Source organism: Hymenobacter duratus, assembly GCF_014698995.1.
GTDB lineage: Bacteria > Bacteroidota > Bacteroidia > Cytophagales > Hymenobacteraceae > Hymenobacter > Hymenobacter duratus.
Map to the genome: position 1 here is coordinate 1 of NZ_JACWZZ010000006.1, position 90,221 is coordinate 90,221.

Genomic DNA, 90,221 nt, shown 5'->3' on the forward strand with positions numbered 1-90,221 from the left:
GCCGGGTACGCTAGGCCCATGACCGACCGCTTCACCAACCCCGAAACCGGCGTTTTCTACAACCAGCTCGGCCTTACCGATGCCGAGGAGCTGGACCGGGAAACCAAGCGCCTGTCCCTGCGCCGCCTCACGGAACTGGCGGCGGGCCGCGGCCCGCAGGGTGAGCGCTTCGACGCTGAGCGGCTGCGGGCTACGCACCGGTACCTGTTTCAGGACGCATTTGAGTGGGCCGGCCAGACCCGCCGCGAAGCCAGTTTCCAGGGCGTCAAAGCCGCTGACCTGCCCGGTATCGAGCGGCCCATGCACTTCGCGCCCTACGAGCGCATTGACGAGCGCCTGAACGCGCTGGGCGAGCAGCTCAAGCTTGAGAATAACCTCAAGGGCCTGCCTACGCCCGAAGCCTTTGCCGAGCGGGCGGCCTACTACTTCGACCACTACAACCACGTGCACGCTTTCCGGGAAGGCAACGGTCGCACCCTGCAGGCCGCGTTCAGCGAGCTGGCCCAACAGGCCGGCTACCGGATGGACTTTGGACGGGAGCACGAAAAGCTCAATCCCGCCCGCGACCAGGGCATCGTGAGCCTGCACGGCGCGCCGCACAAAAAGCGGGACCTGCAGGCCCTGCGGGACTTATTTGCCCGCAACACCACGGCCCTGCCCGGAGCAGCAGCCGAAGCAGCCCGGCACCCCAGCCAGGCGCGTCCCCTGACGGATGGACCCACGCCCACCGTGCGGCAGATAGAGCAGCTACGAGACCTGGTTGCGGCAGCCCCGGCCATGCAGCAATTGGTAGCCGGTGTGGACTACCGGCGCACGCAACGAGCGGACGCGCTGCTTGCGCAAGTACTCGACATCGACCGCAACCCTCAGCAGGGCCTGCCAAAGCATGGTGCGGGCCTCAGACAGCTGGTGCAGGAGGTGGTGCAGGACAAACGCTTCCAGGACCCTGTTTCTCAGCAAGAGGCCGCCCGGTTTGGGGCCGCACTGGCCGTTTTGCAACCACCCGCACAAGCACGAGCCGTGGATGTAGTGCCGGCAGTAACGCCTCCCCAGTCCCACCCTTCCGCAACAACTGCGTTTGTGCAGGCGGCTAAGCAGCTGGTCGAAGGTTTAAAGGAGCAGGGCTACCCGGGCCCGGCGGATTCCTTATCGCGGGCAGCAAAAGCCGTGGAGAAATCTGCTTACCTGGGCGGCGCCAACCTGCAGGCAGTCACGGAGGCCTTGTCCAGGGCTGAGAAGATACCGGCATTGGCCGACGATGCCGCCGCCCTGCGGGGGGCTGGGCGCAGCTTGCAGGAAGCGCAGCGCAACCTCGCGCCATCGAAGCCGGCCCAGGAGAAGGAAGGCGTAGAACGGTAAGCACCCGGCATCTGCGCACGTAACTTTAAACCAGACCCATGAATTTATACATAGAAGCCGAGTACGAAGCGGCCAGCTGGGAGCTGGAGCAATTGCTGGACCAGTGGCCCCGGAACGCGGAGCGTACGCTCACGCTGCTGGCAGCAATCGAAGAATTCTTTCGGCAGGGCGCTTGCCACTGGCCCGCGCCAGTGCCCCCGCGCCTGCCCGAAGGGCCAATTGAGGAAGCGCGTCGGGCCAGGGCCTGGGCCCACCGCGAAAATCCCGCGCTGGCCCGGCATTACCTTTTCAACTTAACCCAGGCCAAAGCGGCCTTAGCCGCCCGGGAAAACCAGGTGAAGAATGAGTGAGGCTTCAACTGACTACTGCTAATTGCTACCTTGCCACCGATGAAGGACGATGAATTAGAGTTCCTGCAGGAACAGCTGGAGGCGACGGAGTTGCTGCCCTGTGCCACCTGCCGGCAGGAAACGCTACACGCCCACGAGGAGGTGCTGGAGCGCTATGCGCACGCCACGGAGCTGTTGATGGCGTGCACTGCCTGTGGTACTCGCCGTACCTGGATGCTACTTGAAACGCCTAATTAGCAGTCCCACTACACCCTTAACACCCTTGCTTTTTCGGATGGTAATCGGGTAGTGTTAATCCCATCTCCAGCAGAGTCCCGGTACATGGTGGGTTATTGTCCCGGTTCCTATTTGGTCAATATTTCAATGACCTGAACCGGTCAATACAGGGACAGGCAAGTACTCATTGAGGGCCTGGTGGTGGAAGTGTATTTTAGCGTTTGCTTAAATAAGAAAACATTACCTTTGAAAAAATTTAAGGTATGTCTTCTTCCTCTTGCATCCGGGTTTTCGCTGATACGGCCCACATTGAACAGAGCAGGCACCGCTTGGCCGCCGCCGAGCCGGAGCTGCAGTCACTGGCGGCCGTGTTGGCACTGGCTGGCAACGAGGTGCGCCTGAAAATGCTGTTTCTGCTACTGGACAAGCAGCAGCTGTGCGTGTGCGACCTGGCCGATGTGCTGCAGATGAACGTGTCGGCCATCTCCCAGCACCTGCGCAAGCTCAAGGACGGCGGGGTAATACAGGCCCGCAAAGTCGGACAAACGGTATTTTACTCGCTGTCGGCGGCGCATTTGTCCGTACTGCAGCCGCTGCTGACCCCGGCATCCACCTCTGCTTTCCTCACGCCCGCCCGATGAATACCACGCCCGCTACCCCAACCAAGTCCCTGGCCGGCACGGGCCTGCTGGCCGCCCTGGCCGCTTCCCTGTGCTGCATCACCCCCTTGCTGGCCATTGTCGGCGGGCTGGGGGGCGTGGCCAGCACGTTTGCCTGGCTGGAACCGTTGCGTCCCTATCTGGTAGCCCTGACCGTGGGCGTGCTGGGGTTCGCCTGGTATCAGCAACTGCGACCCGCGCCCGCGGCAGCCGACGACTGCGGCTGCCCCGTGCCGGCCAAGCCCTCGCTGATGCAGTCGCGGGGCTTTCTGGCCACGGTCACCGTGCTGGCCGCGCTGCTGCTGGCCTTTCCCTACTACGGAGCGCGGTTCTACCCGTCGGCGGCTCCCCAGCCCGTGGTAGCCACCAGCGCGGCCCCGGTGCTGCAAACCAGCTCCTACCGCATCGGCGGCATGACCTGCGAGGCCTGCGCCCGCCACGTCGAGCACGACGTGCAGCAGCTGCCGGGGGTGCAAAGCGTGCAGGTGTCCTACGAGCAGGGCACGGCCCAGGTCCGTTTCAATGCCGCCGTCACGCCCGTGGCCCAGGTAGAGGCCGCCATCAACGGCACCGGCTACTCGGTGCTGAACCCTTCTGCTACCCGCTAATTGCCCTGCTATGATTTCCCTCACACCAGATACCCCCACCCCGCCAGTAACGCTGACCTCGGTGCTTACCTGCCCAGTCTGCCAGCACGCGCAGGCCGAGCAGATGCCGACCGATGCCTGCCAGTGGTTTTACGAGTGCACCAGCTGCCACACGGTGCTCAAGCCCCTGGCCGGCGACTGCTGCGTGTACTGCTCGTACGGCACCGTACCCTGCCCGCCTATTCAGGAGCAGGGCAAGGGCGCCTGCGGCTGCTGCTAGTTACTTCTCGTTGACTTTTCCCCTTTTATCTCCCTTATTCATGTAAAGCTATTGCTTTGCTGCTTGCTAATAGAGCTTGCTACTTTTGTCCAACTTTACCCAACATGGCTGACTTAATTGTATACGGTACCTCAAGAGGCGCACCTAAGCACTACACAGAACTTCCACGCACCAAAATGCGCTATCTGGCGATAAGAACTGTGCCTAACAGTTCCAAGCTTCAGGTAATTGTAGGCGCTGAAGACTTAAACAATGTGGCCCGTATCGGATACCAGCAAATTGAGAAAACAGGTGAGGTATTGGTATACGAGAACGTGGTTGAGTTCTTGGAAGACTGGACCAACATTTTTTCAGACCAGTTGTAACTGAGGTGGTCTAGGCAAGACGGACAGAAGAAGGACGTATATTTCTTCTGTGATGACAGCCAAAAAGAACGGGGCGTCGCCCGACAAACGGCGTAAATACGACGAGGCGTTTAAGACCGAGGCCCTGCGCCTGGCCAGCGAGAGCCGCAGCACCCAAGCGGCGGCGCGGCAGTTGGGCATCAGCCCCAAGCTGCTCTACCGCTGGCAGCAGGCGCAGCTCGTGGCCGAAGTGGGCAGTGAGGAAGTGGCGCGCGACCCGGAAGTGCGCGCCCTGCGGGCCCGACTGAAACGGGCCGAGCAGGAGCTCGACATTTTAAAAAAAGCCTTGGTCATCTTCGGCCAGCCGACCCGGTGAGCACCTACCAGCACATCGCCCAACGCCGGGCCCACGTACCCGTGCGCCAGCTTTGCCAGGTGCTGCGCGTGGCCCCGGCCGCCTACTATGCGTGGCAGCGCCGCCGGCAGCAGCCGGTGGTCGAGCCGGCCTGGCAACTGGCCGTGCGCGAGGCATTTGCGCACCACAACCAACGCTACGGCACCCGCCGGCTGCGGGCGGAGGTACAGGCGCAAGGGCATGCGGTGGGCCCTGCTGCATCTTGTAGGGGTAGCACAAGAGTAGGAACAGAAAATATCGGTAGGGAAAATTTGTGCAGGGAGCTGTCTCGCGAAACGGCCGTTTTAGCGGCCCACCTGCCTCGGCTGCTTAGCGCCCTGAAAAGCTACCACAGATTGTCTCATTTGCTGTTCTCAGTAATCAACGACTCGCTATCTTCGCCCTCGTTGACTTCTTGAGAAAAATGGCGATGATTTTCGGCTATGCCCGCGTGAGTACCTCCGACCAGCACCTGCATCTGCAGACTGATGCCTTGCAAGCCTACGGCTGCGTGGAGGTGGCCCAGGAAAAAGTGTCCTCCGTGAAAGAGCGCCCGGCCCTGCAGCACCTGCTGACGCGGCTGCGGCCCGGCGATACGCTCGTCGTCTGGAAACTCGACCGCTTAGGCCGCTCACTCAAAGACCTAGTCACGTTGGTGACGGGCTTTCAGGACGCAGGGATTCACTTCGTCAGCCTGCAGGACCATTTGGACACGACCACCGCCCAAGGCCGGCTCATGTTCAACCTGTTTGCCTCGCTGGCTGAGTTTGAGCGCGACCTTATCCGCGAGCGCACCAAAGCGGGGTTGACTGCGGCAAGGGCCCGGGGCCGGCAGGGCGGGCGGCCCAAAGGCCTCTCCAAAGAAGCCCTGTCCAAAGCCCAGGCGGCCAAAACGCTGTACCTGCAGCAGGACAAAACTGTCGCGGAAATCGCCCAGTTGCTCGGGGTCGGTCGGGCCACCATTTACCGCTACCTGGGGCAGCTGGGCGTACCGACGGGCATGCAGGCGGCGCACCAAACGACCTGATACGCGCCTCGTGATGAAGACTTGCTCCCCACCACCGGCTGCCGCTATTTCCCTGCCCGAGTTTGAGCACCGCTACTTAGGAAAGGTGCCGTCGGTGGGCGGGCTGCAGGCGGGCCAGTTTGCGGCCTATTCTCGCGCTGACTTCGGGCAGGTATCCCTGCCCTACCAGCGGCGCGACTTCTACAAGCTCTCCTTGTTGACGCGGGGCACCAGCCAGCTGCACCAGGCTACGCGGGGCTGGGCCATTGCCGGGCCGGCCGTAGTGCTCTCGCATCCGCTGGTGCCGCACGCCTGGGAAACCCTATCGGACGAGCAAAGCGGGTTGTTTTGCCTGTTCACGCCTGAGTTTCTGCACGGCGGGGCGACGGCCGACCAGGCCCTAAGCCCACTGCTGGCCCTGGGGCGCGACCCGGTCTATGTACTGGAGCCCGGGCAGCTGCCGGCATTTGAATCGTTGTTTAGCCAGCTGCTCACGGAGTTGGGGACCGATTACCCGCACCAGGCCACCGTCGTGCGCCACTACCTACACCTGCTGTTGCACCAGCTCCAGCGCCTGCGGGCGCCCGCGCCCAACTTCGTGCACCCTACCGCCGCCGACCGGCTCGCCGCCCTGTTTCTGGAGCTGCTGGCCCGGCAGTTTCCGGTAACCCGGCCCGACCAGCCGCTGCGGCTGCGCGCCCCCCAGGATTTTGCCCCGCTGCTGGGCGTACACGTCAACTACCTCAACCGGGCCGTGCGGGCCGTGACGGGCAAAACCACTACCGCCCACCTGGCCGAGTGGCGGCTGGCGGAAGCGCGGCGCCTGCTGCAGCACACGCCGTGGTCCTTGACCGATATTGCCGAAGCGCTCGGCTTTGCGTACCCCACTCACTTTCACAATTTCTTCAAGCACCACACCGGCCTCACCCCGCAGCAAGTCCGTCAGCCCCAGGCCCTGGTGGTTTGAATTTCGTAGCCCTTGGGTGCAAATCGGTTATGTAGCCCCTGCGGGTGCGCCGGACCTTTGCACGGCCGGGTGCTACATTTCCCCGGCGCTACGTCGTATGCAGTATCGCTTGCTGGGCCAGACCGGCTTGAAGGTGTCGGCCCTGTGCCTGGGCACCATGACCTTTGGGGGCAAAGGCCGCTCGGCCGTCACCGGGGCCCTCGACCAGACGGCCGCCGATGAGTTGCTGCGCCGGGCCGTGGCCGCTGGGGTCAACTTTATCGACACGGCCAACGTGTACTCCGAGGGCTTGTCGGAGGAAATTACCGGCCAGGCCATCCGCAACCTGGGCCTGGACCGCGACTCGTTGGTGCTGGCCACCAAGGTGCGGGGCAAAATGGGCGAGGGCCCCAACGAGGTAGGCCTCACGCGCAAGCACATCATGCAGCAGGCCGAAGCCAGCCTCAAGCGCCTGCATACCGACTACCTCGACCTCTACCAGCTGCACGCCTACGACCCGCTCACGCCGCTGGACGAAACCTTGCGGGCGCTCGATGACCTCGTGCGCCAGGGCAAGGTGCGCTACATTGGGGCCAGCAACCTGGCCGCCTGGCAGCTGATGAAGGCCCTGGCCACGGCCGATAGCCGCCAGCTGGAGCGTTTCGCCTCGCTGCAGGCCTACTATACCATCGCCGGCCGGGACCTGGAGCGCGAAATGGTGCCGCTGCTACTTGACCAAAAGGTGGGCCTGCTGGTATGGAGCCCGCTGGCCGGCGGCCTGCTCTCAGGCAAGTACACCCGCGATGGCCAAAACCAGGAAGGCGGCCGCCGCGACCGGCTCGACTTTCCCCTCGTCGACCGCAACCGGGCCTTCAATGTCCTCGACGTGCTACACCCGCTGGCCGAAACCAAAGGTGCCACTGTGGCCCAACTCGCCTTGGCCTGGCTGCTGCACCAGCCGGTAGTAAGCAGCGTCATCATGGGGGCTACCAAGCCCGAGCAGCTCGACGCCAACCTGGCCGCCGTGGACGTGACGTTCACGCCGGAGGAGTTGCGCCATCTCGAAGAGGTCAGCCAACTGCCGGCTGAATACCCCGGCTGGATGCTCAACTACACCACCAGCGACCGCACCATCAGCTAACGGGCAGGCCCGGTGCCGGTTGCCTCCTGACACCTGTCGGTCTGGGGCGAACAATGAAAAGGGCCGGCCGCTTATTTCACCCTGGATTCGGTCAGGTTACCAGACCGAGCGGGAAGCGAGCGGCTGGCCCGAATAGGGCCGCCGCCAGCGGGGACACGCGACTACAGGACAATGCCGGTAGAATTTCTGAGCGACGAGCAGGCGGCCCGCTATGGGCGCTACCAGACGGACCTTAGCCCGGAACAACTGCCCCGTTTCTTTTACCTGAGTCCGCAGGACCTACAGTTTCTGGCCGACTACCGCCGGGCGTACACCCAACTCGGGTGTGCTGTGCAGTTGTGTACACTCCGGTTTTTAGGCACGTTTCTGCCCATCCCTACCCAGGTGCCGGCCGTCGTGGTGGCCACCTTGGCGCAGCAGCTTCAGGTAGGCACTGACGCGTGGCCTGCGCGGTATACCCGCCCAAATACGCTCTCGGACCACCAGGCCCGCATTGTGGCGTACCTGGGCTTTGCGGCCTATGGGGGCCGGCAAGCATTCCGCCTCACGCGCTGGCTCTACGCGCAGGTCCTCACCAGCACCGTGCGGCCCAGTGTGCTCTTTGATTTGGCGACCGCGCACTTGGTGGCCCAGCGCGTCGTGCTGCCCGGCGTGACGGTGCTGGCCCGCCTGATTGCGCGGGTCCGCGAGCGTACGGGCCGTCACCTGTACCACCAACTCCGCAACCGGTTGAACCCGGTACAGCAAGAGGCCTTGGAATCGCTGTTGCTGGTAGCGCCTGGCCAGCGACTCACCCGACTGGAAACGTTGCGCACCGCGCCGACCCGCGTTTCCAGTCCCGCTCTGGTGGCCGCGTTGGGACGGCTGGAGCACGTGCGCGCCCTCGGCGTAGGGGGCATTTCACTGCACGACCTGCCCGAAGCCCGAGTGGTGCGGCTGGCCCGCCACGCCCAAGTGGCCTGGGGGCAGACGTTGGCGCGGATGGGAGAAGAACGCCGCCTGGCCACCCTGCTAGCCTTCGCCCAGGCCCTTGAACGCACGGCCACCGACGATGTGCTCGACCTCTTCGACGGGCTGCTGACAGCGCTCGCCCTACGGGGCGAAACCAAGCGCCGCCGCCAGCGGCTGCGCTCCCTGAAGGATTTGGACCACGCCGCGCTGGTCTTGCAACAGGCCGTGCGCATGATGTTGGACGAATCCGTGCCCGAAGCCCAGATTCGGGCACAGGTGCTGAGCCGCATTGGCGAAGCCTCCTTGCGAGAAGCAACCGACGCGGTGCAGGCGCTGGCCAGTCCCGCCGACGACCCCCGGTTCCAAGCCCTGAGTGGTAGCTACGCGACCGTACGCCGGTTTCTGCCGGCCCTGCTGAACGGAATTGCGTTGGAAGGTTCCCCCTCGGCCAAACCCCTGCTCGATGCCTGGTACTTTTTACGAGCCCAGGAAGCAGGTGGGCGGTGCCGGCCCAAATGGGGGACTGCGCCCCGCACCTTTGTGCCCAAAAGCTGGGCGCGGCAGGTGTTTGCCAGTCGAGACGAGGTGAACCCCGCCGCGTACACGCTCTGCGTGCTGGACCGCCTACACCAGGCGTTGCGCCGTCGAGAAGTGTTTGTGACGACGAGTGAGCGCTACGGCGACCCGCGCGCGGAAATGCTACGCGGCGAGGACTGGGACGCGGCGCGTGAATCGGTGGCGCGGGCGCTGGGCCGTTCGCTCGACCCGGCCCTGGAACTGGCGCGGCTCCAAGCGCAGCTGCGGTCGGCCTATGCGGACGTTCGCGAGGCCCTGCCCCACAATACGGCGCTGCACGTGTTGCAGCACGACGGCTTGCCCTACGTGCGGGTAAGCCCGTTACCCGCCCAGGAAGAACCCGCAAGCTTGCTGCAACTGCGGACGCAGCTTACCCAGCAGTTGCCCCACGTGGAACTGGCGGCGCTGCTGCTGGAGGTGAATGCGTTTACGGGATTTGCCGACGCTTTCACCCACGTGGCCGACGGCCAAAGCAAAGCGGCCGATTTACCACTGAGCATCTGCGCGGTGCTGCTGGCCCAGGCGTGTAACATTGGCCTCAAGGCCGTGGCGCGGGCCGAGGTACCGGCCCTCACCTTGCCCCGCTTGTCCTGGGTGCAGCAAAACTACGTGCGCGTGGAAACGCTTACCGCTGCCAACGCCCGGTTGGTGGACGGCCAGGCGCAATTACCCCTGGCCCAGGCCTGGGGTGGCGGAGAAGTCGCCTCGGCCGACGGGATGCGCTTCGTCGTGCCCGTGCGCACGCTGCATGCCGGGTGGAACCGCAAATACTACGGCTCCCAGCGCGGGGTGACCTACTACAACTTCACCGGCGACCAGTTCACCGGCTTCCACGGCATCGTCATTCCCGGTACGCTGCGCGACTCCCTGTTCATCCTGGCCGGGCTGCTGGAACAGCAAACCAACCTAGACCCACGTGAAATCATGGCTGATACCCACGGCTCCAGCGAGGTAGTCTTTGGCCTGTTCGCCTTATTAGGCTACCGTTTCAGCCCCCGCTTAGCGGACCTCTCCGACCAACGGTTCTGGCGCCTCAGCAAGGACGACGATTATGGTTCCCTCAACGAAGTAAGCCGGCACGTCGTCAACGCCCGGCTCATCTATGACCATTGGGAGGATATGTTGCGGCTGGCCGGCTCTCTTAAATTGGGCCGGGTGAAAGCCACGGCGGTAATGCGCACCTTGCAGCGGGCGGGGTCGCTCTCGGGCCTGGGCCGGGCGGTGGCCGAACTGGGCCGGGTGGAAAAAACGCGCTACCTGTTAGCCTACGTCCACGACGAGGCCTACCGGCGGCGCATCCTGGTGCAGCTCAACCGCGGCGAGGGCCGCCACGCGCTGGCCCGCGCCGTTTTTCACGGCAAGAAAGGCGAGCTGCGCCAGCGCTATCGCGAGGGAATGGAGGACCAACTCGGGGCGCTGGGCCTGGTCGTAAACGCCCTGGTGCTGTGGAATACGCGCTATTTGCAACAAGCATTAGAGCGGTGGCAGGAAACGGAGGAGCACGTAAACCCGGAGGATGTGGCCCGCCTCTCGCCCTTGCTGCATGAACACGTGAATATGCTGGGCCGCTACGATTTTACGCTGCCCGAATCTGTTGCGGCTGGGCAACTGCGTCCCTTGCGCACCCTCACACCCTGGGAAGCATCGCTTGGTGAATGGGCCTAGCGATAGTTTCTGTTCCTACTCTTGTGCTACCCCAAGTGCTGGGCCTGATTGAAGAGTTGATTCACCAGAAGCGGTGCCGGCTGATTCTGGTCAAGCAGGGCCTGGACCTGGACCCGCAGAATCACCGCGACATGACCCACAAAATCCTGCTCACCATTTTCGCCATGCTGGCCGAGCTGGAGCGGGACTTCGTTTCCGATCGCACGAAGGAAGGCTTGCGGGCGCGGCGCGAGCAGGGCATCGTGCTGGGCAAGCCCAAGGGTGTGGTGCAGCCCTCCATGTACGACGCCGACCGCGAGCGGATTCTGCACCTGCACGCGCTGGGCGTACCGCTCACCACCATCGTCGAGGTGCACCTGAAGTACGGCAAGTACCTCTCCCTGAAAAACTACCTAGCCAAACTGCAGCGGTAACCGAGCCGAAATGCCGCCCCCTAACCGGACGACTCGGAGGTTTTACCCTATTTGTTTAACACCACCTAAATTACCTATATAATTATAATTTTTTTATATACTATGCGCCGTATGGGGTCTCTTTGGGAGCCAGCAGCCTATAGAAGAAAGCCTGCGGTCTGGTTGAGAAAAACGATTTCTCCAGCCAAACGCTAGCAGCTCAACAGCGCTAGCTTTCTTCTGCTTTTGCGAACCCAACTGATTCACGAAAAAACTGCGGCGATACGGCCGTATTTTTCTTGAAGAAGCGGCTGAAATAGTATTCATCCCCGAAGCCCAGCGCGAAGGCGATAGCCTTGACGGATTGACTGGTTAGGTACAGTTCGCGCTTGGCCTCCATAATGATTCGCTCCGTGATGAGTTGGCTGAGCGTCTTCTGATAATGGGACTTGACTAGGCGCGTTAGGCTTCGGGCGGGAACTCGTAACAGGTCGGCATACTCCCCGGCCGTGTGCAGGTGGCGGTAGTGCGTATTAATGGCATCTTGAAGTTGCTGCAGGAGCCAGGGCTCCCGGCCAGACGGGTTCTGCTCGGTGCCTAACGCGGGCTGTGCAGTACGAATACGGATAGCTTTCAGCAAAAAGAGCTTCAGATATAATACGATGGACTCTTGTTGTGCTACCTCTTGACGCCGTACTTCCTCTTGCATCACAGCTGCCAGGGCGGCAAATTCACGCACCGCCTCTGTTGTAACCGGGAAGAAGGGCGGCTCAAAAATTGTGTTGAACAAGATGCCATTGCTAGCTACCTCCTGCTGATGCCGGTAGATGCAGAAAAAGTCGGCATGAAAATCCAGGACCAGGCCCGCTACAGCGGTGCTGGCTTGGATAGTGTAAGGTTGGTAAGGGCCAAAACAACACAGCGTACTGCCAGCAAACAGGTAGGTGGCAAAGTTGGCGCGTATCTCGCCGCTGCCCTGCGTAAGCAGAATGAGGGAGTAATAATTATTGCGTTGTAAGTAATTAAACGGGGTGTCGTCGCTAAAGGAGTAGCTTCGAAACGCTAATTCACCCGTGTGCGGATGAGTTAGCAGGAGACAGTCAATCGCCATCGCGTGAGAAGAATAGCAGCTAGCCAACTGGACTAACTGCCCGCCAGCCCCTAAAGCGACCTATGCCCAGGCATAGGTCGCTTTAGGGGCTGGTAATTATTTGGCAGCCAAGATAGCTACTTGTTCAATGACAGGCGGCACGGCCAGCAAGTCGGCCGCATGGGCCATCAACGCAGCGGCAATAGGGCCGTTCAGATGCGCCTGCCGGCCTGCTTCATCCGGAAAGGTATCAAAGATACCGAAGGTGGCCGGCGCCAGCTGAATAGCATACCAGGTTATGGTAGCCGGCTCTTGCTGAGCCAGGGGCAGAGCGCCCGTCAAAAAATCGAGTACTGCCTGCTCTTTACCGGGCTTCGCTTCGAGCCGGACCAGCAATCCTACATTCTTCATGGAAGTGGGGGTTAGGTAAATTGATATAACAAAGGTGCTGCCTCTCTGAAAGGATTAACATGGACGGACGCAACTAGTGGCTGGACAAAAAGACCATGGCCGCTTCAAACCAGTATGTGAGCTCGTGTATCATGGTTTAACTGGCCCCGAATGGTGCAGTGGCTGTTGCAGAACTCGGCACGATGCAAAACGTGAAGGGCTTGAGGCTTCGAGCCAGGCTAGAAAAGAACATGAGCAGGCCGTTCATCTAGGCTCAGGAACTATTCTACGTAGTTGCTGAGCTGCCTTGAGAATTCTGTAAGGGGTTCTTTTGCCAAAAGGGCGGATTTACACGCTAAGCCCGGTTATCAAAGAGGGTTATAGTACTGCCTGAGAAAGACTGATTCTACGCTGTAGAGCGGGTGCGTGCTGCCTATCAACAAGGAACTCCTTTTTGATAACCTCCGATGCCCGCCAACCCGACCGACCAGCCCACCCGCGTGGCGCTCTATGCCCGCGTCTCCACCCTCGACAAAGGGCAGGCCCCGGAGACGCAGCTGCGCCCCCTGCGCGAGTACGCCCAGCGCCGCGGCTTTGCCGTTGTCGATGAATACGTGGACTAGGCCTCGGGTACCAGCGAGGAATGAACTCAGTACAAACGGATGATGGCGGCGGCCAAGAACCGGTAGCTCGACGCGGTGCTGGTCCGGCGCTACGACCGCTTTGCCCGCTCGACCCAGGCGCTGGTCAACGCGCCGAAGGAATTCCAGAGCCTAGGGGTGGACTTCGTCTCCTACCAGGAAAATATCGACACCACCACGCCCACGGGCGAGTTGGTGTTCCACGTCATGGCTTCGCTGGCCCTGTTTGAGAGCACGCTCATCAGCCAGCGCGTGCGCGCCGGCATGGCCCGGGCCAAAGCCCAGGGCAAGCATGTGGCCCGGCCGCCACTGGCCCAGTCTAAGCAGGAGGCCATTGCGCAGCTTCTGCGCAATGGCTTATCTATGAATCAAGTCATCAAGCAGTTAGACCTGGCCTATGGCACCGTCTACAATTACGCCCAGAAGCTAAAAAGTGCTTAGCGTGTAAATCCGCCCTTTGGGAAGAAGAACCCCTTTTAGCCATGGACTCGGAGGTTTTACCCTATTTGTTTAACAACACCCTCAATACTTAGGTAGCGCCTATTTGGCGTGAAGGTCAGGAAATAGCGCTCCGGGCGAGAATGGCCTGTAAATCAGCTGGGATGGGCATGGACTGCTCCGCCGGCACATTAGCCCCACCGGTGTTGCCGGTGGGGATGCGGCCGAAAAGCGAGAGCGGAAAGCCGCCGATGAGGCGCACGAGCTGGCCCAGGATTTCGCGCCCGTCGCGGGTGCGCAGGCCGTGGCGCAGCATCAGCAGGTGCGTGTGGGTGTGCGGCAGCGCCCAGCGCTGGCCCAGAACGTGGGCGCGTTCGAGGTGGGCGAAGGCCGCAGCCATGTTGTGGCGGCCAGCAGCGGCGCGGGCAGCCTGCAGCTCAGCGCGGTAGTACGGGCGTAGGTGGGAAGGGAGACGGAAGTTGAGCATAGGGTCGGTGGCTCAGCCAGGTGGTGCCCGCCCAATTAACGCAACGCCGGCAGAGGCTACAACTGCGTGCTGATGACCAGCATTCCAGCGAGTACATACAGGAAGAAGCGTTGCAGCTTATGGACGGGTTTGTGGTGTTCACACATGCGCCTGTAACAGCGGCTGCCTGGCTGCTGGTTCAGAATTTACTGGACTGTCGTGCCAACTATGTGGCTGCGGGCTTCCTGCTCCCCCTGCTGGCTTTCGTGCTGCACGTAGTATTCCAGTTGGGTACCGGGGGCGAATGCATCCTGGTCGTGGTAGGGCGAACGGGCGTTGACGGCCACCCGCTGCCAAGGCCCGGCCTCTCCGCCCACGCGGCGGAAAACGTGGGCCACTTCCAGCATTTCTTTGGAAAAGGCCAAATGCCGGCCGGTGGGGGTCAGCGTGAGGTCAATTTTTGCGGTGTGCATAGCGAATGAAACTTAGGGAGTAAGGGTGGGATGCGTTTGCAGCCAGCGCTGAAACTGCTTGATTTCCGGCTGTTGGTCGCGTACGATGCGCCGGGCGGCCTCCCGCAGCTCGGCGTTGCGGCCAAACGCCAGCTCCGCCTGGGCCAGGGCCACGCCGCTGCGGTGGTGCAGCGCCATAAGCGTGGCAAAGTCGGCATCCGGGCTGCCGGCTAGCACCGGCAGCTGACGCAGGGGAGCCAGTGCCGCCGTGATGCGCCGCACGAAGGGGTCTTTGCGGTTGCCCGGTCGGTACTCCTGCCCGGCGGGCGGTTCGCGCTTCAAAGCCAGAGCGAGTACATGGGTATCCTTTTCGTGGCTTTTGAGCACCTGCTGAGCCATTGCGCGCAAGGTCGAGTCTTTGCCCCGCGAGAGTTGCACGGCTGCCAGGCGCTGGGCCCCGGCGTGGTGCACGGCCATGAGGGCGGCAAAGTCCTCGTCCCAGCAGCCAAGTCGGCGCACCGCATCCAACTCGCGTACCATGAACTGCAGGGAGTCGGCCAGATTCAGGGGGGCAGCCGCCGTGGCTGAAGCCGGAGCGGGCTTGGCCGTGCCATGGATTTCGGCTTCGTGCGTCGCCGAATCGTCGGGCTCGGAAGTACAGCCGCTCACGGCCAGGGCCATGAGCAGGGCCGCCAGTAGCCGCGCCCCGCCGAAACGGAAGCAACGGCCGTGAGCGGCAACCAAGAGCGAGCAACGCAGGATATGGAGCATCAGTAGCAGGGTTACATATTCAGGGCCCCCAGGCCCGAGGCGTTGAGGCAGGCTTCCTTAAAGGCTTCGGCGTAGGTAGGGTGGGCGTGCGACATCAGGGCTACGTCTTCGGCCGCCCCGCGAAAGCTCATCACGGCCACCGCTTCGGCTACGATGTCGGCAATGCGCGCTCCTATCATGTGGACGCCCAGGATTTCATCGGTGTCGGCGGCGGTGAGCACTTTTACCAGCCCTTCGGTATCGGCCCCGGCCAGGGCCCGGCCGGAGGCGCTGAACGGAAACGAGCCCGACTTATAGGCCAGGCCCTGCTCCTTCAACTGCTCTTCGGTGTAGCCCACGCCGGCCACTTCGGGCCAGGTGTACACCACGTTGGGAATGAGCAGGTAGTTGACGTGCGGCTTCTGGCCCGCAATCCGCTCGGCCACGAACACGCCCTCATCAGAGGCCTTGTGCGCCAGCATGGCCCCGCGCACCACGTCGCCCAGCGCCCAGATGCCGGGCACGTTGGTTTGCAGCTCGTCGTTGACTTTCACCCGGCCTTTCTCGTCTACCTCCACCCCGGCCGCGGCCAGGTTCAGGCCGTCGGTGTAGGGCCGGCGGCCCACCGATACCAGACAGTAGTCGCCTTCCAGCTGCAGGTCGGCCCCGCCGGCCGCCGGAGTGGCCGTCAGCTTCACCGTCTCCCCTTCCCGTGTTACGGCCGTGACCTTGTGGGAGAGGTAAAATTCCAGGCCCTGCTTTTTGAGGGAGCGCAGCAGCTCCTTGCCCAGGGTGCGGTCCATGCTCGGAATAATGGCGTCGGTATATTCCACGACCGATACTTTGCTACCCAGCCGGGCGTACACCGACCCCAACTCCAGGCCGATAACGCCGCCGCCCACGATAATCAGGTGCTTGGGCAGCTCGCGTAGCGCCAGGGCCTCCGTGCTGGTGATGACGCGCTCCTTATCTAGGGTGATGAAAGGCAAGGTGCTGGGCTTGGAGCCGGTGGCGATGATGATGTTCTTAGCCGTGAGCCGCTGCTCTTCCCCACTGCCCCCGTCCGTTGGCACGACGCGCACGGTGGTGGCATCCACGAACGAGGCCACGCCGTGGAGGATGTCCACCTTGTTTTTCTTCATCAGGTACACTACCCCGTCGCACACCTTGCTTACCACCTTATCCTTGCGCTCCATCATGCGCGGCAGGTCGGCGCGCAGGTTGTCGGCGGCAATGCCGTGCTCGGCAAACTGCGCCGTGGCTTTGTGGTAGAGTTCGGTGGATTCGAGTACCGCCTTGCTGGGGATGCAGCCCACGTTGAGGCAGGTGCCGCCCAGGGTGGGATATTTTTCGATGATGGCCGTTTTCAGGCCCAGCTGGCCGCAGCGCACGGCCGCGATGTAGCCGCCGGGGCCGGAGCCGATGATGAGAACGTCGTAGGAAGAAGCAGACATGAGCCGGAGCAGGTTAAGGTGAAAAAGTAGCCAGAAAGTACTTACAGGTGCGTTTCGTGCCGGGCGAAGTCGCCGCGCTCCACCTGGATGGTGGCGTGCTGTACGGCGTGCTTGCCCGTTACGTAGGCATGGGCGCGGGCCAGCACGTCGTCGTGCTGGGCACCTTCGGCCAGCACGACATGGACGCTCAGGGCGTTGACCCCGGAGGTGAGCACCCAGGCGTGCAGGTCGTGCACGGCCGCCACGCCCGGCTCGGCCAGCAGGCCCTGGCGCAGGGCTTCCAGATTCACATCGGCCGGGGTGCCTTCCAGCAGCACGGCCACCGACTCTTTGAGCAGGGCCCAGGTGCGGGGCAGAATGAACAGGCCGATGCCGGCTGAGAGCAGCGGGTCGGCGTAGTACCACTTCGTGGTGAGCATGATAGCGCCCGCGATTATCACGCCCACGGACGTAAGCAGGTCGCTGAGCACCTCGAAGTAGGCGCCCTTCATATTTAGGCTCTCGCCCGAGCTTTTGCGCAGCAGGTACACGCCGTAGAGGTTGACCAGCATGCCCACGCCGGCCACCCACATCATGGTGGTGCTTTCCACCTTGGGTGGGTTCAGGAAGCGGAAATAGGCCTCGTAGAGGATGTAGAGCGAAATCAGAATCAGCACCACCGCGTTGGTGAGGGCAGCCAGAATCTCGAAGCGGTAGTAGCCGTAGGTGCGCTCGGGCGTGGCCGGCTTCTCGCCGAAACGAATGGCCAGCAGGGCCAGGCCCACCCCGGCCACGTCGGTGAGCATATGGCCCGCGTCGGCCAGCAAGGCCAGGCTGCCGGTCCACCAGCCGCCGATGACTTCCGCCACCAGGTAGGCCAGCGTCGTGAAAAAGACGATGGTCAGGGCGCGCTTGTTGCGCGAGGCGGCGCTGCCGCTCATGCCGTGGGAACCGCTCATGACTGGGTTGCTTGTGCGGGTGAAACGGTAGGGCCAGCCGGCGCCGGGCCGCCCGTGCCCGGCGTGGCGTAGTCCATGCGCTGAATGCGCACCGCGTTGAGGATAGCCAGCAGGGCCACGCCCACGTCGGCAAACACGGCTTCCCACATCGTAGCCAGGCCGCCGGCCCCGAGCACGAGCACGATGCCCTTCACGATAAAGGCCAGCCAGATATTCTGCCACACCACCGAATGGGTGGCGCGGGCAATGCGCCGGGCGGTGGCAATCTTACTGGGGTGGTCGGTCTGAATCACCACATCGGCGGTTTCAATGGTGGCGTCCGAGCCCAGTCCACCCATGGCAATGCCCACGTCGGCCAGGGCCACCACGGGCGCGTCGTTCACGCCGTCGCCCACGAAGGCCAGCTTGCGGCCCGCGTCCTTGTACTCCTGCACGTAGCGGGCCTTGTCTTCGGGCAGTAGCCCGCCGTGGGCCTCGTCAATGCCCAACTCCTTGGCCACGCGCTGGGTGATGCTGTCCTTGTCGCCGGAGAGCATCACGATTTTAGTGATACCGTCGGCCCGCAGCTCCTGCACGGTTTGCAAAGCGTCCGCCTTGGGCGCATCGGCCACGGTGAGGTAGCCGGCGTACTGGCCATCAATGGCGGCCACCACAATGCTGTCAAACACCTGGTCTACTTCGGCCGGGTAGGCTACGTTGAATTTGGTGAGCAGCTTGGTGTTGCCGGCCAGCACGTCGCGGCCCTCCACCCGGCCCCGCAGGCCGTGGCCGCTGATTTCCTCCACGTTTTCCACGGGCACGCCCGCCGCCGCCGCGCCGACGTGCAGCACCACGGCTTTGGCAATGGGATGGGTGGATTTAACTTCCAGCGCCCCCACCAGGCGCAGCATCTGGGCCGCGTCCATGCCGGCGGCGGGCTGCACCTGCTGCACGGCAAACACCCCCTGGGTAAGCGTACCGGTCTTGTCCATAACGACCGTATCCAGCTCGCGCATCACGTCCAGGAAGTTCGAGCCCTTAAAGAGGATACCCGCTTTCGAGGCCGCGCCGATGCCCCCGAAGTAGCCCAGCGGAATGCTGATGACCAAGGCGCAGGGGCAGGAAATCACCAGGAACACCAAGGCCCGGTAGAGCCAGGTGCGCAGCACGTAGTCATCGACCACGAAGTAAGGAACCAGCACCAGCAGCACGGCCAGCAGCACCACGATGGGCGTGTAGACCTTGGCGAACTTGGTGATGAACTGCTGGGTTTTGGCCTTGCGGCCCACCGCGTCCTGCACCATGGCCAGAATCTTGGCCAGCTTGGTATCCTGGTAGGTGGCCGTGACCAGCACCTGCACCAGGCTTTCCTGGTTTATCATGCCGGCCAGCACCACCTCGCCCGTCTGCTTGGTCTGCGGAGCCGACTCGCCGGTGAGGGCGGCCGTGTTGAACGAAGCCGGACCTTTCGCCAGCGTGCCGTCGAGGGCCACTTTCTCGCCCGGCCGCACCTCAATCACGTCGCCCAGCTGCACGGCTTTGGGGTCGAGCACCAGCGACTGGCCGTCCCGCAGCACGGTGACTTCGGTCGCCTGAATTTCGAGCAGGGCCCGGATGCTGCGCTTGGCCCGGTTCACGGCCGCGTCCTGAAACAGCTCGCCCACGGTGTAGAACAGCATCACGGCCACGCCTTCCGGGTACTCGCCGATGGCAAAGGCCCCGAGCGTGGCGATGCTCATGAGCAGAAACTCGTTGAAGATGTTGCCGCTGGGAATGCTGAGCACAGCCGAGCGAATGACTTTCCACCCGACCAGCAGGAAGGCCACGCCGTACCAGGCCAGGCGTACGTAGCCGGTGAAAAAGCCCACTTTATAGTAATCCAGCGCGATGCCGCCCAGCAGCAAGACCAGGGCCACGCCAGGCCAGAGGTAAGGGTTCGCGCCCACGGGGCCGTGGTCGTGGTCGTCGCCGCCGGCGTGGTCGTGGCCGGCGTGCTCGTCGGCGGCCTTGCCCGCCAGGTCCACCACGCGCTTGCCGGCGGGATGGTCGTGGCCGGCGTGGTCATGGCCGGGCACGTCGTGGCCTTCGGGCGCGGCAGCGGCTTCGGGCGTGAGCTGGTCGCGGCTGAGCGCGCCCACGTTTTCGAGCTTGGCCTGCTTGGCCGTGTTCAGCTCTTCGTTGGTATTGGGGGAAGTAGGGTCGGGCATAGGAAAAGGGAATGTCAGGGTAAGTAATGCAGGGACGGCCAGCCGGGGCTACCAGTCCACGAAAAAGCCGGCCACGCCCACCAGCACGAGCACTGCGCCGGTCAGCTGGCGCTCGTGCCGGGCCAGCCCGTCGAGGTTCAGGCGCCGCAGACTGCGGTGGGCCAGCGCCACCAGCACGCACATGGCCGATACGGAGGCCAGCAGGTACACGCTCATGAGCAGGGCCAGCGCGGCCGGGCCGTGGGTGCCGGCGGCCAGAAAAAACGTCTGGATTTCCAGACAGGGAGCCAGAAACATGGTGGCCGCCAGCCCCAGCACCACGCGGCGGCGCGGCGGGCGTTGGCGGAGTGGCCGGGGGTCGGGGTGGGTGTGGCCGGGGCCGGAAAAAGCGTAGAGCAGCCCGATGACGATAAGCAGCAACGGGGCCACCCAGCCGGCAAACTGCGCGAAGCGGGCCGAAAGCCGCCAGCCCAGCAAGCCCAGGACCAGCCCGATGCCCACCGTGCTCAGGACGTGGGCGAGCCCGGCTACCAGCGTCACGCCCACCGCCCGCCGCAGGGGCCAGCCTTCGGCCCGCGCCACGGCCAGCACCGGGGCCCAGTGGTTGGGAATGGCGGCGTGCAGCAAGCTGAGCACCAAAGCACCGGTGAGGAGTTCCAGCATACGAGTTACGAACGGGGCCAGAACAGGATAACGGCCAGGCCCAGCAGCACGACGGTCCCGCCCAGCACATCGTACCGGTCGGGCCGGAAGCCATCGAAGTACCAGGCCCAGGCAATGGACATGACGACGAAAACGCCGCCGTACACGGCGTAGGTTTTGCCGAAGGAAGTGGACTGCCAGGTGGCCACCCACCCGTACACGACCAGCAGCACGGCCCCCAACAGCCCCATCCAGGCCGGGCGGTCAGCCTTGAGCCATTGCCACATCAGGTAGCCGCCCCCGATTTCACAGAGGCCGGCGAGAAAGAAGAGGAACAAGGGCTGTAGGTAGCTCATCGGTTGGAGTAACGGGCTGTGAACGGCGTTTGCCGGCCGGGGGCTATTCTTCCTCCTCGGCGTTTTTCATCTTGGCCAGCAGCGAATACGCTCCCTCCGTGACGAAGGTGCTGGTAGCGGCTACTTCCTTGGGCAGGGTGATTTCCGTGAAGCCATCCTCGCTGCGGCCCAGCGTGACGGGTACCATCCGATAGCGGCCGGGCGAATCCACGGCAAAGGCGAAGTTCTTGCCCTCGAAGCGCACCAGGGCCGCGTCAGGTAGCGTGGGGGCCTGGGTGCGGCCGGTTTCAATCATGGCCCGCACGTAGAGGCCAGGCAGCAGCGCGGGGTCGTTTTCCTGGTCGAGGTGGCCGTGCACGCGCACGGTGCGGTCTTCGCCAATGGCTTTGCCGACGAGGTACACCCGGGCCGTGCGCTCCCGGCGGGAGCCGGTGGAGTCGCTGGCCAGGGTGAAGCGAATCAGCTGGCCCTTCTGCACGCGGGCCACGTCGCGCTCAAACACGGTCAGCTCGACGTGCAGGTGCTCGGGGTCCACGATTTCAAACAGCGCGTCGGTGGCCGTCACGGCCTGGCCCACCGTCACGTTCACGGCCCGCACGAAGCCGGCCCGCGGGGCGCGGAGGCTGGCCGTGGTGACGATTCGCCCACCTACGGGCAAGCCCGCCAGCCGCAGCCGGGCAGCTTGGGCGTTGGTTTGCACCTGCAGGGCCCGGTAGTCGGCCTGGGCGCGCTGGTAGTTTTTCTGGGGCGCAACCTCCTGCTCATACAGCTCCTTCTGGCGGGCCAGCTCGGTGCGGGCGTATTCCAGGCGGGCGCGGGTTTCGAGGTAGTCCTGCTGCAGCGTCACGAACTCCGGGTTGCGGATAGTGGCCAGCACTTCGCCCTTGCGCACGCGGGCCCCCTGCAGCAGCTCGGTGTTCTCCACGAAGCCCCCCAGCGGGGCCGTGATATTGACGGCGCTTTCCGGCGGCACGTCCAGCGTGCCCGTCACGGCCAGGCCCGCGCCCATCGGCCGGTCGGCCAGGCGGGCGGTTTTCAGACCGGCGGCCTGCTGCTCGGCCGGGGAGAGGGTCACCACGTCGGAGGCTTCTTCGCCTGCCGCTTCACCGCCGGCTTCTTTGCCTTCGGGCGCGGTAGTTTCCGCGTCCGCGCTTTCTTTCTTGTCGGCACCGCAGCCGGCCAGGGTCAGGCCAAGCAGCAGTACCAGGGATGCAATCTTATTCATGGAATTGATATCAGGGAGAAGAGATTACCGGGCTGCCGTGCCCAGCAGGTAGTCCAGGTCGATGGCGGTTTGATTGTAGGCCAGTACGGCGTCGAGGTAGGCCGTGCGCACGCTCAGGGCGCGCTCCAGGTTGAGCAGCAGCTCGGAGTAGGTAGTTTCCCCGGCTTTATAGGCCAGTTGGCTCAGACGCACGATGACAGCCGATTGGGGCAGGCCGGTTTGCTCGTAAAACTGCACCCGGCGCTGCTGCTCCTGTAGGCGCAGACGCAGCTCATCGAGCTGGGCAGCGGCTTCGGCCTGGTAGCGCTGGTAGGTGGTCGTGGCGACCTGCTCCTGCAGCTTGGCCGCCTGCACCCGGGCCTTCTGGGGGCCGCGCAGCAGCGGAATGGCCACGCCGGCCTGCACGCTCTGGAACCGGTCGCCGGTGCCGTAGGTCGTGGCCTGCCCGTCCACCTCGTAGGTGCCCCGCAGCGACTGGTTGGTGTAGCCTATCGTCACTTGCGGCAGCCCCTGGGCCTGCTCCACGCGGGTTTCGGCCCGGCGCTCGGCAATCTGCTGCTGCAGTACCCGGGCCTGGGGCGTGGCGGCCAGTACCGCCGTGTCCACCGCTGCTCCGGGAGCGGGCAGCAGGCGCAGGACACTATCGGCAATGGCGACGGGCTGCGTGGTTTGCAGCAAGGCCTGCAGCTGGCGCTGGGCAATGGCGTAGTCGGCCCGGGCCTGGATGAGCAGGTTTTGCGTCTCGCCCTGCTGAATCAGAGCGTTGGCCGGTTCCAGGCGGGCCACCTCGCCGGCTTTGAAGCGCAGCTGCGCGGCGCGCAGGAACTCGGTGTAGATGCTGTCCTGCCCGCGCAGCGTGCGCAGGCGGTGGCGGGCGTGTACGGCCCGCTCGTAGCTTAGGCGCACCTGCCGGCGCAGCTCGGCCTGTACCTGGGCCAGCTGCTGCTCCCGGCCCCCAATCTGGGCCTGACTCAACCCCGCCTGGGCTTTGTAGTAGCCCGGCAGGGCCAGCGACTGGCCGATGCTGAGCACGTTGTCCGAAAGCGGGGAGTTGACCTGCCCGTAGGTGCCCAGCACCGTGGTGCGGCCCACGTCAAAGGAAGTCCGGCGCAGGGCCTGTTGGGCTTCCAGGGAGCGTTGGGCGGCCTGCACCGTGCCGTTGGCCTGCAGCGCCTGCCCCACGGCCTGCGTGGATGTAAGCGGCCCTTGCGCCCGAGCCGGTACCGCGGCGAGCAAACCACCCAGCACGAGCAGCAGCACCGCAACGGGTACGGCCGCCGTCGGCCGCGGCTTTTCTTCTCCCGTTGGTTTGGACTTGCGCTCCGACAGGGCGTAGAGCACCGGCAGCACCAGCAGGGTCAGCAGCGTGGCCGTGACCAGCCCGCCGATGACGACGGTAGCCAGCGGGCGCTGCACCTCGGCCCCGGCCGACTGGGACAGAGCCATCGGTAAAAAGCCCAGCGAGGCCACGGTAGCCGTCATCAGCACCGGCCGCAGGCGCACCTGCGTGCCTTCCAGAATACGCCGGTAAAGGTCCGTGTGGCCTTCTTCCTTGAGCTGGTTGAAGTAGCCGATGAGCACGATGCCGTTGAGCACGGCTACGCCGAATAAGGCAATGAAGCCCACCCCGGCCGAGATGCTGAAGGGCATGCCGCGCAGCCAGAGGGCCAATACCCCGCCGATGGCCGAGAGCGGAATGGCCGTGAAAATGAGGATGGACTGCTTCAAGGACTTGAACGTGAAGAACAACAGCACGAAAATCAGTGTCAGGGCCACGGGCACGGCGATGCTTAGCCGCTGGGTGGCCTCGCGCAGGTTTTCGAACTGCCCGCCGTAGGTGGTGTAGTAGCCCGGGGCGAACTTGAGTTGTTGCTCCACCTTGCCCTGCAGCTCCTGCACCACGCTCTCCACGTCGCGGCCGCGCACGTTGAAGGCCACCGTGATGCGGCGCTGCGCGTCGTCGCGCTGGATCTGGTTGGGCCCTTCCTGCAGGCTGACCGTGGCCACCTGCTCCAGCGGCACCTGCTCGCCGCTGGGCGTAGCGATGAGCAACTGCCGCACTTGCGTGATGTTCTGGCGCAGCTCGGGCGCCAGGCGCAGCACCACGTCGAAGCGGCGCTCCTGTTCGAAGAGTTGCCCGGCGCTCTGCCCGGCGAAAGCCGTTTGCACCGTGCGGTTCACGTCCTCGGCGTTCAGCCCGAAGCGGGCCAGGCGGTTGCGGTCGAGCTTGACCACGATTTGGGGCAAGCCGGTGACCTGCTCCACGTACACGTCTTCGGCCCCTTCTACTTGCCGTACCAGGCGGGCAGCCTGCTCGGCGTAACGGGCCAGCTGCTGCAGGTCCTCGCCGTAGATTTTGAGCACCACGTCCTGCTTGGCGCCGCTGATGAGCTCGTTGAAGCGCATCTGGATGGGCTGCTGAAAGCCGAAGGTCACCCCAGGAATGACGCTCAAGGCCTCGGCCATTTTCTCGGCCAGCTCTTCCCGGTTACTGGCCGAGGTCCATTTGCTCTGGTCTTTTTCCAGAATCACCATCACGTCGGCCGCTTCCACCGGCATGGGGTCGGTGGGAATTTCGGCGGCCCCGATTTTGGCGACCACCTCTTTCACTTCAGGGAATTGCTTTTTGAGGATGCCGCCGGCCTGCTGGCTTTTGTCCACGGTGTAGCTCAGCGACGAGCCGGTGAGCGTGCGCATCTCAATGGCAAAGTCGCCTTCCGAGAGCTGCGGAATAAATTCCCCGCCCAACGTGCGAAACAGCAGCAGAGACCCGGCAAACAGCGCCACGGCCGTGCCGAGCACCAGCGCTTTGCGGCGCAGGGCCCACTCCAGTACGGGGCGGTAGCGCGCTTCCAGCCAGCTCATCATGCGGTCGGAGATGTTGCGCTTGTGCTTGGTGTTGCGGCTCAGGGCCAGCGCCGACATCATCGGCACGTACGTCAAGCTCAGGATGAAGGCGCCGATGATGGCAAAGGCCACGGTCTGGGCCATGGGCTTGAACATCTTGCCCTCGATGCCGGCCAGCGCCAGCAAGGGCAGGTACACGATGAGGATGATGATTTCGCCAAAGGCGGCCGAAGAGCGAATCTGCGAAGCTGCCTGGTAGGTTTCCTCGTTCATTTCATCTTGGGTCAGCTTGCCGTTCGCGGCGTGGCCCGGCGCGTGCCCGGCGTGCAGGCGGTGCACGATGGCTTCCACGATGATGACGGCCCCGTCCACGACCAGCCCGAAGTCGATGGCCCCGAGCGAGAGCAGGTTGCCTGAGACGCCAAACACCCGCATCAGGCTGATGGCAAAGAGCATGGCCAGCGGAATGACCGAGGCCACGACCAGACCGGCGCGCAGGTTGCCCAAAAACAGCACCAGCACGAAAATGACGATGAGTGCCCCTTCGATGAGGTTCGTCGTGACCGTGTTGATGGCGCGGCCCACCAGGTCGGAGCGCTCCAGGTACACGTCGATGGCCACGCCTTCCGGCAGCGACTTCTCCACCGTGGCCATGCGCGCCTTGACGGCTTTGATGACCTCGTTGGCGTTGGCGCCCTTGAGCATGAGCACGATGCCGCCGGTGACTTCGCCCTCGTCGTTGCGGGTCATGGCCCCGTAGCGCACCGCCGAGCCCAGCCGGACGTCGGCCACGTCGCGCACCAGCACGGGCAGGCCGCCCTGGGTGTTGCGCACCACGATGTTGCCCAGGTCGGCGGCGTTTTCGGCCAAGCCTTCGGTGCGGATGAAGTAAGCCGTGGGCTTCTGGTCGAGGTAAGCCCCGCCGGCGTTCTGGTTGTTGCGTGAAACAGCTTGGTAAACCTGATCCACCGTTACGTTTAGCGAACGCAGGCGCGTGGGGTCGAGGGCAATTTCGTATTGCTTGAGCAGCCCGCCGAAAGAGGTCACGTCGGCCACGCCGGGCGTGCCCAGCAACTGCCGCCGCACAATCCAGTCCTGAATCGTGCGCAGCTCCCGGGCGTCGTACTTTTTCTCGTAGCCGGGCTTGGGGCGTACCAGGTACTGGTAAATCTCGCCCAGGCCGGTGCTCACGGGCGCCAGTTCCGGCTGGCCGATGCCGGCGGGTATTTGGCTCTCCGCCTCGCGCAGGCGCTCGGCTATCTGCTGGCGGGCCCAGTAAATATCGACGTCATCCTCGAAGACGATGGTCACGACCGAGAGGCCAAAGCGGGAAAAGGAGCGCACTTCCTTCCGCTCGGGAATGGTGGCTACGCTCTGTTCGATAGGAAAGGAAACCAGCCGCTCGATGTCGCCGGCGGCCAGCGAAGGGGCCACCGTGTACACCACGACCTGGTTGTTGGTGATGTCGGGCACCGCGTCAATCGGCAGCCGGCTCAACGAGTAGCCGCCCCAGGCAATCAAGGCCAGGGTCAGGATCCCGATGATGAGTTTGTTGTGAATGGAAAAATGAATGAGCCGGTCAAACATGCTGGCTGGGGTAAGACTAGAAATCCTGGAAAGGGGCGCCGGAGACGGGCTCAACGGGGCCGCGGCGGGGACGCGCACGGACGTCACACGTTAGCCGGGCGCGGACACAGCAGCGTGCCCGCGCCCGGCTAACGAGAGCCGGATGGAACAGGAAACTAGGCTTGGGGGGGTTGCCAGATGCTACCCGCCCGCTGCTGCGGGGCCGGGGGCAAAAGCCGGGCAAAGCACTGCGCCGCCGCAACGGGTACGGCCGGCAGCGGCAGGGCCGTTCCCGTGGCCGAGGGCAGGGACGTGCCCGAGCAGCAGTGGCACTGGCACAGGGGCGAGCACCAATCCAATTGCTCGTGGGCCGCCGGTTTGTGCTCCCCGGCGCTGACAAAGCTCCGCGCGCCATCCACCGGCACCGGCGCCGCGTCGGCACAGGGCAGGCAAGCCAGAATGGCTAGGTACAGCGCAAAAAAGACGGAGAAAAAGCGCATCGCTTATGGGCGGGGTGGTGCAAACATACGCAGGCGACGGCGAAAGGATATGCGCAGAACACAATTCTTTGCTGGACCGGTCGGGGTATGGGATGTGGAAGCACCAGTCAGGCGGCGGGCCACGCGGATGCAGGCACGGTACTGGAAAAACAGCTGTGGGCAGGTATTAAGTTTCCCCACTGTTGCAACGGCCCGATACCTAAGGGGGCTCTATTGGATAGGAAACAGCACCCTGCTTCAGAAGCTGGGCTCGCTCGCGAACCGGGGCCGCCCACAGAAAACCGCCGTTCCTGCCCTTTTATTTGGGCCGGGGCTCGGCTTAGAAGTACGAGGAAAATCCCAGCTGCACCGCGGCCGTGCGGGCCGGCGGGTTGCCCAAAAAATCCCGGTCCCACTGCCGGCGGTAGTTGAGGCGGATGACGGTCTGGGCCGTCGGGCGCCAGCTCACGGCGGGCACCACGCACAGCGCTTCCTCGCCGATGCGCCCCCCGGTTTCGGCGAACCGGTCGCGGTTCCAGTCCACGTATTCCAGGCGCAGGGCGGCGTTGAGCACCGCCTTCGCAAAGCCCAGCTGCGTGCCGCGCAATACCGGCTGCACCACATCCACAAAGCCGCCGGCCTGGTGCCGGCCGTACTGGGGCGAGTACGCTTCGGGAATGTTAACCCGCACCCAGGCCCATTCGCCCGTCACCGCGGTGCGGCTCCCGGGCACGGTGGTTGCCAGATCCAGCGCCCATACCTGCACGCCGCGGCGGCTATCCAACCGTAGGCCGTCGTCCTCGAATTTGTTGTAGATCCCGCCCATGTACGAGAGCCCTACTTCGCCCACGCGCCGGTGCCGCAGCGCCGCTTTGGTGGTCAGCAGGGGCACCCCGTTGAAGCTTTCCTCGAAGCGGTCGGGGTTGCGCTTGCTGGCTGGTAAGAAGGTACGGTTTTCCGCGTTGGAGATGATCTGGTCGTCGAAGCCGTTGGTCAGGTACGCCTCGTAGGCGACCACCCAGGTCTCGCCGAACTTCTTGCCGTAGAGGCCCGCGCCCACGTTGCTCCAGGTAGCCGGCAGCAGCTGCGTAGCCGCTACCGGCCGGTCCACGAATTCCCACTTCGGCCCGTCGTGGTTTTGGTTGAAGGCGCCGATGGGGTTCATCACCACCCCGCCGCGCACGTTGAGCAAGGGGCTGAACTCGAAATCGACGGAGGCAAATTCGAGGCTGATTTCCTTGGTGCCGTCTTCGAACTCGATTTCGGTCAGGAACTTGATGCGCTGGGCGATGCTGCTGGAGATGAAGAGCGTGAGCCGCCGCATCTGGAACTGGTGGCCCTCGCTTACCCCGTCCGTGGCGGCGTACTGGTAGTTGGCCTCCACGTAGCCGCCCAGGGCCACGGGCAGGCGCCCGGGCTGCGCGAAGGGGCGGTTGTAGACCGCGTCCATGTTCAGCTGCAGCCGGCTCGTGTCGCGCGGCACGCGGCGCAGCAGCACAGGGTCGATCTGCGCCGCGGCGGGCAGGGCCCCGGCCAGCAGCAAAAGGGCGAAAAGGTGCTTCATGAGGTGGCGCGCAGGTCGATGAAGAGGCGGTGGGCCGCGACCTGCACCGGGAAGCGCCGCAGGTTTTGGTCGGCCGGGCCGTTGGTGACTACCCCGCGGTTGTCGTATTCGCTGCCGTGGGCCGGGCACTGCAGCGCCTGCCCGCTGACCTGCAGCTCGGCCCCGAGGTGGGCGCACTGCATCCACAGGGCCGCGTAGTCCGCGTCGCTGAAGCGGAACACGCAGATGGGGAAGTGCAGCGCTTCGTGGCGCACTACCACGTAGGGGCGCAGCGTGCCGTCCGGGGCCAGAAACTCGCTGGCGTCGAGCAACAGCCCGTCCCGGTGGAGCGTGCCGGTGGCGTAGCGGGTCGCGGCGCAGCCCTGCAACAGCGGGGCGAGCAGGGTGACGCCCGCGCAGGCGGCGCAGCCGCGGCGCACGAATTCACGTCGGTCCATGGGGTAGGGGTTACAGGCTCTGGAGAAAACGCACCAGCTGCCGCTGCTGCTCGGCGGACAGCCCCTCAAACTGCTGGCGGCTGGCTTGTCCTTCCCCGCCGTGCTGGCGAATGGCTTCTTCGAAGCTGCGGGCGCGCCCGTCGTGGAGCAGAAAGTAGCTGCCGCCCTGCGAATTGGGCGACAGCCCCAGGCCCCACAGCGCCGGGGTGCGCCACTCGGCCGGGGCGGCGGTGCCTTCGGTGTAGCCGTCGTTGAGGCCCGGGCCCATGTCGTGCAGCAGCAGGTCCGTGTAGGGGCGCACCGTTTGGTGGGCCAAGGCCGCAACGGGCGACGCGCCTGTGGTTAGCTCCGGGGTGTGGCACTTGCCGCAGCCGATGCGCAGAAACAGCTGCTGGCCGGCCAGCACGTCCGGGTGGCGCGGTTCGCGCTGCACGGGCGTTTTGAGCAGTTTCAGGTAGGCCACCACGTCCAGCACGGTTTGGTTGCTGACTTCGGGATCCGCCAGCTGGCCGCTGTGGGCGTCCCGGGCTTCGTAGCTGGAGACGATGCCCATGTCCTGGTTGTAGGCCGTGGCCGTTTGGTGCAGCAAGTCGTAGGCAGCCGCTTTTTTGCCGAAGCGCCCGAGGTGCCGCCCGCCCCGGGTGCGGGTGACGGGGCGCTCGGTGACGTAGCCCGGGGCCTGAATCCAGTTGGGCCGGCCGCTGATGCCGTCGCCGTCCGCGTCCTGCGGGTCGGCCAGGGCCAGCAGGGTTTGGTCTGGCACCGCGTCCAGAAAGCCCAGGCCCGTGTTGGCCGGGGGGGTAAAGCGGCTGTGCGCCACCCCGGCCGGCAGCTGCTCAGGCTGAAAGCCCGGCAAGGCCCGGTGCTGCAGCTGCGGGCCGCCGCGGGCCAGAAACAAGTTGCCGGTGCTGTCCACCTGTCCGAAACGCGTGAGCGTGGTTGACGGGTGGCCCTTGCCGTCGCCGGCGTGGCAGCTGCCGCAGCTCGCGGCTACGAAGACCGGCCCCAGGCCCGTGCGGGAGGTGAATACCTCGTCGTTGAAGGCTACGTCTCCGCGCAGAAACTGCGCGTGCTGCTCGGGCGTAAGGCCTGCTACGGGGCCGTCCAGCACGGCGTCGTCGGCTGGGGCAGCGGGAAAAATCAGCTCGCACGAGGCTAGCATGAACCCCAGCGCCGCTGCGGCCACCGCGCTGCGGCGCAGTCCCGGTCCTGTTACGTACGTGTGCAGCCGCATAGGAGCAAGGATAAGTTTAGGCAAAAGAACGAAATTTAGACCAATCTAAAAATATTTTTAGTACGCCTTAATACTGATTAGCCTTAAGAGTGTTCACTCAGGCTTTCGGAACTCGTTGGGCCGGTCTTTGGAGGAGCAACAAGACCGGTAGCGTAGGCTCCTTGCTTGGCCAGACGCTAGCAATTCCTCCGTAGAGGGCTTGGCGAGCATATCCGCAAGGGGAAGAATCGGCTGCTACTCCAACAGCATTTGGCAAACCAGCAACATGCAGGGGCCCTTCGTTTCCGCAGCCGATAAGCCGCAGGCACGAAGGGGCCCTTTCCCCACTTAAGTAATATATAGGTTAGCGCAGCCCCTGCATTTTCAAAAACAGGCCGCCCGGGTTCTTGGTGGCCTTGATTTTATCGGTTTTCAGCTTGTAGATGAAGGCAAACAGCGCATCCACGTGCTTGGACGACTGCAGAATGTCCTGCACCAGCTTGGGCTCGGCGATGCCTAAGGTTTCAAGGTGCTTGCGGGCCAGCTGCACCTTGGCGTCGTCGGCTTCCAGCTCGAAGGGGATGGGCAGCTGCTGGGGTACCTGGGTGTTGACGTAGAACTTGATGCTCTGGTAGGAGCGGCCCTTTTTCAGGAGCTCGTACTTGATGCGCAGGTCGGTGTGCTCGTTGATTTGATTCGTGGCCACGTCGAGCACGTACTTCTGCAGGGCCGAAATCTGGGAGTACTGCTCGGGCTCCTTGCCGGCCGGGTCCTTGAGCTTGAGCATGCCCTTGAACTCGTCCAGCGAGTAGGTCTTGGTTTCCCCGATGTCCTTCCACTGCGAGGCCAGCTGGTAGATGCGCTTGGCGTACTTGCTGCTCAAGCTGAAGGCGGCCTGCAAGCGGTAGGACGTGAAGTTGCTTTTCAGGTCAATCAGGAAAGGCCGCATGCGCTCGGATATCTCCAGCTCAATGGTGCCCTCGCCCTTGCGGTACAGCGCCGAGGCCAGCAGACTCACCTGCAACAGGGTCTTGCCGTTCTCGATGTGGTAGACGCGGCTGTTGAGGTTCTCGGTGGATTCGAGCAGCTGCTTGTAGTTCCAGGTGCGGCCGGTCATCTCCATGAGCTCCTGCACCCGGATTTCGTAGATGGTGCCGGCCTTATCCTGCTTGGTGAGCTTGGAGAGCAGCGAAAAGACGATGTCCATCTCGCAGGCGCTCATCTCGTAGCGGGCCGTCGTCAGCGCGTTGTGCTGCCGGATTTCAATCGGAACGGTGGATTCGGGCGCGGCCATACGCAGCTACTGGGGTGATACAAAGCAAACATACGGCTTAAATCGGAAACTAATAGAGCCAAATCCTGAATCTATGAGCAAGGAACTGGCGCAGGGCCAAGGCGGCTTATAAAAGCTATTAGTTAGACTTATGAAAGCTATTAGTTAGCCGGGCGCGAGCTTTCCGCGAGACTTATAAAAGCTATTAGTTCGGCTTATAAAACCTATTAGTTCAGGGCCGTCAGCTTCGGGCTGCTCCTGGGGCCGCACCCGAAGTGACTTATAAAATCTATTAGTTGGGCCCAGACAGCGAATTAATAGCTTATGCAAGGACGCTCTATTAATCAGCTTATGAAAGCTATTAGCTGGACTTATAAAACCTATTAGTCCGCTTATGAGACCTATTACTTGGCTTATAAAACCTATTAGCTCGCTTATAAAACCTATTACTGAAGCGGCTTAAGTTGCTGTGATACAAAAAGTTGTGGCCCCTGCAAATACCTTAAATACTTAAAATACTCACAAGCTTGTTGAAGCTGGAGTACAAAAGCTTTTAAAGTGGTGATTTAGGCCGATACCCGAACGAAAACAACAAAAAAGGGAGTCTAAATAAGCACAAAATGGGATTGCACTTTTTAAAGAATTTTTTACCTTTTTCTACTATAAAGGACTTCTCTAACAAGCCTCTAGAGCAACCAGAAGGCTTATTAATAGTTTTTATAAGCCTAAGCAAAAGCTCCGAACTCCTAAAACAGTATCTCAAAAGTAGCTAATAAGGCCACTAGAAGCACCATTTCCCCTTTTGCAGGTCCTATGAGTGCTTATAAAATCTATTTTCTAGCCCCTCACATCGACTATGGTCGAGCTTACCTGTTTGTGAAGTAATAGATTTTATAAGCCAGAATGCGGGATAACACCACCTAGCAGCAGATTATTGAGTGCTACACAAGGTCCCACCAAGGTATTTTCTTGACTTCAATTCCTTCAGCAATTTAAGAACATACTCAATTACCTTTGAAAGTAACAGCATCCTCCCGCACGAGGTAAGCGGTTGAGGAGCCAAAATTCACCATTGTATCTAGCACCCACATAAAGCTTGTCAGGTAGTAATCCCGTTGCTGGATGGCCCGCATGTGATACTGGAATAATCGCTCAACGAAGAGGCCTGCTACTCCCGGATGATATAAGGCGGCCACTTGCTCGGGGTGATTTCTGCATATCTCAACCAACGACGGCAGCGCCTGAGGAAGCATTGTTTTATTGCCCACCGTTGCCAGCACTTTAAGCCAGGAGCGCAGGTGAGTGGGCCCAAATTGTTGGACTGCGCGCTGGTAGTAGGTCTGGCCCGTTTCAAACGGTTGCCAGTGCGTGAACGTCGGCTCCCACTGAATATCCAGCAGGGCCAAAGGAGCGAGGGGTAGCGTCGCTGGGGTAATCAACAGCGAAAGGAGATGCTCCCAGAGCTGCCAGAAGTGCTGCGTTCTGTTCGCTTGCTCGGTGGCGTTGGCTGACGTTGACCCCAGCAAATCCAACTCAATGATGACGCGAGTTAAAATATTTTTAACAAAATCCAGAAACTCATCCGCAGTGGAGAAGCGCCCGACTGGTTGCTGATTTAAGCCACGCAGTAATGTTTCCAGTAGGCTTTTCGCCAAGTCAGTATCGTTAAAAAGCATAATCTGACCCACAGCCGTACGGATACTGAACAGCTGGCTGATGCCAAATTTCCGCTCCTCGTCCCGGTCGCGGGAATAGCTGGGATGCTTCGGCAGGCTCAGGTCTGCGACCAGCAGGTGCGTCATCTGCAAGAAATAGCTAGTAAGAAGGGGCACGCTCGTCGCCGGCGGAATTAGCAGTAAGGCGCGTACCAGCAGTTCAGGGTCGTAGGCAGGGGGGCAGAGCTGGTCGATGGCTGCCGCTGGTATTGGGCCCGCAAGCAAGGTCGTCAGTGAGGCAAGTTTGGCCGCTTCGGAGTCAGCACGGCTGATATGGTGGTAGTTGTCGGCCGCCCGCACCGTGGCGACCTGCCGGGCCTGCTCAACCACAATGGCCCATATGGTAGGCAGAAGCTCGGGGTATTTGGTGAAGAAAACCCCTCGCAAGTGAGAGAAGAGATACTTCTGCTTGTGCTCGTACAGTGGTGCGGTTATCGTGCGCAGCAATAGCAGCAGGGCCGATTGCTCTGCCGTTTCGTCGGGGGCAAACCCATACAGAAGCGAAAAGCACTGAAACAAATGCTCTTCATCAAACAGGTTGTTACGCTCATCAAACACCACGTTCATTTCGTGGTCATTCATGGTTGCCAGCTTGAACTCCAGGCAAGAGCGGAGCGTGTTCCAGCACCAGTTGGTTTGGTCAACGTCGAGGCTATCGCTAAAGTGCGTCAGCCCGAGCATAGCTAACCCCACCAGGCGGTTGCGGTCGCTGGCTTTTCGACCAGGGCGGGTGTATTCGGCGTTAATTTGAAGCCAAGTATCAACTTCCCACGCGGCATTCGGCTTGCCATCCAGAAAATCCCCAATCTGGGCGGCCATGCGCAGCTGTTGACTTTGCGCCGCGGCATAAGGCTCATGCTCCGTGAGCATGGTTTGCACCGGGGCATCATAGGCCGGCTGCATAGTGGCCAGGTTCTGCTCTTTGTCGATGGTCACCTGCCAAGTGCGCAAGTCCATTTCGTTGAGCTGCTTGCGCCAGAAAAGGTTTGTCGCGTCAGTAACGGCCGCTTGGTGCAGGTCAAGAATGGCTAAAATTTGGGCACTGTGTTCCCCCTGGTGAGCCAGATAGTGCGCCACGAAGCTTCCCAGCCCATTAAAGTAACCCTGTCGGTGCGGGAGCTTGTTGGACTCGGCCCTTTCCCAGCGGGCCAAGTGGTTGTCGGTATCGCCGAAACCGAAACTGGACATGTACTCAGCATGGGCACGGCTGGCATCCCACTCGATGAATTCCTGTACGGAAAGCAGCGGTACCCAGCGGCCTTCAAATTCTTCGGGTCGGGCCATGGCTGCGCTGGCTAGCACTCCCGTCAGGGCCACCGATTCGGAGCGGGTCAGCACATACTCAAACCAATGATTTAACTGCTCCCCCGGTGCTGATTCCAGAAAGAATTTCTCCACGCTCATCAGAACGGAGGCTAGAACTGCCGGCACATACCCCCGCCCCCGGTAGGCGTCCCAGAGCGTATGGCTTCCATACTGGGTGAGCAGGGTGCCGTTAGTAGTGGTGAAAGTGTGTGTTGTCAATGCCTCATCCTGGCCTCGGTTCTGCCGATACGCCTGAGTACAGTAGTTTACCAAGTCCACCACGAACGGAATGCCGACCTCTGCCCGGTACTGGAGCAGGTTCCACACGGGCGTATTGAAGATACTTGCAGAATCCAGCGAAAGCCCTGACGCAATACCGTACTGCTCTTCGCGGTTGAGTGGCTCCTGAAAGGAAAAGTAGTGGTCAGGTTGCGTTTGGCGGGGCCGGGCGCGCCACTCATGGTTTAATACTTCTACCACTACTTCGGGTAGGTAGCGGCATACCTGCGCCGTCGCCATTCCCGACAAGCAGCGGGACACCAGCTTCTCGTGCAGGTTGGTCCGCCGGTGGCCATCGGCGTCGGTTTCGGGCGTAATGGCGCGTTGCAGGAGTCCCCGCAGCTGGTCGGCAGCTAATTCTGCCACTTCGAAAGCTAGTGTTACCAAGCCGTCGAGGCTGTCACCATCCGCGGCTATTCGCCAGAGATTATGGCCTTGCTCAAGCTGCTCAAAGAGGTAAAACACGATGCTGGCTGCCGCCGGGGCACCCGCCGGCAGCTCGTCCTGCGGCATGCCTATTGCCGCCTTCCAGCTACGCAGCAGTTGCACCGTGTCGAAGGGGCAGTGCTCCACTTGGTCCAGGTGCCGGGCGCAGAAGCCCAGCGCAGCGGCCCACCCCGACCCGATGGGAGCCACGAGTCCGGTGGCTTTCGATGCCAAGTAGGTGCGCTGAATGCAGGCGGTGTGAAGCAGGCGCAGGCAGCGGCCCAGCAGTCGGGCCTCTCCACTGAGCAACTCGCGCTCAAACTGGTCAAAAAAGACCTGGGAATTTGACGAGCGAAAGACGGCGACCAGGGTCTCATCAAGCCAGTATTTTTCGGTCGAAGACTCGCTGAGCACTTGGCTGAGCAGGGGCAGTACGCTCGCTACGTCTTCCGTTACCATTTCCTCCACCCACAGGCGAAAGCCCCGGCGCAGGGCCGGGCTGCTGCCAATGGCCGCAAAAAAAATCGCCACTCCCTGCTCCGGTCGCCATTCGCCATGAATAAACCTCACCAAGGCTAAGTCCTCCAGCACGTCGTGTGTAGGCGAAAACCCTCTTTCCCGCGTGTTCTGTACCTGAAACAGCAAATCGTCGCGCACCAATGCCTGCAACGCTGCTTCGTCCTGGTCTTCGGCTCCCACGGACATGGCCAGCCGCTGCGCCCGCCGTAGCACAATGGCTTGGAATGCTCGCCCGCGCTTGCGGGGCAGGGTCACATCCTGCTGGTTGCGTGCATCTTCAACCACGTATTCCCACAGTTGGGCTTTAAACTCTATCAGAGAAGCCGCCGACAAATCATCGAGCGTTTTGCGCGATAGCGCAACGGCCAAATCCAGGTACTTCAAGCTGCGCAGCAGCTCGCGGAGCTTTTCATTGCCCAGCAGTTGCGGAAGCTTCGGCGCCTGCGTGCTCAGGCTGGTCAGTTCCTCGTCCGAGAGTTGCGGTACGGTGACGCAACTGCTTTTCTCCAGTCGGTAGCGGTTGATGAGCAGTTCCACGGCGTATTGGCGGGCCGTCAGAACCAGCTTGACATCGCTGAAGTCTTTCACTAGCGCGAGCAGTTGGTGAAAAGCATCGTCAGCTGGGCCTTCCAATAGCTTTTCAGCGCTGTCAATGTAGAGTACCTTTTGTGGGAGCAGGGCCCAGCAAGCAAGCAGGCTGGGTAGCTCTTCCTGAATTCCCTGTTGAGTAAAGAATTGAACCAGGGTAGGTAAGTTGAATTGTTCCGCCCTAAATGCCCAGTAGCCACTGCCCGAAACGTATTCGGCTAATACGTCTCGCACCAGCGCTGATTTGCCGACGCCAGCTCCCCCAGTCACCAAGACTACCTGGCTTTGCTCCAGCGCCTGTAGTATCGTTGTTTTCCCTTCATGCCGGGGGAGAGTGACGCCGTCCACGGCATTTCTGAATGCGCCAGTCAGAACCCGGCTGTTAGCGGTCAGCCGCTGCACCGCTTGCCGGACCGGCCGCAGCCGCGTCGACGCGAATCGGCCATAAAGGGGACGAACTGGGAGGGCGGCGATATCAACCCCACCGCCGTTATTGTCCAGCTGCTCGGCTTCTTCCACCGCTTCCCGCCAAATGGCCAAGGGTGTAATCGTGTCCGGGTTGGGATTTGCCAAGTTGATGAGCTGCAGCAAAAAAGCTTCGTCCACGCTACCGGTCGATTTCAAGTCATAATCTAGCAACTCCACACAGCGCAAAAAGCGCCACAATTCATCATCGCTGATTACCCGGTTATTAACCTTGGCAAGCACGGTGCGAAATACCTCGATTCGGGTTTGCTTCTGTTGCGATAAGCCGACCTCTTGGAAGAAAGCCGCACTAGAAGAATTGAACCGTGCCCAGTTCAGCACAATCTTAATGTGATTGTGCTCATCCTTAGTCAGATTGCTCTTTACAATGACCAATCGGTCATAACTGGAGTCAAATAGGCCTGCGGCCTGATAATCCTCCCAAAACTGCTTCAGGACTTTTTCAAATGACTCGTTGCCAGCACTAAAAGTCAGGTTGTGCTTGATTTGAAGCAGCAATCGGTGTTGCTGGCCCGTTTCCGACTGTGCCGTTACCAGCAAGTCGTCCGTAGCGTACCCCAAATCAGTAGTTTGAAAATTCAGCTTCGTTATGCGCGCATCAGGGATGCATGGTGTTGCTCCGCCCGTCAGCAAGCCTACCAAAAATGCCGCCTGAATGTACTGTTCAAAATTGGTGCCCAGGCCTCCGGTGGAAGTAACGCTACTATGGTTGGGCATAAGACATCAGAGTGAAAGGTATCGAAGGTTGTAGAAGGGCGGAGTAGCTGCTAATATCTCTAGTGTTTGGGCATCCTGATGTGGCTCTTTAAGTCGAGGAGCACTCAGTTTATGCTAACTTAGTTGGCAAGTAAAGCATATTCAACGCATGGAAACAGTAACTACAGCCGTTATCGTCACGTCAGCATGGAGTTTTCTCGATTCAATAGGGTTGAACCCGATTTCGTTAGCTCAAAAAGAAGCGGGTAAGCGGGTTACGGATTATGTCAAAAACTTGGTCACGACCAAGCCTACCTATAAAAATCGGCTGGCGGCCATTATCGAGCAGCTGCTGGCCGAGTACCGTACGGAGTACAGCACAGCGATAGATGACCGACAATTCTACTTTTTCCAATCCGCTTTCCTCTGGGAGACTGCTTTAACTTACGAGCTATTCGAGCAGGATTCTCCGCTTAAGCCAGAAGACTTCCCTGCGCTGCCGAATATGCGCCCGCCCACCGTCGAACAACTCACGGATTTTTCGGCCCGATTGCGTGCCGCCATGAAAGCCGACAGGGAGCTGGAAAAGCGTTTTCTCGAAGAAAATTACAAAGCCATTACAGTGCATTTTGCCCTGTCGGCCCAAGGGCAGCTACAGGAGGTGCTGGCTCAAACGACCGAACTACTTGCCCGCCACGATGCCCAAAGCATTGGGCTGGTAAGTGCCGTGCTTGATGCCATTGAGCGCGATTTGGCTGCTTACAAACCCGTGACAGCCCAACGCCAACTGCACAACCTAGAACGGGTCATAACCCGCTACCTATCTGGTGAGCACGCGCTAATGGCTAGGCTCTATTTTTTGCTGGGTCGCACCCATCAGGAGATGGGCGAAATAGCGCTGGGTGACCGATTCATGGTACGGGCCTACCTGCTGCAACCCGACAATCTTCCTTATACGGAAGAAGCTGCGCGGGCCTACGTTAATCAAAAACAGCTGTCGGCAGCGCAAGCTGTCCTAGAGACAATTGAGCGTCTCGACCCATTTAATGCCCCAACTGCTGCTGTCCGACTAGCCTTGGGCAAGCCAGATGAATTCGACCAGAATCTACGGGCAGTGCCCGAGTTTATTGCGCAAGATGAGCGGTTTAAACTGATGGCCCTGTCGCTGCTGGTTGACGGCACGGCCAGCGGTGCGGTGGTGGCAAGCCGGCTACTGGAGAAAGATTTACGGTCTTACCAACCCAGTACCCACCTCACCCCCGAAAACCGCCGTTTTCAGGCTACCCTGGCCCTGTTTGTCATTGAGAGAGGACTGCGACAAATGTCGCCAGTCATCGTGTTAAATGACGGCCCATCGCTTCTGGACAACGCTGATATGCGGGCCGCCCATAAAGTATTGCAGCAATACACCGACCTGCTACAGCCTACTGAAAAGTCGCCTGTGCTGACGCACTACCATTTCGTGCGGGGAGTAGCGGGCTGGCTACTCTTGGCTGACATTTCGGAATACGACGAGCTACGTCGTCGCTTTCCCAGCTTACCGGTAGAAGAGCGTCAGCGCTATGCCAATCAGTTGGTTTTTGCCCTCTACCAAGCTAAGGAATACGAAGCCGTTCTGGAAATAATCGCCATGCTCGACACCCGAGCAATACCTGAAGTAGGGTTCCTGCGCTATTACACGCTACGACAGCTGAAACGGCCAAAGGAGGAAGCCCGCGCCGCACTAGGCAAACACCTGGACGAAATAGAGCACCTAGATGATTTTGTGTTTTTTAGGGCGCTGATTTACCTGGAACACTGCGACTCAGTGGCTGACCGACTGGCGTTTGTAGAGAAGTGCATCCAACGGCAACAGGTCCCCTCTGGGCTTCCTGCGTTGGTACTGCAAGCCCAGGCGCTGGTAGCCGACCCAGACCAACAAGAAGAAGTGAGGCGACTGGTCGACGAAGCCAATGCTTTGCTTCGTGCTGATACAGACACGGTGTACAGGCAAGCCTTGGCCAATTTATATCACGAACTTAAAGACTATGAAGCGACAGCTGCTGTGCTAGAAGGGTGGCCAGGCTATCCGCAGAGCTTAGAGCAAGGAGCCGAGTGGCTCCGGCTAACCAACCAGTATCACCGGCGTAGTGATAGTGCCGCGTTGCGCGAAGAGCTTCGTGCCTGGCGGTTGCGCTACGGCATCTTCACGGAGTTCTGCAACTGGGAAATCCAGCTGGCAGAAATGCTGCACGACTGGCCGCGCATCTTGGAAGTAGTGGAGGCCGCTACGGGCCACGTCACCGACGCCTCGGGCCTGCGGTGGGCCAAGCTACTGGCGCTGTATAAGTCGAAGCGCAGCGGTGAGCTTCAGACCGAGTTGGAAGATATCCTGCAAAATCCAGCGATGCTACGCCGGAAGCACCTATTCAACGTGGCATCAATGGCCGCTCACATCGGCCACCTGGATTGGGCGCAGCAATTGCTGTACCCTCACGCCAGCAGGCGCGACGACATGGTTGCGCGCGGCAAGTATATCCAGTTCGCGCTAAACCAACCTCGCAACAGCCCGCCGCCCCCCGATTACGACCGTGCAGCCCTCAATACGGTCGTGCATTACACGGTCAACGGTAAACCTCAGCGGCGCATCGCTCTAACGCAAGAAACGATGGACGGAGGCCTAAGTGTCTGGGCAAAAGAGTTGGTAGACAAAGAAAAAGGCAAAAAATACGTAATGTCGCATCCCACTACGGGCCGCGACCTGACAATAGAGCTGCTGGAAATTACCGACCTCTACGCGGGGCTTTTCAGAGATATTCTGGACGATGTAAAAGCTGGGGACCCCGAATTGCCCTTTGAGCAAATCGAGTTTGGCAATGGCAAAATCGAGCAACTGCACGCCGCCTTAAGTAGCGCCATGGGCGCCGAGGGCGCCGCTCGACAGGTACAGAACCGGCAACTCTTTGCTGAATATGCGAGTGGTCAAACCACATTCTCCGCCCTAGTGGTAGCTGTTTTCCACGGTAATTGCCTCGAAGCGTACCAAGTGCTTACCGAGCAGAGCCAGCCCGATGTGCCAGGGTTGGTAGTGTCCCCGCGCAGTTTATTCGCGGATGTAGTCATAAATCCTGACAACCTGTTCATTCTGGATTGGACTTCCCTGCCGTTACTGCACCGGATGAGCAAACAGCTAGGAATAATGCCCAAGACTAAGCTGGGCATCTCCCTGCATGTGGTAGAGCTTCTGGAGCAAAAGCTACAGGAAATGCGCCGCTCGCAGCCAGTTGAAATGACGGTCGAAATCATTGGCGATATCGTGCGGCCGCACTTCTACCCGCCCGAAATGCATGAACGTCACATCACTTACCTCACGGAGCTATTGGCATGGATTGAAACCCACTGCACAACGCGTATCGTGGCCGAGAAGCTCGATGCCCTTCGGCAGGCGTCCTTGCGGGAAGGCGCGCACGAAGAGCACACTCAGTACATGGTAGATACTGCCTTTTTGGCTGCCGTACCCGATACGATGCTAGTATCGGATGACTCGACTTTTCTGCAGCTATCCTTACGGCCCGGCAACACCATCAGCACAGAGGCCTTTCTTCTGGCTCTGTACCCAGAGGAGTTTGAGACTGTCATTCAGCCCAAGCTACTTGATTTTCACTACCTCGGCCTTACGATTAGTTCAACACTGCTGCTACAGGAACTCAAAGTGGCGGGTGGGCAATTTACCGGCAGGGCGTTGCAGTGCTTGAAGTGTCTTCCGCGGCAAATGCTGAGCGAACCAAGCTCGATGGCCGATATGATTGTCGTGCTACGAGAGATATATTTAATGGGTAGCCTATTGCCTGCTCATAAAAGCAGGGCTGCAACTACCATTCTCACGGCTTGCTTCACCTACCTGCCGCTAAACCAAAGCATCCTAACGCTGCTAAAACAGTTTATAAGTCTTAAATTCATGCTATTGCCAGAACCTATGCGGGCCGTGTTGAAAGACTTAGAGCAAGCGTGGCAAATAGCAACAGCAGGGCGAAAATGAAGCTGAATTCTTGAATCCCTGAATTTATATTATATGGGCCTTTAACTTGTTACAAGCCTAATTTTTGTGCTGCATTATGTTGCCGTACATTATCAAGACGAGTGTAACGACGAATCATTTCGCTAGTCTTGTGCTTCGTCTGGTTCATCACCTCGCTGTCGTCGGCGCCGTTGAGCTTGGCCACCGTCACGAACGAGGCCCGCAGCGAGTGGGCCGTAAACTTCGGGCCCAGGTGCCGCTGCACAATTTTGTTGAGGTGCACATCGGTCAGCCGCCGGTCCGTGAGTCGGCTGCCCTTGCGGAACGAGACAAGAATGGGGCCCGACGTGCGCTCCAGTAGTCGTAACCAAGCCTGCAGCGTGCGAATGGGGCAAAGGGCGGGGTCCGGCGAATAAAAAATGGCCTTTTCCTCCGCTTGACCCAACTGGTTGGTCTTGCTGCGCTTTAAGTTGATGGTGAGCCCTTCCTCGGAAAACGTCAAGTCATCCAAGTCCAGCGCCGACAACTCAGACCGGCGGAATGCCCCTGTAAAGCCCAGCAGCAAAATGACCTTATCGCGCAAGCCCGCCGGCGTGCTGGCATCGAGGTGCTTGAGGGTGCGCTTGAAGCTGGCCAGCGAAAACGCCGGGGCCTGCTTTTGCCTTACGCCTTTCAATCGGCTGATGCCTTCCATCAGCACCTTGAACTTCTTGTCGTCCGTGGGCGAGGCCAGGTCGCGAAGCGCGTGGGCCTTGCTAATAGCCGCGCAGCTGCGCTGAATAGTCGACACTTTTTTGCCGGTTTCGGCCAGGTGGGTCACAAAGCCCGCGAGCGTCTCCACCGAAGCCGGCAGCGCGACCTGTCCGTGCGTGGTGCACCACTCGGTGAAGCGGCGCCAATCGCCGGCGTACGCCCGGGCCGTGTTGGGCGCGCCTTGCAAGCCAGCCTCAACATACCGAGTTGTGTGCTCGGTCAGGTGCGCCAGACCGGCGGAGGTGTGCGAAGTGGTAACAGTAGGAACGGAACTCACGGCAGCCTATATATAAGGAGTGAAAACGCGAAAAATGGGCGGTTCTCAAAAGTAGTGAATAAGGTATGATAACTAAGACTTATCATACCTTATCGAAAAAAGAGTTGGCTCAGCGTTGCGCGAGAACTTTGGCATCTTAAGTAACAAGTACGACGTCCCAACTTGCTGCCTACCCATTCATGTAGCCCCATGTGAGAATTAGACACAAAGCGACTTGTCAGTACATTTACCAACCGCTACTCTGTCTTTTCCGCTGGCTTACTCTGTATGGTAAAACTTTACTTTCTGCAGTTCCTACTCCTTATTAGTACTGTTACCGCGCTGGCCCAGCGTCCCAAGCCGGCCGCGGTAACGCTTCCTCCAGCCGATACCGTCTACTTCGACCGGGACTGGGAGCGCACCGAAACGTTGGAGGAAGTGGCCTACGCCCGTATTGCCCGCCACGACGCGGCTGGTAAAACCGTGGGCACGGTGCGCGACTATTTCTACCCTTCCTGGCAAAAGCAGTGGGAAGGCAAGATGGTTAAAGAGCACCCCGACGTGCCTTCAGGGCTGTGCACGGGCTGGCACGAGAACGGAAAGCTGAGCTTTCGGGGCACGTACGTCAACGGCGCCCAGCAATCCGACTTTCGCAGCTGGCACGACGACGGCCGCGAAATCAAATGCACATACGCCGTGGAGGATGCCCTGCCGCTCAGCAGCGCGGAGATTCACTGCAGCAACTGCATGCACCTGAGCCGGAAAGTGTTTGAAATCGACGTACCCGAGGGCACGGTAGGCATCGTGTACAAGCTCGACATCCGTGACGGCCACCAGCCCGCTTCCTGGTCCACGGCCTTGAGCATGGCCGCGGCTTTGAGCAATCCGGCCACCGGTACGGTGGCCCTGTTGTCCATGGCTGCTTCCTCCTTATCGAAGCAGGACACCAAGCCGCCCACGACGTCCACCAAATGTCACTGGTACATCACCACGAATCCGGCAGCGGTGCAGCAGTTTCTGGCCACAAAAGGCTCGATAACCATTCCCAATTCCTGCCTGCGCATGGAAACCAATACCCCTCAGGAAACCCGGCCAATGTCGTTGCCTTCCGGAACGCGCCGCTTCTTCGTGTGCGTGAACAACGACAACTACACGACCGATGCCACGGCCACCCTCAGCGTGACAGCCTTGGTGAAAGCCTGCAATTAGTCTTCCAACAGCCAGGCCTTTGGGCGCTTAATAATGGAGCGTCAGGCCGGCGCCCCACTTGTAGTCGCTGTCGTAGTTGGTGCTCAAGGACACATACTTGCTGACCATGTAGCGGAAGGCGACGTTGTATTCCCGGTCCGTGTTCACCAGCAGGTCGGCGAAGAAGTTGTTGCTTAGGGGCAGGTCCGTGCGCTCCAGCTGCAGGCGCACCTTGCCGTTGCTGTCCAGGCGCAGCTCCGAGCGCACGAGCAGGGGCAGCAGGTAGTACAGGCCCACGTCGAACACCCGCCGGTTGTTTTTGGTGTTCCGCTCGCCCTCTGCGAGCAGCGTGCGGTTGTTACGGTAGTCAAAGCCGACAAAGGCGGCGAGAAACTGCCGATTGTCGAGGTAGCGCAGCAGGTGGGTTTCGGTTTCGAAGTTGCCCTGGTAGTTCACGCGGCCCTCGAATTCGAGCGCGTTGCGGTTGTTGGACAGGGTGCTTTCCAGAAAAGCGCCCTGCGAGTGCGCCATCAGGTCGGCCCAGAGGTAAGGCTGGTTGTCTTCTTTTTTCAGCTCTTTGTAGTCGGTGCGGGCGTACTCATTCTGCGGGGTGCCCTCGTAGCTCACGATGCGGGCCATGCCGGCCATCATGTGGTAGAGGATGTGACAGTGGAAAAACCAGTCCTGTTCCTCGTTGGCGTCGAACTCGATGGTGACCTTGCCCATGGACTGAATGTCGAAGGTGTGCTTCATCGGCGAATAAGCACCCTGGGCATTCACGAGCCGGAAAAAGTGCCCGTGCAGGTGCAGCGGGTGGCGCATCATGGTGGTGTTGGTAAAGGTCATGCGCACGTTCTCGCCCTTGCGGATGGGAATCTTGTCGGCCTGCGAGAGGGTCTTGTTGTCAAACGACCACACGTAGCGCAGCATGTTGCCGGTCAGGGTGAGGTTGATTTCCCGCCACTGCTTGGTCGAATCCAGCGTGGTGGGGTTAAGGGCCCGCAACATGTTGTAGTTGAAGTCGCCGGCGCTGCCGCCCATGCCGCTCATCCCGGCCATACCGCCCATGTCCATGCCCGCCATGCCGCCCATGTCCTGCATGCTGCCCATGCTTTTGCCAGCTTTTTCCTGGGCATTTTCGGGCCGGCTCTGCGGTGAGGGGGCCGTGGCAGCGGGCGCGGCGCCGTGCTGCATGTCCATGCCCGGCATGGGCGAACCAGCAGCCGGACTGGCTGGCTTCGGGCCCTGGTGGCCCGCCATGTCCATGCCTTTCATCTCCCCACTGCCCTGCTCTTTGGTCATGCCGGCGCCGCCCATGTCCATGCCGCTCATGCCTTCCATGCTGTTCATCTCCCGCATCATCTGGAAGTAGTTGATGCGGGGCAGGTCCGGGGCTTTCATCGGCTCGCCCTGCCCGATGAAGGTGGAGGTGTAGCCGGTGATGTCGTTGGCCGTGGCCCGAAACTCGGCCGCGCCCACAGCGGGCACCGTGACCAGCAGGTCGTAGGTTTCGGCCGTGGCTATTTCGAGCTTGTTGACGGGGAAGGGCTCCACGTTGATGCCGTCGGCGGCGATGACCTGCATAGGACCGCCGGCGTACTGCAGGTAAAAGTAGGACGAGGCGCTGCCGTTGATGACGCGCAGGCGCACCACCTCCCCGGGCTTGGCGTCCTTGAAATAGCCCTTTTCCTGCCCGTTCGTGAGGAATTTGTTGTAGTAGATGTCCGTCAAATCCATGGCCGGCATGCGGCCCCACTCCTGCTTGAGCTTGTCCTTGAAGTAGCCGGCGGCCAGGGCCTCGCCGTAGCTCTGCGTAGCCCCTTTCTGCACGGCGAACCACTCGCCGGTGCGCTTGAGGTAGCGCAGCACCTCCTTGGATTTGTGGTCGGTCCAGTCGGAGAGCACCAGCACGTACTCCCTCATCTCGTAGGGAATGCGCTTGGGGTGGATGACGATGGAGCCGTACACGCCGTCCTGCTCCTGCAGCATGGTGTGGGAGTGGTACCAGTAGGTGCCGCTCTGAATCAGGGGAAACGTAAACGTGTGGGTGCCGCCCGGCTCGACCGGGGCCGTGTTGAGGTAGGGCACGCCGTCCTGCTCGTTGGGCAGCAGCAGGCCGTGCCAGTGGATGCTGGTTTCCATGTGCATCTGGTTGTGCACCCGAATCACGGCGGTGTCCCCCTCGTTGAAGGTGAGCGTGGGGGCCGGAATCTGGCCGTTGATGCCGATGGCCCGGCGGGTGCGGCCCGTGAAGTTGACCAGGCGCTCGTCCACGTACAGGTCGTACTCCACCCGCTTGCCCACGTAGCTCGTGCGAGGCGTCACGACCTTGCCCTGCAGCTGAGCAGCCGGGGGCGCAGACTGGGTCAGGTGAGGCTCGGCGCTTTTGCCCATACGCATGCCCGGCGTGTGCTGCGCCCAGGCGGGCATGGCGGCCAGCAGGGCAGCCAGTAGAAAGAGTATTCGCATCGGTCGTTACTTGTCGCGTTTGGGGGTGCTGCGGGCCGGGTTGTTGTCCTCGAACCGGTACTTATCCATGGGGCTGCTGGGCATGGCCATTCCCGGCATGCCCGGCATGGCGCCCGTTCCGGGCTTCTCCATTCCCTTCCTATCGCCCATACCGGGCATAGCCTCGCCCTTTTTCATGCCCGGCATTCCGGACATATCGTCCATCTGCTGGCGCGTTGTCACAGGCTTTTGGCCGCCGGCGGGCTGCATGCCGGGCATGTTTTCCATGCCTTTCATAGTACCTATGGCGGGTTTGCTTGGGGAGGTGTTTTTCGAGCGGGCAGGACCCATGTCCATGCCGGGCATGTTGCCCATGTCCATCGGGGCGGGCGGCGCTTTGCGCGGGCTGCCTTGGCCGGAGGGACGTTGCGTGCTCATCCCGGGCATGTTCATCCCCGGCATATCGGCCATGGCTCCCTGCTGGGCGGCCCGTCCTGCCGGCGCCGGCTGCGGTTGGCCGCCGCGCCGTTGGGTGGGCATGTTCATGCCTTCCATTTGTTCCATGGGTTGACGGCGCTGACCTAGCTGGGCGGCCTGCGGGCCGGGGCCCATGTTCATGCCTTCCATGCTGGCCGGGGAGGTACCTGGCGTAGCCACTGATGGTGGGCGAGTCCCGTCGCTTGGGCCAACCTCCTCGTTGTGGGCGTCCGCTTCGGAAGCCGGCATGTCCATGCCGGGCATGGCATCCTCCCCGCCGTGGCCGTGGCTTTTATCGAGCAGGTTGCCCTTGGGACCCACGCCCTCGACGTACACCAGCTGCGCACCTCGGTGCCCGGCCACGGAAAGCGCGCCGGCCGCCGCCACGGCTGCCACCAGCACCAGCACCTCGTAGGCCCGGCGCTGCACCTTAAAGTAAAACCCGATGCCGGCCAATAGCAGCGTGATGCCCGAGAGCCAGGTGGTGTAGCCGGCGAACTGCTCGTGGGCCGCGTACACGGCCGCTGCCCGGGGCGAAAGGCCAATTGCCGCCGCATGAAACACGGTGCTGGCCGCCACCGCCCCGGCAAAGCCCCCAGCCATCACGGCCAAGGCAATCCAGCGCACCTGGGGCCAGTCCTTGAATACCAGCAGGGCCTGCAATGCCGCAGCCAGCAGTATCAGGACAATGGGCAAGTGCACCACCAGGGGGTGCAGATTGGGAAAATCTGAAAACATAGAGCCGAATGAGCCAAGGCCGGTACACGGAAAAACCCCGGCTGACCGCAAGCAGCAGTGCCGGGGCAAATCCCAATGGGTAATGGAGAGGCCGCGCTGACCACTGGTCCTAGCCAGGCGGTCGTTGCTTTCCCTGTTGGGTACCATACGTAGTCAAACCGCGACAATGTTTACACGCAAACGGCCGCACGGTTGCATAATTTCAAGCAACCTGGTCCTGACTACAGGCCGTCCCAGGAAACGCTAAAACGAAAAACGCCCGACCTACTGGGGCCGGGCGTTTTACACGAGCGTGGGCAGCTTACTTGGCCGCGCAGCAGCTAGGGGCTCCCGCCGTGCAGGCCGGAGTGCCGGCCTGGGCGCAGTTTTGCACCAGCGGGCAATCGGGGGTGCCCTTCAGTGGACAATCCGCCGCGGTCGGGGTTGGGCTGGTGAAGCCAAACAAGGCGCCGCCGGAGAGCAGCGCCGCGGCGCCGAACATCATCATCTTGCGTTTCATCGGTTCTGGTGGTTAAGATGGGCCCGCCGGGTACGGCCGTGGGGTAGTTCAAACAGCCACGGTCCGTACTCCGTGGGTGGCACTCATTAAAATGTCTAAGCCTTTTCAGCCTTGAAGCCGGCATCTTCTACGAGCGCCAGCACCTGCTCCTCGGTCACGTCGCCGGTCACGGTGAGCACCTTGTTGGGGTTGGCCGTGTCGACCTGCCAGGAGGCAATTGCCTTCTCGCCGTTGAGGGTGGGCGTTACGGCTTTGATGCAGCCGCCGCAGTTGATGTTGGTGTTGAATTGGAGCGTTTTCATGGGAGTAAATGCGTGGCGCCCGTGGTGGGCGGGTTCGGAATTAAAACACCCAAAAGTAGCGGCACGTGCCCGGGAAGGGGTACACAATTAGGCTTCAGGCTTGCATGATTTGTAGCAGCTAATCCCCCTTTGCCTGCCTGACACGTCGCACGCTAGCTTTAATGGTGGCCCATGCCCCCGCCGAGCAAGTGTTTGCCGATGACAAAGAGTAGGAGCAGCACCAGCCCGGCGATGAGCAAATAGCGGCCCCAGGGGGTGGGCATAGCAGTTGCGTGGCCCGCGGCCACGGCTTGGGCATGCGCCTGCTTTTGCAGCCGCCACTTACCAATGCGGCCCCAGGGCTTGTACACCGAAATGGCGGTGGCTGCCAGCAGCACGACCAGCGCGGCCGCGGCATCGGCCAGCAGCTGCAGGCGCAACCCGCGCAGGTCAGTTGCCGAGAGGTCGGCTTTGGCGGCTACCTCGGCCAGGTAGGCGATGGGCTGGATGTGCAGCAGCAACAGCAGCGTGGCCGCTACCGTGAGCACCAGCTTGACCAGCACCCAGTAATGCTTAAACAAGCCCCAGGGCGTGCCCAGCGCCTGCACCACGCCGGTGGCCAGCGCGGCCAGGCTGGAGGGCACAATAACAAACCAGCCGCTCAGCCCCATGGCCAGGTAGGCCGTGCGCACCAGCAACGCATCAGAACTGGTCAGGCCGGTGATGGCCAGGGCCAGGAACACGGCCACGGCGCCGAGCCAGCCCACCGAGAACGTGATGTGGGCGGTGAGCATGAACTTGCGCAGGGCGGGAGCCATTGTCATCAGCGAGGCAGTTGGGGCGGGTGAAGGACCCCGCAAAAGTAGGGGTGTCGCCCAGGCCCGGCGTACAGAATTAGGCCGCGAACCAGCATAATTAACACACCGGGGCCCACGAAAAAGCCAGCCCGTACGCGACGAGCTGGCTTCCCATGGTATCGAGGATATTTAAGCAGCAATGCCCTGGCGGCAGGCCTGCTCGCAGCGGCGGCAGGCCTCGGCGCACTGGCGGCAGTGCTCGGAGTGAGCGCCGTGCTTCTCGCACTCGTCGGCGCAGGCCTTGCAGATTTCAGCGCACTCGCGTAGCAGATGGGCGGCGTGCTCCGAGCCGCGGGCAGTGAAGCGGGCGGTGAGGGCGCAGATGTCGGCACAGTCGCGGTCCAACAGCACGCAGCGGGCCATCATCTTCACGTTGTCTTCCTGCAGGCAGGCCGTAGCACAATGCTCACAGGCGGCGATACAGGCATTGAGGGCGTCGAGCAGGCTTTGGTTTTGTGTATGCATGGGAAAGGGGTGTAGGTGAACGAACAAGGCAACCCAACCGGGTCGCTGCCTAAGTATACCTTCTCTGTGGCCCAAGGTTTTACATATTAGTCTTCTTCCCTTGCATGATTTGGGGCCTCCTCCCCTACCACCGGAGCCCTTTCGGCCCGCAGCAGCCGACGATATGCGGAAGGCGAACAGCGGGCCAAGCGCCGGAATTGGCCGGAGAAGTGCGCCAGGCTGGTGTAGCCCAGGTGCCGGGCAATTAGGCCCACGCTCAGGGAGGAAGAAAGCAGCAGCTCCTGCGCATAAGCCAGGCGCTGACTCAGGATGTAGGCCGCCAGCGTCTTATCGCCCACCAAGCGGGCAAAGGCCGCGCTGAGCTGCCCGTAGGTCAAGCCGAGCTCCCGGGCCAGCGCCGCCCCAAAAGCCCGGTGACGCAGGCTTTCGCCCGGCTCGCGCAGCAGGCGGTTCACCGCCACGCTGACCCGTTCCACCAGGGTCTGGTGAAAGGTTTCGAGCAGCGCAAACCGGGCCGCTTCCAGCGTGGCCCGCAGGCGGGGCCAGTCCAGCTCCTCGGCCGTGCCCGCCACCGTGGCCGCGCCCAGGCGCACGTCGAGCACCTGCAAGCCCAGCCCTTCCAACTCCTGCCGAACCACCCGGATACCGCGCGCGCACACCATGTGCTTGATGTAAAGCACAGTGGTGGGCGAAGCAGAAGCGGAGCGATTAGGCATCAGCAAGCGAGGTTAAGGCAGGTAAATGCCGCGCTGCCAGCATTCGGTGTAGTCCAGCACCATGTGCAGCAGGAAGCCCACGGCCCAGATGCGCGTGCGGGCGGGTAGCAGCAGTAGCACGTAGCCGCCGATGGCCCAGTAGGTGTGAAAGGTGTGGAAGTTGATGCTGCAGCGGCCCGGGTCGTAGAAGGGGGTGGCCCAGAGGTGGTCCAGGTCGAGCAGCAGGGCACTGGCCAGCACCAGCCACACCCGCCGCCAGTGGGGGCGGTGAAAGGCCAGGGCATACAGCCCCGGCACCGTGATATGCAGAAAGGCGTGCAGCATCGCTTAACGGGTGGGCAGCACCGGATTCAAATCCGAAGGCGGGGTGAGCGGCTGCGCGTCAAGTTCCTGCGGGTGGTCGTCCAGGCCCGTTTCCTGGTGCGAGGCGAAGTACTGGGCCAGGGCTTTTTCGCCCACCAGCCAGAATACCACGGGCGTCACGATGATGTCGAGGAAGGTAGACGAGAGCAGACCGCCGAGAATGACGGTGGCCACCGGGTACAGAATTTCCTTGCCCGGCGCGTCCTTGGCCAGCGTGAGCGGCACCAGGGCCAGCGCCGCCACCAGGGCCGTCATCAGCACCGGCACCAGGCGTTCCAGGGAGCCGCGGATAATCATGGGCAGGCCGAACTTTTCGCCCTCGTGCTCCACGAGGTGGATGTAGTGCGAAATCATCATGATGCCGTTGCGCGAGGCAATGCCCGTGAGCGTAATAAAGCCCACGAGCGAGGCAATGCTGAACGTGCCGCCGGTGACCAGTACCGCCACCACCGAGCCGATGAGGGCCAGCGGAATGTTGAGCATAATCTGCCCCACCATGTAACTGGACTTGAAATGGGAGAACAAGACCAAGAAGATGCCCGCCAGCGAAAACAGGCTCAGCCACAGAATTTTCTGGGAGGCCGACTGCTGGCTCTCAAACTGCCCGCCGTATGTGAGGTAGTAGCCCGGCGGCAGCTTCACCTGCGAATTCACCTTGGCTTGGATTTCCTTGACCGTGGAGCCCAGGTCCCGCTCGGCTACGTTCAGGGAAATGGTGATGCGGCGTTGGGTGTTCTCGTGGTTGACGGTGTTGGGGCCCGGCTCGTAGACGATGTCGGCCACCTGGCTGACGGGTATCATGGCGCCGGAAGGCGTTTCGATGCGCGTCTGCTGAATGGCGGCGATGTCGTTGCGCTGCTGCTCGGGCAGCTTCACCACCAGGTCGAAGCGCTTCTGGCCGTCGAGCATCTGCGAAACGACGGCGCCTTGGAACAGCGTTTCCAGGTCGCGCACCACTTCGCCGCGGGCCATGCCGTAGGCGCGCAAAGCGTCGTCCTTGGGCCGGATGAGCAGTTGGGGAATCTGCACCTGCTTTTCCACCTGCAAATCGACCACCCCGGGCACCGTGCCGGCCACGGCGCGCACTTCGTTAGCGTAGCGGCGCAGCTCCAGCAAATCGTTGCCGAATACCTTAATGGCTACCTGCGCTCGCACACCAGAAAGTAAGTGGTCCAGCCGGTGGGAAATAGGCTGGCCGATGTTGACGTTCACGCCCGTTATCAAGCTCAGCTTGTCGCGCATGTCGGCCAGAATTTCGTCGCGGCTGCGCATGGTTTTGCCCTCCTTCTCCAGCTCTTCTTCGGTCTTGAAGGCCACTTCGATTTCCGAGTTGTTCACCGACTCGGCGTGCTCGTCCAATTCGGCGCGGCCGGTGCGGCGGGCGGTATAGGCCACTTCCGGAATCTTAAGCATCTGCTGCTCGCCCAGCGTGCCCAGGCGGTTCGACTCGGCCAGCGAGGTGCCGGCGGGCGCCGAGAAGTTGACCGTGAGCGAGCCTTCGTTGAAGGGCGGCAGAAACTCGGTGCCGAAGAACGGAATCAGCGCCATGGCCGCCACGAACAGCGCCCCGGTTACCCCAAGGATGGCCTTGGGATGCTGCAGGCCCCAACCCAACAGGCGAGTATCTTTTTTCTTAAGCCAGCGCACCAGGCCCCCGTCGGTTTCGGGGTGGTCCATCTGCTTCATTTTGGGCAGCAGGTAGTAGCAGAGCACCGGCGTGACGGTGAGCGACACGAACAGCGAGGCCACAATGCTGGTGATGTAGGCAATGCCCAGCGGCGCAAAAATGCGGCCTTCCATGCCTTCCAGGGCAAACAGCGGCAGGAACACCAGCACCACGATGATGGTGGCGTACACGATGGAGTTGCGTACTTCGGAGCTGGCCTTGTAAATAACCTTGAGCACCGGCTGCGGGTGCGGCAGCTGCTTGTTTTCGCGCAGGCGCCGGTAGACGTTTTCCACGTCCACGATGGCGTCGTCGACCAATTCGCCGATGGCAATGGCCAGGCCGCCGAGGGTCATGGTGTTGATGCTGATGCCGGCAAAGCGAAACACCAGCGCCGTGACCAGCAGCGAGAGCGGAATGGCCACCAAAGAAATAAACGTGGTGCGTACGTTCAGCAGAAAGGCAAACAGGATGATAACCACCAGAATGGCCCCGTCGCGCAAGGCTTCCTCGACGTTGGTAATCGAGGACTCGATAAACTCCGACTGCTTGAACAAGCGCGTGTTCACCTGCACGTCCTTGGGCAAAGAAGGCTTCAGCTCCACCAGGGCTTTTTCCACGGCTGCTGTCAGGCCCACCGTGGCCGCGCCGGGCTGCTTCTCGATGCTCAGAATCACGGCGGGCCGGCCGTTCACGCTGCCGTCGCCCCGCTTGAAGCGGGCCCCGAACTCCACCTTGGCCACGTCGGCCACCCGGATGGGCGACTGCTCGCGGTAGCCGACAATGATGTTTTCGATGTCCGCCACCGAGCGCAGCCGGCCCAGGTTGCGGATGAGCACCTCCGAGCCGTTGCGGTCAATGAAGTTGCCCGTCGTGTTCAGGTTGGACTGACGCAGGGCTTCCTCCACTTGGTTTACCGTCAGGCCCGTGGCATTGAGCCGGGGCATGTCCAGCAGCACCTGGTACTGCAGGTTGTCGCCGCCGATGGGAATGACCTGGGCCACGCCGGGAATGCTGAGCAGGCGCTGCCGCACGGTGTAGTTGGCCAGCGTGCGCAAATCGGCGGCGTTGGTCTGTTTGCCGCCCGACAAGCCCACCAGCATAATCTGGCCCATGACCGAGGAAATGGGGCCCAGCACCGGCGTAATGCCCTGGGGCAGCTGCTCGCCCGTGGTCTGCAGCTTCTCGCTCACAATCTGGCGGGCCGTGAAAATGTCGGTGCCGTAGTCGAACTCCACGAACACCATGCCCAGGCCAATGGCCGAGTTGGAGCGCACGGCCGACACGCCGGTGGCCCCGTTCAGGGCCGTTTCCACGGGCAGCGTCACCAGGGCCTCCACCTCCTCGGGGGCCATGCCGGGCGCTTCCAGGAACACGGTCACGCGCGGGCGGTCGAGGTCGGGCAACACGTCCACCGGCAGCTGGCTGGCGGTGTAGGAACCGGCAATGATGAGGCCCATGGCGAAGGCCAGCATCAGCAGCCGGTTCTGCAGGGCAAAGCGAATTATCTTATCAAGCATGGGGTATTAGCGCAAAGTGGAAGGAGCCTCAAGGGCGACTTCGGTGTAGTCCGGCCGGTGGGCCAGTGGGTCGGACAGGGCACGCCCTGTGCGTCTTATTTCTTGACCCGGGGCGTGCGGGCCGAGGTGTGGGTGCTCATGATTTGCCACTGGCCGGCGGCGTTTTTGCGCAGCACCGACGTGGCCACCCCGCGGCGCACGATGGGCGCCTTGGCCTCTTTCTCCTTGGGGTCCTTCTTGAGGTTAATGGTGTAGGTGTAGGTTTCCGTCGCAAAAGCATAAGGACCGTCTACCTGCACGGCGGCTTTGTAGTCGCTGAAGGTGAAGGCGCTAAACTCCTTGAGCTCCGGGGCCAGGTGGTGCTCGGCGTAGTGCCGGTAGGAGCCTTCCACCCCGCCCGACTCGAACACCTGGGAGTTGGCCGTGAAGAGGCGGTGCGTGCCCGTGGTATCGAGCTTTTGCACGGCCTGCTGGTACTTGCTCAGCACCGCCCGCACGGCCACCTCATCGGCGGAACCAGCCGCGGCAGTTGTCTGGGCTTGCGCCGTGGCGGCGGCAAAGGGAAGCGTGGCAGACAGCACCGCGAGAGCAAAAAGATTTTTCATGGGGAGGGAGAAAGAAGCCACCGCGGAGCGGGACTTATTGGTTGAGGTAAATGGATTTGAGCTGGTAGGTGCCGGTGGTGACCACCCGGTCGTTTTCGTTGATTTCGCCCTGCACCAGCACGGTCTGCTGGCCGTTGACGGCGCCGGGCTGCACGTAGCGAATCTTGAACCGCTCGGGCTCGGTGTGCACAAACACCACGGGCTTGCCATTCAGATCGGTGATGGCCGAGGTGGGCACCACCAGCTGGGGCTTGCCCCCGCCGGTCTGGCCCACGACCTGCACGTTCACGGCCTGGCCGGCGCGGTAGGCGCTGCCCTGCTGGGCGTCGAGCTCCAGCACCAGCTGACGGGCTTGGTTGACCGGGTTCACCACGTTGCTGAACACCACCAGGCGGGCGGGCACGCCGGCCTGGCCCTGCAGGCCTTCCACCCGGAACACGGCCCCGGGCGTGACTTTGTCCAGATCCTGGGCAAACACCTGGGCTTCGACGCGCAGCTTGCCGGGGTTGATGACGCGAAACAGCTCGTCGCCCTGGTTGACTTGTTGACCGACAGCGAGATTAAACACGTCCACGGTGCCGCTCACGGGCGAGGTGATGCTCACGCGGCGCTGCTGGGCCTGGCCGTTGTAGATGCTGGCGTTCTGGCGGGCCTGGCGCAGGCGCAGCTCGGCGGCCACCACGTCCTTGCGGGCGGCGATGTCGGCGATGCTCTGCAGGCGGGCGTAGTCCTGCTGGGCGGCGCGCAGCTCGGCCTGGGCGTTGGCCCGCTCGGTGCTGAGCCCGATTTGCTGGGTGGCGTCCAGCGTTTGCTCGATGACGGCCAGGGTCTGCCCGGCCCGCACCGTTTTGCCCACCTGCGCGGCGAGGCTCACGATGCGCCCGGTTTGGGGCACCACGATGCGGCCCTCGCCCCCGGCCGCGGCCGACACCGTGCCGTAGAGCGTGGCCCGGCTGTAGGTGGTGGAAAAGGCGGCCAGGTTGGTGCGCACCTGAAACAGGAACTGGCTTTCCTTGGGCAGCAGTACCTCGTCGGAAAGGGCCACGCCGGTGCTGGCTTTGGCCGTGCCACCGTGGTCTTCGCCACCGTGCGCCTGCACCAAACCCGGTGGAGGGAGCAGCACCGTCAGGACCAGTCCCGCGGCGGCCGTAACGGCCAGGATTTTATGCTTGGTTTTCATATCGGGGTAGCATTAAGGGAAGGGGGTGCGGCGGCTGGCGGTCAACGCCTGCTCGGAAGTCTGGGGCACGGGCTCGGGACGGCGTCGGCGCATGAGCAGGGCCGTGAGTACGATGCCGAGCACAAAGGCCCCGGCCAAGGCCAGGATGGTTTTCCAGGAGGAAAAAAGCCCGGTTGCCTCCGCGTGGGGAGCCGCGGCGACGGGCAGCTTCTCTCCTACTTTGATGCCTTCGAGCAAGAGCAAATCGGCTTTCTCACCCGCCACGATGTTGAGGGCGAAGCTGTAAGCCTTGTTGGCCGGAAACTGGCCTTCGACGAGGTACACGCCCGGCTCCTGCTCTTTCACGGCCCATTTCAGGGTGGCATCTTCCGGGTTGGTGAGCGTGAGCTTGGCGCCCTTGATCGGGGCGTTGGTGGCGTAGTCGGAGAGGAACAGGCGCAAATCGGCGGGCTTACCCCCTTCCAGGGGCTCGTAGCGCAGCAAGGCCTCGAACTGTTCCGAGAGCGCGGCCACGGAAAAGGACGTGGCGCCCGCGGCCGTGCCGGCCTTGGGCCCGTCGCCGTGGTCCTCGCCCCCGTGGGCGTAGGCCGTGCCGCTCAGCACAAGCAGGCCCAGGAGCAAAATCAGGAGTTGTTTCATGTTATTCACCCCGCAGGTAGTTAAGTTCGATGAGGGCCTGGCGGTAGTCCCGAATGGTCGTCAGGTAGGTATTCTGGATGGCAAAGGCTTGGTTCAGGCTCATAATGAGCTGCAGGTAGCTCACTTCGCCGGCCCGGAACAGGCGCTGCGACTGGCTGATGATGGCCCGCGACTGGGGCAGGCCGGTTTGCTCGTAGTAGCCCAACGAGGCCGAGAACTTGCGCGTGTCGGCCAGGGCCTGCTGGTACTGACTACTCAGCTCCAGGCGCTGGGCCTGCAGCTGGTAGCCGGCGGCCTGGGAGCGGGCCGTGGCCGCCTGCAGCTGGGAGCGGTAGGTCCAGAACCAGATGGGCACCGACAGGCCGAATTGAAAGCGGTATTTCAGGGCTGAATTCTCAAATGCCTGGTTCTGGTAACCCACCGTGAGGGCCGGGGTGCGCCGGGCCCGCACCAGGCTGATGCCTGACTGGCTCAGGGCTACGTTTTGGGCAGCGGCGGCCAGCGTGGGGCTGCGCACCAGGGCCGTGCTGTCCTCGGCGGGCAGGCCCGCGAGCAGCGCGGTGCCCGTTTGAGCCAACTCCGCGCCGGTGCGCCCCAGGTCGGTGCTGATGGCCAGGGCTTCGCTGGGGCGGCCCAGCAGCAAGGCCAGGCGGCGCTGGGCGGCCTGCCGGTCGGCGGTGGCTTGCTGCAGCAGCACGGTCACCTGCCGGGCTTCGGCGTCGGTGCTGATGCGCTGCAGCGAGGTGACTTCGCCGGCCGTAAACAAACGCTCGGTGGCCAGCCGCAGCACTCGAAACAAGCTGTCCTGGTAGGTGAGCTGCCGCACCTGGGCCTCAGCAAATTGCAGGGTCAGGTACGCCAGGCGGGTGTCGCGCAGCACGCTGGCCCGGCTCACGTCGCGGTTGCGCTCGGCCAGGGTAATGCCGGCCTGCGCCACGCGCCGCTGCTGGCGGTAGACGTTGGGCAGGTCGATGGTTTGCACCACGCCCGGGGCCCACATCTCGCCGGTAGGGGCCGAGAACAGAAAGTCCGGGTTGGCGGGCGCAAACGAGCCCCGCTTGAGGGCGCGCTGCTCCTCAATTTCCTGGGTTGACTGCCGCAGCCGGGGGTGCCGGCGCAGGCTCTGGGCTTCGGCGCTGTCCAGGCTGATGATGGTTTGGGCGCGCGCAGCTTCGAAACCTAATCCCAGCAAAAGGGCCAGAACCAGCAGGAAACGCACGCCACTTCTCAATTTCAGATACTTCATATAATCAGGTTAGAGCGAGCCAGCGGGCCGCCTACCGTTGCAGCGGCAGACGACCCGGACGAAGCGGGTCCGGACGCCCGGCGTCCGAAAAGCAGGCGACGTCTATGACTTTTTCACCAGGGCCATGCCGCACTTCGGGCAGCTGCCGGGCTTGTCGCTGGCCGAGCCTTCGCAGTTCATGGGGCAGGTGTAGGCGGCGGCCGTGGCCTTGCTGGCTTTGGCCGCCGCGTCGAGCTTTTCAAAGCGGGCGCTGAGCGAGCTGCCGTTGGCTTTCAGGCTCACGATGGCCGTGCGCAGGGTAGTGCCGGCGGGCACGGCGGCCACGAAATGGTCGCCGGTGGGCGTCAGCTTCACGCTGGTGGTTTTGCCCGCCGTGCTCAGCAGCATGGCCGTGCCGGTGGAACGGTCCAGGGGCATGGTTTTCTCGTTGGCGTCGAGCAGGTACACGTGCACCTCCCCGGCTTGCTGCACCAGTTCGAGGTGGTACTTGCCGGCCGTGCGGACCGTTCCGCCGTGGGGGGATTTGTGGGCGTGGGTTTCGCCGGCGGCTTTGTGGCCGTGGGCAGCGGTGCCGGGCTTGTGGCTGTGCTGGGCGGCAACGTTGAGCGGGGCGGCCAGCATCAGAGCGGCGGCGAGAACTTGCGAAATCTTCATAAGAGGGGGTTATGAGTAAAGTGGGTTGGAGTAGCCTTCGGGCTACATTTTGTCGGCGTTCTTATTGTGCCAGTCCTTGAAGGCCGCTATTTCCTTCTCCTGGGCATCTATTATCTGCTGGGCCATCTGCTTGAGTTTGGTGTCCTTGCCGTGGGCCAGCTCGGCCTTGGCCATGTCCACGGCGCTCTGGTGGTGCATGGTCATGAGCATGTTGAAGTTCATGTCCGGGTCGGCCACGGTTTTTGGCATCGGCATCATGGCGTCCATTGAGGCCTTCATCTTGCTGGTGAAGGGGTCCGTGGGGTCGTTGGGCTTGTAGTTGGTCGGGGCATTGTCGAGGCGGGTGGCCGCGGCTTCCAGCTCGGCGATTTCCTTTTGCTGGTCGGCTTTGATTTTCTCGGCCATCTGGCGCATGGTGGCGTCTTTGCCGTCGCGCAGCTGAATGTCGGCCATGACAACAGCGCCCTTGTGGTGCTCCAGCATGTGGTGGGCGAAGTCGTGGTCGGTGTTGCCCTTGGGCTTGCTGGCGTGCATCTTCTGCATCATCTCGTTCATGGCCACCAGCTGCGGCGAGTCGCCGGCCGCAGTGGCCCCGTCGTGGCCCATAGCCGAGTGGTCCATGCCGGCCATGTCACCGGAGGCGGTGCCCTCGGCGGTGGTCGTTTCGGTGGTAGTAGCCGTCGAATCGGCGGCCTTGTCGCTGTTGCAGCTGGCAACCAGCAGGGAGCCCGAGCAGAGGGCTGCGAGGAAAAAAGCGGACTTTTTCATGGGTGTGGTTGGGGAAAGTGGAAGAAAGAGAGAGGCAAGCCGGAAGGGGGCCAGCCCACACGCTAGGCCTTCACGTTGATGGTGAAGTCACCGGTGTGAATCTTACCGGCGTGGTTAAACTGGAGGAACACGCGGTAGAGGCCGGGCTTTTCGAAGTTGGTGTTGAAGCCGATGTTCGGGCCCTTGTCGGCCTGGTCGTTGGGGTGCACGTGCAGGTACTGCTCCGTGTCCTCGCTGATGACCACCACGTGGCCCAGCGCGCCGAGGTAGTTGGCGAGGTCCGTCACCGGCTGGCCGTCCTTGCTGATGTTGATTTTCATGCCCAGCAGCTGGCCCACTTTCAGGTCTTTGTCGAAGGCGAGGGTGGCCTTATAGCCGTCCTTCTCCCACTGCATGTCGTCGTTCTTGAACTTGACCGGTGCGTAGGCTGCGCCCTTCACGGTGAGGGGCTGGCGACCGAGCTGGTGCCCCGAGCCGGTAGGCGTATAGTCCTGAAACAGCACGTAGTCGCCGCCCTTGGGGAAGGTGTACTGCACTTTGTAGTCGCCCTCAGCCGTGTACTCGGGGTGCTCGTGGTAGAACTGGCCCAGGTCCTTGCTGACGATGATGAGGTGAATCTTCTTCTCGTGCACCACGTCCAGGGGCACGGGAGCCGAGCCCTTGCCCGTCTCCACGGGCGTGAAGGCCAGCGTGGTGGGCTGCCCGGCCGTCACCTGCGTGGGCGTGGGCACCAGCTTCATTTCGTAAGTTTTGCCGTTGGCCACCTTGTCGTTGTGTTCCAGGTTCATGCCGCACTTGGGGCACTTGTCGCCCTCTTTGGTGCTGGTGATTTCCGGGTGCATGGGGCAGGCGTAGGTGTGGCCCCCGCCATGCTCGGCGGTGCCTTCGGCCGGGCCGTTGGTGGGCGTGGTGACGGTGTCGGTGGTTTTGCTGGACTCGGTTTCGGACGAGCAGCTGCTGGCGGTGAGCAGGCCGGCCAGGGCCAGCAGGGAAAGCGGTATGCGGTGCATAAAAGGGGAATGGGGTTAAACAGATGGGGAGACTATATCCAGTAGTCCGGGGCGCTGCTGCCGGGCGGCTAGGCCTGAAACTGCTGCCAGAGCACGATGCCCAGCCCGGCAGCTACCGCGGCGTAGAGCAGGTAGGACAGCAGGCGGCGAACCGGGCCTTGGGGGGCGGGTGCGCCGGCTTCTTCGCAACAACTTTTCATTGTCAGGCGAGGGTAAAACCAGGAAGATGAAGGAGGGAGGGGGCAGCTAAGCGCCGGGCGGACACGACAATGCAAAGGCCCGCCCCGGACATAGCAGAGCTATGCCAGGGCGAGCCTTGGGCGCGTCAAATCAATCAGACCGTCAGGGACTGAATAAAGATGCGGATGTCGGGTATTTTGGGGGGCAGGTGCTCGCGGAGCACCAGAACGACCGAGTGGGTGCGGTCCCACTGTCCGGCAGCGGGCCGGAAAAAGAAGTCGCTGCTGGCCGGCAACAAGGCCGGCGCGGGTGTCATCAGCTGCTTTTCAGCTGGCGTTGTGAGGGACTTAAGGATAGCAGCCGAGTTGTCCTTGCAGCAGTCATCCTTGCCCACGGGCTTGGAGTTGTGCTGGGCATGGTCCTGCTTGGTCTTGGTGGGTTGCTGCTTTGCCGTGGCATTGCCGTGACCGTGGCAGCCAGGGTGTGAAGGCTTCTGCGGCGGGGTGACCTTGGCCACCGGGGCCGCTTGCACTGGGTTAAGCGTGGCGCAGTAGCACTGGCCCACGAACACGTTGACGAAGACGAGCAGGAAGCTCGTCGCCAGCAAACGGCGGAAGGGGAACAGGCTACGGAACATGACAGGCGCTAAGCAACCGCAAAAGTAGACTTCTCCACGAAAAGGCGGTACCGCTTATCTACCCCATTTCTAAATAAAGAGTTTCCGGGCCGTTCCTGTGGGTGGCCGCTTAACCTGCGAAAAAGGACCGCAAATGGCCATCAGGCTGTTTTAGGCGGCAGTCAGGGAAAAAAGCCCCCGGCAAGCAGCGCAAAATTATGCAAGCCTTCGGCCGGATTATGTAAATCCCTTGTCCACCTGCAACGTGCAAATTATGCAAGTTTCGGGTGAGATTCCGTACTAACCCCGCCGCAGGGGCGCCGTTCCTTTGTACTGTACATTCTAGCCTAGGGAGCCTTGGGTTTCCCGGCCCAATGCAGCACTACGGCTGCTTATTTCTATGGAACCAACGACCAAGACCGAAACCCTCGACATCGAAGGCATGACCTGCGCCTCGTGCGCGTCCTTCGTTGAGAAGTCCCTGACCCGCACGCCCGGGGTGCAGCGGGCCATGGTCAACTTCGCTACCGAAAAAGCGACGATTGAATACCTGCCCGCCCAGGCCACCCCGGCCACCTTAAAAGAGGCCGTAGTCAAGGCCGGCTACGGCGTAACCGAGCGCGCGCCAGACACCAGCGCCGCCGACCGGCAGGCGGAAATTGACCAGCAAAAGGCCCTCGCCTACGTCAAGCTCAAGCGCCGCTTCTGGGTAGCCACGGTGCTGGCCATCGTCATCATGCCCCTGAGCATGCTCATGCTCTGGCCCGCCATGATGGCCCGCGTCAACATGCAGTGGCTGAACTATGGGCTGTTGGTGCTGACCCTGCCGGTGCTGTTCTACAGCGGGCGCGAATTCTTCACCTCGGCCTGGAACGGCTTCAAGCACCGCGCCGCCAACATGGATACGCTCATTGCCGTGGGCACGGGCGCGGCTTTTCTGTATAGCCTCGCAGCTACGGTAGTGCCGGGCTGGTTTATGCGCCGGGGCCTGATGCCCGAAGTGTACTACGACACCACGGCCACCATCATTGCCCTGATTCTGCTGGGCAAAGTGCTGGAGCTGCGGGCCAAGACGCAAACGTCGGCCGCTATCAAGGCGCTGATGGGCTTGCAGGCCAAAACGGCCCGGGTGGTGCGGCCCGACGGCCAGGAGGTGGACGTGCCCATCGAGCAGGTGCAGCTGGGCGACCTCGTCGTGGTGCGCCCCGGCGAGAAGGTAGCTACCGACGGCGTTATTGAAGAAGGCCGCTCGGCCGTGGACGAGGCCATGCTCACGGGCGAAAGCCTGCCGGTGGAAAAGAAGACCGGCGACCCGGTATTCGGCGCCACGCTCAACAAAACGGGCTCGTTCCGCTTCCGGGTGACCAAGGTGGGGGCCGACACCATGCTCTCGCAGATTGTGAAGCTGGTGGAAGACGCCCAGGGCAGCCGGGCGCCCATCCAGCGGCTGGCGGATAAGGTCAGCGCCATTTTCGTGCCCACGGTGGTCGTCATTGCCATCCTCACCTTCGTGCTCTGGTTTGACCTGGCCCCGGTGGAAGCCCGCCTTCCGCTGGCCTTGGTCAACTTCGTGGCCGTGCTCATCATTGCCTGTCCCTGCGCGCTGGGGCTGGCCACGCCCACGGCCATCATGGTCAGCACCGGCAAGGGCGCCGAGCACGGCGTGCTCATTCGCAACGCCGAGGCCCTGGAAAAAGCCCACCAGGTAAACACCGTGCTGCTCGACAAAACCGGCACCATCACGCGTGGCGAACCGGCCGTGACGGACTTTGTGCCCGCCGAGGGGCAGAACGCGGGCCAGCTGCTGCAGGTAGTGGCCGCCGTGGAGCGGCAGAGCGAGCACCCGCTGGCCGAAGCCGTGGTGCGCTACGCCGATGCCCAGCAGGCCCCGGCCATTCCGGCCACCGGTTTTCAGGCCATCGAGGGCAAAGGCGCGCAGGCGTCCGTCAACGGGCAGGCCGTGCTCATCGGCAACTTCCGCCTGCTCGACGAGGCCGGCATCAGCCTCTCGCCTGCCGTGCGCCGGCAAGCTGACGAGCTGCTGGGCCAGGCCAAAACGGTGCTCTACGTCGCCGTTAACCAGCAGGCCGTGGGCCTCATCGGGGTGGCCGACACCGTGCGCGACACGTCGGCTGCGGCCATCAAGCGCCTGCAGGCCATGGGCATCGAGGTGGTGATGATGACGGGCGACAACCCCCAGACGGCGGCCCAGGTAGCCGCGCAGGTAGGCATCACGCGCTACTTCGCCGAGGTGCTGCCCAGTGGCAAGGCCGGTAAAGTCAAAGAGCTGCAGGCCGAAGGGCGCATCGTGGCCATGGTGGGCGACGGCATCAACGACGCGCCGGCCCTGGCCCAGGCCGACATCGGTTTGGCCATGGGCGGCGGCACCGACGTGGCCATGGAGGCGGCCGGCATCACGCTCATGCGCTCGGATTTGCAGGGCGTGGTCACGGCCATTGAGCTCTCGCGCCAGACCATCCGCACTATTAAGCAGAACCTGTTTTTCGCCTTCATCTACAACACGCTGGGCATTCCGGTGGCGGCGGGGCTGCTCTACCCCTTCTTCGGCATTTTGCTCTCGCCCATGCTCGCGGCCGGGGCCATGGCCCTGAGCTCGGTGTCGGTGCTCACCAACTCGCTGCGCCTGCGCAGCTTCTCCCCCGCTAAGAACTAAGCCATGGATACCACCGAAATCATCGTGACGCTGACGGGCCTGGCACTGTCGGCTTTTGTCATCTGGTACTTCTTCTTTTCCGCCCGCCAGACGGCTGCGGCCGTTTCTACCTCCAGCGGCGTGCAGGAAGTGGACATCACAGTCAAGGGCGGCTACTCGCCCGACGTGATTGAAGTGGAACGCGGAAAGCCCGTGCAGCTGAGCTTCTACCGCGACGAGGAAAACTCCTGCTCGGAGGAGCTGCTCATGCCCGACTTCAGCATCCGCCGCGACCTGCCGGCTTTCAAAACGACGCTGGTGGAGCTGCTGCCCCAGCAGGCCGGTACCTTTACGTTTACCTGCGGCATGGGCATGCTGCGCGGTAGCCTGGTCGTAAAATAGATGCCGCTCATGAACTCCCAACTCCGCTCCGGCTTCACGCTGCCCGCCCCCGGCACCCACCGGCTGCTGATTAAGAACATGGTCTGCCCCCAGTGCATCCGGGTGGTGACGGAAGACCTGACGGCCCTGGGCCTGCAGGTGCAGCGCGTCGTGCTGGGCGAGGCCGACGTGACGACTGCCGATGGCCAGGCGCCGGACCTGGAGCCCGTGCGCGCCAGCCTGCTCGCAGCGGGCTTTGCCCTGCTCGAAGACCCGCGGGCCCAACTCGTGGAGCAGATTAAGACCCTGCTGGTGACGCTCATTCATTATCCCGAGCCGGGCCCCCGCCTTCTCACCTACTCGGATTACCTGGTTCAGCACCTGGGGCGCGACTACCATTACCTGTCGCACCTGTTCTCCTCCGAGGAAGGCCTGACCATTGAGAAGTTCATCATCCGCCAAAAGGTGGAGCGCGCCAAGGAGCTCATTGGCTATGGCGAGCTGACCATTGCCCAGGTGGCGGGACAGCTGGGCTACAGCTCCCCGGCCCACCTCTCGCGGCAGTTTGGGCAGGTGACGGGCCTGACGCCCTCGGAATTTCAACGGCTCGGACCCGCCAGCCATGCCCGGCGCAGCCTGGACTCGCTGCTGTAGCCTCGGAAATTATGCAAGCAAAAAGGCCAACGGTGTAAAAACCGGGCGGGTAGCCAGGGCGTTTATATTGCTTACCATCAGACCCCATCGACCGTGCGCATGAACCGCTTATTCCGTTTGCCTATTTTGTCTCTGCTAGTGCTGGTTTCCTTGTTTTCGGCCTGCAAAGACCACGACATGGACGACATGAAGCATGACACTCCGCTGATGAAAATCATGATGGACATGATGACGCAGATGGACGCGCAGGCCAAGACCCAGGACCCCGACCACGACTTTGCCGCCCAGATGGTGCTGCACCACGACGCGGCCATCAAGATGAGCGAGGAAGAACTTCGCGCGGGCAGCAACCAGGAAATGAAAACCATCGCTCAGGACGTCATCACCAAGCAACGCGCCGAAATCACGCAGTTCAACTCGTTCCTGAGCAACCACCAGCCCACGCAGCCGCTGGTACCGCAGTTCAACCAAATTCAGAAAACCAACATGGACCGCATGATGGCCGCGAGCAACGCGCGCACCATGACCATGCGCACCGACGTGGACTACGCCCAGATGATGATTGACCACCACCAGGCGGCCATCGACAACTCGGAGGCGTTGCTCCAGCACGGCCGCAACGCCACGATGCGCCAGTTGGCGCAGGCCATCATCGCCGACCAGCGCCAGGAGATTGGCGTCCTGCAGAACTGGCTCACGCGCAACCGCTAGGTCTTGGCTTAGCCACAAAAAAGGCAGCTCTCGCGGAGCTGCCTTTTTGCTTTTAGGGTACGGTGGGTGGCCAAGAGCACTATCCGGCGGCCTGAGTCCGCTACCGGCCGAGGTGGCCACCGTCGCCCGCTACGTGGCCCTAACAACCCCCATGCTCGCACTACCTGCTTTCCGCCTCATTCTAGTCTTGGCAACCGGTGTGGTCTTAGCCGGTTGCCGGTCATCGGCTGTCGTCCCCAAGTTTTCGGCCGCCCCCGGGTACCACCACCCGCCACAGGCCCAGCACGGTGATACAGCGGCAGTCACCCCCGCCCGGGAGCAGCCCACTACCCAGCAGGGGCGGGTAAAGGCAGAAGAGCGCGCTACGTCTTCCGGCACGCGGGACCGCGTGGCCAAGAAGAAGAAACCGGCAGTCGGGCCGGGCAGCAGGCAGGCCAAAGCAACGCCCGCAGATACCGCAAGCAGCGCCATCCGGCCGATGGCCCCGCCCGGGCCCGGCCAGTTTGCCTCCCCCAAGCTCTTCAGCGCCCAAACGCTGGTCCATTATGGCCTGCACTTTGTTTTTCCGCTCGTGTTGGCGCTGGTGTTTTTTCCCTTGGTGTGGCAGACTGCTTACCTGGTTATGTTGGCCACAATGGCCATTGACCTGGACCACCTGCTGGCAAAACCCATCTTCGACCCGTTGCGCTGCAGCGTGGGGTACCATCCGTTGCACTCCTTTCATATCATACCGGTGTATGCGCTGCTGCTCCTGTGGCCGGCAACGCAAATTGTCGCTGTCGGCTTGCTTTTCCACATGTTCACGGATACGGTGGACTGCTTGTGGAACTTCAGCCACTGCCAGGACTGCTACCGGAACTCCCGTATTCGTCGCTTGTACAACGGGGTGCGGAAGCTGCTGGGCCTTGAGGTGGTCGAGTAAGCTGGGACGAGACGGGAGATTGAGCGGGCTGTTGCCTAAGTGGCCCGATTCAGAATTGTCGCTAGAACCTTCCCGAGCGACTAATGCTTTTTAACAGCTGATTCTGCAGCAGCTGGTCCCGGTAAGCGCCTTCCACCGCCTGTCGTGCCGGCCCGGGCTTGCCCGCTTCGTGAATCAGCCGGTCAGCTTCCTGGCGCAGCTGCAGGGCTTTTACCATGTTGTCGTTGGCCTGCCCCATGGCGCGCAGGCGCTCGGCCTCGGTCATGGAATAGCGGCCCGGGTTCTTCAACGTGGCCATGAGCTCCACGCTTTGGGCAGTCATCTCGTCGGCAATCTTCTGGTAGTTGAAGGCCGTTTCGACGTTCTTTTTCTTGAGCACTTCCTCGTAGGCGTATGCCGAAGCGAAGGCTTCTTCCCGCATGTTCTTATAGTCACGGTAGGTAAAGGACTGGGCCCCGTTGCGGCCGATATCCAGCCCGGAAAAGGCTTGGTATACCGTTTCAACGTCCTGCTCAGTGCGACCCTGCAGCGCCTGGCGCAGGCGCCGGGCCTTGTTCACCGGCGGCATGTAGTCGGGCTGCGAGCTGGTGTTCATGGCCATGCCCCGGCCAAACAGCTCCAAGGGGTTGGCGTAGCGCAAATCCTTCACCGATGCTACTTTGCGCAGGTCGGCCTGAATCTGCCGCTGCAGCTCCAGCCCCTCGGAAGTTAACTGCTTTACCTGACCCGTGATGTCGCGAGTGACACCGGCAATCTGCCGGGCGTCCTTGATGACCTGGTAGTTCTTGACGGTCTCGACCCATTGCTTGAGCTGCTTGGCAAACTGGCCGATGTGGATGCCCATGTGCGGCGGGTCGTTGACGACCATCTGAGCCGAAGCGAAGTAGGAAGTGGTGCCGGCCAGAACGGCCAGGACCACAACAAACAGTCCCTTTTTCATGGCTGAAGAGCTAAAGTAAGGTTTAATTGCTGGCCGTCGGCGCGCCGGCATCCGTCGCGCCCGTGGTGATGAGCACGGGGTAGCCATCGGGCAGACGCACGTCGCGCAGCTTCTGGCGGGGTGTCGATGCCCGGCCCACCATCGCGGCCGCCACCCGGCCCCCCACGCCCACTACCGAATTAGCAGCCGAGGCCGAGCGGTCAATGGCCATGCCCACTTCCTGGGCACCGATGGAGCGGGCATCGTTGAGGGGATTGTCAGCCGCGGGCAGCGGCTGGCGCTTCTGCGGGTCAATCATCAACCCCGGCAGGTAATGGTAGTCGTAGATGTCGGCGGTTACCCGGGTAGGGCCCAGCCGGGAGATGCGGATGGCCACATGGTTGGTCTCGACGCTGGCCACGCCGGCAAATACCAGGTTCTTAGGAAAGGTCTGCCCGCTGATAACGGCATCCTCGACGAGGCGCAACAGCACGACGGAACCAGTCCGAATCTTCTGCTCCCCGTTGATAACGGCCTTGTAGAAAATGTCCGGCAGCAGCTGCGCCTGATTATCGGGGGCATACCGGAAATAGCCGGCTTTAATAGTGCCAAAGGCATCGTAGCCCGAAGCGTTGTTTGCCGCGGCACCAGACGCCCCGCTGGCCCGGAGGGCAGCCCGCCGGTCGAAATAGCGGCGCCCGGTCATCTGCTCGTACGAGGCGCGGGAGGCGGCAGGGGCTGCGTCGAGCATGTCCAGCACGTCGTCGTTTTGCTCGTAGGGCACCCCGTCGGGCGCCGTGCGGGGCCGGGCCGCAGCCCGCAAACGCCGACGCGGGTCGACACTGGCACTGCTACCCCGGTAGCTGGCCTGCACCACCGGGATGCGCACGGCCCGGTAGGCACCGGTCTGCGCATCCACTGCTGTTACTTCCGTGGAATCAGGGGGCGGTAGCGCCGCCCGGTTGGCTGCGGCCCGGGCCTGACGCTCCGCGGCGGCCAAGGCCGTGCGGCGGCGCAAAGCGGCTTGCCCCACCGTATCGACCGCCATGCCGCCGGCCAATTGGTCCGGGGAGGGAACGGTGCCCAGGGTCTGCACGCCGGCCTGTCGCGCAGCCGCCTGCTTTTGCTCCAGCACGTCCGTGGGCGCCGGGGCCGCTTCGGGCGTGGCGGGCGCAATCGTGGGCTCCAAATTTTGAGAGGTAGCCGCCACGGGGCTGGCCTGCTGCGCTACTTCCTGGGAAAGGGAGCGGGCGTAGAAAAACAGCGTCACCGCCGTCAGCATGCCGATGCCCACGAGCAGGGGCAGCCAGTGCCGGCGGGCCAGCTCCCCTATCGAGGGGCGGGGCGTAGCGGAAGTAGCAGGGGCAGAAGCAGAGCCGGAGGCCGGTTGCGGTTCGGTACTGGGGTTGTCGCCGGCAGGATACACCGGCTGCATGTTGTGCTCGGACATGAGAGGAAAGGATTAAATGGCGGCCGCCGTGTTGATGACTTTGCTGGGGACTTTGAGCACCAGCACCCGGGCCCCGAACTTCTCGCGCAAGGTGATTTCAAGGTGGCCCCGGTCGGTGGCCGCATACAGCGGCACGGCGTAAAGCAGGTAGCCCGTAGCCCGGGCCGGGATGGTCTGGCTTTCGGCCCCGCCGGCGGGCGCCAGGGGCCGCCGGGCCTCGTTCTTCTTCTTGCCCAGAAACTTCTTGCGCGAGTTTTCCACCAGCTCGAAGTCGGTAAAATCCACCGCGTAGTCGATGGTGGTGGTATTGCGCAGCTTCAGGCGCAGGTAGGTGAAGTCTTTGTCGTTGCGCACGTTGGCCAGCGAAAGCACCAGGTCGTTATCGGCCGTGCGTAGCCCGCTGGAATCGGCGTGCTTGGCGGTGGCCAGCTTAGCCAGGCGCGCCTCGGCCAGCTCGCGCTTGTCGTGGCCCTGGTTCAGGGCCAGCGCGTCATCCACGCCGGCGCCGTTGCGGGCCTTGCCGCCGGCGCTCACGCCCAGGGCGCCGCCGTCCTGAAAGTCGTAGAGCTGCAGCACCGGCCGGTGGGTGTACACCAGGTGCCCCATCCAGTAGCGCGAGCCGTAGCGCACCAGAATGGGCGTGGGCGGCGGGTTGCGGCGCCTGGCCCGCACGAACACGGCGTTGCTTTCAATCTTGACCAGGTAGTGCGGCGCCTGGCCCACGTCGACCAGCGACACCGGCCCCGGAAAGACCAGGTACGTGGTGGAGGAGTCGGAAACGGCGATTTCCAGCTGCATTTTCGGCGCTACGTTGGCCGGATGCGGGGTTTGCACGCCGGCAGGACGCGTGGCAGTCGAAGCAAGGGTCTGCGCTTGCGACAGGCCGGGTAAAAGCGCCAGCAGCGCGCAGGAAGCAAAGGAGAAGGGGAAACGCATAAGAAGGGGATAGAGGTAGCTTACTGGGCAGGTTGAGCGGCGGGGGCAGGCGTCGTGGGGGCGGGTTGCGGCAGGGGCACGCCGGCGGCTTCGGCTTCTTCGCGCAGCTTGCGCTGCCGGGCCTGCTCCTGGTCGCGCAGCTGGTCTTTCTCTTCCTGCGAGACAGGCGGGTTGTAGGCGATGAAGTCGAAGTCGGTAATGAGCAGCCCGAAGGGGTTGGCATCCGAGCGGTCGGTTTCGACGAGGGCAAACTTGGCGCCCAGGGGCTTGCTCTGGCTTTGCTGGTCGCCGATGAACACCGTCTGCTTGATGTAGGCGCGGCCGGTGATGGGTCGGTGGTTCATGTCCAGGTGGATGCTGTCCACGGTCACGGCCTGGCGGGCGCCGTAGCGGATGTAGTTCTGCAGCACCTGCCCGCGCTGGAAGCTCTCAAACAGAAAACGCCCGCCGCGCTCTTCAATCAGGGGCAGGCCCGCATCGAGGTTGTGCTTGAAGGAGTACTGGTCGTGGCCGAACATGGTCAGCAGGAAGGTCTTGACCAGGTTGCGGGCCTCGAAGGGCGTGTGCCCCGCGCCGCGGCCAATCTGGGCCGAGAAGGAGCCGGTGTCACTCACCACGTACACGCGCTGGCCTGTGGATTCGTAGGCGCGGTAGAGCAGCGCACCGGAGGCCACTGTCACCACCCCCAGCAGGGCGAGGGCAGCCAGCGCCATCGTGCGCATGGTGATAAACGTCTTGTTCAGGTCTTGGACTGAGTTCATAGGTAAGTCGAAGAAGTTGGAGGATGAAAGGGGCTGAGTCAACCGGGACTTTTTGCCCCAATGCCCGCGCTTAGAGGGTCAGGTAGACCATTTTGCGCGGGTCAGGCGGCCCTAATGGGTTTTGGTAGGGATAGAGGATTAGGCTTGGCTGCTGGCTAGCGTTTGGGGTCGTCGCATAAGCGTACAGGACTCCCCGAACAGTCACTCCCTGGCCGGGCTTCACAAGTGTTGGAGTCTGCTGTGATTGCCCGGGAATCGTGGCTCCAGGCTCCAGGAGGGCGAAGGTGCCCAGCGTATCAGGCGCTTCAGGGGTGCGCAAGGCAAGGACGGCGGGGACCTTTTCTCCCTTGGCATAGCCCGTTGGTCGCCATTCCAATACTGCTTCGAAAGGCAGGCGGTAGCCAGGGGCTACGGTCGGGTAATCAGCTTTTACATGCCGCCACAGGACTGGCAGCGCCATAATTCCCGGTTGTGCGGCTCTGGTTTGCTTGACTGATATCAGCTTCAGGTAGCCCTCTTTAGGCAGTAGCTGCTCGACTGCTGGACGAAGATTAGCGGGTGAGCCATTAGGTAATGCTGGTGGGCGCGTTGTGGCAAGCTTCCAGGCTGCCTGCCGCGCTTTCGCTTCTGGTGAATTAGCCGCTGCCTTGGCTACTTGCTGTAGAGCGTCGGCTGCGGCTTCATTGTCGTTTTTGCAAGCTGTAAGAAACGCCGAGGCACTCAGCATGCTGATGAGAAGGTATTTCATTGGAAAGAAGGGTTAGCGCCGACGGCGCGTTGGCGCGCCCGAGTCGGCTGAGGATATAGTGGGCAACTCTGACGAGGCGGATGGCGCAGAAGCGCTGGCCGAGGACCCACCGGAACTGCCTCCGCCCGATTTATCTGGTCCAAAGCCCATTTTGCGACCCAGTGCGCCACTTGCCCCACCGCCGTAGGCGCCGGGGAATACTACCCCGCTAACTGCCCCAGCAGCCCCGGCTACGGCTCCGGTAAACATGCCCACGAAGCCCTGCACTGCTGAGGAGCCGATAAGGAAGCTCGTCAGCCAAGGCACCATGCAGTAGAGGATGACGAAACCGATAGAGTTAATCAAGTAGGTTAAATCATCAGCGTAAGCACTTGGCGTCAGTCCTGTGGGCATGAGCACATTACCAGTGCCTGGGCGGGTAGCCGCATAGTTTGCATAAATGGTGTCCAGCAGCGAGTAGGTCAGGGACCAGAACTGAACGGCCATGAAATTCTGCAGCCACTGTTTGCCTAGCTGTGCAAAGGGAGGCAAGGCCGAAAGGCAGATGGCAATAGGCCCTCCCACGTACAAAAAAGCCACGATGTACTGGCGAATCATGACCAGCAGCTGCCGAATCAGCGCCACGGTACTGGTGGTGAATAGCTCGGTGAGCAGGTTTATAAGCGAGAACCGGGTCAGCTTGTCGAAGGTGGAGGAGATGTTGCTTATCTGCTCGTTTACAAACCCCGCGGTATTAGTGGCCTGGTCAGGTTGAATGGCCGGCGAGCCGACCGGGTTTGTCAGGCTTCGCAAGGACTGGGCGATAAATCCCGGCTCGTCCGGCGCTACTAGGCTGGAAAACGCCCCAATGGCCCCGCCAAGCAAGTCCATGAAGTCCCGGTAGAAGAACAGGATGAAGTACACGAACAGGGCCTTGAGCAGGGGCGAGAAGTCCATGCGCAACTGCCCGCCCTGCAGGTAGCCACGGCCCACGGTGTAGAGTAGCGCTACCGAGAGAAAGGGCGGAATCAGGTAGAGCTGGCAGGCCTGCAGCACCTTGCGCAGGGCCCCGTCGGCGGCCGTGATAAAGTCGGTGTCCAGGTCCATGCCGACCAGCAGAAAAAGCGCACCACTCATGCCGACAGCGCCCCCTTGCGCTTGCGCTTTTCTTCCACGAACTGGTCGACGGCAAAGTCCAGCCGCTGCTCGGTAACGGTGGTGTAGGTGGGCCGCCCGTCGGCGTCGCGTACCAGGTTGCCCAGCGCGTCGCGCACTTCCACCGGCCGCTGGCGCTGGTAGTGGCGCACGAGCTGGTTGAGATAGTTGCGCTCGGCCGGCCGCGAGGTCAGCACGGCGTCGAGCTGGGGCGAGGCTTCGAGCGCGTACACCTTGGCCTGGGCTCCCTGCTTGATGAAGAACTCCCGGAACGAGTCGGTCGAGCGCACCGAGCGAATCAAATCCATCTCGTGCCCGGTGAGGCCCAGCGGCGCCTGCAGGCGGTTGAGCGAAGCCTCGTTGGAGTGGCGCAGGATGATTTTGGTGCTGGAGTTGTCAATCAGCGTGTAGCCGATGGGCGAGTCGATGATTTCCTGAATGCCCTGGGTGATGATGGTGATGGAGCCGTTGGTTTTGCGGATGGTGCGGTACATCGAGACGATGAACTCCTCGAGCACACCCGAAAGCAGCGCCCAGGCCTCGTCGAGGGCGATGTACTTCACGGCATCGGGAAACTGCCGGAACAGGTCCAAACTCAGCTCGGTGATGAGCATGGCCACCACCGGGTAGAGCGTGGGGTCCGTTTTTACCCGGGCCAGGTCAAAGCAGATAAGCGGGTACTGGCTTAGCTGGGCCTCGCGGGTGGAGTTGAGCACCTTGGCGTAGCGCCCGCCCGACACGAACTCGCCCAGCACGAGGAAGAACTCGTGCATGTCGATGTACTTCATGTCGGTCTGGTACTGGGCCCGCTGCAGAGCCAGCACCGCGATGCTTTCATCCGTGGCGTCGCCCTCCCCGGGCGCGGGCGTTTCGGCCCGCATCCACTGGTCGTAGCGCTGCACGTACCTATAAAAGCTTTCCATTCCGGGAAACTCCTCGTCCGACTGGCCCAGCCGCTCGTGCAGGTTCAAATCGTGGTAGTAGCCGGTCAGAAAGCGCGAAAGGATGGTGCGCTCACTCTTGCTCAGGGCGCGGTCCTTGCCGCCCTTCCAGAGCGCGGCCAGCAGGGCCAGGTGGAAGTTGAGCTTCTCGTCGGAATAGTGCCAGGGACCGTTTTCGCCCTCCCGCGGCAGCAGGAAGGGGTTGAACTCAATCGGGTTCTGCGGGTCGTACTCGAAGTAGGTGTTCTCAAAGTCCGGCCCCGTCAGGCTCTGGAACACGTTGCGGTAGGTGCCGCCGATGTCGATGATAATCTGGCGGGCGCCGCGCTCGTAGCGCTGCACGATGAAGTTGCCGAAGGTGTAGCTCTTGCCCGAGCCCGAGGGGCCGATGACCAGGGCGTTCTGGTTGTCGAGGTCGGTGTTGAACAGGTTTACCTTGACCAGGTTGCGAAACCGGTCGCAGAGGTACTCGCCCGTGGGCTCCGGCCGGTACGTGGTAGTCCAGTGGAAGTAGCAGGCCGCCCGGTCGGCTGAGGTGGTCAGCCAGCGGTCCGGCACCTGGTAGGCGTTGCCGGGCGCCAGGCCAAAGAACAGCGGCAGGGTCAGGTAGCTCTCCACCACGGCCTCGGCCCCGAAGATGGACCGGAAGGCCGCCGTGGTCTTTTCCACGTGCTCGCGCCGGGCCTGGTCGTCCACGTCCCAGAGCAGCACCGACAGGTGCAGGCCCACGACCTGCTTGCTGCCCGAGCGGACCTCGGCGGTGAACTCGTCAATCTCGGCCGCCCGCAGGTGGTTGTCCTGCGTGGCCAGGAAGGAAAGCGAGTTGTTAATTTTCTTGTCGTTGTCGAGGCTTTTTAGCTCGGCGCGGGAGTCCTGAATCAGCAGCGCCTGGGTCAGCACGTGGGGGCAGGAGAGAAACGCCGTCAGCGGGTAGAGCATGGGCGAGGTGACCCCGTAGCCGTTGCGGACGGCGGGGTGGGCCTCACTCCCCTGCCCCACCAGCGAGACGATGCTCACGCGGTTTTCGCCCACGGTGAAGGCGCCCGGCACGTTGCTGATTTCGCGGGTCAGCCCGGCGGGCTGCTGGTCGAACTCCAGGTTGAAGTACTGGGTGAAGACCTGCGGCAACTGGGCTTGATTGAGTCGGCGGTAGTCCAGGCCCCCGAGGCCGCGCAGGCTTTGCAGCAGCTCGGTGGCGATGCGCTCGGCTGTGTCCAGGGTTTGCACGACGCCGGCAAACGGGTTCTTGGCCAGCTTCTCGCCGGCGCGGTTCACCAGGGCGCTCAGGGCATTCGGCCTTACGGGCTTGGCTTCGTCCGAGGGGGCGAAGGAGATGAACAGGTACGCCCGGTGGAAGAGCACCAGCCGCTCGGCGAAGTGGGCATTCATCTTGCCCTCAAAGTAGCCGGGACGGGCGTCGCCGCCGGTATTCTGAAAGGGACGGTCGTAGTAGATGTCAGTTTTTTGCACCACCGTGCCCACGGGCAGGGTGCGCAGCGCGCCGAGCAGGGCCGACTGTAAGTTGGCAAACTCTTCGGCCTGCCAGCTCTCCATTTCGGGGCATTCAAGCACGAAGCCGACGCCCACGCGGCCATCCCGATAGATGACCTTGTCGTCCTGGAAGGCGTAGGCCGGGTGCAGGTCCGCAAAATCAGCGGTGCGGGCCGCGGTGCGGTCAGCGGCCTTAGTGGGAAACATGTTCATGCGGGGTGGGAATAGCGGCGGAGCCGCCCGCCGATGGCCCTGTCCGTGCGCGGCCCAGGGCGATGCGGCGCGGCTGCCGCCGGTGGAAGGAAAGCCAGCTGAGCAGAAAGCCCGGGGGCCGGTGCTTGGCCAGGTAGCGCAGGGCGTAGAGCAGCACCACTAGCACGACCAGAATCAGCAGGTAGAGAAAGCGTGGCACGGTAACCACCAGGCCCGCGACGCCGATGGCCAGCACGGCGGCCAGAAACAGGCCCACCACCAGCCCCAGGTCCGGCAGGTTCATGCCCAGCACCTGGGCGGGGCGCTCGATGCTTTTGTAGGAACGCATGGGCCAGTCAGCTTACGGAGTTACCCCGCCTTCACCGCCGCCCATGGCGCTGGCCAGGTCTTCCTTGAAGTAGTTGAAGCCGAACCAGAGGATGACGCCGCCCATGAGCCAGCCCAGGGCCCCGAGCGCGTCGGGGGCGCCGCTGATAAACTTCTGCACGACGCGCACCAGGCCGATGGCCAGCACGATGATGAAGAGCACCTGCACGATGCTGATGACGATGGTTTGCACGCTGCGCAGGGCGCCCACGGCGCGGCCGCCGGCGCCGGCCTGGCCGAATACCAGGGCCGGGGACGTGGCCAGCAGCAGGGCCATGGCCAGGCGTTCAGCGCGGGATGGATGGTAGGTGTGCCCGGCCGCGAGCAGGCGCAGGCCTCCGGCAGCTACCTGGGCAGCGCCCTGGTGCAGGCGCGTGAGCAAGGGAGTTTGCATGGAAAAGGAAATAGGTGGAAGGATTGGGAAAAGGTAAAAAGCAGGGAAAATGCCTTTAGGCAGTGGCCGGGGCGGCCCGCCGGTTTTCCAGGGCCGTGCTCATCAGCTCGCGCATTTTGGCGCGGCGCTGGGCGGCGGTGAGCTCCACGCCACGGTTGTGCTCGTCCGTGGCCGTGGGCGCGGGTGCCGAGAGGTAGTTGTGCAGGGCGCCCTCCGGTAAGCGGCCGGCCTCGGCAGGCGCGGGCATGGCCTCACTCTCGTCCGGTACAGCCGCTGGCGTGGGCGCCGCTCCTGCCGCCGCTTCGGCCGTGGGAGGCAGAGTTTCAGCGGGCTCTGGTGGCGTCACTTCCTCATTGGTACTAGGCGCCACCTCTGGCACTACCAGGGGCGCTGGATGGAAATCGGCCAGCCGGTAGTGCCGGGTGCGCAGCGAGGGATGGTTGCCCTCCAGGGGCGGCGGAACCACGGCGGCCCCGGCACTGGCCGGCATGGCGAAGCGCCACCAGAGTACCCCCAGCGCCGCCATCAGCAGCAAAAGCAGCAACCACAGCATCGATTTCAAGCGAAAGGCCGAAGTTTTTTATGAGCAATTGCGGCAACTATACGGAGCACTTCCGTATAAGTTCTGGTTTTGCAGAAGTTTTGAAGCAGCTATGCCGAAGCTTTGGGGTCACTAGATGGTAAGCCCGGCGTAGCCATGTACCGACAGCAATCGGGTAGTGCACGCGGCCGGCTGGTTTGTTACCTTGCACGCCCCTTATTGCTGCTGCATGACCACCTCTGTACCCACTCCCCCGGCTGCCCCCCCCATCGAGCCGGTCAACGCGGGGTTTCCCGACCCCGCGCTTATTGTTTCCTATGCCACTGTTCTGCGCTATATCCGCCACCGCCTCAACACGCTGCTGCACGGGCAGCTCAAGCCCTGGGCCCAGCAGCACAAGTTCAACTACGCCCGGCTGATTGAAATCAAGAAGCTGGAGGAGGAAACCCAGGCCGTGCTGCTGCAGCGCCTGATGGCCCACTTCCAGTTCCCCACCGAGCTGCTGCGCATCATCGTGCACCAGTCGCGCCGCCACTTTTTCCTGTTCACCTCGCCCGAGAGCCTGACCCGGTTTAAGGCCGAGCTCAACCTGTTCGACAACCCACCATTCGACGCCCCGGCGTCCCCACTTTCACCTCCTAACTAGCGGAAAGGCCCCGGAGCCTTTTCGCTCCCACGTTGCCTTTTTGCTATGCCTGCTACCGTTGCTTCCCGCCCCAAGGCGAAACCCGCGCCTGTGGCGGCCTCCCTGGCCCGCTTGCTGCCTGACCCGGCCCTGGCCATTCCCTATGACGAGGCCCGGCGCTACGTGCAGCTGCGCCTGCGCAGCCTGCCCCACGGGGGCCTGCGCGCCACCTGCAATGCCTTTGGCTTTCCCTACACCACCAGCGTGGGCCTGAAAACGGGCAGCCTGCAGCGCGAGGAATACCGCCTGGTGCAGAAACACCTGCGCGTGTTTGGCTTCGACACGGAGCTGGTACGCCTGCCGGTAAGTGGTCAGCTCTGCGAGCACTACCTCTTTTCCGACGCTGCCTTGCTGGCCACCCTGCGCGAGCAGCTGGCCGCCCACGAGCAGATGGTGAGCTAGCGCCTCTTCTTCCCTACTGCCTTCAGGATGTACTCCCCACCCCGGATTCCAGCGGTGCGGCTGGTCTGTACCCGTTTCTGTACCCTTTTCTATCACTCTTATGCCCGCAGCCTCTCCTACTCCGCGCGAAAACGACCCCCAGGAGCTCAACCGCTTCAAGCAATCCATTGACCTGGTAGACTACGCCACCCGGCGCCACGGCTACGACGTGAAAAAAGCCGGCCCCCGTGGCCACTGGCACCAGCTCGAAAAGGACGGCGAGATGCTCATCGTTTCCCGCAAAGGCGACCACCAGGTGTACCTGAACCCCGGCGACGACCGGGATTCGGGCTCCATCATCGACTTCGTAAAAACCCGCGAAAATCAGACGCTAGGCCAGGTGCGCCAGACCCTGCGCCAGTACCTGGGCGAGCCGGAGCAGGGAATGCAGGCGGCCACCTCTCCCCCACTGCCCCCCTCTACGGCCTACGCGCCTAGGCCCAGCGAGCCGGCGGAGGTGGAAACCGAGGCCGAACGCCGGGCCCGGCTCGTCGCCGCCGTGATGGGCACCCATGCTGCCCTGACGGACCGCAGCTACCTGCACCACCGCCACCTCTCGGATGAAACCATTGACAGCCCGGCTTTTCAGGGACGGGTATTCACCAGCCAGCAGGGAAACTTCCGTAACACAGCCTTTCCCCTGTACAACGAGCACGGCATTGCCACCGTGGAGCAGCGCAACGACGACTACAAGCACCTGCTGCAGCTGCCCAAGACCGGGGTGTGGGTGTCGCACCCCACCGAAGGCAAGGATACCCCGGTGCAGCGCCTGGTCGTGTCGGAGAGCCCCGTGGATGCCATGAGCTACCACCAGCTGCACCACCGCGGCGCCGAAGGGCAGCCCAACACGCTCTACGTGGCTACCAGCGGCACCGTCACCGAGCGGCAGGTGGAGCTGATTCAAAAGCTTATCGACAAGCAGGAGCCCAAGGAAGTGGTGCTGGCCAACGACAATGACGCCGCCGGCCGGCGCTTCAACATCAATTACCTCAACGAGCTGCAGGCCCCGCGGCGGGCCCGCGAAGTAGCCGACGGTCAGGTCGCTTATGACGAGGCGCCCCGCCCGGTAGAGTGGCACGCCACGGCCGCCGGCAAGTACCACACGGCCCTGCGCGTGGAGTTTCACCACGCCACCCGCGCCGAGGGCACCGAACACCTGACCCAACTCACCGCCCAGGTGCAGCAATTGCGGCCTTCGGCGGATGAAGCCGTGGCGCTGGAGGTGCAGCGGGCCACCCGGCAGCAGACTGTGGTGCGGCTGGTGGTTCCCAATGCCGACAGCCACGCCCTCGAAGAGCTGGCCCGCACACTCCACGCCCAGCGGGAAACGCAGCGCGGGCAGCTGGAGCGGCTGCCCCACGAGCCCGGCCGCCAGCCCGAGAACTTCATTCGCACCGAGTACGCCATCAGCAAGGATTTCAACCGCGACCTGGAGCTGCTCAGCCAAGGCCTCAACCGCGAGCAGGCCGCCCAACAGGCCCGCGCCGACGAGCTGGCCAAGGAGCAGCAGCGCCAGGAACGCGCCCGGCAGCAACAGGAGCAGCGCCAGCAGGCGCAGCAGCGCGAAGCCGGGCGGGAGCAGGAGGCCAGCTCCCCGGAAGCCCAGCGCCGCGAGGCTGAGCAGCAGCGCCAGGCCGCAACGATGGCCGTAGCCGCGGCCGGCGGCGACCCGGCGTTGCAGCGCGCGGTCCAGCTTACGGTGACTGAACCTACCCCGGCGGACGAGGCTACCCCCAGCCAGGCCCAGCAGATGCGCGAGCTGCTGCGCAAGGCCGGCGCGCAGGTGGAGCTGCGGGCGGAAGCAGACCCCACCAGTGGCCAGCTGCGCAGCGAGCTCGACGTGCGCTACCAGCCCCATGCCACCCCCGGCGGCCTGCGTCAGCTCAGCCAGACGCTGGATGCACTCGACAAGTCCCCGCTGGTGACGCTGCGGGAAGATGCCGCCGAGCAGGCCGAGCGCCGCCAGCTGGCCGCCCTGCCCCCGGGGCAGTCAGTTACCAAAACAGCCATCGTCCGCATTGACGAGCCCGAGCCCCGAGCCGGCGCACCCGGCCGGGCCGAAGCTGTGGCCGAGCAGCTGCGCGAAGGCGGCCTGAACACCGGCTCGCTGCGCTCGGCCACCGACCCGACCACGCACCAGCGCCACAGCGAGATTGAAGTCAGCTACCGGCTCGACCAGCCCAACCTGGCCCGGGCCAGTGCGGCCCTCGACGACGTGGCCCGCCAGCCCGGCGTACAGCTGCACGAACATTCCGGCGACCGGGCCGAGCGCCACCGTCTGGCGCCTAGCGGCATAAATACCAATGGCCTGGCCGAACGCACGGCCGGCCCGGAGCGGTAGGGACTGTTGGGCTTGCCGAGCGAATCCCCTTGGAATATGCCCTGGTTTTTTAGTTTTGCAGCATTAGCAAGCTGCCTACCATGCTGGCGAAAACAGGTTATTCTTCTTTTCAAGCGCCATTCGGTCTGCTGCAGGCAGGCCGGACCCTGGCCCCGGCTGCCCTTCACCTGCTGCCGATTTCCGAGCGCCCGGCCCTGTTCGTGGGTCCGCATCGAGGCTAATCCAACCTTCTGGTAAACACCCCCCGCAGTTGCTGCGGTTGCCCGCGGCTTGCCTGTAGCCGACGGGTCGGGCTGTCATTTCCCGGACGCCGCTTTTGCGGCCGTCCCGGAACCCTCGTTGCATTCTTTTCCACGCCATTACCCCGCTATGCTATTTACCGGCCACCGGCATTTTTCTGGGTTTTGCCCCGACATGAAGGGGATACTTTTAGAACTCATTCGCGACACGTACACGCCCTTGCTGCAGCTGCCGCCCCACCTGCCCGATGAATCCTGGCTGCTGGCAGTCAGCAAAGCCGACCCCGTGTTTTTCTACCTCTACGATGGGGTAGGCCAGTTACAGATTGGCGAAGCCTCCCGGGAGAGCCTGCTCAAATGCCTGAAGCAGGAACTCGGTAGGTCCGAATAAGTCGGGTCTCCAACAAGCAGAAGTGCCCGACAGCCCGTTCCTGTCGGGCACTTCTGTTTTTCATTCTAACAGCGGAACAGCAGCCTAAATCCAGGGACAGGGGCAGTGGGGAAAAAATGGTTTGGCGACTGCAAATAAATGGAAAATTGTTGTCATAAAAGCAACAATAAGCCCTTGTTTTGCGTTTAATAAGTAAGGAAACGGTTTTAGAAACAGTCACTTAGACCTTACTTAGCGATGAAAAAGCAAGCCCGCCCCACCGCCGAAAAAACTACCCGCCCCGACGTGTACCAGATTGTGACGGACCGCGTCATTGCCGCTCTCGAATCCGGTCAGATTGCCTGGCGCAAGCCCTGGCATGCCGCCTACGGGCTGCCCCGCAATTACGTCAGCGGGCGGGCCTATACCGGCATCAACGCCTTTCTGCTGCACCTGGTGGGCGGCACGCCGTTCTTTCTCACCTTCCGGCAGGCCCGGGAGCTGGGCGGCAACATCCGCAAGGGCGCCAAAGGCATGCCCGTGATTTACTACAACGTCACGACCCGCACCGACAAGCAAACCGGTGAGGAAGAGAAAACGCCCTTTATCAAGTACTACACCGTCTTTTCCATCGATGACGTGGAAGGCGTGGACATCGTCCTGCCCGAGCAGCCCCGGGACCGCGCCCACGAGCCCCTGGCCGCCGCTGAAGCCCTGGTCGCCAACTGGGCCGGCTGCCCCCGCATCGAGCACGGCGGCGCCCAGGCCTACTACGCCCCCGGTCCCGACTTCGTGAGCGTACCCCGTCCGGAAACCTTCGTTAGCGGCGAAGCCTACTATTCGACCCTGTTTCACGAGCTGACCCACGCCACCGGCCACCCCAGCCGCCTGGACCGCCCCGACCTGGCCGAAGCCCTGCGCCCGAGCGGCCGCGCTAGCTACGCCCGCGAGGAGCTAACGGCCGAGATGGGTGCCGCCTTTCTGTGTGGTCACGCGGGGCTGGACCCCAGCGCGACGCTGGAAAATACCGCGGCTTACCTGCAGTTTTGGCTGGAGCAGCTGCGCGGGGATAAGAAGCTGGTGGTGCAGGCCGCCAGCCGCGCCCAGCGGGCCGCCGAGCTGATTCTCGGCAACGCAACCCCCGACGAAACCGAGCCCGACCCCATGCGCACGCCTCCCGCCGCCGCGGCGGAGGTCGTGGCCAGCGAGGAAGCGCAGCCAGCGCCCCGGGTGGAGGCTGGCGCCTTGTCGCCCCGCCCGGCGCTGCCCACGCTGCCGCCGGTGGTATTGGGGCAGGAAACCCTGCCTTCGCTGACCACGGTCGTCGTTGCCACGCAGCGCATTGAGCTGACCCGCCTGCTGGAACATCCCGCTTTTACCGAGGAGCAGCGCCGCACGGCCACGGGCCGGATTCTGGCCGAAACCGACCCCGCCCGCCTGGGCCGCTGGTTGACCAACATCATGCGGCAGATAACGGAGTGGGAGGAACGCACCTTGGCCGAGGAGGCGAAGCAGAACCCGCACTTCGCTGCCTTCGAGCAGGTGCCGGAGTAGCGCTTGACCTTGACCTTGACCTTGACCTTGTCGCCTCGTCCGGTTCCGGGCGGGGCCGGGGGCGGTGGGGTATCGTCCCGCAGCCCCCGACTTACTGCTTTACTCTCTTGCTGCCTATGCCTTCCCCTCCCCCACTGTCCCCCGATGACGCCACCAGGGCGCCGCGCCGCTTTACCGACTTGCTGCGCCACGGCCGCTTCACCTTCACCGAGCGCGAGCTGATGGAGCACCTGCGCATGACCTACCGCACCATTAAGCAGCGCGAGGCTGACCCCTCTACCCTCACCATTGCCGAGCTGCTGCGCGTGGCCGACCTGCTCGACGAGCCCGTGCACGACATTATCGCCGTGGTGCTGGCCGAAGTGCAAGGGGCCACTCAGCCACCCTCGAAAGGAACACCGGTCGGTTAAACGATGTCAAGTTTTTACATGTAAAAACTTGACATCGTTTCGTACTTCTGCCCCGCCACTTCCCGCGTTACCCATGTCCGAGTCCATTATGCAGCGCGTCCGCCAGCAGGTGCTGGCTTACCCGCCGGGCGAGCTGCTGACCTATGCCGACCTGGTGACAGAGCCGGCGCAGTTCGGTGCCGTCGCCGCGGCCCTGAGCCGGCTGAGCCGGGAAGGACTGCTGGCCCGCTACGCCAAAGGGCAGTACTACCGGCCGCAAACGGGACGCTTTGGCACGCTAAAGCCTTCTGAGGGCGCCGTGATGCGCACGCTGACGGCCCCGGCAGGCAAAGTGGCAGCCTATCCCACCGGCGTCGCGCTCTACAACCAACTGGGCCTAACCACCCAGGTGCCCGCTCAGCTCCAGGTTACCACTCCCAAGCCGCGCCGCACCAGGTCCCCGCGCATGGGGTTCGTGGTGCGCCCGGCCCCGGAGCAGGCCAGCGATGTGCCGCTGCTGCAGTGGCTGGAGGTGCTGCGCGACCTGCGCCGCATTCCTGACGCCCGGCCCGACGAGGTGCTCTCCCGGGTGCAGCGCTTTATCAAAGGCCTCTCCCCTGCCCGGCGCAGCCGCCTCGTGGAACTGGCCCTTGGCCAAGCCCCGCCCCGTGCCCGCGCCGTGCTGGGGGCCGTGCTGGAGCAACAGGCTGACCAAAAAGGCGCCGCCCGGCTGCGGGCCACGCTCAACCCCCTGACCACTTACCGGCTCGGCCTCAGCGCCGCCGCCCTGCCCAACTGCGCCGCATGGAACATCCGATAAATCCTGGCCGGCACTCAAGGGCATAGAAGGGGCCGACGCATGCCGGTGCCTGCAAACAGGCTTAAGAATTGAATACGCCTATGCTATTTTACCGTGCCAAACTGCCGTTAATCGAAAATAAAAGCCGAAATTGTCGCTTTAACAGTAAATAATTAACGCCATCAGCCTGCAGCGGCCTCTTAATGGAAAAAAATGTACAGTGGCCGTTGCTGGTGTTTGGCACGTCCGACCCGGCGCTAAACCGCCGGATTCGGCAGGCGCGCCAGCGGGAGGAGCTACGCGAAGTAGCGCCGCGTATCTACTCGCCGGATTTGACAACGCCCCCGGCCGTGTTAGTGCGCAAGAACTGGCTGCCCATTATCCAGCATCTTTTCCCAGGGGCCATTATCAGCCACCGCTCCCAGCTCGAAGGCCAGCCCACGGGCGATGGGCACTTGTTTCTGACGTACAAATACACGCGCAACGTTGAGTTGCCCGGCCTGACGGTGCACCTGCTCGAAGGGCCCGGGCCCCAGCCCGGCGATGCTCCCTTTGGGGGGGGCGACATCCTTTTCGCATCGGAGGCCCGGGGGCTGCTGGAAAACCTGCAGCCGGCCCGCGTCCGCAAGGGGGGCGTCAGCAAGGCCCTGCCCATCGAGACCGTGGAAGAGCGGCTGGAGATGGTGCTGCGCGTGCGGGGGGAAGCGGGCCTAAATGCCCTGCGCGACCAGGCCCGCGACGTGGCCACGGCCCTGAACTGGCCCGATGAGCTGGCCGCGCTGCAGCGCATTGTGGGCGCGCTGCTCACCACCCACTCGATTAAGGTGCTTTCCTCGCCGGTGGCGCGGGCCCGGGCCCTGGGACTGCCCTTTGATGCCGGCCGGGTGGCCTTGTTTACCACGCTCGCGGGGGCGCTGCGCACCACGGCCCTGCCGGAGCGCGTGGACCCGGCCCCCGTGGCCCCGGCGTATTACACGGTGGCGTTCTTCGAGGCATACTTCTCCAATTTCATCGAGGGCACGGTCTTCCAGGTCGACGAGGCGCACCGGATGGTGGAAACGGGCCAGGCGGTGGGCGGACGGCACGCTGATTCGCACGATGTGCTGAGCACGTATCAACTCTGCAGCAACCCGGCCGAGATGCGCGTCGTGCCCCGCTCGGCGGAAGAGCTGCTGGCCCTGCTGCAGCGGCGCCACGGCCAGCTGATGCGGGCGCGGCCCGACAAGCGGCCCGGCCAGTGGAAAGAATACGCCAACCAGGCCGGCCTGACCAACTTCGTGGAGCCCGAGCTGGTGCGCGGCACTCTGCACGAAGGCTTTGCCCTGTGCCAGGGCCTGACGGACCCGCTGGCCCGGGCCATGTTCATGATGTTTTTAATCAGCGAGGTGCACCCCTTCGACGACGGCAACGGCCGCCTGGCCCGCCTGATGATGAACGCCGAGCTGGTCAGCGCCGGCCAGTGCCGGATTATCGTCACCACCCGGGCCCGGGAAGCCTACCTGGATGCGCTGCGCCGCCTGAGCCGGCAATCGGACCCGAGCCTGTACATCCGCATGCTAAGCGGTGCCCAGCAGTTTGTGGCCGCCCTGCGGGTAGGCACCTACGAAGAGGTAAAGCAGCAACTCGAAGCCCAGGACGCCTTTACTGAAGTGAACTCGCAGCTGCGCTGGTAGCGGGCCGCTTGCCGGTGCGCTCCCCCCCTCCCCTACCTGCCTTTGGCGGGCGGGCCGTGCTGCAAGTAATAGTTGACCGCCTCGTCGACCAGCTCTTTCAGGTACACCCGCCGGCTGTGGTGCATCAGCTCCTCGTGGATGTAAGCCAGGGCCGCCCGCTGGGTTTCTCCTTCCAAGCGAATCAGAGATGGCTGCAGCCCCGAGGAACTGCCTTCTACGGGAGCGGGGGCTTGCACTTTCGGGGGCCGGCCCCTCCCCTTCTTGGGCGCAGCGGCTACCGCGGCCGGCTGCGGTCTGGCGGGTGGCGCAGGCGCTAACACCGGTGCTGCAGCAGCTTCTGGAGCGGCTGCTACTGGCGGAGCAACTACCGTTGCTGGTTCCGGGGCCGCTACGGGCACCGGGGCGGCGGCCGCGGGCTCAGGCGCAGTTGGGGCGGCCGGCATGTGGCCGGGCTGCCCGCGCAGCATGGACATCTTTTCGTCCGTGGAGATTTTCAGGCGTTGAATCTTGGCCATTACGATATGAGTTCAGAGGTGAGTTGGGCGCGGGCAATCAGCTCATCGCACAGGGCGCGCACTTCGGCTTCCACGGAGGCATCGGCCCCCACCGCCCGCCGGTAGGCCGGGTTGAGGTAGCTGTAGCGGGTCGAGAGACGCTTGTAGCAGCCGAGCTGGCGCAGCGAAGCCTGCAGGCGCGGCAGGCCCAGCGCGTCGGTGAACTCGTCCATGTCCTTTTCCTCTTTCAGGTTGGTGCGGTGCGAGTGCACGCCGAAGAACTGGAAGTCCAGCCCCTGCTCCCGCGAAAGCCGGGAAATCTCCTGCAGCAGCTGCATAAAGGAAATCGTGGCCAGGCGCTCGGCATCGGAGGCCCCCACGGGCACGAGCACCACGTTGGCGCCGCTGAGCACGTCAATCATGGCCGTATCGTCCGAGCGGCCGGGCACGTCAATGAACACCACGTCGTAGTCGTCGCTAACTTCGTCGAGCCGGTCGTACACTTGGCCCATACCGACCGATTCCAGCGCGTAGGGAAAGGCCGGCTCGGCGAGCGTGCCGGCTTCGCGCTCCAGGTCCACGCTGGGCTGGTCGTTGGTGAGGCGCACCCCGGCCAGGGTTTGCTGGGAGTCGGCATCGACCACGAGCACGCGGTAGCCATAGTCGGCCGAGAGGGCACCGGCCAGCACGGTGATGAGGGTACTCTTACCAATGCCGCCCTTCTGGTTGGCAACGCAGATGATTTTCATAAAGCAGGGAACTAACGGGTAAAGCCACGACGGGCGCAAGCAGCTTGCAAATAAAGCAGCTTGTTTCTCAATTTTCAAAGCTACTCGGAAACTTGTTTTTTTATTTCCTAGAAAATAAGCTTTCAAACTTACTTGTAAACAAGTCATTTTGTTTTCAAGATTACTTGTTTCTGATTTTCTGAGAAATATCATTTACAATTTTCTCAGTAAACATTTAACAAAAGCTCTCAAGAAACTTATTTCTTAAAATACTAAGAAACAAAGCGTCATACGGGGCGTACTGTCGGGAGGATGCTAGGTTTTTAACCTTCCTGTTTTACTTGTTTCTCAGGAAATAAAAAATGGTTCACACTCCCATTGAATTGCCTTCTGAACGCATGGGGATGCGTTTTGCTGGTCAGCAGTCTTTCATAAGGGAAGCAAAACCACATTCAAAAACACTTTTCCGATTACGATTTGCCCAGGCAGCTTACCGGGGATGGGAAAAGCCAGGCCTGGTATCACTTACGGCTCACCGGGCACGCGCTCAACATGCCCCTAATAGGGTAGTTAGCAAGAAGACTACCATTTGCCTGCGCTAACGCGCTGGCTAAATGGTAGTTGGATGTCAACAGCGTTGATATTACTTAACCTAGCCTACTAACAGATTGACATAGAATAAGTAAGAGTTAAAACCCGCCTTATGCCGGACCAGAAACAGAAAATAGGCCCTCAGCCCACGACTGGCTCAGCCGTAAAGCACCTCACGGTTAGCGGACCGGCGCACCGGCTGGTGGGCGCGGAGGCCGCCCGGCTAGGGCTGACCCGCACGGAGTATGCCGACGCGGCCATCCGCTACTTCGCCGAGCGGAGCCTGAACCCGGTGGAAGCCCAGGCCCGGGAAGGCCAGCTCATCATGGCCGAGGTGAAGCGGCTGGGTGACCGGGTGTTCTCGTACCTACAGGAGCAGGAGCGGGGCGTACTGCTAGAAATGCTGCGCTTTCAGCTTCAGCAGCAGGCCGTGCAGCAGCAGACGCTACGGGTGGTAGAGAATTTATTGGCTCCGGAAGGCGGGGAGGCGCTGCACAAAATCCAGCAGAAAAACCAGGAGCGTATTGCCGAAGCAACGGCGGCCGGGCTGGCAGCTCTGGATATAAAGGCGCTAAATAAACCGCGCAAAAACGGTAATTGACGCGATGCACGCCAAGCTGATTAACCCAAAAGCCCACGGCAAAAAGGCCTATAATAATCAGGGTAGCGCCGCGCAGACCCTGAATTACCTGACCCAAGAGGCCCGAAAGAACGGCCTGGAGGCTCGCTTTTTTGACGGGCAGCAGGACGCGCTGGACCGGGATTCCGTGCTGGCAGCCCTGGACAACAACGTGAAAGGGCTGCGGGCCAATGAGGCCAAGTTCTACTCCCTGGTGCTGAGCCCCAGTCCGGAGGAGCTGGCCCACGTCGGGGGCGGCGAGGAAGAGAAGCTGCGCACGTTTACCCGGGAGGTAATGGCCGCCTATGCAGCGGGGTTTCGCCTCAAAGACGGAGGGGCTGTGGGGAAGGATGAGCTGGTGTGGGGCGCCATCATTCACCAGGAGCGCACCCACCGGGGCACCGACGCGGCCGTGAAAGAAGGGGAGGCCCAGGCCGGGCAGCCTCGGCCCGGCTTGCAGGCCCACATCCACGTGGTCGTATCGGCCCGGGACCGAAGCCAGCGCGTCACGCTCAACCCCGGCGGGCGCGTGAGCCGGTTCAGTTTGCGCGACTGGCAGGAGGAGGCCCGGCTCGTATTTGAGCGGCAGTTTCAGTACCAGGGCCCTGCGCCTAAACGAAAGGACGCCCCCGCCATAGCAGCACCGAACCCCAAGCGCAACGCGCGGATTGCCGAACGGGTCGGGCAGCTGAACCGGCAGGCCGCGCCCAGCCAGCGCCTGGATGCCGAGCGGGTGCAGCGCATTGCGCAGGGGCGGGGCTATGACCGCATTTTCTACGACCGGCTGCGACGGGTGGAAGACCGTGCCCGGCAGGGGCGGCCCCTCGACAATGCCTATCACTTGCTGGCCACGGGCCGCGAGGAACCCGCCCGACCCAATACCGGGCACCGGGTACGCCAGGCCCTGCACAGCCTGCAGCAGACCCTGCGAGCTACCAGCGGGCCGGAGCACGTCGCCACCCAGGACATTGGGGAGCAGCGCCGGCGCGGGCAGTGGGAGGCCGAATTGTAATTCCAAGTACTGCACGCTTAAAACAACCCGACTATGAGCATGATGAGTGCCCCCCGGCAGCCGAGCAGCCACCGCCTGACTGGCCTGTACATCGCCCTGGGATTCCTGCTGGCGTTGCTGGCCGGCGGTGAGTATTACCTACTTTCTCACCCCTCCTTCCTGGCCGGGGCCGTAACCCCTGCTGCCCCGAATGCAGGCTTGGGGGCTTCCGTTACCACCCGCCTGCTGCTGGGCACGGCCACGTTTTACCAGCGCTTTGGCTTACTCATTCGCGCGGGGATTCTGGTAGCAGGGGGCCTGCTGGCCGTGCTGCTCAAAGCCCCACCCGCGCGGCCCGGGCAGCGGCGCTGGCAGCCCACGCAGCTGCAGCTGCGGCGCGTTCAGCTGGGCGCCGCCGGGGTGGGCCTACTCACCGGGGCGCTGCTGCTGGCCATGGCCACGTTTTCAGCCGGTATGGTAGCCTGGCTATACCCCACCGCGGCCCTGCTGGCGTTGGGCGCGGGCCTGGCAGCCGGCATTGCGCGGGCCCTGCACAAGACCGAGCGGTTCGGGCTGCGCACCGAGCGCCGGCAGCAGCTCACCGAGTACGGGTTTAGTCTGGCCACGACGGACGGGGGCTGGATTAACATTCCCAACCCGTTTCGGGGCACGCTGGTGCTGGGCGGGGCGGGAGCGGGCAAGTCGTATTCGATTGGCGAGCCCCTGATTGAGCAGTTCACTGAGAAGGGGTTTGCGGGCCTTATCTATGACTTTAAGTTTCCGGTGCTGGCCGAAGCCGCGCAGAAGGCCTTTGTGCTGGCTGATGCCAAAGCCCGGGCGGCGGGGGAGGAGCCAGCTCATGTGCAGCTGCACATCATCAACTTTAAAGACCTGGAACGCAGCGAGCGGGTGAACCCGCTGCGGGCCGACAAGATGCCGGTAGTAGCCTACGCCAACGAGTACGCCCGCGCCATCATGGCCAACCTGAACCCGGAGAGCATTAAAAAGATGGACTTCTTCGACACCAGCGCCAACGCCTTTCTGACGGCCATCATCTGGTTTTACAAGAAGAACTTCCCCACGTTTTGCACCCTGCCCCACGTGGTAAACACGGCCTTGCACCCGGACTTCACCCACGTGCTGAGCATGCTCGACACCGACCCCGAGTGCGGCGACATGGTGCGAAGTATCACGACGGCTGTGAAGCAGCGGGCCGAGAAGCAGGTGGCTGGCGTCATCGCCTCGCTGCAGATTGTGCTCACGCGCATCAACTCGCCGGAAATCGCCTGGGTGCTGACGCCCGACGAGGCGAGAGGGGAGGGGTTCAGCCTGGATTTGAATGATAAGCAAGCGCCCAAGGTCTTAGTAGTGGGCAACGACCCCACGCTGAAGGAAACCTTCTCACCGGTTATCAGCTGCATCGTGGCCGTGGCCTTGAAGCTGATGAACCAGCAGCACAAGCACCCGAGCTACGTGTTTCTCGACGAGGCCGCCACCATCTACGTGCCCAACCTGGAGGTGATACCGGCCACGGCCCGCAGCAACAAGGTGGCCATGATTTACATGACCCAGGATTTGAGCCAGATGATTGACGCCTACGGCCGGGAGAAAATGCAGGTGATGGTGAGCAACCTCAACAACCAGTTTTTCGGCAAGGTCAACTCCCTGGAAACGGCCAAGTTCGTCTCGGAGCTGGTGGGCAAAGAGGACCGGGAGATGGTGTCGGCCAGTTTGGGCCGCAGCCAGAGCGGCGGCAGCCGCGGCGCCGGCAGCAGCATCAACCAGAGCGTGAGCTGGCAGGAGCGCAACCTGGTGCGCCTGCAGGATACCATTACCCTCGAAACCGGCGAGTTCATCGGCCAGACCGTAGAAACCGAGCAGCCCTTTTTCCAGGGCAAGGTGGAGCGCCAGGCGGCGCCCGGCACGTACCCGCTGCACCCGCTGGCCACGTTCGAGGGTGGCCCGGCGCCGGTGCTGGCCGAGGCACCGGCAGGGGAGGGGCAGGACCCGGATTGGCTGAGCCAGCGACGGGCAGCCCGGCAGGCGGGGAGTCAGTCCCCCGCGGAGCCGGTCAGTGCGCTACAGGCGGTTATTCAAGCCAACTTTGAGCTGATTCGGGAGGATGTGGCCAACATTGTCGGGCAGTACGCCAACACCCTCAAGCCCGGCCAGATGCCGGACAATGAACCCATGCTATAAAGGGTGTTTGGGGCACCTTAGCCGCCGGAATGGTGTTTTATAAATACCCGTCGCTTATCCCTTTTACGTAGTTTGCATGATGGAAACGCCTGCTTATCCTACCCCCCAGTTTGGCCCCCGCGAGCAAACCCGCGAGCAGCGGCAGTTCATCATCAGCCAGTCAGTGGGCATCACCCGCAGCCAGGGGCCGTACGAAGTGCCGGACTGGCAGGCCAAGCTGCACGAACAGTACGTGGAGGGCCTGGTCGACCTGGATTACGTGGGGGCCCGCCACGACGAGTACCGCGCCCAGCTCATTGCCAGCCAGCAGCCAGTTCCGGCGGTAGCCAAGTAGTTCGCTTTCGTGACACCCCAGCCTGGCTACCCGCGCCGCGCTGTTTTGCTCCCGCGTTTTTCGGTGACAAACCGCCGGGTACGCTAGGCCCATGACCGACCGCTTCACCAACCCCGAAACCGGCGTTTTCTACAACCAGCTCGGCCTTAC

At 62.6% G+C, this 90,221-nt stretch carries 81 protein-coding genes and 1 pseudogene; 33 read left to right on the forward strand and 49 right to left on the reverse strand.

Translation table 11 applies throughout. From position 1 onward, the window contains the following. From IC231_RS19230 to IC231_RS19290, 13 genes are all read left to right on the forward strand, one after another. Window positions 1-1,359, forward strand: a 1,359-nt coding sequence (locus tag IC231_RS19230) for a Fic/DOC family protein (RefSeq protein WP_211539199.1), incomplete at its 5' end; no start/stop codon positions are given. Between the two features lie 38 nt (window positions 1,360-1,397). Continuing rightward, a complete protein-coding gene (locus IC231_RS19235; protein ID WP_190786112.1) occupies window positions 1,398-1,709 on the forward strand; it encodes a hypothetical protein in 312 nt (103 codons plus the stop codon). A gap of 39 nt (window positions 1,710-1,748) precedes the next feature. Further along, the gene (locus tag IC231_RS19240) at window positions 1,749-1,946 is read left to right on the forward strand and encodes a hypothetical protein (protein WP_190786113.1); all 198 of its coding nucleotides are present in this window, start codon (window positions 1,749-1,751) and stop codon (window positions 1,944-1,946) included. A gap of 242 nt (window positions 1,947-2,188) precedes the next feature. Beyond that, on the forward strand, window positions 2,189-2,566 hold the full coding sequence (locus IC231_RS19245; RefSeq protein WP_190786114.1) for an ArsR/SmtB family transcription factor: 378 nt from the start codon (window positions 2,189-2,191) through the stop codon (window positions 2,564-2,566). Next, a complete protein-coding gene (gene merTP / locus IC231_RS19250; RefSeq protein ID WP_190786115.1) occupies window positions 2,563-3,192 on the forward strand; it encodes a mercuric transport protein MerTP in 630 nt (209 codons plus the stop codon). Before IC231_RS19245 ends, merTP begins: the two co-directional genes overlap by 4 nt. A gap of 10 nt (window positions 3,193-3,202) precedes the next feature. Next, entirely contained in the window at window positions 3,203-3,451 is a 249-nt protein-coding gene (locus IC231_RS19255; protein WP_190786116.1) for a GDCCVxC domain-containing (seleno)protein, read from the forward strand. 104 nt (window positions 3,452-3,555) lie between these two features. Further along, window positions 3,556-3,816: a hypothetical protein gene (locus tag IC231_RS19260; protein WP_190786117.1), complete on the forward strand. Its 261-nt coding sequence runs from the start codon at window positions 3,556-3,558 to the stop codon at window positions 3,814-3,816. Window positions 3,817-3,868: 52 nt separating this feature from the next. Next, window positions 3,869-4,171 (forward strand): transposase, encoded by a 303-nt coding sequence (locus IC231_RS19265; protein ID WP_223831499.1) that lies wholly within the window; start codon window positions 3,869-3,871, stop codon window positions 4,169-4,171. Window positions 4,172-4,613: 442 nt separating this feature from the next. After that, window positions 4,614-5,216 (forward strand): recombinase family protein, encoded by a 603-nt coding sequence (locus IC231_RS19270; protein ID WP_394368209.1) that lies wholly within the window; start codon window positions 4,614-4,616, stop codon window positions 5,214-5,216. Window positions 5,217-5,229: 13 nt separating this feature from the next. Then, a complete protein-coding gene (locus IC231_RS19275; RefSeq protein WP_223831500.1) occupies window positions 5,230-6,162 on the forward strand; it encodes a helix-turn-helix domain-containing protein in 933 nt (310 codons plus the stop codon). Between the two features lie 97 nt (window positions 6,163-6,259). Beyond that, window positions 6,260-7,282, forward strand: a complete 1,023-nt coding sequence (locus tag IC231_RS19280) for an aldo/keto reductase (protein ID WP_089334396.1) — start codon at window positions 6,260-6,262, stop codon at window positions 7,280-7,282. A 171-nt stretch (window positions 7,283-7,453) separates the two neighbouring features. Next, window positions 7,454-10,474: a Tn3 family transposase gene (locus tag IC231_RS19285; protein ID WP_190786120.1), complete on the forward strand. Its 3,021-nt coding sequence runs from the start codon at window positions 7,454-7,456 to the stop codon at window positions 10,472-10,474. Window positions 10,475-10,497: 23 nt separating this feature from the next. Next, window positions 10,498-10,887: a recombinase family protein gene (locus IC231_RS19290; RefSeq protein WP_211539200.1), complete on the forward strand. Its 390-nt coding sequence runs from the start codon at window positions 10,498-10,500 to the stop codon at window positions 10,885-10,887. A gap of 208 nt (window positions 10,888-11,095) precedes the next feature. Here IC231_RS19290 and IC231_RS19295 read toward each other — a convergent pair whose 3' ends face one another. Together IC231_RS19295 and IC231_RS19300 are read right to left on the reverse strand one after the other, a co-directional pair. Beyond that, window positions 11,096-11,977, reverse strand: a complete 882-nt coding sequence (locus tag IC231_RS19295) for a helix-turn-helix domain-containing protein (protein WP_140467141.1) — start codon at window positions 11,975-11,977, stop codon at window positions 11,096-11,098. A 96-nt stretch (window positions 11,978-12,073) separates the two neighbouring features. Further along, entirely contained in the window at window positions 12,074-12,367 is a 294-nt protein-coding gene (locus IC231_RS19300) for a putative quinol monooxygenase (protein ID WP_019949546.1), read from the reverse strand. A gap of 446 nt (window positions 12,368-12,813) precedes the next feature. On the opposite strand from IC231_RS19300, the pseudogene IC231_RS19305 reads away from it, so the two are divergent. Next, window positions 12,814-13,428, forward strand: a pseudogene (locus IC231_RS19305) (recombinase family protein). A gap of 115 nt (window positions 13,429-13,543) precedes the next feature. Here the strand turns inward: IC231_RS19305 and IC231_RS19310 are convergent. The 16 genes from IC231_RS19310 to IC231_RS19385 form a co-directional block, all read right to left on the reverse strand. Continuing rightward, window positions 13,544-13,912 carry a DUF3703 domain-containing protein gene (locus IC231_RS19310; protein ID WP_190786121.1) on the reverse strand — a complete coding sequence of 123 codons (369 nt, stop codon included), beginning with the start codon at window positions 13,910-13,912 and terminating at the stop codon, window positions 13,544-13,546. Window positions 13,913-14,097: 185 nt separating this feature from the next. Then, window positions 14,098-14,364: a hypothetical protein gene (locus IC231_RS19315; protein ID WP_073112507.1), complete on the reverse strand. Its 267-nt coding sequence runs from the start codon at window positions 14,362-14,364 to the stop codon at window positions 14,098-14,100. 12 nt (window positions 14,365-14,376) lie between these two features. Further along, on the reverse strand, window positions 14,377-15,114 hold the full coding sequence (locus IC231_RS19320) for a DUF305 domain-containing protein (RefSeq protein WP_190786122.1): 738 nt from the start codon (window positions 15,112-15,114) through the stop codon (window positions 14,377-14,379). Window positions 15,115-15,125: 11 nt separating this feature from the next. Next, on the reverse strand, window positions 15,126-16,547 hold the full coding sequence (gene lpdA, locus IC231_RS19325; RefSeq protein ID WP_092743609.1) for a dihydrolipoyl dehydrogenase: 1,422 nt from the start codon (window positions 16,545-16,547) through the stop codon (window positions 15,126-15,128). Between the two features lie 41 nt (window positions 16,548-16,588). After that, window positions 16,589-17,485 (reverse strand): cation diffusion facilitator family transporter, encoded by an 897-nt coding sequence (locus IC231_RS19330; RefSeq protein ID WP_073112513.1) that lies wholly within the window; start codon window positions 17,483-17,485, stop codon window positions 16,589-16,591. Then, window positions 17,482-19,671: a heavy metal translocating P-type ATPase gene (locus IC231_RS19335; RefSeq protein ID WP_190786123.1), complete on the reverse strand. Its 2,190-nt coding sequence runs from the start codon at window positions 19,669-19,671 to the stop codon at window positions 17,482-17,484. The genes IC231_RS19330 and IC231_RS19335 overlap by 4 nt, the downstream gene beginning before the upstream one ends. Before the next feature lie 48 nt (window positions 19,672-19,719). After that, a complete protein-coding gene (locus tag IC231_RS19340; RefSeq protein ID WP_190786124.1) occupies window positions 19,720-20,334 on the reverse strand; it encodes a hypothetical protein in 615 nt (204 codons plus the stop codon). A 5-nt stretch (window positions 20,335-20,339) separates the two neighbouring features. Then, the gene (locus tag IC231_RS19345; protein WP_190786125.1) at window positions 20,340-20,669 is read right to left on the reverse strand and encodes a YnfA family protein; all 330 of its coding nucleotides are present in this window, start codon (window positions 20,667-20,669) and stop codon (window positions 20,340-20,342) included. Window positions 20,670-20,712: 43 nt separating this feature from the next. Continuing rightward, window positions 20,713-21,894: an efflux RND transporter periplasmic adaptor subunit gene (locus IC231_RS19350; protein WP_190786126.1), complete on the reverse strand. Its 1,182-nt coding sequence runs from the start codon at window positions 21,892-21,894 to the stop codon at window positions 20,713-20,715. Window positions 21,895-21,918: 24 nt separating this feature from the next. Then, window positions 21,919-26,328, reverse strand: a complete 4,410-nt coding sequence (locus IC231_RS19355) for a CusA/CzcA family heavy metal efflux RND transporter (RefSeq protein ID WP_190786127.1) — start codon at window positions 26,326-26,328, stop codon at window positions 21,919-21,921. A gap of 155 nt (window positions 26,329-26,483) precedes the next feature. Next, a complete protein-coding gene (locus tag IC231_RS19360) occupies window positions 26,484-26,807 on the reverse strand; it encodes a DUF6660 family protein (protein ID WP_190786128.1) in 324 nt (107 codons plus the stop codon). A 319-nt stretch (window positions 26,808-27,126) separates the two neighbouring features. After that, a complete protein-coding gene (locus tag IC231_RS19365; RefSeq protein ID WP_190786129.1) occupies window positions 27,127-28,350 on the reverse strand; it encodes a hypothetical protein in 1,224 nt (407 codons plus the stop codon). After that, entirely contained in the window at window positions 28,347-28,718 is a 372-nt protein-coding gene (locus IC231_RS19370) for a QcrA and Rieske domain-containing protein (protein WP_190786130.1), read from the reverse strand. The genes IC231_RS19365 and IC231_RS19370 overlap by 4 nt, the downstream gene beginning before the upstream one ends. 79 nt (window positions 28,719-28,797) lie before the next feature. After that, on the reverse strand, window positions 28,798-30,021 hold the full coding sequence (locus IC231_RS19375; RefSeq protein ID WP_211539204.1) for a di-heme oxidoredictase family protein: 1,224 nt from the start codon (window positions 30,019-30,021) through the stop codon (window positions 28,798-28,800). A gap of 343 nt (window positions 30,022-30,364) precedes the next feature. After that, window positions 30,365-31,294 carry a replication initiation protein gene (locus IC231_RS19380; RefSeq protein ID WP_190786131.1) on the reverse strand — a complete coding sequence of 310 codons (930 nt, stop codon included), beginning with the start codon at window positions 31,292-31,294 and terminating at the stop codon, window positions 30,365-30,367. Between the two features lie 983 nt (window positions 31,295-32,277). Further along, on the reverse strand, window positions 32,278-37,308 hold the full coding sequence (locus IC231_RS19385) for a hypothetical protein (RefSeq protein WP_190786132.1): 5,031 nt from the start codon (window positions 37,306-37,308) through the stop codon (window positions 32,278-32,280). A gap of 148 nt (window positions 37,309-37,456) precedes the next feature. Between IC231_RS19385 and IC231_RS19390 the strand changes: the two genes are divergently transcribed. Next, window positions 37,457-41,305 (forward strand): tetratricopeptide repeat protein, encoded by a 3,849-nt coding sequence (locus tag IC231_RS19390; protein ID WP_190786133.1) that lies wholly within the window; start codon window positions 37,457-37,459, stop codon window positions 41,303-41,305. A gap of 49 nt (window positions 41,306-41,354) precedes the next feature. Here the strand turns inward: IC231_RS19390 and IC231_RS19395 are convergent, their stop codons facing one another. Beyond that, the gene (locus IC231_RS19395; protein WP_211539206.1) at window positions 41,355-42,314 is read right to left on the reverse strand and encodes a site-specific integrase; all 960 of its coding nucleotides are present in this window, start codon (window positions 42,312-42,314) and stop codon (window positions 41,355-41,357) included. A gap of 267 nt (window positions 42,315-42,581) precedes the next feature. Here IC231_RS19395 and IC231_RS19400 point away from each other — a divergent pair, with 267 nt between their 5' ends. After that, window positions 42,582-43,502 (forward strand): toxin-antitoxin system YwqK family antitoxin, encoded by a 921-nt coding sequence (locus IC231_RS19400; RefSeq protein ID WP_190786134.1) that lies wholly within the window; start codon window positions 42,582-42,584, stop codon window positions 43,500-43,502. Window positions 43,503-43,529: 27 nt separating this feature from the next. Here IC231_RS19400 and IC231_RS19405 read toward each other — a convergent pair whose 3' ends face one another. The 18 genes from IC231_RS19405 to IC231_RS19485 form a co-directional block, all read right to left on the reverse strand. Next, window positions 43,530-45,950 carry a multicopper oxidase domain-containing protein gene (locus IC231_RS19405; protein WP_190786135.1) on the reverse strand — a complete coding sequence of 807 codons (2,421 nt, stop codon included), beginning with the start codon at window positions 45,948-45,950 and terminating at the stop codon, window positions 43,530-43,532. Between the two features lie 6 nt (window positions 45,951-45,956). Beyond that, entirely contained in the window at window positions 45,957-47,144 is a 1,188-nt protein-coding gene (locus IC231_RS19410) for a DUF2231 domain-containing protein (RefSeq protein WP_190786136.1), read from the reverse strand. Between the two features lie 301 nt (window positions 47,145-47,445). Continuing rightward, window positions 47,446-47,643: a hypothetical protein gene (locus IC231_RS19415; protein WP_073289192.1), complete on the reverse strand. Its 198-nt coding sequence runs from the start codon at window positions 47,641-47,643 to the stop codon at window positions 47,446-47,448. A 95-nt stretch (window positions 47,644-47,738) separates the two neighbouring features. Then, entirely contained in the window at window positions 47,739-47,945 is a 207-nt protein-coding gene (locus IC231_RS19420; RefSeq protein WP_111480615.1) for a heavy-metal-associated domain-containing protein, read from the reverse strand. A gap of 158 nt (window positions 47,946-48,103) precedes the next feature. Further along, window positions 48,104-48,742, reverse strand: coding sequence for a hypothetical protein (locus IC231_RS19425; protein WP_223831498.1), 639 nt, complete (start codon window positions 48,740-48,742; stop codon window positions 48,104-48,106). Window positions 48,743-48,910: 168 nt separating this feature from the next. Continuing rightward, entirely contained in the window at window positions 48,911-49,246 is a 336-nt protein-coding gene (locus tag IC231_RS19430) for a four-helix bundle copper-binding protein (protein WP_111480614.1), read from the reverse strand. A gap of 86 nt (window positions 49,247-49,332) precedes the next feature. After that, window positions 49,333-49,962 (reverse strand): helix-turn-helix domain-containing protein, encoded by a 630-nt coding sequence (locus IC231_RS19435; RefSeq protein ID WP_190786137.1) that lies wholly within the window; start codon window positions 49,960-49,962, stop codon window positions 49,333-49,335. A gap of 12 nt (window positions 49,963-49,974) precedes the next feature. After that, window positions 49,975-50,286 (reverse strand): DUF6122 family protein, encoded by a 312-nt coding sequence (locus IC231_RS19440; protein WP_111480612.1) that lies wholly within the window; start codon window positions 50,284-50,286, stop codon window positions 49,975-49,977. A gap of 3 nt (window positions 50,287-50,289) precedes the next feature. Next, on the reverse strand, window positions 50,290-53,511 hold the full coding sequence (locus IC231_RS19445; protein WP_190786138.1) for an efflux RND transporter permease subunit: 3,222 nt from the start codon (window positions 53,509-53,511) through the stop codon (window positions 50,290-50,292). A gap of 95 nt (window positions 53,512-53,606) precedes the next feature. After that, on the reverse strand, window positions 53,607-54,116 hold the full coding sequence (locus IC231_RS19450) for a YybH family protein (protein WP_190786139.1): 510 nt from the start codon (window positions 54,114-54,116) through the stop codon (window positions 53,607-53,609). A gap of 34 nt (window positions 54,117-54,150) precedes the next feature. After that, window positions 54,151-55,296: an efflux RND transporter periplasmic adaptor subunit gene (locus IC231_RS19455; RefSeq protein ID WP_190786140.1), complete on the reverse strand. Its 1,146-nt coding sequence runs from the start codon at window positions 55,294-55,296 to the stop codon at window positions 54,151-54,153. Between the two features lie 12 nt (window positions 55,297-55,308). Next, window positions 55,309-55,935, reverse strand: coding sequence for a hypothetical protein (locus tag IC231_RS19460; RefSeq protein ID WP_190786141.1), 627 nt, complete (start codon window positions 55,933-55,935; stop codon window positions 55,309-55,311). Window position 55,936: 1 nt separating this feature from the next. Then, window positions 55,937-57,181, reverse strand: a complete 1,245-nt coding sequence (locus IC231_RS19465) for a TolC family protein (RefSeq protein ID WP_190786142.1) — start codon at window positions 57,179-57,181, stop codon at window positions 55,937-55,939. Window positions 57,182-57,283: 102 nt separating this feature from the next. Beyond that, complete coding sequence (locus tag IC231_RS19470; protein ID WP_190786171.1) at window positions 57,284-57,835, reverse strand: heavy metal-binding domain-containing protein; 552 nt, start codon at window positions 57,833-57,835, stop codon at window positions 57,284-57,286. A gap of 42 nt (window positions 57,836-57,877) precedes the next feature. Further along, complete coding sequence (locus IC231_RS19475) at window positions 57,878-58,603, reverse strand: DUF305 domain-containing protein (RefSeq protein WP_190786143.1); 726 nt, start codon at window positions 58,601-58,603, stop codon at window positions 57,878-57,880. A 62-nt stretch (window positions 58,604-58,665) separates the two neighbouring features. Next, window positions 58,666-59,613, reverse strand: a complete 948-nt coding sequence (locus IC231_RS19480; RefSeq protein WP_190786144.1) for a heavy metal-binding domain-containing protein — start codon at window positions 59,611-59,613, stop codon at window positions 58,666-58,668. 68 nt (window positions 59,614-59,681) lie between these two features. Continuing rightward, on the reverse strand, window positions 59,682-59,813 hold the full coding sequence (locus IC231_RS20270) for a hypothetical protein (RefSeq protein ID WP_262892781.1): 132 nt from the start codon (window positions 59,811-59,813) through the stop codon (window positions 59,682-59,684). 134 nt (window positions 59,814-59,947) lie between these two features. Continuing rightward, entirely contained in the window at window positions 59,948-60,430 is a 483-nt protein-coding gene (locus IC231_RS19485) for a hypothetical protein (RefSeq protein WP_190786145.1), read from the reverse strand. Window positions 60,431-60,809: 379 nt separating this feature from the next. On the opposite strand from IC231_RS19485, the gene IC231_RS19490 reads away from it, so the two are divergent. The 5 genes from IC231_RS19490 (at window position 60,810) to IC231_RS20125 (ending at window position 65,730) form a co-directional block, all read left to right on the forward strand. Then, the gene (locus tag IC231_RS19490) at window positions 60,810-63,083 is read left to right on the forward strand and encodes a heavy metal translocating P-type ATPase (protein WP_190786146.1); all 2,274 of its coding nucleotides are present in this window, start codon (window positions 60,810-60,812) and stop codon (window positions 63,081-63,083) included. Window positions 63,084-63,086: 3 nt separating this feature from the next. Then, window positions 63,087-63,464, forward strand: a complete 378-nt coding sequence (locus tag IC231_RS19495) for a cupredoxin domain-containing protein (RefSeq protein ID WP_111480601.1) — start codon at window positions 63,087-63,089, stop codon at window positions 63,462-63,464. Window positions 63,465-63,473: 9 nt separating this feature from the next. Beyond that, complete coding sequence (locus tag IC231_RS19500; RefSeq protein WP_190786147.1) at window positions 63,474-64,097, forward strand: helix-turn-helix domain-containing protein; 624 nt, start codon at window positions 63,474-63,476, stop codon at window positions 64,095-64,097. A 99-nt stretch (window positions 64,098-64,196) separates the two neighbouring features. After that, window positions 64,197-64,808 (forward strand): DUF305 domain-containing protein, encoded by a 612-nt coding sequence (locus tag IC231_RS19505; RefSeq protein WP_190786148.1) that lies wholly within the window; start codon window positions 64,197-64,199, stop codon window positions 64,806-64,808. A 151-nt stretch (window positions 64,809-64,959) separates the two neighbouring features. After that, a complete protein-coding gene (locus IC231_RS20125; RefSeq protein ID WP_211539208.1) occupies window positions 64,960-65,730 on the forward strand; it encodes a DUF6122 family protein in 771 nt (256 codons plus the stop codon). A 61-nt stretch (window positions 65,731-65,791) separates the two neighbouring features. Here the strand turns inward: IC231_RS20125 and IC231_RS19515 are convergent, their stop codons facing one another. From IC231_RS19515 to IC231_RS19560, 10 genes are all read right to left on the reverse strand, one after another. Continuing rightward, complete coding sequence (locus IC231_RS19515; RefSeq protein WP_190786149.1) at window positions 65,792-66,670, reverse strand: hypothetical protein; 879 nt, start codon at window positions 66,668-66,670, stop codon at window positions 65,792-65,794. 22 nt (window positions 66,671-66,692) lie between these two features. Further along, complete coding sequence (gene traM, locus IC231_RS19520) at window positions 66,693-68,099, reverse strand: conjugative transposon protein TraM (RefSeq protein WP_190786150.1); 1,407 nt, start codon at window positions 68,097-68,099, stop codon at window positions 66,693-66,695. A 12-nt stretch (window positions 68,100-68,111) separates the two neighbouring features. Then, window positions 68,112-69,035, reverse strand: a complete 924-nt coding sequence (locus IC231_RS19525; RefSeq protein ID WP_190786151.1) for a DUF4138 domain-containing protein — start codon at window positions 69,033-69,035, stop codon at window positions 68,112-68,114. A gap of 20 nt (window positions 69,036-69,055) precedes the next feature. Next, the gene (locus IC231_RS19530) at window positions 69,056-69,796 is read right to left on the reverse strand and encodes a conjugal transfer protein TraK (protein WP_190786152.1); all 741 of its coding nucleotides are present in this window, start codon (window positions 69,794-69,796) and stop codon (window positions 69,056-69,058) included. A 70-nt stretch (window positions 69,797-69,866) separates the two neighbouring features. Then, window positions 69,867-70,544 carry a hypothetical protein gene (locus tag IC231_RS19535; RefSeq protein ID WP_190786153.1) on the reverse strand — a complete coding sequence of 226 codons (678 nt, stop codon included), beginning with the start codon at window positions 70,542-70,544 and terminating at the stop codon, window positions 69,867-69,869. 12 nt (window positions 70,545-70,556) lie between these two features. After that, window positions 70,557-71,630 carry a hypothetical protein gene (locus tag IC231_RS19540; RefSeq protein WP_190786154.1) on the reverse strand — a complete coding sequence of 358 codons (1,074 nt, stop codon included), beginning with the start codon at window positions 71,628-71,630 and terminating at the stop codon, window positions 70,557-70,559. A 26-nt stretch (window positions 71,631-71,656) separates the two neighbouring features. Beyond that, complete coding sequence (locus IC231_RS19545; RefSeq protein ID WP_190786155.1) at window positions 71,657-74,317, reverse strand: VirB4 family type IV secretion system protein; 2,661 nt, start codon at window positions 74,315-74,317, stop codon at window positions 71,657-71,659. Beyond that, on the reverse strand, window positions 74,304-74,651 hold the full coding sequence (locus IC231_RS19550) for a hypothetical protein (RefSeq protein WP_190786156.1): 348 nt from the start codon (window positions 74,649-74,651) through the stop codon (window positions 74,304-74,306). The genes IC231_RS19545 and IC231_RS19550 overlap by 14 nt, the downstream gene beginning before the upstream one ends. A 12-nt stretch (window positions 74,652-74,663) precedes the next feature. After that, window positions 74,664-75,083, reverse strand: coding sequence for a hypothetical protein (locus IC231_RS19555; RefSeq protein ID WP_190786157.1), 420 nt, complete (start codon window positions 75,081-75,083; stop codon window positions 74,664-74,666). Window positions 75,084-75,138: 55 nt separating this feature from the next. Further along, on the reverse strand, window positions 75,139-75,645 hold the full coding sequence (locus IC231_RS19560) for a hypothetical protein (protein ID WP_190786158.1): 507 nt from the start codon (window positions 75,643-75,645) through the stop codon (window positions 75,139-75,141). A 208-nt stretch (window positions 75,646-75,853) separates the two neighbouring features. On the opposite strand from IC231_RS19560, the gene IC231_RS19565 reads away from it, so the two are divergent. The 8 genes from IC231_RS19565 (at window position 75,854) to IC231_RS19600 (ending at window position 84,115) form a co-directional block, all read left to right on the forward strand. Then, window positions 75,854-76,270 carry a hypothetical protein gene (locus tag IC231_RS19565; protein ID WP_190786159.1) on the forward strand — a complete coding sequence of 139 codons (417 nt, stop codon included), beginning with the start codon at window positions 75,854-75,856 and terminating at the stop codon, window positions 76,268-76,270. A 45-nt stretch (window positions 76,271-76,315) separates the two neighbouring features. Continuing rightward, on the forward strand, window positions 76,316-76,711 hold the full coding sequence (locus IC231_RS19570; protein ID WP_190786160.1) for a hypothetical protein: 396 nt from the start codon (window positions 76,316-76,318) through the stop codon (window positions 76,709-76,711). Window positions 76,712-76,811: 100 nt separating this feature from the next. Next, a complete protein-coding gene (locus tag IC231_RS19575; RefSeq protein WP_190786161.1) occupies window positions 76,812-79,091 on the forward strand; it encodes a toprim domain-containing protein in 2,280 nt (759 codons plus the stop codon). Between the two features lie 414 nt (window positions 79,092-79,505). Next, window positions 79,506-79,721 (forward strand): hypothetical protein, encoded by a 216-nt coding sequence (locus IC231_RS19580; protein ID WP_111480587.1) that lies wholly within the window; start codon window positions 79,506-79,508, stop codon window positions 79,719-79,721. Window positions 79,722-79,958: 237 nt separating this feature from the next. After that, complete coding sequence (locus tag IC231_RS19585; protein ID WP_190786162.1) at window positions 79,959-81,254, forward strand: ArdC family protein; 1,296 nt, start codon at window positions 79,959-79,961, stop codon at window positions 81,252-81,254. A 116-nt stretch (window positions 81,255-81,370) separates the two neighbouring features. Further along, entirely contained in the window at window positions 81,371-81,664 is a 294-nt protein-coding gene (locus IC231_RS19590; protein WP_190786163.1) for a hypothetical protein, read from the forward strand. 73 nt (window positions 81,665-81,737) lie between these two features. Beyond that, window positions 81,738-82,463: a DUF6088 family protein gene (locus tag IC231_RS19595; RefSeq protein ID WP_111480584.1), complete on the forward strand. Its 726-nt coding sequence runs from the start codon at window positions 81,738-81,740 to the stop codon at window positions 82,461-82,463. Between the two features lie 182 nt (window positions 82,464-82,645). Further along, entirely contained in the window at window positions 82,646-84,115 is a 1,470-nt protein-coding gene (locus IC231_RS19600) for a Fic family protein (RefSeq protein WP_111480583.1), read from the forward strand. Window positions 84,116-84,147: 32 nt separating this feature from the next. Here the strand turns inward: IC231_RS19600 and IC231_RS19605 are convergent, their stop codons facing one another. Further along, on the reverse strand, window positions 84,148-84,630 hold the full coding sequence (locus tag IC231_RS19605; protein WP_190786164.1) for a hypothetical protein: 483 nt from the start codon (window positions 84,628-84,630) through the stop codon (window positions 84,148-84,150). Then, window positions 84,630-85,358, reverse strand: a complete 729-nt coding sequence (locus IC231_RS19610; RefSeq protein WP_165822274.1) for a ParA family protein — start codon at window positions 85,356-85,358, stop codon at window positions 84,630-84,632. Before IC231_RS19610 ends, IC231_RS19605 begins: the two co-directional genes overlap by 1 nt. 682 nt (window positions 85,359-86,040) lie before the next feature. Between IC231_RS19610 and IC231_RS19615 the strand changes: the two genes are divergently transcribed. The 4 genes from IC231_RS19615 to IC231_RS19630 all read left to right on the forward strand — a co-directional run bounded on the left by IC231_RS19615 (window position 86,041) and on the right by IC231_RS19630 (window position 90,071). Next, complete coding sequence (locus tag IC231_RS19615) at window positions 86,041-86,529, forward strand: hypothetical protein (protein WP_190786165.1); 489 nt, start codon at window positions 86,041-86,043, stop codon at window positions 86,527-86,529. 4 nt (window positions 86,530-86,533) lie between these two features. Continuing rightward, window positions 86,534-87,559, forward strand: a complete 1,026-nt coding sequence (locus IC231_RS19620; RefSeq protein ID WP_190786166.1) for a DUF5712 family protein — start codon at window positions 86,534-86,536, stop codon at window positions 87,557-87,559. A 39-nt stretch (window positions 87,560-87,598) separates the two neighbouring features. Then, window positions 87,599-89,737, forward strand: coding sequence for a type IV secretory system conjugative DNA transfer family protein (locus IC231_RS19625; RefSeq protein ID WP_190786167.1), 2,139 nt, complete (start codon window positions 87,599-87,601; stop codon window positions 89,735-89,737). Window positions 89,738-89,813: 76 nt separating this feature from the next. Continuing rightward, entirely contained in the window at window positions 89,814-90,071 is a 258-nt protein-coding gene (locus IC231_RS19630) for a hypothetical protein (protein ID WP_190786168.1), read from the forward strand. Window positions 90,072-90,221: the final 150 nt, after the last annotated feature.

What these genes read in the sequence shown, in the direction of transcription:
- IC231_RS19235 (WP_190786112.1), top strand. Translation starts at nt 1,398, where the DNA reads ATGAATTTATACATAGAAGCCGAGTACGAAGCGGCCAGCTGGGAGCTG.
- IC231_RS19240 (WP_190786113.1), top strand. Translation starts at nt 1,749, where the DNA reads ATGAAGGACGATGAATTAGAGTTCCTGCAGGAACAGCTGGAGGCGACG.
- IC231_RS19245 (WP_190786114.1), top strand. Translation starts at nt 2,189, where the DNA reads ATGTCTTCTTCCTCTTGCATCCGGGTTTTCGCTGATACGGCCCACATT.
- merTP (WP_190786115.1), top strand. Translation starts at nt 2,563, where the DNA reads ATGAATACCACGCCCGCTACCCCAACCAAGTCCCTGGCCGGCACGGGC.
- IC231_RS19255 (WP_190786116.1), top strand. Translation starts at nt 3,203, where the DNA reads ATGATTTCCCTCACACCAGATACCCCCACCCCGCCAGTAACGCTGACC.
- IC231_RS19260 (WP_190786117.1), top strand. Translation starts at nt 3,556, where the DNA reads ATGGCTGACTTAATTGTATACGGTACCTCAAGAGGCGCACCTAAGCAC.
- IC231_RS19265 (WP_223831499.1), top strand. Translation starts at nt 3,869, where the DNA reads ATGACAGCCAAAAAGAACGGGGCGTCGCCCGACAAACGGCGTAAATAC.
- IC231_RS19270 (WP_394368209.1), top strand. Translation starts at nt 4,614, where the DNA reads ATGGCGATGATTTTCGGCTATGCCCGCGTGAGTACCTCCGACCAGCAC.
- IC231_RS19275 (WP_223831500.1), top strand. Translation starts at nt 5,230, where the DNA reads ATGAAGACTTGCTCCCCACCACCGGCTGCCGCTATTTCCCTGCCCGAG.
- IC231_RS19280 (WP_089334396.1), top strand. Translation starts at nt 6,260, where the DNA reads ATGCAGTATCGCTTGCTGGGCCAGACCGGCTTGAAGGTGTCGGCCCTG.
- IC231_RS19285 (WP_190786120.1), top strand. Translation starts at nt 7,454, where the DNA reads ATGCCGGTAGAATTTCTGAGCGACGAGCAGGCGGCCCGCTATGGGCGC.
- IC231_RS19295 (WP_140467141.1), bottom strand. Translation starts at nt 11,977, where the DNA reads ATGGCGATTGACTGTCTCCTGCTAACTCATCCGCACACGGGTGAATTA.
- IC231_RS19300 (WP_019949546.1), bottom strand. Translation starts at nt 12,367, where the DNA reads ATGAAGAATGTAGGATTGCTGGTCCGGCTCGAAGCGAAGCCCGGTAAA.
- IC231_RS19310 (WP_190786121.1), bottom strand. Translation starts at nt 13,912, where the DNA reads ATGCTCAACTTCCGTCTCCCTTCCCACCTACGCCCGTACTACCGCGCT.
- IC231_RS19315 (WP_073112507.1), bottom strand. Translation starts at nt 14,364, where the DNA reads ATGCACACCGCAAAAATTGACCTCACGCTGACCCCCACCGGCCGGCAT.
- IC231_RS19320 (WP_190786122.1), bottom strand. Translation starts at nt 15,114, where the DNA reads ATGCTCCATATCCTGCGTTGCTCGCTCTTGGTTGCCGCTCACGGCCGT.
- lpdA (WP_092743609.1), bottom strand. Translation starts at nt 16,547, where the DNA reads ATGTCTGCTTCTTCCTACGACGTTCTCATCATCGGCTCCGGCCCCGGC.
- IC231_RS19330 (WP_073112513.1), bottom strand. Translation starts at nt 17,485, where the DNA reads ATGAGCGGTTCCCACGGCATGAGCGGCAGCGCCGCCTCGCGCAACAAG.
- IC231_RS19335 (WP_190786123.1), bottom strand. Translation starts at nt 19,671, where the DNA reads ATGCCCGACCCTACTTCCCCCAATACCAACGAAGAGCTGAACACGGCC.
- IC231_RS19340 (WP_190786124.1), bottom strand. Translation starts at nt 20,334, where the DNA reads ATGCTGGAACTCCTCACCGGTGCTTTGGTGCTCAGCTTGCTGCACGCC.
- IC231_RS19345 (WP_190786125.1), bottom strand. Translation starts at nt 20,669, where the DNA reads ATGAGCTACCTACAGCCCTTGTTCCTCTTCTTTCTCGCCGGCCTCTGT.
- IC231_RS19350 (WP_190786126.1), bottom strand. Translation starts at nt 21,894, where the DNA reads ATGAATAAGATTGCATCCCTGGTACTGCTGCTTGGCCTGACCCTGGCC.
- IC231_RS19355 (WP_190786127.1), bottom strand. Translation starts at nt 26,328, where the DNA reads ATGTTTGACCGGCTCATTCATTTTTCCATTCACAACAAACTCATCATC.
- IC231_RS19360 (WP_190786128.1), bottom strand. Translation starts at nt 26,807, where the DNA reads ATGCGCTTTTTCTCCGTCTTTTTTGCGCTGTACCTAGCCATTCTGGCT.
- IC231_RS19365 (WP_190786129.1), bottom strand. Translation starts at nt 28,350, where the DNA reads ATGAAGCACCTTTTCGCCCTTTTGCTGCTGGCCGGGGCCCTGCCCGCC.
- IC231_RS19375 (WP_211539204.1), bottom strand. Translation starts at nt 30,021, where the DNA reads ATGCGGCTGCACACGTACGTAACAGGACCGGGACTGCGCCGCAGCGCG.
- IC231_RS19380 (WP_190786131.1), bottom strand. Translation starts at nt 31,294, where the DNA reads ATGGCCGCGCCCGAATCCACCGTTCCGATTGAAATCCGGCAGCACAAC.
- IC231_RS19385 (WP_190786132.1), bottom strand. Translation starts at nt 37,308, where the DNA reads ATGCCCAACCATAGTAGCGTTACTTCCACCGGAGGCCTGGGCACCAAT.
- IC231_RS19390 (WP_190786133.1), top strand. Translation starts at nt 37,457, where the DNA reads ATGGAAACAGTAACTACAGCCGTTATCGTCACGTCAGCATGGAGTTTT.
- IC231_RS19400 (WP_190786134.1), top strand. Translation starts at nt 42,582, where the DNA reads ATGGTAAAACTTTACTTTCTGCAGTTCCTACTCCTTATTAGTACTGTT.
- IC231_RS19405 (WP_190786135.1), bottom strand. Translation starts at nt 45,950, where the DNA reads ATGCGAATACTCTTTCTACTGGCTGCCCTGCTGGCCGCCATGCCCGCC.
- IC231_RS19410 (WP_190786136.1), bottom strand. Translation starts at nt 47,144, where the DNA reads ATGTTTTCAGATTTTCCCAATCTGCACCCCCTGGTGGTGCACTTGCCC.
- IC231_RS19415 (WP_073289192.1), bottom strand. Translation starts at nt 47,643, where the DNA reads ATGAAACGCAAGATGATGATGTTCGGCGCCGCGGCGCTGCTCTCCGGC.
- IC231_RS19420 (WP_111480615.1), bottom strand. Translation starts at nt 47,945, where the DNA reads ATGAAAACGCTCCAATTCAACACCAACATCAACTGCGGCGGCTGCATC.
- IC231_RS19425 (WP_223831498.1), bottom strand. Translation starts at nt 48,742, where the DNA reads ATGGCTCCCGCCCTGCGCAAGTTCATGCTCACCGCCCACATCACGTTC.
- IC231_RS19430 (WP_111480614.1), bottom strand. Translation starts at nt 49,246, where the DNA reads ATGCATACACAAAACCAAAGCCTGCTCGACGCCCTCAATGCCTGTATC.
- IC231_RS19435 (WP_190786137.1), bottom strand. Translation starts at nt 49,962, where the DNA reads ATGCCTAATCGCTCCGCTTCTGCTTCGCCCACCACTGTGCTTTACATC.
- IC231_RS19440 (WP_111480612.1), bottom strand. Translation starts at nt 50,286, where the DNA reads ATGCTGCACGCCTTTCTGCATATCACGGTGCCGGGGCTGTATGCCCTG.
- IC231_RS19445 (WP_190786138.1), bottom strand. Translation starts at nt 53,511, where the DNA reads ATGCTTGATAAGATAATTCGCTTTGCCCTGCAGAACCGGCTGCTGATG.
- IC231_RS19450 (WP_190786139.1), bottom strand. Translation starts at nt 54,116, where the DNA reads ATGAAAAATCTTTTTGCTCTCGCGGTGCTGTCTGCCACGCTTCCCTTT.
- IC231_RS19455 (WP_190786140.1), bottom strand. Translation starts at nt 55,296, where the DNA reads ATGAAAACCAAGCATAAAATCCTGGCCGTTACGGCCGCCGCGGGACTG.
- IC231_RS19460 (WP_190786141.1), bottom strand. Translation starts at nt 55,935, where the DNA reads ATGAAACAACTCCTGATTTTGCTCCTGGGCCTGCTTGTGCTGAGCGGC.
- IC231_RS19465 (WP_190786142.1), bottom strand. Translation starts at nt 57,181, where the DNA reads ATGAAGTATCTGAAATTGAGAAGTGGCGTGCGTTTCCTGCTGGTTCTG.
- IC231_RS19470 (WP_190786171.1), bottom strand. Translation starts at nt 57,835, where the DNA reads ATGAAGATTTCGCAAGTTCTCGCCGCCGCTCTGATGCTGGCCGCCCCG.
- IC231_RS19475 (WP_190786143.1), bottom strand. Translation starts at nt 58,603, where the DNA reads ATGAAAAAGTCCGCTTTTTTCCTCGCAGCCCTCTGCTCGGGCTCCCTG.
- IC231_RS19480 (WP_190786144.1), bottom strand. Translation starts at nt 59,613, where the DNA reads ATGCACCGCATACCGCTTTCCCTGCTGGCCCTGGCCGGCCTGCTCACC.
- IC231_RS20270 (WP_262892781.1), bottom strand. Translation starts at nt 59,813, where the DNA reads ATGAAAAGTTGTTGCGAAGAAGCCGGCGCACCCGCCCCCCAAGGCCCG.
- IC231_RS19485 (WP_190786145.1), bottom strand. Translation starts at nt 60,430, where the DNA reads ATGTTCCGTAGCCTGTTCCCCTTCCGCCGTTTGCTGGCGACGAGCTTC.
- IC231_RS19490 (WP_190786146.1), top strand. Translation starts at nt 60,810, where the DNA reads ATGGAACCAACGACCAAGACCGAAACCCTCGACATCGAAGGCATGACC.
- IC231_RS19495 (WP_111480601.1), top strand. Translation starts at nt 63,087, where the DNA reads ATGGATACCACCGAAATCATCGTGACGCTGACGGGCCTGGCACTGTCG.
- IC231_RS19500 (WP_190786147.1), top strand. Translation starts at nt 63,474, where the DNA reads ATGAACTCCCAACTCCGCTCCGGCTTCACGCTGCCCGCCCCCGGCACC.
- IC231_RS19505 (WP_190786148.1), top strand. Translation starts at nt 64,197, where the DNA reads ATGAACCGCTTATTCCGTTTGCCTATTTTGTCTCTGCTAGTGCTGGTT.
- IC231_RS20125 (WP_211539208.1), top strand. Translation starts at nt 64,960, where the DNA reads ATGCTCGCACTACCTGCTTTCCGCCTCATTCTAGTCTTGGCAACCGGT.
- IC231_RS19515 (WP_190786149.1), bottom strand. Translation starts at nt 66,670, where the DNA reads ATGAAAAAGGGACTGTTTGTTGTGGTCCTGGCCGTTCTGGCCGGCACC.
- traM (WP_190786150.1), bottom strand. Translation starts at nt 68,099, where the DNA reads ATGTCCGAGCACAACATGCAGCCGGTGTATCCTGCCGGCGACAACCCC.
- IC231_RS19525 (WP_190786151.1), bottom strand. Translation starts at nt 69,035, where the DNA reads ATGCGTTTCCCCTTCTCCTTTGCTTCCTGCGCGCTGCTGGCGCTTTTA.
- IC231_RS19530 (WP_190786152.1), bottom strand. Translation starts at nt 69,796, where the DNA reads ATGAACTCAGTCCAAGACCTGAACAAGACGTTTATCACCATGCGCACG.
- IC231_RS19535 (WP_190786153.1), bottom strand. Translation starts at nt 70,544, where the DNA reads ATGAAATACCTTCTCATCAGCATGCTGAGTGCCTCGGCGTTTCTTACA.
- IC231_RS19540 (WP_190786154.1), bottom strand. Translation starts at nt 71,630, where the DNA reads ATGGACCTGGACACCGACTTTATCACGGCCGCCGACGGGGCCCTGCGC.
- IC231_RS19545 (WP_190786155.1), bottom strand. Translation starts at nt 74,317, where the DNA reads ATGTTTCCCACTAAGGCCGCTGACCGCACCGCGGCCCGCACCGCTGAT.
- IC231_RS19550 (WP_190786156.1), bottom strand. Translation starts at nt 74,651, where the DNA reads ATGCGTTCCTACAAAAGCATCGAGCGCCCCGCCCAGGTGCTGGGCATG.
- IC231_RS19555 (WP_190786157.1), bottom strand. Translation starts at nt 75,083, where the DNA reads ATGCAAACTCCCTTGCTCACGCGCCTGCACCAGGGCGCTGCCCAGGTA.
- IC231_RS19565 (WP_190786159.1), top strand. Translation starts at nt 75,854, where the DNA reads ATGACCACCTCTGTACCCACTCCCCCGGCTGCCCCCCCCATCGAGCCG.
- IC231_RS19570 (WP_190786160.1), top strand. Translation starts at nt 76,316, where the DNA reads ATGCCTGCTACCGTTGCTTCCCGCCCCAAGGCGAAACCCGCGCCTGTG.
- IC231_RS19575 (WP_190786161.1), top strand. Translation starts at nt 76,812, where the DNA reads ATGCCCGCAGCCTCTCCTACTCCGCGCGAAAACGACCCCCAGGAGCTC.
- IC231_RS19580 (WP_111480587.1), top strand. Translation starts at nt 79,506, where the DNA reads ATGAAGGGGATACTTTTAGAACTCATTCGCGACACGTACACGCCCTTG.
- IC231_RS19585 (WP_190786162.1), top strand. Translation starts at nt 79,959, where the DNA reads ATGAAAAAGCAAGCCCGCCCCACCGCCGAAAAAACTACCCGCCCCGAC.
- IC231_RS19590 (WP_190786163.1), top strand. Translation starts at nt 81,371, where the DNA reads ATGCCTTCCCCTCCCCCACTGTCCCCCGATGACGCCACCAGGGCGCCG.
- IC231_RS19595 (WP_111480584.1), top strand. Translation starts at nt 81,738, where the DNA reads ATGTCCGAGTCCATTATGCAGCGCGTCCGCCAGCAGGTGCTGGCTTAC.
- IC231_RS19600 (WP_111480583.1), top strand. Translation starts at nt 82,646, where the DNA reads ATGGAAAAAAATGTACAGTGGCCGTTGCTGGTGTTTGGCACGTCCGAC.
- IC231_RS19605 (WP_190786164.1), bottom strand. Translation starts at nt 84,630, where the DNA reads ATGGCCAAGATTCAACGCCTGAAAATCTCCACGGACGAAAAGATGTCC.
- IC231_RS19610 (WP_165822274.1), bottom strand. Translation starts at nt 85,358, where the DNA reads ATGAAAATCATCTGCGTTGCCAACCAGAAGGGCGGCATTGGTAAGAGT.
- IC231_RS19615 (WP_190786165.1), top strand. Translation starts at nt 86,041, where the DNA reads ATGCCGGACCAGAAACAGAAAATAGGCCCTCAGCCCACGACTGGCTCA.
- IC231_RS19620 (WP_190786166.1), top strand. Translation starts at nt 86,534, where the DNA reads ATGCACGCCAAGCTGATTAACCCAAAAGCCCACGGCAAAAAGGCCTAT.
- IC231_RS19625 (WP_190786167.1), top strand. Translation starts at nt 87,599, where the DNA reads ATGATGAGTGCCCCCCGGCAGCCGAGCAGCCACCGCCTGACTGGCCTG.
- IC231_RS19630 (WP_190786168.1), top strand. Translation starts at nt 89,814, where the DNA reads ATGATGGAAACGCCTGCTTATCCTACCCCCCAGTTTGGCCCCCGCGAG.